Origin of the sequence: Paraburkholderia sp. EG286A (assembly GCF_040965375.1) — a bacterium.
GTDB lineage: Bacteria > Pseudomonadota > Gammaproteobacteria > Burkholderiales > Burkholderiaceae > Paraburkholderia.
This window is the reverse complement of sequence record NZ_JBFRCB010000015.1, coordinates 1-93,306: the sequence shown is the minus strand read 5'-3', so window position 1 is coordinate 93,306 and position 93,306 is coordinate 1. Positions and strand designations below refer to the sequence as shown.

Sequence of the window (93,306 nt, the reverse complement as noted above, 5' to 3'; positions counted from 1 at the left end):
AAACGCTTTCAGATCAACCAGTTGAAAAACCGTCAAGTTGCAAAAGCGTGTGAGGCCGCTCAGCCTAGCTGCAAGCGGCTTCTAACGCCGTTACCGCCAGAAAATTCACGAAAAGGACGAATACCCCATGAGGCAATCCTGCCCGCGGCGAGCCGTGCAGGGACAGACGTCGCGCCCGGTCGAGCGGCTGGGCTGGGCTCAGCTCATGGGTCAATACGCAGCCACGAGCGCCGCGACGGGCGGCGCAAGCGACTCTGACCGGCAGCGCGAGGGCTACGAATTTGAAGTGGAGATTCATATCGAGCAGGATGCTGGTCAGAATTGCCGCCTGAATCATAGTGGCGCCCCAAGTCATCGCGCAATGCGGCTGTAAAGATAAGTCTTCTTATCCTAAGACATCCATTTATCTATTAAACTGCGCGATTTCAAAAATTGCCGGATGCGGTCCCGCGCCCCGCCCTCCGCTGAACCCGTCGGCTTGCCCGGTGCCAGTGAACCCGCAATCGTCAACTCCAGTGCGATGAAAGCGCGGCTCCTGAGCTTCGCGTCAGTCCAGGCGTTTGCATCTGTCGACCCTCCGCGTTCGCCCTGGTAACTCGCGACGGCGCTAGAGCCGATATAAAAAATGGCGGTTCACGAGGCGTAGAATACGCCCTTCAATCAACGCATCCGGATCCGGGCGCGGCGCCGCGAATACCCTGAAAATCCAGCCTCCGAGTGTGTCGTGGGTTGGCGAACGGGCGTGTTATCAGCCTGACGGCAAGAAAAAACGAAGCGCTCCATGTGACTTCGTACAAGGGTGTTCTCCATGCAGCCAGGCATCGGAATATGGGCGTCTTGCCTGGGCGGCTCGCCAGGCTTGGGGAAGCGTGCGTAGTACGGCATCAACTGATTAGAGAACGAAAGAAACATGCAAACCGTTGCGGTACTCGACTTCGAAACAACCGGGCTTTCGCCGAATCTGGGCGACCGCGCTACCGAGATTGCTGTCATCCTCCTGCGTGACGGCCAGATTGTTGATCGTTACCAGAGCTTGATGAACGCAGGACGGCGCATCCCGTCCGATGTCGTTGCTCTCACCGGCATCACGAACGACATGATCGCGTCGGCTCCTCCTGTATCGAAAATCATGAGGGAAGCGGCAGCGTTCGTTGGAAACCATCCCGTCGTTGCCCACAACGCCGGTTTCGACAAGCGGTTTTGGCAGGCAGAACTGGGGCTTCTTGGAGTGCCAGCGGAGCATTCATTTGCCTGCACGATGCTCGTCGCCAGGCGGATCTACCCACGCGCCCAGAGTCACCGCCTGTCTAGTTTGGCGGAGATGCTTCGGTTACCGGAATCGGGTCGTGCTCATCGGGCGATGGTCGACGCTGAGGTCGCCAGCCATCTATGGTGCCGATTGCAGCACGACATCGCTCAAACTTACGGGCTGAAGCGAATCGATCACGCCCTCATGGCTCGATTGCAGAAAACCAGCAAGGCGAAGGTCGCGACATTTCTGGGCTCGCTGCCTAATGGTGGGCACTAAAGTAGCCAAATTCAACGGCGAACTCTCCACGGAACTGAGGACACGCTTACGAACGTAATGCGCGATGGCACGCCTAAATGTCGAGATTATGCGAAACGCGTAAATAGGCGCCGTTGACTTCCTTCTTGGAAATTTTCTTGGGAATATGACGCTTTCGGCGACTACACTCTCATCTAGCAAGCGCCGAGGGTCGGCAAGCGTATATATGGCGGTTCCGGTATCCGCCTAGTTGCGGCTAGGGGCTTGACCGCAAACGCCACGGCATTGCGATGTGAGAAGCGACAATCTTGGACTCAAAAATCCGATTGGGAGGCTTTTATGGCCGATGACTCATATTTAACTATCAAGCTCAATGAAACGTATGCTCCATTTCCTCCCCCGACAAGCGTGACGGAAGCATATGCGCTCAAGATTTTGGATTTTATACAAGAATTGGGTGTACAGGACAAGGGCATAATAGCCGTCGCGACCCCGCAGGGCACGAAGATCACCACCGTTTACGTGGCCTTGTCAGCAGGCCTTCTAAGCGGCCTGACCGAAAAAATAAAGGGGGGATACAGCGCAATCGAAAAACGCATGCAGCAAGGATTCGAGAAAGTATCGTTGCGGCTTTGCACAGACATTTCTCTGGTTAAGCAGCACTGCAAGCGACCAAGCTGCGCTGAACCAAAAATTCTCTCCGAGATAGTCAAGCTTGGCAAAAAAATAGGAAGTCTTTGCGTAATCGGCTTCCCGGATAACGAAATAGAAGGCTACGTTGTGATCGGTACGAGCAATACAACCTATCTGCACCCATGCCAGGATTGCAAAAATTTGGGAGGATCTCACTCAGAACGCCTCAAGTAGGGATAACCGCGCCCGCTTCACTACAAACGGATTTCCATAGCTGTTCTCAAAAGCGCCCTTGGCTCACGCCTTGGGCGCTTTTTTCGTTCGTGTTATCCCCACGACCGGGAATCAGCCAGCGATCAGCAATTTCGTTCGATCCTTTCCAGCGATCCACGCCGGAGCCCTACCGCGACCGCTCCACGTTGCGCCTGATACCGGATCAGCGTACTTAGCTTCAACAGGCCCCCTTGCCGTACCCGCAGATTTCGCGCGAACCGTCCGGATTTGAACGATTTCGTGCAACCCGTAATCGTCAACAAGCTTGCGAATCTGCTCCAGGACGGCGGGAATTTCCGTTTCCTGTGCTTCTCGAATCTTTGCTTCCAATTCCTCGCGTTGCGCCATAAGCTCGCGGTAACCCGCTTCTCTAACAACTGCCATTCCGTCCCCCGGTTTGATTGGTCCAGTAGCTAAAGCGCTACAGGTCAAAATTATAAACTTGCGCCAGTACCCGTCATGTAACTCCAGCCTCGGACAGAACGAGCACTTCGCACATGAGACTGCGGGAAGGGAATGCGCGCGACGGTCGCGCCTCAAAAGAATGCCGTGCCCATCCGCCAGGAAAGGCTACCACGTTGATTCGCCCGCGCAGCACGGCCCAATCTAACAATCGTTGACAGTTGTAGAGGAAATGTTCACGTAGCATTGTTTTACGTAAAGACAGACATAAAAGTCATGCTCCCGCGACCTGTCGCCATCCTTGCCACCCTACTCCTAAGCGCCGCGATTCTTGTCCTCGGTTTGATCATGACCGGACTTTGCCTGTAACGCCCCGTTGAATACGCACACATAGTTCGCCTCAACTGCGGCGGCAATGCCAATGGTGCGGCGGCACGCCCCGTCAATGAGAAGGCTAGCCACGGCGTTTTAGTCTTCTGGGTAAATCGTGGAGAACGCTTCGTGACCGACCGTGAATATATCGAACACGCAGCGCGTCTATACAAGGACCAATGCGAACAGCGTGGCTGGATATACCATCCTCCGTCCGCCAATCTATCCGAAGTTGTGAGCGACGGTCACTATAGGAACGTCGTGCTGCGAAACGAGGCTGGCGAACTGGCAATCTACCGCATAGGCAAGCTTGTGATGCTACGAGTTAAGTGAAGCCCCGATAGCTTATCGAAGCGGCGATACAGAAATGCCCCGCTGACGGCTTCGCGCGCCCCGCGCCAGGTGCGGGTTCTTTTCATTCGTCGTCAGCGCGCTGTATGTCCGTCTTGCCATTCATGTCAATCGACAACCTGAACAACTTCGTTTCACCAGGCTTGAGCGCGGTTTCGCGCTGGGTCCATTCGCCTTTCACAAGCGAGCAAAGGCCCTTGCCTTGCGGGTCGCGCCCAGAACGCAACAGGACTTCTCCGGCCGGGACGATGAAGCGCGCGGTTTCCCCTGTATCGAGGCGCGCAGCAAGCTTGCCATTGATTGAGACGGCATAGAAGCATGCGCCGCCAGTGAAGCCCGAATCACGCGTGATGACAAGCATACCGGAGTCAATGCCTGGCGGTACGGTCTGGTACGCCGTTACGCGTTCGCTGGGAGCCTTGGTTGCTGATGTTAGCGACATTGGTTCGGATGCGCAGCCCGTAAGCGCGATGGCCCCCGCGAGTGCGGCGGCGCGAATGATGCTTTTCATTGTTTTCCCTGTTGCTTGTCGTCAGGCTTTCACTTCAGGAAAACCATAACCATCGAGAATACGAAGGCGACAATAACGAGTATCCTCCATACCATCTGCTCCCCTTCGCTGCGACTGTTGATGTACGCTGCCAGATGGCTCTTTCTGCGATAACGGCGCTTTGCCATTTTTTTCCCCGATGTTGTTATCCGCCTCATTGCATTGGGCGCGTGCTCAGTGTATCAGCCGGTTCGCGTGCATCAAAGACAGCCAGAACACCACGGCGCTGTCATTTTCGCTTGTATGCCTTGGATTCGGGCGCTGAAAAAGCGCCCCAATGTGCGCCCACCCACCAACCGTCCAGGCGCTTCGTTCCCACCCCCTGAGTAGCAGGCTCCCGGAGCTGTTCCTGGCCAGTATGGGCAGTCGGAGACGTAGAGCGCAGCGGAACGGCCCCTTCAGCCCAAGACGGCCCTCTTTTCCCTATTCCTCACTTGCTCAGAGCGAGCGAAGCGAGCTACTGCCGAAAGCGGTGCGCTGCGTAGGGCGCCAGCCCGAAGGCGCGGTGCTTTCAACGTCAGCATGACCAGCAATCCGGGAATCCATCTGGGGATCGGATTGCGGCCGTCGTAACCTGGCAAGGCCGATCGATAGGGAAATTCAGTGCGCCCATGTCAACCGCAGCAAGGCGCGTGCGAAGCTGAAGGGAGCGACAACTGACGAGCAACGCGCCAAGGCACAGGCCAATTTCGACGAGTGGCAATCCGTACTCAATGACCTGATCGCGCGTCGCGACAACGTACTAACCGAAGCGGCGTAATCATTCGCGCTATCGCGTCTCACGACCTCCCCCGCCCGCAACGGCGGCGGCGAATTTATATATTTCGAGCAGCGAAAATTAGATTCGAAATTTCCACGCTCGACCGCAAAAACGGCTCTGTCTGTCGCTCGCCTGCCAGCAGAGATATTGAATCTTTCCAAAACTCTCCAAAACCTCTGATCCTCCCTGCTGGCGGGGAACTCACTTCGCAACCAAGTCGGAACCACAGATCGTTCCTGCGGCTGCGGCGCGTGGCTGGACCATTGGAAGAAATACACTGGCGCATCCACTGCGCCGCTCTGCACGGTCTCAGGGTGCAACGAGACCGCCACTGTTGGAGCGCACGTGGAACTCCACAAGGTGGAAAACCAAAAGGGCAAGAGCTATATCGCACCGATGTGCGCGACGCACAATGGTAAGCACGGGCTTGCGCTGCAATCCAAGCCGGGTATCAGGCTCGCACGCGGGAACGTGAAGGAAACTTGCGGGCAGGCGTAAAAGCTTCAAGTCGGATACGCCCCGTTGCCGAGCGAGGCGTTTCCGATCTCACGCGCATGCGTCTTTGGGGGTTTCAAAAACCTGCTAGATCGAGACTTTGGCCAATTGACTGTTTAGATACAACAGGGAGCAAAGCAACGATAATTTCCATTCATGGGGCGCGGACACGAATTTCGGCGCTGATGAGAGCCAACACATGCAAGCGTTGGCTCCCTTCAATATTTCATCACGAACCGTCAGATGGATATCGTGATTCATTTGCGAGTGGAACCATTTCAAGATATCTCTTTTTTGCAGATTCAAGAATGCGTTGCTTATGCGGGAAATTCAGAATAGATCCGTGGAGCATCGACATAATTTTATCGAGACTCTCCCTATCTTGAGGCGGTTTAGTACCACCGTACAGCTTAAGCAAAATAATCTCGTCCACATCAACGCGCATTACGTGTCTATCTATGATGTCCAACCGCCGTTCAATTTTAGAGCCGTAACCTGAATTCGACTCTTTGATAACGGGCAACAACATCACCCATCCTTCTGAATGGTGTGTTTTCAACCTGCCGACGTTGATTACATGATCACCGTGTATATGTTTTAGGGCGAGATCCATTCTCGCGACATGTTCTGGTAGCGGATCGTGGCGTTCTATCCCATTCGGCCCAATCGTTCCACGAGGGATAAAGCATCGCCTTATATGCACTTCCATAGCATCGCGATATCGCCGGTAGCGGACTCGGACCCAGACAGCTTCGTATCGCTCCTCCCCGTATTCTTCGTTGACCACCAAGCACGCGTTGTCCAGTGTGTGCCCATCTAGGCTTCGGATCGTCAGCCCCTTACTTTCCGCCCATACGCTGAGCCCACTGAACTTGGCAAACATTGCTGGTGGAAATGCTCCATCGTTGCTTATGATGTGGTCTTCAATATTCCATCGCGCCGTCATCAGAAAGGCACTTGCGCCATCCGGAAGCGGATCATGCGGAAGAGGTTGTCGATTATTCATATCGGTTGATTCTGCAAGTACTTACACGGACAAAAACACAAAATCTTGACACATCAATGCATGTCAATGAACCGATTCGCCTGAATCGGCTCGTTAGAACTCGAAATCATTTGGAGCGTCGTCGCCTGGCTCCTCCGGTGAATCTCTCCGAATGGCTATTCCATCGGAAATATCCCTTGTGTGGAACATAAATTTCGCCAACCAAAGACCAAATTGATCATCGATTGAGTTTAATCGCTTAAGAAGCTTCTCACGCTGACTAGCATGAGTATCAAAGTATTTTTTTGCGAATCTAAGCTGCGACGCAGACGCCAATAGTTTGAACTTCTTCTCGTCTATATTGACAAGTATTATTAATGTTCTATTATTTACGAAATCAAATGCCGCTGGATCCCTTTCAAGAAGATCCGCAAGGCGTGCATTGGAACGACGAGCGCCTGCTGCTCTCTCAAGAAGATCCTGCAACTGGGTCGCCGGGGGTGCTCCGTTTTCAGCAAGCGGGTTACTGAAATCATGCGGTGCGAGTGCGTGTGTGTCTCCCAAGACAATAGCGGGCTGCGGCGCCGGATTTTCACTCCAGTTCCAGCTATTGTACGCATACCAAACTTCGACGCCCTGATTCCAGAGCGATTTCAGAGTTTTTTGTTGTAACTCATTTTCCTCATCAAATGAGTCATCGTCTTGCCGGTCTTTTATTTCGAGCAACAGAACTGTGGATCCGTCATAGAAAACTCCCAAATCGTACGGCTTTCCCCTGCCCGATTCTAGATTTGTCCCCTGCTGCCCGGAAGTCGGTTGGTCAAATCGCAGATCTATATCTGTATAGAGCCTAAAATACCAAGTTACTGCCTGAATGATGCTAGCTTGAAGGGTCCCTTCTTTTCCGGGGCGTTGACTCATGGTTGTTTATCCAAGCGGTTTCTAACGCGCCAATATTGCACTCGACGTAGGCGTAAAGCGCATTGACACTGTCTTGATATCAGCCCGCACTCCGACCGACGCATATCGTATTTTTTGTTCGGATGGCGTTCGACATATGGATGAGCTACCCGTGCTCGTCTAATCTCATATTATCGGCATATTTCGACCTAACTTAATAGGTCATAGCTCCTATCAATCAGATCTCACAAGACATCGGCGCTGATTGGAGTTGACCCTGTAATCCCGGACACAGCGTCACGCTAAGGTTGTTGAAACCTTCGAGCGCCGCAACGCTGCAACCTGCAAGCTAACTGTTGAGGTCGGGCGGCGGCGGAGTTCGTAGAGCGTTTCTATGCCCTAGCAGACGCGTCCGGTCTCAAGGTCGCGGAGGTGTTCGAACTCGCCGTAGAAGCGCTGGAGGGCACGAAAAAATGAAGCGCCGGCCATAGCCGGGCCTCACAACTTGGCTATATATCCGCGTAGTGCCGCGAAGCACCCATTAGTTAGATCAAAGTAACCCTTTTCCGCTCCCATTCCCATTCGGGGACGGGCTTCAATCATCGTTGCTAAAAACGCCTGCATCCTTGCCTTCTCAGGGCTGCGGGGTTTACGCCAACCACCGGGCCCCGCGGCGCGTTGCTCGCCATGTTGTTCCTCGGGTAGTAAGTCACTACATCGCTCGATAAATCCTCTGACCTCCCCAGCAATTTGCTCGTTTTCGAACGATTGCCAGACCAGTGTTTCCAGCATTCCGGGGACGTCCTCTCCGGGGACGATGAAAACACTCGCCGCGAGTCCATTCTTTTCAGCGTTCTCCCCGACTTGTTGCGGTACGGGGTAGCCGTGGGTTGCCAAGCTCGCCTTGACGCTATCGAATGCACCTTTCGCGTTGTCGTCGGCGTCCCGGATGACGCCAATTGATGTCACCGCTTCGAAACCTGGCAAGAGCCGCACTGCACCTAGTGAGCTATGTATATTCGTTTTACCTTTTGCGTCCCACAATTGGATATCGTCTATGTCCATCGCTTTGAAAATGGCACCCATAAACGCTATCTCATCCAGCCCCTCGACTAATAATAGCTTGGGCTTTTTTATTTCTTTCATCATCAGCGGATTTCCCATTCACTCTCAAGCGTGAACTCAAGTGCGTCGCTTGGGTATACTTTGGCCACTACGTCGTCTTGTTTATTTCGCTCAAGTCTGAGATACGTGAATATATCGGGCTTCTTTTCTTTGAATGCGTTAAATGCTGATTTGATGAACTCGTAACTATGTGTGCTCGCGATGATTTGCGTCTTATTTTTGTACGCAATATCACTTATTGCTGAAACCACAGATGACAATGCGGAGTGGTGAATTCCAATCTCCATCTCGTCAATCAGCACGGTGCCATTTGGAACCGTGGCAACCGCTAGTGCAATATTGACCACGATGCCAATACCAGCGCCGAGGAACGACAATGGCACCCATTTCGGCAGACCTTCCACTTGAGCCATGATAAAGGGCGACCCGCTCATCACCGCGCCGACGTTAAGACTCTTAATACGGGGATTAATTATTTGAGCCGCGTCGATTATCTGCTTCTCATTGTTTTCCGAAATCAGCCGGCTCAATCTCGCTGCTGCACCAGTATCGATTACACGGGAGGAGCTCAAATAAATTGCTTGACGATTTTCGGACCGCTGGACCGCTCCTGATTGTGTCACCCCTCCAATGCCAACTGAGGTATACGTGTCCTGGAGAGTTTGGCTTCCCTGCTTCGCCAGCACTCCTATAGCGGCTTGTCCGGTAGGTTGTGTTTGCAGCGTAGGCTTCTCAGGCGCACTAATTGAGAACGGCTGGAAGTTCTGCTGGAACCTGTGATTCTTGATAAAACGATACCGTACGTCGCTCGTAATGTTGCTCTGATCAACAGTTGTAATGACGATTGGTGTCTCTGTGTCCATGTTGTGGAACGCAGGTGACCATATTGTTTCAGGCGTAGCATCGACCGGGCCCGCATTGCGCCATCCAAGGTGCGATATAAGCGCAGCCGCATTCTGACGGTCAAAGAAAAGGAAGATCGCTTCCAGAAAACTGGATTTGCCGATGTCATTGCGGCCGCCAACCAATGTAAACGGGGCTAACCGCTCCACATTGAGTTTCTTTATGCCTTTGTAGTGTTCAATAGTTACGCTGCGTAGCACGTGCGATTCCCCCGATCTCCTATTTGCACAAATCATACAGCTACCGGATTCGCAGTCGCTAACCGCAACGCATAAAGTGAGGTGCAGACCACCGGCGTCAGCGCGGTCGGGCCAGCCAAGCCGGTTCAATTTGGGTATGCCTGAAGCGACCGCTCGATTTCGGTACTGAAATACGAGCTTGACCCACTCTAACGGTACCAGTACTATTAAATAACCCTAACAGTACCGGAACCAATGCCATGCACATTCGTGCCTATATGAGAGCATCAACCGACGAGCAGGACGCACAGCGAGCCAAGGGCGCATTGCAGGCGTTTGCCAAGGACCACGGCGTCCGGGTTGCGGCTTGGTATTGGGAGAATGAGTCAGGCGCGAGCCTGACGCGCCCGGAGCTATTCCGACTGCTGGATGACTGCGAATCCGGGGACGTGCTACTTCTGGAGCAGGTTGACCGACTCTCTCGGCTAAACGAGGCGGACTGGCTGAAGCTGCGGGCCGACATTGAAGCGCGGGGCGTGCTGATCGTGGCTCAGGACCTGCCGACATCATGGACGCTGTTGAAGCGCGACGAGTCCGGCGAGTTCATGCGGCGCATGATGGGCGCTGTGAATGGGATGCTTCTGGACATGCTTGCGGCGGTCGCCCGCAAAGACTACGGGGACCGTCGCCGCCGACAGGCCGAAGGTATAGCTAACGCTAAGGCAGCAGGCGCGTACAAGGGCCGTGCGGTCGATACCGCAAAGCGCGCCGCGATCCGGCAGGCACTGGACAAGGGAATGTCTTGGCAGTGGATTCAAACCAATCTCGAATGCTCTCGGGCCACGATTTCATCCGTGTCAAAGGAGCTTGCCAGACAGTAGTGTTGCCACGGCAGACCGCGGCGTTGTGACGACAACATTCGTCGCTAGCCACGAGGGGACCAGGGGGTATTTTTCAGCCCCCCTAGATGGCGATAAGCTCGGAAGTCCTTGCCGAAATCTGCCGTTTCCGCAGCATTGCGTTTGACAAATGGGGGCGTGATACATTGGCACCAACTCATCTCAACGGGAGCGTTGGAAATGACGTATAAGTGGGTTTTGGTCGGCCCGGTTAGCGAAGTGGATTCCCAAACCCTTGCGTTCAAAGGGCGTCCCGTTGAGTACACCGATCCCAACACCAATCGCAAGCACGACGATGGCGGCATGGTCGGCCAAGGCTTTACTGACGCTCGATATGACGGAGGACGAGTTTCGGCAACAATACGTTTCGAGTCGCTTGCATCGAAGATGGCTGCGGGTATCACCTTGGCATCCAACCCGATGACGGGCGCGCATTTGACTGTATCCCTTGGAAATGGCCCTTTTGTGGCTGTGCGGGCGTGGAATCCCGGAGGGGGACAAGGCGCTATCGGCCTACAAGCGCCTCGCTGGATTGATTACGCGGCTTTTGGCGAGTCATCGAACATTGAGATTGGTCGATCTTACAAGCTCTCCACCAAAATCAAAGGATCGTGGATTACGGTGTGGGTTGATGACGTTAAGTTAATTCAAGTCGATTTGCGTGAAACATTGGCGCGACTGCGCGCTGGTATTTGGTTCCTTGGAAGTGGAGACATCGGTGTCTCCGAATTCAAAATTGTCTCTAACCAACCAGCAGCATTCGTCGTTATGGAGTTTTCCCAATCGTTTAACGACCTCTATGACCACGTAATCAAGCCCGTCTGTGCGCACCTTGAGGTAAAGCCAATCAGGGCCGACGAGCGCCAGGGACCGGGTATGATCGTCGCGGATATCGAGCGGCAAATAACCGAATCAAACCTGATCATCGCCGAAATTACACCGGTCAACGCCAACGTATTCTATGAAGTGGGATACGCGCACGCATTGAAGAAACCAACTATTCTGCTCGCGCAAAGAGGAACAAAGCTGCCTTTCGATGTGTCGGGCTTCCGTACCATCTTTTACGACAACACTATCGAAGGCAAAGGGCAGGTTGAGGAGGGACTAAAGAAGCACCTGACTGAAGTGCTCAGTCCGGAGGAATAGCCTCGCCGCTATTGACTGAGGGCGGCATCGTGCCGATCACGGCGGAAAACGCCGTGATTTCGCCCCAATCTGGAAATTGAAGCCGTTCGCGGGTTCGAAGGGCAGTTGAGGCTCCGATTACCGACCCTTGCATCAAGAACGCCTAGGACCTGATCTGACTGTAACTGTCTTATCGCAACTCTAAAAGTTAACCCTTCACGCGCGCACGGCGTACTACGCTAGTCGGCCCTGCAATTCAGTTTGCCTGACGCACGGTGCCGACGGGGTATTTTTCCGAAGCGGGAAGGTTAGGCCATCGACATGGATGGCTGAGCTAGAATCAGTCACACCGCAGTCACACAGAACTGTGACTACGGGCTCTTTCTCAACTCACACCGCCGAGCCGAGATTGGCGTAAGCGACTGATTTAACAAGAATAAATTGGCGAGACAGGATGGGCTCGAATCCCCGACCCTCGGCTTAGAAGGCCGGTGCCCACCTTGCAAGACGGACCGGCGGACCCAAATTGTCCTCCTGGAGCATGAAGCCGACTGAGTCGCGAACGCGTGAGATGGGTCCGCCGTCCGGCTACCGCGTCAGTCGGAGAGTGAGCCGCCTATGTAGTCCGGATAGCGATCACGGATGTAGTCTCGCTACTTTTGACACTACAGATCTGCTGTCGGTCGATTGATCGACGGCTCGAGTTGCCGCAGATTTGCATCAAACAGACGCGATTGCTTGACGTCATTGTCTAGTCGGGGCTGGCTCCGAGTGTGGTGGCCTGGGCGTCCGGATCGCCAGGCAAGGTGCATGGCCGATGCGCTCGCACCCAGCGCGCGAAGTCGCGAGCTGCGAGCGGCCGCGAAAACAGAAAACCTTGATACAGATGGCAGCCGTGCGTGCCCAGAAAGTCGCGCTGGGCGCGCGTTTCCACGCCTTCGGCTGTCACGGTGAGTTTCAGGATCTTGCCAATGTGAATCAGCGTTTGCGCCAGCGATTCTGCCATCGCGTCCCTGCCAATCCCCTGCACGAAGCTTTTGTCGATTTTCAGTTCCTTTACGGCGAACCGGTGGAGGTAGCTCAGGGACGAGTAGCCCGTGCCGAAATCGTCAATCGATAGTGCGATGCCCAAGTCATGGATGGCATCGAGCGACTTGCGAATGTCGGGCACTGATTCATCGAACAGGACCCGCTCAGTCATTTCGAGCGTCAGATCAGTAGCAACCAGGCCATGAGACTGAAGCGTATCGCTGACGAAGCCCGGGTAGTCCGGACGCTTGAAGTCGGCGGCGCAAACGTTCACCGAAATGTTGGGCACGTTAAGGCCTTCGGCCCGCCACTCTGCAAGTTGCCTGCAGGCCTCCCCCATCACCCAGGCATCCATCTCTGCGATCAGTCCGCTTTCTTCTGCGATGGTGATGAAGCGATCCGGCGCAATGCCCTGCCCATTGTTTTCCCACCGCACGAGCGCCTCGACACCGCATAGCACGCCTGCGGCATCGACCTTGGGCTGGTAGGCAACATTCAGTGCGTTCCCTCGCAATGCCCGCAGCAGCGCGACTTCCAGCTCGAGCTGCTCCTTCGCCTGACGCTCGTACTCTGGCGCATAGAATCGCACCTGGTTGCGCCCCGCACCCTTGGCCTGATACATCGCCAGATCTGCGTTGCGCAGCAGGATGCCGGGTTCTTCCCCATCGTGCGGCGAAAGTGCGATGCCGATGCTGGCGCTGATCGTGATGCGGGTATCCTGCTTCGAGTTGATGAGGATAGGCTCGTACACAGCCTGCAGAATGCGCGCGGCAACCTGTTTGGCTCTGAGTACGTCGCAATCCTGCAGAACAGCGAGAAACTCGTCTCCCCCAAGGCGACCAATGACGTCACCGGTCGGGATCTGGTCCTGGAGGCGTCGCGCGATTTCGCTCAGGACCTCATCGCCGGCGGCATGACCCTGGGTGTCGTTCACGCGTTTGAAGCGGTCCAGATCAATGAACAGTACTGCAAGCGTCGACCCGTGCTGGTTGGCGTTCGTCAGCATCCGGAGAGCTTCTCTTTGAAGCTGCACCCGGTTGGGCAGACCCGTCAGCGCATCGAACCACGCAAGTCGCTTCAGGCGGCGTTCCATGGCCAGCCTCTTGCGCAATTGTCTGCTGAACATCAGTGACAACAGGATGAGAAGCGAATCTAGGATGACGGTGACGATACCGACCGTAATCGCTCTCTTGCGCCATCCTGCGAAGATATCGTCCGTCGCGAAGCCCACGACGACAACAAGCGGATAGCTTCCGACGCGCCGGAAAGTATACAGACGCTCGATGTGGTCGAGCACCGCTATATCGATATAGGTGCCGTGACTGGATCGCACAAGCGGCTCGAGCGAGTGACCAACCGCGAGAGACTTGCCGATGTCACCCTCGTGAAACGGTTGGCGCATGAGAACCGTGCCGTCCGTGCGAAGTAACGTAATCGTGTCGTGGCGGCCGAGTATCGAGTCTTCGAACAGGCGGCGAAAGTAGTTCAGCCGCAGCGTGCCGGCGACAATGCCCGCGAAATGGCCGTCCTTGTCCTTGAGCCGCCGGCTTAGCGCGATCTGCGGTATTCCGGGTTCAGCGGCGAACGGCAGGAACGGCGCGCTGATGTAGAGGCCGGCATTCTCCTGCAGGCGCTGTACCTGGAAATAATCGCGGCCGCTGACGTCGAGCTTGCGCGGTTGAATCGAACGCGAGTCGAGTACGAGCTTGCCTGTTGCGTCCGTCGCAAAGAGGGCACCCAGTTCCGTCGTATTGGCGGCCGAGCCGAACGCGACAAGCTGCCGGACCTCTGGGGTAAGCCGCAAGATGCCAGGGGTCTCGGCACTTGTCGCGACGTCGCGCATGGCGAGCTGGTAGATGTCCAGATTGCGCTCGATCTCCTTTTGGAGCGAGATCACGAGGTTCTGGGCCGCGACGCGCGCCTGAGCCATCGCATCGAGCCTCATTTCGTAGAGCGAGGCGACCGTGACGGCAGTGGTCGCGAGGGTGATGCCAATCCCGGCGTAGACAAACAGCGCCGGCCTGGCAAAAAGCGAACTTGACAAACGAATCATGGTCTTCCGCAATGCTCGGGAAAGCCGGGTGTAAGCAATCCGGCCCAGGCACTTTAGGGACTCGGTCTCCGCAGACCCGCTGGATTGTATGGGATCCGGTAGGCAGGCAGGAAGATGAATGTGGGCAGGCAAATGACATGTCTTGAGCCAATCCACCCCGCGCGAAGTCCTCGTCGATGTACCGACCGGGACAGGTAAAGATCTCCCCTCGCGAGGTGAGCTCCTTATCGGCTAGTGGATCACTGCACTTAACGAGGTAACGAGGCGCCAGTCCGACTAAACCGTATGCAACCTCGCGCGTGTGACTCCGCGCTTCGCCCCCCTGGAAGCCAAGTCATCCTTTGACCGCCTTGGGGCCTGGTCAAATCGATACAGTGTTAGCCGTGCATCGTATTTCGCCCCGAACAAGACCTGCGTAGTGAAGCTTCTTTGATCTGATCGATCTCACCACTCGAGGACACGGCCATGAACCCGGTCCACGCGGAAACGAGGCGCACAGGCAGGCGCCCGAAAAAACCATGGAGAAATCGGCGGGCATCATTGAAGACGTGAGTAATGTTCCAGCGACTGCGGCGAGCGCGGTATCCTGGCACGCCCCACGGTACGATCTGCGACTATGCCGTCCTTTCCCCGACGCCCTGCTCTGCGCGAAGAATCCCAGAACCTGCGTGCATGACGCGCATGCATAGCAGTCGCCCACTGTCTGCCTTCCTGCGATTCTGGTTACGCGTCACGATGGATTCGATGCGCATGCCGCAGTACATGACCAGAACTTCACGAACGTCCGTTTTTTCAGCTTGCGTTCCGCGACGCGAGCACCTGCCAGACAACCGATCGCGAAGCGAACAGTCACGTGGTTCAGGTCGACGCGTGCGCTCGATGCTTCAGGCGTCGGCTTGCCAGAGCGTCCGTAGACGCCCTGCCTGCGACCACCTGCTCATTTGCACCGCAAATCAGCGCGCTTCGGGACCATGTTCTGGAATACCGGGTAACCCGGAACCCAGCAGCCCTGACATGACGCGAGGCGGTTTCGGAGACACATCGTTTTGGGTGGCAGTCTGCGACGCCGCTCCGGCAGTTCCATCTACTGCCGCGTATTTGATTGACACCGCCATTGACGCGGTTTTGCGATCCGCTCAGCGCCTGCTTGTCCGCCGGGGCGCCGCTGCGGTCGGGTCCGACTGAACGGACTGCTGTTTGCCCGGAGCTGGCGCCCCTCTTCTACCTGCCTGGGAATCCTGAAAAAGCTCACCTCTCATCCCATTTCGATGCTCAAAACGAGGCGGAATGTCCGTCACCTTGAGCACGAGTGGAACCAGGCATTCCGCTGATATGACATTTGAGTGCGCTTTTTAAGGTGTTTTCTTGACACACGAATCGCGAAGCATCATAGAATGCGCGTGCTTGCTGCACAAGGATGAAGTGGCAAGCGCCTCCCAACTCGAAAGTGAGTCATCGACGACTATGGCAAAGACTGCATCGAAGGCTGCGGAAAAACCCGCAGCAAAGAAGGCTGCTGCTCCGGCGACCAAAGGTAGCGCAGCAAAGGCAGCAAACGGTACGGCGAAGAAGGTGGTCGCTGGTGCACCGGTCAAGGACAAATTCACCAAGGCGTCGCTCGCGACACACGTCGCAGCGGCAGCTAACGTCGAGCCGAAGGCAGCGAAGGCTGTGCTTGCCGCGCTCGAAGATACGATCCTGGGCGCCGTCCACAAGAAGGGTGCGGGTGAGTTCACGCTGTCGGGTATTCTGAAGATCAACGTTCAGCAGGTGGCGGCGAAGAAGCGTCGTTTCGGCAAGGACCCGTTCACGGGCGAAGAGCGTTGGTTCGACGCGAAGCCCGCCACGGTCCGGATCAAGGCGCGCGCGCTGAAGAAGCTCAAGGACGCAGCAGCCTAAAGTGCGTTATCAGGCCTGCTGCCTTCCTGGTAGCAGGCCTGCGGCGGCTCCAGAATCGGTGCCCACTGTTTCGACTTTCCCGCAGGCAAGTTTGCGCCACATCGTACTAGCCGCCGCCCGCCCCGATTCGCCGTTCCGCGCGTTGCCAGTCATCGCGCCGTCTCAGGAAGCGAGCCTTGCGATTTGCTCCGGCCTGTCATGCGCTCACCGGACTTCGGCCACGTGTTCGGCATCCTGAATAAACTCACCTTCGCGTGGCTTGTGCTGTTTCCATTGCCAGACATGGCAACACAACTGTCCTGCGGGCAGACGTGATCCATTCCGCTTCCTGCCCTGATGCATGAAGGCAATGTCGAACGCCCGTCGCGGCATGGCCATTACCGGGTGGCGCGAGCAGCAATCCTCACAAAGTTGATAATGGGTTACGTCGCCGACGAGGATGGAATCCGGCCAACGGCTGGCTTGCGCCCAACCCGCGTGTTCCAGGCCTGAAACGGTTACCGTGCGTTGCAGGTGACTAGCCTGATCTGACATCGATGCAGCCGCCGCGGCCACCTGCCCGACCAGTGCCGCATTTTGGGCGACCGCGCGATAACATCGACACCGCCATGACAGATACGACGCGAGCCCATGCGGATCTACTGCCGGTTACCCGAAATCCATAACATGTGCAAAAATCATTCTGACCTGAGCCAACGCGTTGTCCTTGCCGCCTATGGAAACCGCCGAACTTGAACCGCAGGTGCTCGCCAAACGCCTCGGCGTGGAGTTCTGTCTCGTACGCCAGAACAGTACGATCGGATGCGTGATCACGATCACGGCGCTGGAAGCGTATTTCTGGCTCGAGCCACACGCCAGCGACGCCCGCATACTCAAAACCTTTCGCGATGGCTACGGCCGTATCTGCGCGATAGTCGAACGCAAGTGGCTCGCCCATCCCGCGACACGCCTCGAGCTGACGCCGGCAGATTTCGCGCGCCACTGACGTCGCCGCCCGTTGGCATGCTGGTCGCCAGGTCTGCTTGAGCACAACGCTGGCCAGAATGCCTGAAAAGTCGTCCACTGCACCAATCGACAGTGACCATGGACACGCGCAAGGATTTCCAGCGGGCGACGCCGCGGCAGGCTGCGAACCAGTAGCCGGTGCCCGCCATCCCTGCGCCGGCCTGCAATGGTCTTGTGGGAATGCTGGCAGGGCTGCGCAATGGACAGCCAAAATCGCATCATTGAGGGTTCCGAGGCATCGGGGCTGGACGGCGTGACATTTACAGTGTTCGTCGGCGGCCGATTCTTGCCGGCGACCATCTCCATCGGGGCCTCCATTGCCCTCGGGAAAGTCGAAAGTACGTCGCCAATCGAGTCGTCTGCGATCCGGCCCGCGTCACTTGTGATGTTCCGCGTCGGGACCCGGCACGGGGACAGTCCACTCATCCACCGCTTTCCCCGCTTCGGGTTCGCGCTCCCGCCGAAGCTCCAGGATGCGACCGTGAGCAACAACCACCTTCAGGTCGAGTCTCACGCCTTTGCGGACGTGGAACAAATAAGCCGTGAAGGAGGCTGTGTTGCTGGCAAAGTAACCGTCACTCAGAAACCGTCGACGCGCGACAAGTCCATCGCTTGCCACCCAGTAATCGGCCATGGCGCAATCGAGCGACTTTGTCTGCCAGTCCTTTCTCGGCAGGTCTTCGGGGAACGGCTCGAAATCCTGGGAAAACTCGAATGTATCGTTCATCCTCGAGCGCGGCTTCGCTGGTGTTAGCGTCGTCCAAGGGTAACATGGCCTCCCCGGTCTCCGGGCTGGCCCTGCAAGACTGGTTGGGGCCGCTTGCGCGCCATGGTTTGCTCGTCGCTGGCAAGTGCGGGACGGGACCGCACCGCAATGGTGACGGAGACCGGGCTTTCGCGTGTGGCAAGGGAGGAATCCGCAATGCGCCAATGCTTCTGCGACTCTTCTCAAGCGCCTCCCCGGTTCCGTTTCGGAATCAGTCTTCTCGGCCCAGCCTGCAGGCTTCGCCGGGACTCCCGGTTGCCGGCTAGATCGCGTTTTGCCGCGCGGCAATCACAGGGTGCCGCCGTCAGGCGGTTAGAGCGGCGAATGTCTGCACCGGGCCTGGGTCGTTAAAAGTCAGACCCTGTGCGGTCCGTGGACCTGCTGATTGGCAGGTGTCATCCCGGCGTGGTAAAAAGTCATCCCTTGCGGGTGATCGCCTCCATGCGAGGCCGTATTCTCGCGATTTCAGGTTTCAACATCGACAGGATTCAAAAAATGGCAACTGGCACTGTGAAATGGGTGCGACGTGAGGTCGCCTGAGTAATTGTTCCAACGGGGGTAACCCCGACGAGGAACCTGATGTTCCGTCATCAGTAGCCTACCGGCACATGCAGGACCACAAAGGACCTGTGTGAAGCTACCGGGACAATGTAGCCAAGCCTTTGGGCTGCGCCGATGCTGCGAAGCTAAGGCGTTACCTGCGAGCATCGATGCGGATATGGCGCTAGGCTGGATGGTATGACCAACGCAAGTGAACTGCTGATAAACACCGTCACAGTGAACAAGCCAAAGATGCTGATAGGCTTGAACCAAAAGGTATGCGGTCGGCTGCCCTCTATCCGCTTTGGGGGCACACGGACACTAGGGCCGCCGGTGGAAAGGCAGGGTCTAACCCGTCTCGTTACTCACGCGAAACACGGTAAGCCCGTATCGCTGCCCCTCTGGGCAGGCAGACCGCAAGGAATGCTGTTGGCGGTGCGGGTATAGGAGTGCGGAAAAAGCGAACGTCGCCCTGTAATGGGGCGGATAGGGATTGAGCCGCAAGGCAACATCATCCTACGCGAAAGCGGGCAGACTTCCACATGGTCTTTCTCTACGAGAGAACTTGTCCAACCTTCTACATGAGGGAGTTGCAGATGACTGTGCGAGAAAATGCTTGCACGGGTGCGCCCTCACACGAATCGGTCACATGGCACAGCATCGACTGGGCCACGTGTTATCGTGAAGTGCGAAGGCTCCAAGCGCGTATCGTAAAGGCGACACGAGAAGGAAAACACGGCAAGGTGAAGGCCTTACAGTGGATTCTGACACACTCGTTCAGTGGCAAAGCACTCGCCATCAGACGAGTCACCGAGAATCAAGGCAAGAAGACGCCGGGCGTGGATAGCATCACATGGTCCACACCGGACGCCAAGTCTCAAGCCATGTTGTCACTCAAGCGGCGCGGCTATCGTCCCCAACCGCTGAAGCGAGTCTATATTCCCAAAACCAACGGGAAGATGCGGCCGTTGGGCATCCCGACCATGACGGACAGAGCGATGCAGGCACTTTACCTGCTAGCCCTCGAACCCGTGGCCGAGACCACAGCGGACGGACGCTCTTTCGGGTTTCGACCGGAACGGTCCACTGCGGACGCCATCGAACAGTGCTTTAATTTGCTGTCCAAGACGGTAGCACCAAAATGGATTGTGGAAGGCGATATCAAGGGCTGCTTCGACAACATCAGCCATGACTGGCTGCTGGCCCACGTACCAACGGATCGCATGATTCTGAGGAAGTGGCTAAAGGCCGGTTACATGGAAGATCGACAACTTTTCCCAACCGAAGCTGGTACCCCGCAAGGGGGCATCATCTCGCCGACTCTGGCGAATCTCGTCCTGGACGGGCTGGAGGCCAAACTGGATGCAGAGTTCGGACGAAGGAGGCTCGTTAATGGTGTACAGACCCGCCTGCTGGTCAACTATGTGCGGTATGCGGACGACTTTATAGTTACAGGACGCTCGAAAGAGTTCCTCGAACAAGAGGTCATGCCGATCATCAAAGAATTCATGGGAGAACGGGGGCTTACGCTTTCGCCTGAGAAGACCAAGATCACGCACATCGACGAGGGCTTTGACTTCCTCGGGCAAAACGTACGTAAGTACAGCGGCAAGTTGTTGATCAAGCCGTCGAAAGCGAACGCAACGACCTTCCTGGAAAAAGTACGCTCTGCGATCAAAGGTAACAAGTCGCTGGATCAACATCACCTGATTCGGCTGCTCAACCCGATGATCCAAGGCTGGGCGAATTATCACCGGCACATCGTTGCGAAGACGACATTCGCCCGTGTCGACCATGAGATTTGGCGTATGTTGTGGCGGTGGGCCGTCCGTCGGCATCCGCAGAAAAACAGTTTCTGGATCAAGCAGCGCTACTTTCACTTTGTAGGCACCCGCAAGTGGGTGTTTGCGGCAGCAAACGGTGAAAGGTTCCCCGATGGAACTCCGATCCTGCTGTCACTGCGAAAAGCAACGGATACGCCTATTCAGCGACACCGAACGATTAAGTTGGAAGCCAATCCGTTCGACCCCAAGTGGGAGACGTATTTTGAGGAGCGTGCAAGCCTTAAGATGCTGCACTCGCTAAGGGGCAGGAGGAAGCTCGTCAACCTCTGGTTGGATCAGGATCGCCGTTGTCCAATTTGCCGAGAATTGATCACGAAGGAGATGGGGTGGCATGTCCATCACATCACCCGACGGGTCGATGGCGGAAAGGACGGAAGCGCTAATCTCATCATGGTGCATCCGAACTGCCATAACCAGATTCACGTCAACGGTCTCAAGGTGGTGAAACCGGTTCGCGAAAGCGGGCTTAGAAAGGCTTGAGCCGTATGAGGGGAAACTCTCACGTACGGTTCTTAGGGGGGGATGGTCCAGCAATGGCCTGTCTCTACCCGACTTCAACGATGCGAAAGGCTTCGGCTTCATCACCCCGGATGACGGCGGCGAAGACCTGTTCGCCCACTTTTCCGAAATCAAGACTGAAGGATTCAAGTCGCTGCAGGAAAACCAGAAAGTCAGCTTCGATGTGAAGATGGGGCCGAAGGGCAAGCAGGCCGCAAATATCAAGCCCGCCTGACCGGCGCGCGTCACATCCCGATGTGTGGCCCGTCCTGCGGGCCAGTTTTTCTTGCACCCTGCGCATCAATCTTTAATGAAGCGATGGACATCGCCAGCACATGCGCGCGATGTCCGGGTGCGCCCTCTTCGCGACATCGGTCGATTCCCCGGTTGATCGTTGACGAAGCGTAAGCGTTTCGCCTGTCCTCCAGCGAATTGATTCGATCCAGCATCGGCGTGAAGACGCAGGACGAATCGCGCTTTTGCGGTAGCGTTGATGCCGCGCTTGCGGTCACGCTGCCCGGACCCATCATTGCCCTGCAAAACAGCGGATATCCTGTGACGGAAAACAGTTGAACTCCGCGCCGGCAACACAACCGTCCTCGAAGAATCGACATCCCCGACCAGAAGCACTACGATCGAAAACATGCCGGTGGCCACGGCAGGTGCCTGTCGCACGATAATTTTCTGACGATTGGCACTCACCATGCCAGACAGCCTCCTCGATGTGGTGGCCCACTGCACCTCGCGACGCGTGCGTGGTGAACCCGCCCGGTCCCGTGCATGATCACGGTGACCGGAACGCCGTCCGCCGCGTGGATTGTTTAAATCAGGCGAGGCAAGTGCCGGAAGTTCGTGGCGCTATCCTCGGTGGGTGTCGATGCCAGCACCCGGTGGATCGATGCTGCGAGCCGAGCTCTGAGGGGAATCGCCATGACGACGACTGAGTCACTTCTGACGTTGGCCGAATATCTCGAACTGTCCCTGAACTCTGGCGCAAGCGTGATCATGATGCAGAAATGCAATGACGTCTGTGCCATGTACGTTGGCGATGCCAGGCGAGATCAGGACCGCCTGAGATATCACGGGGACATCGCCGCGACCCAGGCCGAAGAGATCCTTGAGCAAACCCGCGCTGGACGAAACCGGCTGGAGATCGGCGGACAGCTATACCGTTTTATCCGGAGCTTCAAACATTTTGAGGATCGCGGCGCGGTCGTTTTCGCGCCGTCGTGACACCGGAGGCACGACGATTTCGGGAAACGTAAATTTGATGTTCCAGGTATGTTGCGCATTCCCAAATACTGAAAATCCTTATCAAGGACTTGTCAGGCGAATACGTTGCGCTCGAAGATGATCGGGTGGTCGAACTGCCGCTCGACGGCGACTGGCATCATGAGCGGGTTGTGCAAGACCTCACCCCATTCGTCGATGCGCCGATTTGTGGTGGCGAGCAGAGCGCCACGCCCTCCCTGAACGGAATATTCGCTCGCCGTCTGCGTCATCGACGACCCCGAGCTCGTCGCAGCTTCAAGTGGCTTAATAACCTTTGACGCCTCGAGCTGGACCATGAAGGATCACCTGATTTCTTTCGTGACTTCATTCGTTATCCTCTCCATTCAAAACCCGATCACGTAAAACCAGTGCATCAAGGAGGCCGCCACCTTCGTCCCGGCGTAGATTTACGCGTCATGTGCGAATGACACATCAAATACCAACATCGCCGCGTCTATAATCAACACCTTGAGGATATCAGCGACCGCATGGAGCCCTACTTTATGAATCAAGCCCGCGGGCGATATGCGGGATCCCGCGACAACGGCCAACGCGAGGTTCGCCGGGAAAAGAAGTCTCAGCCCAACCGGCCGGGACAGCCGTATGTGAAGGCGCCTGCTCAGGACGCCGCCCAGACCGCCTCCATTTTCAAGACACGGTCGTTCCAGTTTCTGGTCGATACGGTAGGCGCGGAGAATATCGCCATCGCACTTGAATCCAGCATGACGCGCGTGGCCGAATTGATGAAGGGAGAGAGGTTCACTCCCGAGACTGCCTTTCACATGGAAACCACGCTCGGGTTGCCGCATGGCTTTTTTGACCAGCCCAATCCTGGCCTCGCAGCCGAGACCATCGCTCGCCTGAAGTCACCGCTCGACTTCATTCAAACCGACGACGAACCAGACGGAGAGTCCGAAGCACGCAAGCCGGCTTCTGTCCTGAGCGTCGACCCGCAACCCTCTCTTGAAGACAGTTTGTCCGAGGAAGCGCAAATGCCAAGGAAAGCAACCGGTGGTACGCCCAGGGCCGTCAAGACCAGTACAGGCGGTACGGCCGGACAGCCCGAAGCTCGTACGCCGCGAAAAGCTTCGCGTTCGAAATCCAGGACGTCTCCTGAAGCGGCCCAGCAGCAGTCGCTGGCACTCAACGATGGGGCCGACGTAGAAAACATCCGGCGCGCCAACCTCCACGTTCTCACGAGTCGCAACGGCTCGAAAGCAAGGCTGGGTGTGGTTATGGAGTTGAGTGGCTCCAACATGGCCCACCGGCTGCATGGCAAGAAGCGCCTGGACGCTGTCGAAGCCAACCGGTTCACGGAACGGCTTGGCTTGCCCGCTGGCTGGCTGGACACCCCGCGCTCCGAAGACGATATTCCGGCGTCGGTGTCGCGCATGCTTGCGCCTGCTTCGCGCGCACGCGTATCCGCCCAACAGCACGAATCGCTTGCGCACGCAACAAATGACGACATGCCGGTGAAGGCCGCAGGGACGAAGGCGCGTGCACGGCGCGCGCGGGCGGGCGATCCAGAAAGCTCAACAGTCTCGGTGGATGTCGCAGGAGAGAAAGAGGCGATCGTTATCAGCGCGCAAGATCATGCAAATGGTTTTCCTGACGACCTTACCAGCCGCCTGCCTGAAGAAAGCAATGACGGTGCCCCGGCAGCCACACCGGCGATCCCTAAGTCGTTTGCGGCCTCCGCAGTACCGCGGCAAACCCCGGCAGCGCTCCCCTTCACTTCCGTGACGAGCCTGGACAATCTTCACGGTATTGAGCCGATAGCGGAAGCCCTGATCAAGACGCTGGCAGGCAAGGCACGCACGGGTCGCCTGGACGAGCTGAAAGCGCTGGAACTGCTGCAGCAGGCGATCCTGCTATGAGGCTGTACTAACGCGCCGGGCCCCTCACGCCATGACAGATAAAGCGCATCGAGGTGGCTCGGTTCCAGCACGCACAAACGTTGCGCCGTGCCAGGTCGACCTGCCACCGACCTGCATCGCCGGGTTGAACTCTTCGCCCCGGTTTTCCCCGGAATACTGATCCGGGTGTGCAGGATTAGCTGTGGCGCGGAGAACGCCTGCGGGTCAATGGAGTTTTGAAGCCTGGCGACGGCGGGCGGTTGCCAGAAGCGGATTATCGTCGGCTTCGGCGTTGCGCTCTGGCGCACTGCCATCCGCAATGACAACGTGGACGTCCAGCGAGAAGGCGCCTTCGAAACAGATGCGCGCACGTGCAACGCATTCAGATGCGGGCGCATCGCCCGCACTCGCCGCCGCCTGTGCAGTCGCTTTCGCGGCCAGCCCAAACGCAACGACGATCTCTTCCCACGTCAGTCCGGTCGCCATCGCATCCTGCACGAGCTTGCCCGCGACAGCACCAATTTTTTCCCTCAGGTCATCATCCATTGCTTCAATTCCATGGATCCTTCGTGCCGCGCCTGCGCGACATCGTTCCACAATTGTCTTCGCCTTTCAGGTGGGAGCGGCACGGCCGGCGTCCTGTCACGCCATCTCGACCGCCCAGTCGCCGGTCGTAACCGTACCGGGCACCTTTGCCGTCACGATGTCGTATACCACGGCTCCATCTTCGCAGTATGCGGAGGTCGCCGCGGGATAGCGTGCGCGCACGATTGCCCGCGCCGCATCTTCAATGCCACGACCCGGCCGATAACGTAGTTCAAATATGGTCCCGTCCCGATGCCTTCTGGAGCACGAAATTCGCGGCCGCGTATCGTGCGTTGCAGTTCCAGATCTCCTGCCCGTCGCGGTAGAAAGTTGCCCAGCCATCCCTGATGGTCACCTGCGCTTTCGGAAATACCTGGCTGTGCCCATTTGCTGCAGCAGAGAGGGGATTGTTTTCCTTGCAGGTCGCCCAGTATTCGCCGTCCTCAGGTACATCAGTTCTGGAAACTTCCATTTCGTGACTTCTCCGGTTGCCGGTCACATCTGCCGATAAATCGCCGCCCCCCCGATCAGGCCGACGGCGACTGTCGTGCCGCGACCGTAGTTGCGAGGCTCATGCCGAACCTCGTATCCATCCTCATCGCGATTCAGGCGGGCGATATGCGCTTCGACGGTTGCGTCCTGATCACGCACAGCCGCAAGAACGCGCATCACCAGGTCCCCTGGCAACGACCGCAAACACTCCAGCAACGTAGACATCCTGTTTTCCTTCTCAGAACCTGATCGTATCGAGCGGGACATCGATCCCGTGATGTTGGAGCACGGCTTCGCGAAATACCTGCCATTCGCCTTCTCTGGCCGGCTCATATGTGCAGTGCAGACACTGGTCCGCACCGGCCAGCTGTTCGGTCACGGTTCGATGCACGTCGATTCCGAAGCGTTTGCTGAATCGCCCCACACACGAGCCATCGTGCGCGGTCACCCACACGGTATCGCCCAGCGAGGAGACGTCAATTGAGTATGGTTGTGTCACGCTCATTTCCTGTTAATCCAGCGGCAATCGTGTGCCAAGTTAGCGTTGCCCTGCTTCTGGCAGGCACGTCACCGTCAGCCCCAGCGACCGGGCAAGCGCCACGGCCTCGCCAAGTGTGTCACAACAGTCGACCCAGAAGTCAGTTCCGGCAACCGCAATTGCGTAGGGAGGAACGTCATCGCCACATTCGTTCTGGCGATAGATCACAACTTCCGGGCTGCACGAGAGGTAATGTGCCATCTCGCCCCTGCATTCCGGGTACACCTTCGCAACATGTGAGTATTGCGCAGCGGACATCGTTTTCATCTTCTCTCTCCATTGCCGCGTCGCCAGCATCACTCCTGGCGTGACTCGCCTTCGAAAGCAATGCGCCCTGCATGACAAACTTTACCGCGTAGAGGCGCACAGAAAGGCGCCGTGCTCCGCGGACGCAATTGCAATGCGCACCACGCCAGCAGCGTTGCTGACTACGTGTACGCAATATGCAGGGCTTTTCGGACCGTCGCGAACGCTGCGCTACGCGCCAGCACCATCGATGGTTTGCGCTGGGTCAGTGCGATACTCCCACCTCTGTCGAAAAGCACGACGGCCAGGTTTGGAGCCATCATCCTCGACACGTAGAGTATCCCGTCTACGTCAGCCGGATGCGTGTAGATCGCCCGTGACCAGCGCATCGGAATGCTGTAATTCGCCGTGCCAAACAGCCCGGCGTGTGCGCCAAGCACGTTCATGCCCTGGCCGGTCAGGTCGGCAAGCGTCAGGTCCATCCCGTCGAACGTATGGATAAAGCGCCGCTTCACTTCATCGGCTGCGACCTGATATCGGGTCCCAACCGGATCGAGGTCATGAAGCAGCGACTCTGCAACAGCCGTGGCCAGATTCAGGCCGAAATAGCTTGTCCCGTATTCCCTTTTGGGATCGTCAAAGCGGTGGCTCGCGGTGCGTCCAAAATACGGTTCGTTAGAGTCGTAACTCGAGATCCGGACCAGCCGTTTGGGCTTCACTGTGACGACCGGCAACGCAAACGTACTGAAATTCTTCGCGGGGTTCCTGAGGGCACGAGCAGCCAAATGCTATTCCTCCACGTAGCCCGCTGCGGCCCGCAGAACCATCGACAGGTTGACCTTCCCGACCTGATCAATGCTGTTGCGACCGCCCTGCCTGCGCCCGGGCTGCTTGCCACCGATCACCTCCAGCGGGGTGAGGCCGCCCAGTGAGCGCCGCGGGTTCGTGAAAAACGCCCATTTACTGGCACCGGGCAGCTCTTTCAGTTCCCTGGAGACGCGCGCAACCGTGCGGCGGTCGAGGCTCTCGTCCACAAAAAAGGCCGGGTAATAGCTCACCCCGTTGGGACCATCCACCGTGAAGAGGGACCCGGTCTTCAGCCGCTGGTTGATTGCCTGCCGCGTGACACCTGCACGGCCCATGAACTCCGCAGGCTCAAGCAGTTTGCCTTCCCTTGCGAGCTTCGCGCGCGCGGCCATCGCTTCCGCAAACATTTCAGCTTCGGCGGAGGACGCGCCGGCACGCCGCCCTGCCCGGGCGTCCACTGCGGTGCGGGCGCGCTGTGCGGGAGCACGGCGGCTGTGGCCCGCTCCTGGCGTCCTCGACGGCGCGACTTCACCCGCAGCGTCAGCTACGGCTGTCAGCGCATCATCGAATCCCTGGGCGAACAGCGCGATCGACTGCGCGAAGCGCTGCTGCTTTTTGGCGGGAAGCTGACCGATGTCGGCCTGCATTGAAGTCGCCACGACCTTGCGGATCGCTTCCGGGGTGCGCGCGCCGGTACGATCCAGCACCTTCGCAGCACGCACAAGCAGCCGCGAAAACTCTGACGCCTGATTGGTTGCCGTAGACATGAGCCTTCTCCAAAGGAACGATCAAGCCTATCCCGAATATGGAGATGTCGTCAAGCTTGTCAAGGAAGTAAAGGAAGTGAATCTCGCCTGTGCCAACCACTTTCCGGCTGTCATGGCGACGCAAACTACTCCAACCCTTATTAATCGCCCCCTTGCTGTACGCCATTTTTTGCCGCCGGCAGGCGTCGGTGGCGAGGAGAGTATTTGACGGTTAGTTGCGTCTTCCGCTCATGACCTGCGAATCTGTCTGTGAGGGGCGGCACCTGATTGGGAGGCTTCAGCGCGCAGCACACGATCTTCAGCCGAAGCCCCGCGTCCTTGAATACGCCCGCGGCGCAGCGTCCGGCGAGGATATCGGAAAGATCCCGGACGCTGACCATCGACGCGGGAGCCCCCCCGGCCAGCCTCAGGCAAACGACCGTACACGCCACCCACCCTGCCGGCTGAAGCAAGGCGCCCGGAACCGGCGGTTACGGACCGCTAGTTGCGCAGTGAAACCGACGCCTGCCCTTCGATCGCTGGCGCAACCACCTCTCAGCACGGCCATGGGCGGCGGCAATCCGTGCGTTTGGGATCAGGGGCCAGCCAGCGGAACCGGGCGCTGGCACGGTGCCGCCTCCGATCTCCCCGGGCGAGATGACGTTACATCATGAAAGGGCCGGCCGTGCAGGTCAGCGATCGGGACGGCCCGGTCATCTTCTGCGGTTCGTCTCCGGGCGTTGCCAGCCATTCACGCGGCCGCTGCGCTCGGCCAAACGGATCTCCGTGCTGTGATCGCGTACGGCCACTCATCGGCCATTGCCGTCATTGATGCGCGTGTTCTATGTCAGCAACGTGGAGGATTGTGTTGAAAAAGTCGCCCGTGGTTCGGATTGTTCGCTATCCTGGAAGACATCGAACGACGGGAGTGATTCGTCATGATGGGTCAACTGGGCGGTGCACAGGACAAACTTTTCTACTCGTTCAACCTCGATAATCACGTCCCTCGCGAGCACCTGTTGAGAGGCATTGACCACTTCCTGGATCTACGCGATTTACGTCAGCATCTCGCGCCGTTCTACAGCCTGGTGGGACGGCCATCGATTGATCCGGAGCTCATGATCCGCATGTTGATCGTCGGATACTGTTTCGGCATTCGGTCCGAGCGCAGGCTATGCGATGAGGTGCATCTGAATCTCGCGTATCGATGGTTCTGCCGCCTGGGGCTGGAGGACGCCGTACCCGAACACTCGACCTTCTCGAAGAACCGCCACGGCCGCTTTCGCGATAGTGATGTGCTGCGCCATGTATTCGAATCCGTACTGGGGCGGTGCATGTCCGAAAGGCTCGTGAGGGGTGAAGGTTTCGCGATTGACGCGAGCATCATTAGAGCCGACGTGAGTTCAGTTCGCGGTGTTCCGGGTTCTGCGCCCGTCGACTGGGGTTGCGTCAAGGGCCACAGCCGTGCAGTGCGTGAGTATCTGGAAGCATTGGAAGAGGCGAACCCAGTGGGCACCGAAGCGGGTGAGAAGACGGAGACATCGCCCCCTCCAAAGAGGATATCCCTGACGGATCCCGCCGCGAGCTGGACAGCCGCCAAAGGTGGCTTGCCGTTCTTCGCCTATTCGACCAATTATCTGATTGACCTGCAGGCAGGGATCATCGTTGATGTCGAGGCGACGCCCGCGAACCGCTCGCACGAAGTGGGATCTACCAGGACCATGATTGACCGCGTTGAGCGGCGACACGATCTCGAACCTCGACGTCTTGCAGGTGATACCGCGTATGGTTCAGCGGCGATGCTTGCCTGGATGATCGGGCAGAAAGAGATTGCACCGCATATTCCGGTCTGGGACAAAACCGCGCGCAAAGACAACACATTGTCGAGCAGCGAGTTCCAATGGGATGAACTGGCCAATGAATATCGCTGTCCCACCGGGCACACACTACGCAGTGATCGACGCAAATTTAGAAGTCCGCGCTCGCGTGTCACGAAGGCTGACACGATCATCTACCGGGCAAGCCAGTTCGATTGCGAGAGCTGTTCAATGAAGGATCGCTGCTGTCCGAATACACCATTCCGTAAGATCGCCCGTAGCATTCATGAAGCTGCTCGTGACGAAACGAGGCGTATTACGAAGACGCCAGAATACAACCGATCCTGCCGTGAGCGAAAGAAGGTGGAAATGCTCTTCGCTCATCTCAAACGCATTCTGAAGCTTGACCGTCTGCGACTGCGAGGTCTAAGCGGTGCCCATGATGAGTTTCTGATGGCAGCGACCGCACAAAATCTGCGAAGAATGGCCAAGAGGCTCAAGTTAGGAACCAAGCAGATGAACTACGCGGTTGGATGACAGGCAACGGGGATCGCTGCCTCGTTCAAGGTCAATTCTTTGACGATCCCCACAACTCGAATACGTCCTGCCGACTTCTGCTTGTCCGACTAAAACACGACTTTTTCAACACAATCTTCGGCAATCAGATTTACGCTTCGGCCTTGTTCGGGGCAGCGAAACCAGCAACGAATGCGTATCTTCGCTGCCTTGACCGCCTCGGCGTGAGCGCATCGGAAGCCCTTTTTGTTGACGACCTCGAATCCAATGTAGCCGGAGCGATCAGCGCGGGTCTTCACGGCCACGTGTTCACCGGCGCCGGGGCCCTATCTGCAGAACTGCAACGGCTCAATTTGCTCTAGCCGGGTTGCAGCAAATAAAGCCGATGCCCTGGCGCCACGACGAGCCGCTCCGCTTAACTTCACAGTGGCCTATGGAAGATGGCGCCCTTGGGGACGAGTTGGCACGACATCAACGATCAACCCGATTTGCTTCGCTTCGGAGTCCCCAGCTTATCAAGCTTCGGCTTGCATCTCAGTCATTTGATTTTCTTCTTGGGCAGGGCGCCGACAATTTCGTCGGGAAGGTCGAGCACCTGTTCTATGCCTTCAGGTTTTCTCTAGTGTTGCGCAAAACGGTGTCAAATTGCTGCGGTGCCGCAATTCCGGTATCTTGGTGCTTCCAAAAGTCACTCACGGAATGGAACCCGGGATTTTGGCGTGTGTCGTTCTTTTAATCACCGCCTCACCCCCGGGGCGGTGTTTTTTGTCCGTTGCATTTTGTTGACTGCGCAAAGGTGGGGGACCCAAGCACAATCGGGCCGCAGAGGCATTTCAAGTCAGGTATTCGCAGAGGACTTCTAATGACCGCGAATTCGCACATGGTTTTGCTCGAAACCGCGCTGGGCAGATTGTCGGGGCCCAAAATCTGCCTTCCATGGGTGCGCCGAACTTCCGCTGCGCCAGTTGCGGCAGCCAGGTAAGCCTTTTCCGGCCCGACAGGGCTCACGCCTACTTGCGGCAGGCGTCAGGCAGCGCCTGCGAACATGGGGCGCTACGTGCGCTGCACGCCGCCGCACTGCAACTCCTGGTTACAAGCCGTTTTGTCCACGCACCGTTGCATACGCAACACGTCAGCGCGCACGGCAAGCGCCACATGATTGAGGCGTGGGGCGCGGGTGCGTCGATTCTCACGCGGATTGAGGGGGTGACGCCGCGGTCACTCGTGCACTGAGATTGACTGTACGAATGGGGCTCCGAGCAGCCCGGGATTGATCTGCACGTCGTACCTGTTCTCGAAAGAATCGTTGTGCCGATAGGCCAGCGAGCACGGCATCGGTAAAGTGCGGATCCGTTTGTCGTCCAGGACGACTGGTGTCGACGCGTCAAGGACGAGTGCGCAGGACGCGTGTTTTCCGTGCGTGATGTGGACAGTGCCGTCGACGGCGAGCGATAGCACCGGCACTACGCGCGCGCCGGCATAGTCGTTCAAAAGCATGCAAATTGCGCTACTGAAAAACACCGAACTGAAGACACCCCACATCACGACGTCGAGCGCGACCGCTCCCGCAAGCGCGTGTTCTTTCAGCGTTGAGCGCTGTATCAGGAACGCCACCGCGGAAAGGAGCGCAGCACCGCTGACAATGGCAGGTAGAAGAGAAAGCGGTAACACCGAGGAGTACGAGGCCAGATGACTGAAAAAGTACACAACCGCTGCCAGGGTCGACGCCACGAGCCAAGGCCTGCGGATACGACCGAGACTGGCCTCCGAATTCGCCGCGCCGCCGGTCAGGGCTTCAAGGCGGCTCGCCGCGACCGACAGGCTATCCGAGAGAGTGTCCCGCTGATCTTTCGGGACCTTGCCGGCCATCGTCAGTTCGAGGCGGCCCTCGCCAAGAGATAGCCGATATCCTTTGGCCAACAATGTCCCGACCGCGGAGCGAAATTCAGCGTCACCCTGCAGGATGCGAAGCAGGGGTGCCCCAATGCCGTACGCGACAATGTCCTTCGCGTCGAAGGTAGCCGCAAACCTCACAGGCTCCGTCAGCTGGAACAACCGCACGAGCATCGACTCTCCGCCACCCGAACGCACGCGTCTAAGGCAAAGTGCGCCCTCTACGTCGCACTGGGTGTGCATTCGCGAGGAGCGGCTCGCGGACTGGATGTTGACTGAACGACGACCGGGTTCGACGGCCAGTTTTAGCTGGCTCTCGCTGAGCAACTCGTTCAAGACGTGCCCCCTGAAATTGGCTTCTACATCTGCCACGTCGCCTTTTTTGCGCGCTCGCGGGCTACGTATACGTCGTGAGCCCCCCTCATGGTCTCGCGCGTGCATCTCAGTGCCGCACCCCGCGAGCGCGCTGCCCGATCATGGCCGCAGCTGCCGTCCCCGTCAGCAGCTTTTTCCTTCTCATCTTGACCGCCCCCGCGGCCAATGTGGAATGCAGTCTAGGATTTGTAACAAGACGTAACAAGCCCAACCAGACGAATAGCGTGGGCAAGCTCACACAGCCTGTCGCGCCTCCCATCGATCACTGCTGGCCTATGAAGTCGACGGCGACCGTTATACCTTGGAAGCTGTCATTGGCATGGCGCTGAATCCTGTGACCGTTTGGGGTCGTTCACAGCCCGACGAGCGACGCACGGCCGGGTAGCTCACGCGCGATGCGCTGTCGGCGAATGCGCTTGCGGTGCTGACGCACGCGGCTGCAATGGCTTCGTACCTGGAGTGACGGTGCGGCGGCTTGCGCGGAGGTGAACTGCGCGCGCCGCGTTCAACGCGCACGATGAGGGCGGCGCGAGTGCAATGAACGGGTGGAGCCTGATATGAATTCAGCCGACGAGACAGGCAAGAGCGCGTTGCACTTTGTTGCGGCGCATCCAGCGCGATTCCTATTCCAGGTCTGCACCGCGTTCCGCAAAAACCAGGGGCTGCTGCTCGCGGGCGCGATCGCCTATTACGCGTTGCTGTCAATCGTGCCGCTGCTCATTCTCGTTGTAATCGCGTTCGGTCACTTCATCGGTGAGCAGTTGCTGTTCGACACGCTCGGGCGTCTGCTCGAATGGCTGATACCGGGGCAGTCAAAAGCACTCGTTCGCGAACTAGCGACCTTTTTCGAGCATCGCTCCGTGGTCGGCTGGTACCTCGTCATCACGATGATCTTTTTCAGTTCGCTTGCGTTCTCGGTTCTGGAGAATGCCCTGTCAATCGTCTTCGTGCATCGCGTTGAGGTCCGGCGAAGGCACTTCCTGCTGTCGGCAATCCTGCCCTATCTATTCAGTCTGTCACTAGGTATCGGTGTGCTGCTTGTGACGCTCGTCTCCAGCGGCCTGCGGGCTGTCGCAACCGGTAGCATCGATCTGTTCGGTCATGCGGTGTTACTGACTGGCGTGACCCGAGTCGTGCTATATCTGTGTGGCCTTGCGGGCGAGATATTCGTGCTGACGGCAATCTATTTTGTGATTCCGGCGGGGCGCACGACACTGCGGCATGCGGTCGTCGGCGCGGTCGCGGCCACCGTTCTGTGGGAAATCACAAGACGCGTGCTGGTTTGGTACTTCGCGAAGCTTTCGCAGGTGAACGTCGTCTATGGGTCGCTGACGACGGCGATTGTTGTCCTGTTCGGCCTCGAAGCGCTCGCGACGCTGATGTTGTTTGGCGCGCAACTGATCGCGGAATACGAGCGCCTCAATACACGCGGCGCCCCTGCAGCGGAGTCAATGGAAACGGGCTGACCAGCGGCGGCGCGTCGAGCACCCTCGTTGCGGTTTCAACCAGTCGGCGCGATGGCACCGGTAGTTTCCGGGTGTCGACGAATTCCACGAGTATTCGCTGTCCTACCAGCCGCACTGTAGAGTACCGTGCTGTGGTGTCAAAGGCCTGTTAGCAACGCGGCTTTTTCCAGGGCCGGACAGCGGACATGGCAGTGCAGAATATCCGGTCGTGTCATGTGCTGGCCAGTGAGAGTTTCGAGGACGGTGCTTCGACGCTTTTCGGAATGTTGAAGGGTGAAATCACGCGCTAAGGCCTCGGTTCGACGTGCTGCCCATACAGTCTTCGATCAACGCATGGAACCCGGCGGCACGATCGTCGGCCTCTCCGGCCAGACGTTGCGCGAGTTCTTCGAGCAGGCAGCCGAACGCGCGCACCTCGACGCGCTCGAGCATGGGCAAGCGACAGCAGCTATTTCTTGAGTGGGTGCGTATCCCCCGCTGCGGGGAAAAACGCGTTCCACGCCGCCCGTACGCCCTGTGCGGCGGCAGCCTGCGCGTCCATGTGCTCGCTATCGGCCGAGTCACCCGGATCCGCACTCAGACCACGCCAGTGCGTAAACAGAAGCACGGGCTGCTCCGTCCAATGTCCGTCGATAAACCGGGAGAATGCCGTATCTCCGGTCGTGAGCCTGACTTCGTACCAGCCCTCCCGGGCCGGCGCATAGTCGTCCAATGGGAACCATCCTGTGGTATCGATTTCCATTTTCGCCCCAGATTCGAAGCCATTACACATGCATGACAGCACGCGGCGTACCTGTTTCCTCCAGAGACACGCAGCATGCTGTGGCTGCGAATACCATCATGGTAGAGCCTCGCGGGCTGTGTAATCACCGGCATGATGAGAACCATGCCATCCGCGATGATGCCCCTCCTCTCGCGCAACTCCCCTGATGTTGTCTCTGGTTGCCAGGACTTCACGCGTCGCGAGATTCGCAGTGGTCAGCATTGCGACCCGGGCATTAACCTTCAGCTTGCCCATAGGCTGTTGAAGATGCACTCCGCAGAACCACACGTGGGCGCTATGATTGGCCAGTCATAGTCCGAACGGAAAGAGACTTCATCGCAATGTTGAGCTTACGTATACATTTCTGGTCGATCGCGGCAACCCTGATAGCGTTTGTGGCGTCACTCTGGATCAATCAGGAGGTGTTTGCGCATACCTCGTTTGTCCGGGGCATCAACTGGATATTCCTTCCATCCGGCGTACGGCTATTGAGCACGCTGCTGGTTGGTGTCGATGGTTTCCTTGGCTTGCTGCTTGCCGGTCTGCTAACGGATTTTCTTTACTGGTTCCCGCATGACCCTGTGAGAGCGATCGCTGGCGCGATACTTGGGTCTGCGGCTCCGTATCTGGTCTACAGGTTCGCGAGAGAGTATTACGGCTTGCGCGCATCGTTGACGAATCTCACGGCGACCCGGCTTCTTGTGCTCGCCGTTGCGTATTCAGTCGCGAATCCGCTGTTACATCACCTCTGGTTTGCGTTGACCGGTGCGACGGAGCATTTCTTCGAAAGCCTGTTCAGCATGTTTGTGGGCGACCTCACCGGCACGCTAATCATGCTGTACGCGATGAAGGGATTGCTGGCTTTGCTCCCGAAACGCCAGGGCGATTCCCGGCTCACGAACGGGATGTTCAGCATTCACGTTGCACTGACCAATGCATATAACAATCAGGCCGCACGCTAGCGTGACGAAGGGGTTGCGATGAGGCGCAATCGCAGCCCGTCTCGTGGCGCTATGTACGATTGTCGCCATCGTGCATCTCGACGTGGTGCTGCACCCAGGCTGAAATGTCGCGATTCGCGACGACCTCCAGGCGCTCCCAATGCCGGGCGGCCGGCCCAGACTCACGCACCTCGAGCGCCGTTGATCCCGCAAAGCTGAGAACCTTCGACGGCCCTGTTTGAGCCCTGACGAGCCGTGCACCCCATATCTGCCGTCAAGCCAGGCGGTTGTTGTAGGCAACGTCGAGGGCCAGCCGGATCCTGAACATGCCGTCGGTCATGCGTGAGGACTGGCTGGGATGTCTTGGCAGCAGGGCAAGCGTGCCCTTCACGATATAGAGGAGAATCAGCGCGCCCAGCAGATCGCCCACAAACATCGTGAAGAAACTCTGCAGGATGTCCTGCGTATTTCCCGTCATTGCGAACCAGAGATGATGCAGCGTCGAGTTCGTGAGTGCGACAGCAAACGCGAGCACTATAAGGCGCCTTGGCGTGAGATTCGTCAGCGACGCCTTCAGGCCATAGCGTTCCAGGGCGAGGCGATAGACCGCGTACGGGCCGGCTGAACTGAAGATCGCGCCCGCGATTGCCCGTACGGGGTCGTTCGGGAAGTAATGAAAGAAGTCGACCAGCAAGGCGGAGACCAGCAGCCCAATCGCACCGTCCGCGCCCAGCAGCAGCGTACTCAAAAGCCGGATTCCAGTCGGAAGATAGATCCACTCCACCCAACGCGGAAACGCGGCATGCAGGAAGATCCGTTCATCGACCCAGAGCGTCAGCACGTAGACAATCACGGTGCCGGCTATGGACCAGAAATGTAAGCGCAAGCGTCCCATGACGGTATAATTGTTCCATTCGCTTTTCCTTCCCCAATCATAGCTGACCCGCGCCTTCGCGGCGTGCGCACCCATCGCGTATGGGCGAAAGCAATGAAACGACCTGCAGACATCTATCTTCGTTTCCTGCAACTGACCGAAGCCATTCGTGGCTTGCCCACGCTGCCAGCGCTTGATCCGCTTGAAGAGAAGATTCTTGAGTTCGTGGCTCGCGCGTCACAGAACAAGGACCGGTTGTCGGTCCGGGACATGATTGGACACAGTGAACTGGGCTCTCCTGCGACACTTCACGGTCGCATCGCGTCCATGCGCGAGAAAGGATGGCTCACCCTCTCCGACACCGAAGACACCCGGCGCAAGCAGATCGAACTCACGCCTGCTGCGCTGCGCTACTTCGACAAGCTCGCCGAAGCGCTCTCGAAGGCAGCGAAGGGCACCTGACGTGGCGGCATACCCCGCGATCCCGAGCCCGCCAGTAGAGGGCGTTCTGCCCGGATCGGCTAATCAAGGCAGTTGTCCCCGTTCAGCCGTGCTGCGTGATTACGGGCGGTCTTTCCCAATCGCACAGAGATCGTTCGCAATCCAAATTAACGAAAAAAGAACCCACGGACCATAATGGGCAGTGGGTTCGCAAACACACGCCAAAAGCTCGGGTTTTCACAAACCGTCATAACTTTTGGAACGGTAAACATACCGGGTTTGCGAGGCCAGGGCAACCTGGCGGTGGCTTAAAACAACACCCAGGGGAAGCTCAGTTCGGTATTTTTGCGCCTGTCACAAAAAGGGCCCCGCTACCGCATCGAGACTGCGGTGAGCCGCCAGCAAGTACATCTGGTTTCGGCAAAAGCAGGTTCCAGAACATTCAGACCCGATGTGCCTGCAGGAGCGCCCACCGTCGCAGACCAGACGCAGTTACGTTGCGTCACGCGATGCAGAAAAGCGATGGCCGGATTGTCGCCGCGGCTTTGGCGCCGTCGGGCAGATCGTCAGTCAGGCGCCCATACAGGGCCTGCCAGTCGACGGCAAGCAACGGGATCGTCCTGTCGTTGCGGGACCAGTACGCTAGAAAGCGCGCCCAACCCTCGAGGAAAAAGCCCACGCCGGGACTGAGCAGGCACGGAGGTCTCGCCACAAGAGGCACCCGGGCCGCAGGAAATATCGAACAGAGCGTTTCAAGTTCGTCTGCGGCTTCACTGGCAGTCTCCGGTTTGTTTGCACCGGCCAACAGATGATCCCGCACGACGTCCGCAACACAGGATGTACAGAGCTCGATATAGGAGGCGCGCACCCCACCCAGATCTGTCCACCGGGCAGACGACGCATCCGTCGGCTCCGTCATCCTTCTCAGAACGGGAAGCCTGACGTACGACGGCAGTGCGACAAAATCCGTTTCCTCGCGTTGCAGGGCGTCGCGAAACATCGGATAGGACAGAATCCATGAACTGACTGACAGACTGCCACCCTGACGCGAAGGCAGATTCAATTCCGGAAGGCCCGGGTGCAGCGTAGGCATGCTGGTCTCCATTCGTTATAAAAATAATAACGAATGGCTGCGCTGTGCGCAAGGATCTGCCATGGGGATGAAGCGGCGTGGCCCTGTCCGTCACACCTGATCAGGCGCACAGGACGCGGGGAAACGCCATACGGACATGCCAGGGCGCCTTGCTCCCACTGACATCAATGAGACCAAATTCCCGGTTTGAGCACCTCAAATATGCATTTCGTACATTTCCGGATCGTGGTGTGCGGGCCCGCAAACAGGAATGGCTTTTATTCAAGCATTGGTCGCGCGCATGCGATTGTTATCGATCCCCGCGACGTGATCTATTTGTAAATCAGAAACCGGTCGCGGTTCTTCGCGTCCTTGATCCAGTTTGGCGCGCGTCCCCGCCCGGACCAGGTAGCACCGGTAGCAGGATCGCGATATTTTGCAGGCAGTGGACCGTGCGAGACCCTTGGTCTGCCGCGTCGGCTCCCGAAGATATCCCGCTCGGAATATCCGAACTCCACAACCTTTGCACGGATATCGGCAAGCACCATGTCGAACTCCTCCTGCCGCACAGCGGCCGCCTGACTCTTGAGTTCGTCAAGTTGTGCTTTCAGTTCCTTGTACGTTGCCACGGACTTCCCCATATGGACACCTCGCGGTCATGATAGTGACTTTCTCACGGCTTTGATCCGAATCGGGATGACTGACCGACGAGTCTGGCATTGGGCCTGTGTCCGCGAATTCGCAAATCCCGGGCGATATTGGGTAGCCGCTTCACGACGAACGTTCATACTCTTTTGCAAGGATGGTTGGACGTGGCCAGTTCGGGCCAGTGCTTTTCACGAGGATCGGCCGACACAACGGTCCCTTGAAGCGGCGCATTACGCAGTTGTGAATGCCTCGCACACCTTGTCGGCCACGCGAGCAATGAACAGGACAAGGCGGCTGGGGCTGCGTATTGCGTTATCCTGAAGCGTCCGCCCAAAGGGAACACGCATGAAGCTTTCGAAATACCTGTTACTGATGGCGGTGTCGCTGTCCGCTGCCGCTTACGCACAAACCTCGCAGACGTTTCACTTCGGCGAAGGCCAGGACACGCCGCAACGTGGACGTACCAGTTCTCCTCCGCCACTGCCCGCTGCCCAGACTACAGAGCCGCTACCCCAGGGCGAGCCGCATCCGCACACGAAGGCAACGTCAAAGTCCCAATCAAAGGCAAAATCGAAGTCAAAGCACCCGCATCACCATCGGCACCATCCAACCCACCCGTCACCGCTTCAGAATCCGTATTCACATCCTTGAGCTGGTCAGCATGCAAATCGTATGTCCACCATCCAGCGAATGACTGGACTATCTGGCATTCCTCGCCGGCTGTACGCACAATTAATTCGATATGCGAATTGATATGATGCGATGACGCTCAGTGACCAACGATGAAGTTTCACTAGAGTCGACATTACAGATCGCTCGTCAAGGAAACACACGAGGGCGCCGCCAGCGGAGCGCCCACATCCGTGAATATTGGGCCAATGCGCTGTGCGCCGGACTGGCTCTGGATGAGCGGAATGTAGTGCCGCCCAGGCATCGCACAATCGGCCTTCGTCGGCAATCGACGCAAACTCATGCTCAGTGGCAAACCATCACCGCAACAGACCTCGAAGCCGTATGAGCAGCAGTCGGCTTGGTTGCGACTTCCGCCAATTCAGCTGTTGTACTGACAACGGCCTCGACCTATACGTTGACGCAATTTCGGAATCTGATGTGCCTCTGCGAGGGGTCGTCCCCTGCCGCACGCGTCCCTTGGACAGGGTAAAGACGAGGTTTCAACCTAACTCCCCTATTCATTGTTTTCTTTGGGCGGCCCGCAAAGCGTGCATCGGAGCTAGATGCCCTGGAGAAAGCAATGGAAATTCCGGAATTGAAGCAACTGGCCGAGGGCATCCGCGGCCTCGTGCCCGTTCGAGTCACACAATTGGCCACTACCAGGCACTTGACCTTGCGGCGGCGGTGCCTGGGCTGCGGAACTGGTCAGAAGTTATAGCGTTTCCGGCGCGGGTCATAGCCACTGACCTGGACGTCGCGTCGGCTGGCCGGCTTGCCGCACGCTTGAACAAGCGCTTAGGAATGAGCCTATCAGCCCAGGACCTTCTACAGGTCTTCCCGGCATCCGGGGTGAACATGGATTCGCCTCATGCCAAGGAGGACCTCTGAAGAGTGGTCGCGGCTGCCTATAATGACGTTGTTCAAAGCCTGTCGGATCGCGAAATCGTACGCTTGGCTGCCGGGGATATTGGCATTGCCTGTTTTCCAGAAGTCGCAAAAGGCTTCGCTTCCGACAACTTTACGGATGGCTGTTGGCACGACGGCGCTGTGCAGCAGTATTGGTGTTCCCTCTATGGGCAAGGAGTTCGAAGCTATGCCCCGCGCGAGACACCGAAGGAATCGCTGGATTTTGACCCCTTGTTCTCGAAAGAGGCGGATGACCCCGACGCATTCGACAATTCATTCGACGAGAAGCGGAGCGATCCAGACTGGGCTTCCGAACTCGCCGCAACATGGCGTACTTCCATGCTGTCTGCGACATGCATAAGCACGCGGCTCATAGCGGTACAGCCGGAATGCCCATCCGCCAACAAAGACGATCTGCTTGCGCCATGGCTCGAGCGTCATCGCCAGTCTGCTGAAATCTGCCAATTCGCTCACATTTTTTCTCCCACGACGCTTGCCAGCGCGCCGTGCTCGAGCTCGGCTGCCTGCTCGGCACCTCGCGTCGTATCGGCGGAGACGTCAAGCCATGTCTGGATAATGTCGGACACCCAGACTCCCTCGCGCATGACGCGCCCCCGAAGCAGCGATTGAGGATAGGGGTGCAGTTTCAGAATCAGATCCGGCCGTTCACCCTCGAGCGCACGCTTCAGCCCCCGCCAGCCTTCAGCTGCTGCGAGATCGGGCACCCACAGGGTCGCCAGCGCGCCATGTACGTGCCCTACGCGCAGTGCGTGCGCCGCCGCAAACTGACCCAGCGTCGCCCCCTCTTCCCGCTTGAGCGTCTTTCGTAACTGCTGCTCCTCAGGCACGCCACGCACGAGAAATTTCATCGGCACGCTGACTGCCGGTTTCACGTAGGCGGCCTTCCACCGCTGCGCGAGTTTGCGTCGCTGGACGAGCCGCAGGTGCGGCACCGCCTCGACGAAGTCTTCCTCTTTCAGGGCATTGACGAGCCGCGTAGCGGTCATGACCGATACGCCCGCTTCACGTGCAAGGTCGGTCGCCGTCATGTACGTCTTCTCCGGGGCATTGATCGGGTTCTCTCGCTTGATATCGGTCGCGAGCAGGAGCTTGAGCATCCATTGGGCGAGATCGGAGAAAACAAGCGTCGGCGGTGCGGAATGGCTGCTGCGCCGCACACTCACCGGCCGTTTATCGGCCTCCAGACCCGGAAAGTCCACGTACAGCGGCACGTCCGACAAGATAGCGACAGGTTCACCTTTGCTGTACACACGCTGAAAATCTCGAAGCCTGGTGACGAGCGCCTGCGATGCACTTCCCACCCAGATAAGGACAGCGGGACGGGACTTGCCCGGCTTTGCATTGGCGTGGAATCGCGATTCGAGCAGCGCCTGCGAGAAAAGCGGTATCACCCGATCGGCACGCCCTTCCGCTAGCGCTTTCAATACCGCGTGATACGTCTGACCATGAGGGCTGGTCAGGACGAACTCGCCACCCTTGCCACCCTCACTGTCCTCCTGGACTTGCCAACCGTTGCTTTCGAAGAGCGAATATACGGAGCGGCGCGCGAGACGGTCGGTTGCTCCGGTCAGGAAATGCGGGTCGCTCATGATTCACTTGGCCACGTTATTTCAGTTGGCCATGTGAAATCACATGGCCGCGTTAGATCACACGGCCATGTAACTCCGCGTAGTACAGAAAACGCAAGTGAATCAGCCCGTCTTTCCCGCATGTCTTCAAGGTCCTCGACCGATCCGGTTTTGCGCCTCCCATCCTGAATGTCAGTTCGCCGACAGACTCCGGCTGCGTCTGCGCAATCAGCGCGAGGAAGGCACCGTTGTTTTCGTCCTGACCCGGGCAGCAATGCCCCTCTGCCTGCTCCGGCTTTCCAGCGGTTCCTTGGGGAGTGCCGCCAATGCAGGAAAGCGGAGGCCGCCGTCAGGCGCTTGCCGGAGTCGTCGCGCGCGGACAGTTAGTCGCGTTTATAGGCGGTTTCGCAACAAGGCTGCAGCCAGGTATCGAAAGGCGGGCACACAGAAAACGCGACGAACCGCGAGACAGGGACAAATTTTGACGGGTGCTCTTGCCCTGCGGTGAAGCGTCCCAATATGCGAACCCGAAATCCATTCGCCCGCTGTCGAACATGTCAAATAAGAACTACCGTTCCCCGCGTCGTCCGTCTACCAGTGCGCATGCAAAATCGCTCTTTCTTCCCATGCCCCGCAAGGAATCCTCGGATCTTGCGCTGCGTGCACGGATTGCGCTCGAGCGTCTGCGCAACGGGGAAGCGGACCGCTCGCTGGTTAATCTCCTCTCGCAGATCATCATCATCACGAGCTTCATTACCCGGGCGGGACATGGGCAGCTCGATATCGCGGACATCGACCGCGTTGAGCGTGGCCTCGCAGAGGTGCTCGATCAGGCAGACCGCACTGGCGTCTGGAATGTGCCTGAATCGCTGACTGACGGTCTCACCGCCGTGGTAAATGAATACGACCGCGCGCTCAGCGTGACCCGAATGGAGATCGTACTCAGGGCGAGTGACTACCTCGGAAAGCAGGTCGGTATGGTCGCGCGCGACACCCGCACCAACGACAGTCATCTCCAGGTTGCACGATAACGTCGTCAACGCGCCCCGTCGTGCAATCGCACATCAGTCTGCTCATGTGCACTAAAGGCCGCCGGTGACCAAGGACGTGTGGACGTGAGAGAGACTCGCACAAACGTCATACAGATATTCCGGCATCTGATGGTAACCGGCTCCCATAGCCGGGGACCAAATCGCCGGGCTTGCATGACAGGGAAATGGAGTCGCGGGCGGTGCAGCCTGCGATGGTCGGCACAAGCGCGCAAGCGCTCACAACAAACAACGACAGGTGTATCGCGCGCTACACTGGGTCCACAACCCTGCATAGCCCTGCGCACATTGCATGCACTCCCGGCAACCACATCTCCGAAAGATAACAGCATGGAAATCCGCGTTGCGTACGAACATAGTCTCGCCACTGCGCCGGAGGAATTCATCGTTCAGGTGCCTTCGCAGCTCGTGACCGATATCCCCGCGAACGTGCCGCGCGCCCTGTTGCCTGAATTCATCGCGAACCTGATCGTCGAACGCTCGCCGGCAATCGGCAAGATTCGCAATCTCAAGGTTCTCTAGCGGGCTTCTTTTCAGCGGTGATGCCTGTGTGTCGACAGGCGTTGTCCCAGCCTCGTCAACACTCAGAAAAGGCTCTGTTGCCTGATATCGCGTGCTGGAGGCAATGACGGTTTCTGGCGTCGCGCGCCCGTGCGCCGGCGAATGACACGGCGTACATGGGCGATCAGCTCGAAGCTTCCGTTCGCAAAACTGAGCGTGAGCCTGAACTGCGTCAGCCCATCCGGTCCGATATCGGGCTGCACCCGCAGCGATGCACGCATGTCGAGCCGGCGAGCACGGTCCACGAGCTGCGCTCGGCTCATGCCATTCCATGCGGCCGCGATCAGCCGACCCACCGCCGGAGGAACCGACTCGGGTGGACAGTCAGCTGGCAACGCGAGAGATACGAGCGCGAAACGGTAAGCCATTGGGTTGACGGCGTGCGGCTCTGGGTCCGCATTTCCTCGCGTACAAACATGGCGCGCCGCTCTCATTAAGGCGACGCGCGAAGGGACCTGAGTAATCAGTCGTAGCGGGCCGCGAATGCGGCGCCGCCAGCATGTCGCTCCGCCAGCTACGACTGGATTGCCCGTTAGCCGTTACGCTGCTGCGACTTCAGGCGTGGCAGCAGCCTCAATTGCGGCCGGGGCCTTTTTAGCTGCAACCTTGCGCGGCGCCGATGCCTTTTTCGCGGGTGCTGCGGCCTTGCGCCCACGCACACCCTTTGCCGGAGCCGTTGCTGCCCGGCCAGCCTTTTTCGTGGCGACTGCCGTCTTCACCGCCTTTTTTGCCACGACACGCTTTGCACCTGCCTTCTTCGCAGCTGCCTTCTTCGCAGCAGCCTTTTTCGCGGTTGCCTTCGTGGCAGGTGCCGCCTTGGCGCCGGCAGTCTTCGCCGTTGCCCCAGCTTCAATCAGGAATTTCGAACGATCCTTGACGTCGCGAATCCACAGCGGCGCCAGACCACGGCCCGACCACGTCGCGCCCGTTTTCGGATCCACGTATTTCGGCGCAACGTGATGCACGGCCGCACCCGGGGCTTTTGCTGCCGCCTTTGCCAGCGTCGTCCCAGGTTTACGACCGCGTCGCTTTGCAACAAAGCCTTCGATATCAGCGACAGTCAGTCCGTGCTTTTGCATCAGGTCACGGATTTTCGTCAGGCCCACAGACGACTGCTTTTCGGCAATCGTTGCCGCCTGCTTCTGCAGTTTGGCAATTTTCGAGTTGATTGCGTCCAGGGTAACCATGTCTATTCCTCGCTGTGGGGTTTACCGTTCATGCGATCGTGGAACTTCCCTGGCTTGTTTGCCAGGCACTTCGAAGTTCGGTCTGCCCGTCAGAATTGACGCGGTCGTCGCGGTCGTGATTATGACTTTATCAGTACGTCCGTGCAAATTGAAAGGGCAGCGCGCAACGATTTGAATGTCACTGGAGTTCAGGGATAGAGGCACGCCCGATGTTGCCTGTGCGTCCCGCAACGCTGCCTTTCATTGTTTGTTTGCTATTGCGCCGCAAAAAAGCCAACTCTCTGTTATCCAGACATGCACCCGAGATCGTTGATCGAGGAGGTATGGTTCCCGCGTCAGCGATGCACCTGTTCGTACCGCACGTTGAATCGTGAACGCAACAAAAGAAGATCCAACGTGCGCAAGCAAACCTGGTGTCGCACATGGGTTGATTTATACTGCTCTCATACCGGTCGCCAGTCGCGGCGCCTCACCTGCGCCGCTCCCAGCAAAATATGGTTTAAACATGCTCCACCCTCTTCGCTGCCCCGGCACGGGCAGCGTTGGGTCGCGTGGCATCCTGGCGGCACGCGATTTGCAATCACCTGCCCAACGACAGACTGTTGCGCGGAGAATACACCAGATGGATGAGAGAAAACGCGAAAGCATCGTGGCCTATCTGCGACGACGGATGGCTGAATTTGGAATCGAACCGGAAGACATTGCTACTTCAATTGCAGCCGATCAGGAGCGTTTGCGGGCAGTGCGTTTCCGCGACGCTTCGGGCAACACTTGGGACGGCAAAGGCGCGCCGCCACAATGGGTGGTTCAGGCAATCAGTGCCGGCCAGTCTCTTGAACATTTTGCAATTGACGGCGCGTCGAATCGCGACCCGGGCAAACGCACCGGCGCCGACTGGCGCAATGACCCGTTTGCCGGCTCGAGACTGGCCACAATCAAAACAGAGGGCGTTAGCGCCTGAGAGCCGAGACAACCCGGACCTGGGATCCGGCATCATCTTCCTTGCTCCTGATGCCTGGACATTCACGTGATGTGACTCGCGTCTGCTGAGGAATAAAGCTTCAGGCATGGAGCGAACGGCTATGTGCCGCGCTTCCCGCACAAACTGGCCAGTCACTGAACGTTATGCGGTGACTAATCGAAGAGTTGCTGCTGTGACATGACAGCGCGCAAAGCACCCGTTTGCTGAAGATGCGCCAGTCCAGGTGAGAGCTGGAACGAACGTTGCCAGAATCCGGCCGTTTCTCACAACCGTGTCCAGCAGATTCATCGCGAAGATACGCGTCACTGCCAGAACTTCATCGTTAGGCGCAATGGCCCACGCGAGCGTGACGAAGTCGCCCAAACTGCGGCATTCATGAAGTGCGGGAATCCAGACATGTCAATCGCAGACACAGCCATGAAACGTTATTTCCGCTCAAGTCGCGGTCGTCCCTCCCCCTTCGCCCGAGCGTGATTCACGATACATTCAGTTATCCTTCACAGCGGGCATCGATGTGCCGCACGAAAGAAAAACGATAGCCGCGAAACCACCCGGTGCACGCATGAACGGCGAGCGGAGAGCGAATTCTCCTTCGGAAACGGCTCTACTCTCTTGTCAATGCATGAGAAAGTTGCACAAAAGGGGCCGTTCATATAGATGGAGTTTGACCTGGCGGCGCAAAGCCCGGCCTGGACAAAGCGGCTAGACTATCTCGGTGAAAAGCTGATATGAGCGAAACCCTGAAGAAGCCCAAGCCGGATGTGGCGCCCCCGCCGACCGTCGTGGTGCGTGTTTCGCCCTCCAGCAAGAAAAAGGTCGTGGTCACAACCGGGACGAAGGCGCAACTGCGCAAGCGGGCGAAGACATCGACACGAAGTGCATTTCCCGAGCTGCCCGAGTGGCGGCTTGAGCGCTGATCAGAGAACGGGCCGCAAGGCCCGTTGTGCTTGCTGCGTCTTCCCCGTCAGCAAGCGCAAATGTGACGCGCACCAGGGCGCGTCCTCCGCGAGACGTCATTCCTGACCGGCGTCGACCTGTTTTCCCGCCAGCCACCGACCCTTGACCGATCTGCCGGTTGCCTGAGGGCGCTGCCCGATCTGGCAGCGTCCCGATGCCAGCGTGTGACCCGGCCGCGCCATCCGGCGACCGATCTGCCGCCCCACCGGACCGTCGACAGCTTCATGGTCCGATACTCGTCGGCACTGGCCGAACTCCGTTTCAACCACAAGCCACTCCACAGCTTTCTTAGGCTGCCTTGAGCGGGTGCTCTTTCAGGTAGATTTTTAGCGCGTCATTCATGCGCGTCTGCCAGCCTGCGCCGGTCGCACGAAACGCCTCCAGAACCTCTGCGTCATAGCGCATCGTGACCTGCTCTTTCGGGTTCTCCTTCGGCGGGCGGCCCATGCGCTTTTGCATGACTTCAGCGAATGGACGCGCCCTGGCGAAATCCGCAGCCGTCCATTCCGGGTTGTCCGGATCGGACTCGATTCCGCGCTGGATTGCCGCTTCCTCTGCGGCAGTGTTGCGTGTCAGCTTAGCTTTGCTCATAAGCGTCAATCTCCGTGTTACTCGCCTTGCGCAGGCTGATGATGCGCATGGTTTCGTCGCGGGGTGTGAAAACCACGCTATACAGCCTGCCCCCTAACAGGGCAATGCCCCTGTACCGATCCTCTCCGTACTCGTGCCGCATGTCCTGGACCACCAGCATCCCATCCCAGTCGAGCCGCGCAGCCTCGGCGAGTGATACACCGTGCTTTTCCTGGTTCGACGCGTCCTTCGCAAGGTCAAATGTGATTCGCATGCAACTTATTGTAGTGTCGAAAAATAGAAGCATGCAAGGACTTTTTGGAGTTACAAAAAGTGCGTCCTGGCGCAAGATCGCAATTCAACATGATTTGAATACAAAGCAGTCACGCACCGACTGACCGCGTGACTTTTGCGAGCAGGCCCGATACGATCACTGTATATATATACATATATTCAGGTGTTTATTGGGGAACCATGGCGCTGCCGCTACTGGACGTCGACGCAATTCATCCCGATGTGTGGAGAGCGTCACAACTTGCTTCCGCGCATGGCCGCACGGTGGGTACCGGTCGGCAGTGATGCCAGACCTTCACGCACGGACCTGCCTCGGGATCTGCCGCGTCCGACATGGCTCCTTGAGGTGCCGATCCAGCTCATCATGCGGGGCCATCGTCCGTTCTACGGTACACAGCTGCGCATGGTGTCGCCCGGAGAGCGGATTGAATGCGGCTGGCAGGACGGCCACATCGTGACGCGCGACTACTTCGTTGCCGAAGCAGAAAACCATCTGCACTACTGGGTCTATCGCGAGCGTGTCGGCAGTCGTGACGAACGTGAGCCGCGCTGGTTCCTCCACGGCTTTTTTTTGGTTGAACTACAGGCGTTGCCCCGGGACCCGTTTTCCGAACCTGCGCCGCTCGTCCACAAGTCGCCCTGGACAACGTTCTGCCAGGCAACGGCCTGCTGCGCCTGCGTATCGGCGACGTGCTGCGGCAGGTGCTCCATCAGCTTCTCGAGCGTGCGACATTGCGCCACGATGCGCTCAGGACACGCCTCGAGCATCTCGATGGGTTCGTCGAACGAGGGGGCGGGCTTGCCCAGCAGGTCCTTCGATTTCATTTCACATTGATCCGTCGTTGTGGGTCATCCAGAACGCCCGAAACATGCCGCCCTGGCCCCATTACCGGGGTCCAGGGGTGCCACGCCAGCGTCATAGCATCATTGATGACAGCACGGTACACGATGCGGCCGCCTTGACGTGATGTTGTTCGCATTCACCTCGCGCGTGTCATGCATTAACCCTACATCGTTAGGAGCAGACTCACAACGCCCGGGTATTGCCGTGGGCCACGTCACGAGTGCCAGTCCCAAGGAGCCGTACTGTGACGCTCGAACGGATACCCCGCCCCCACGAGCGAAGCATTCTCCCTTCAAAACTCTCCTGTTCGTGTCGATATACCAGCATCCGGGATCGTCCGCACGAAAAAATGAGAATACATGGAACACTACTTTTGTCGTTATCGCTGCTGCATGGCTCCGCCTATGCGGCCTTGATGCAGCCGCTCGACGTCAGCAATGAAGTCCTCCGCTATCGGCACAATGCGCAAGCTATCGCGATTTTCGGCCAGAGTGTCAGCGACAACCCCGAGATACCGCCATTCGCACGATCCTCGCTGTATTTCGCGTCTGGAAAAAGAGACTTCCAACTCAAACGGCAGCTTTCGGCGATCAATAACTACACCCGGTCGATTGCCCTGAACGCGACGGCTTCCGCGTTCAATAACCGCGGTGGAGCCTATTTCGGTGTCGGCAATCTCGACGCAGCCCAACAGGACTATGAGCAGGCATTGCGGCTCAACCCGAGCGATGTGCACGCGTGGGAAAACCTCAGCAGTCTGCTCATGAAGCGCAAGCAGTTTGACAAGGCCATTGACTGCCTGAGTCACGCGATCGCAGCTGGCGATCAACGTGCGAGCACTTACGTTTCCCGGGGCATTGCATACCAACTCAAGGGTGATGCACAGGACGCATTCTGGGACTATGACGTCGCAATTGCCCTGGCACCACACACTGTCGCCGCGCATGTGGGAAAAGTCGGGCTTCTGATTGATGCCGGTAAACTGGATGAAGCCAGGGAGGAGTCGAATACCGCGCTTGGCCTTGACCCGAACGACACGGATGCCAAACGGGCAGCCGCTCTGTTACTCAAGTTGCAGCATAGATACGCCGATGCAATTGTTGGTTACACGTCGGTATTGAATGTTCGCCCAACGGACGCCCAGGCCTTTGTGGGCCGGGCACAGGTTTTCGAAGAGACGGGCGAATGGTCAAAGGCAATTGCGGACTATTCAAGGGCGATCACGCTAATGCCGGATGACGATGTGCTGTTGCGGCTACGCGGCCTCGCGTACGATAAACAAGGAGACAATGCCGACGCCGTTGCCGATTTCGAGAAGGCTGTTCGTCTGGCACCCAGCACTGCACGCAACCACGTGCTTCTTGCTCGCGCTTTCGCGCGTTCGGGGCAAGTTCGAAGATCCATCGATGTCCTTTCGAACGCGATCAAATTGCTGCCGAACTCGATCTCGCTGCGCCATGAACGTGCCTTCTCTTTCGAGCAACTGGGAGACTACGCGTCAGCTGTTGAGGAACTTCACGCCATTCTCGAGGCGAACGCTCAAGACACACTCACCCGCCGGTACCTTGCGGACGACGAGACCACGCTTGGCCAGTACAGCGCCGCGGCACACGATTACGAAATCGTGGGTCAGTCTGTCCATGATGATGGCGGCTTGCTCTACGGACGTGCGCAGTTGAACTTCTACACTGGACAACTGCGCCAGGCCGATGCAGACCTGAGCGAATGGCAGCGGTTGTATCGCGCGCATAAAATAGAAAAAGCCGACCAGTCACTTTATGCCTATGTCGTAATCTGGCGCCACATCATCGCGCTGAAGCTTGCGACAGACGACCGCTTGGCACTAGCCGACCAGGCTCGTGGCCTTGACGCCAATCGTTGGCCCTATCCCATTCTCGCTTTCTACATGGGGAGATCTACCGCAGCCGGGTTGCTTTCCGCAGTAGAGAAAGGTGGGAAAGACCACGACGAACACTCATGTGAGGCCAATGCCTATCTCGGCGAGTGGCTGTTGTCACGCGGCGATATATCGGGCGCACGCGAGGACTTCGCGGCGGCCAGCACAAGCTGTCCCGCCCAGTTCATCGAAAAAGCGTTGGCGACCTGGGAACTCCAGGGAATGAGCCTTCCGATCCAGTCTGCTCACCAGCGTCCAGGTGCACCCACGAACACCCCATCAAAAATGCAATTTGTCGATCAGCACGCTACAGGACGAGACTGACCCGACATCGGCCTCTCCGACGCACAGTGACTGGAATGGTGCCGTACGTTTTCCGCTCTGACATGCCCTGCCGCGGAAATTCATTCTTTAGCCTCATTTTCCTCGTGTCCAGAGAATGGCGCGAGACGACGAATTACCTGCGATCTGGCCGCTTCCGTTGACCCCGACAGCTTCGCTGAAGTTGTCTCCCGGAAGTGTGCCCAGGTCAGTCATTGCTCCGTGTTCAGACAGAAACGCGTGTGGCAAGTACGGACAGCATCCGGTATCCGACTCGCCAACTATCTGACCGGAATTGTTGATCCCGAAAGCATTGCTATTGTTGCGACCAGGGAGCGTGCCTAGATCGGTCATCACCCCGTTTTCAAACAGAAATCCGTGCACGTCCCCGTTTGCGACGGACGAAATGCCGATCACCTGGCCGCGCTCATTGATCCCCTGAGCATGGCTGAGCCCTCCACCGGCAAGCGTGCCCAGGTCCGTCATGACACCATGTTCGAACAGGAACGCGTGAGCATATCCGCTTGCGTTCGATGAGTAGCCGACCACCTGGCCGAGGTTGTTGATCCCTAAAGCGCCGCTATCGCTGCCACCGGCAAACGTACCCAGGTCGATCACGACTCCGTTTTCAAACAGGGCGGCGTGCACATACCCGCGTAGATTGGTCGCGTAGCCCACCACCTGGCCGCGTTCGTTGATTCCGGCAGCTGCGCTGAAGTTGCCACCGGGGAGCGTACCCAGGTCAGTCATCACCCCGTGATCGAAAAGGAAGGCGTGCTGGTCCCCTCGTGCCGTATTCGAGGTGCCAGCCACCTGGCCGCGATTGTTGACCGCGGTGGCCGTGCTGGAGCTGCCGCCCGGGAGAGTGCCCAGGTCGTGAACCTCGCCGTTCTCAAACAGAACAGCGTGCGTGGCCCCGGCTGCGGTTATCGAGTAACCGACCACCTGGCCGCGTTCATTGATTCCGAGGGCGTTGCTGTAGTCTCCACCGGGGAGCGCGCCGAGATCCTTGATGGCGAATCCCTGTCCCGCGGCAGTCTGGAATGCGGCGATCGCCAGCATGGCTAGCGCGATCAATGCACAACGAACATGGTTCGCAACGCAACCTACCTTCCATGTGGAGTACATGGCGATCCCCTTGCCGCATATCGTGAATCGTGACGGGATACCCGGTCGTAGCCGCCTCAAAATTCATTTTGAAGAAGAAACGAGTAAAAATAGAATAGCACTGCTTATCATTTTATCTGTAGCGCAGAGCAAGCCGCGAATCCATCAGTAAGCGTGCACGCACGTGATCGACTTATGCACCAATTCCGGCATGAACGTCGACACGCATTCGACGAATGTGCGTTACAGCGAAATCTCCACGACTGCGAAGATCGATAGAAATCTAGTCCACTGGAACGGGTTCGCGATGTCTTCCATTAGCGCATCCGTCATGGATCAGTGTGATCGACGACGAGAACGTCCGTTGTCCGCTATGCGTGCTGCCGATCAGAAAAATGTCTGAAGATAGAGGCTACGGACCACTCTAGTCTATGGAATACTTTTGTTCAACTTGTTAAATGGTGGCGCAGATCGCTCGCAAGTGAGCGCGTGACCCACCTGCGCTGAACGGGCGAAATCCCCGGGCACGACGCGTCATGCACTGACCAGGCAGTCAGACGACAATGGCCCGGCACCGCGGCATAACAGGACAAACTGCATGGTTGGCCAGTGAACATGCATCGTCACGCCTACCTACGCTCGTGTGTGCGCACGAGAAGATTTTTCGCTCCATGAGGGTAGGTACCGGGCTGCCGATAACGGGCATTCAGTCGGGAGCTTCCGCGCATGCGGCAAGTTGCCGGCGATGTCGATCTAGCCGTGCCGGATACGCAGTCGGTGCTTCTGATGAGCGCACTGACCGCACGACATACGACGTATGAACCGGCCGCGAGCCCCAGATTTCAACGTCACCTTTTCCTGTACCACTGTGCGCGCTGAACAGCGCATTTCAGTGATGTCGCCACCCCTTTCCTGTCACTCGCCATCTGAAATCTGGTGCGTTTGCGAGCTGGTCGACAGAAGCTGCGGTGGCTCAAGCATCATGCCCCATGTTGTCAGGAAGCCCTCGAAGGATGGCTGGCCTGCCTGTGTTAAGAGCGCGGGAATCGTAGACCAGTCGGGTAGCAGCTTCCCTACTCCTCTGCCTGCCCACTATCAGAAATCTGGTGCGTGCGCGAATTAACCATTGCAAGGTGAACGGGCTTGAGCGCAATGCCCCAGGCTTCCAGCAACCCATCGAAAGTAGGTTGGGCTTGCGTTCGAGGCACGGGCAATGCGATCCCAGTTGACCGGTAGCGCACCCGCTCTTTCGCACTAACGCCTGCGCGGACGACGCGCTCGAGTGCGCCATTGTGCAGCGCGTACTGGATCGCATCAGACGCCGTGCGCGAACCCATCAGTCCGGAAGCCGCGATTTCGCTCACTGTCGCGACAGTATGCTCAGTGAGCCACGCGAGCAGAATCTCGGCGTTTGCGTGTGCGCTCATGGTGAGCTCTTCCCGGGCTGAATGGTTACGCGCTTCATTGCCGACCCCAACGAAATGTTTGATCGCACGAATGTTACAGGATCCGCTGGACACCCCAAGGCAGACTCCGTGATGGCGTATGCCATTTCATCGCCCTTCCTGTCAGTTCGATACCGGGCGTGCTCCCCAATAAACGAATCCTTTGCCACTTCAGGCAGGCAGCGGAAGGAGCATTGCGCACTCAAGTGCCGAATATTAAGTGCACCCATGGTCACGGTCAGGAAAAGCATCGCCGTGTGCGGTTGTTCAACACATAGACTACCGCCATCGTCCAAGTTATGCCTGGTATCGATTAGGAGTACGATCACCGTGACGACACCGACGACCCGAGGTGCAGAAACGTCGTGTCCTCGCTGCGGAAGCGGCGAAGGCGATGGACGCCTCCGTGGTCGGCGACCCCGTGCCGATACGACGGGAGCTATCTGAACAATACTCTGATCCGCTACCGCACCCATTACGGCGATTTGCAATAAGGGCAACAACGGGAACAAATAGTCGCACCATGCTGGGTGCGCGGAAGCGATCCCCAGGGAACAACGGAGCTCCCCCTGTTGCCGCGGATTCATCCGGTTTTCCGAAGAGAGGCAATTCATCGCTCAGTCTCTGGTCCGCCATCCGGCGTTTGGCCATCAGCCGGCGACTCGTTATCCTGGTCCGCACGGGGCGTATCGCCGACTACGGGCGGATGCGGTCGACGCACGATATCGCGCAGTTCGTCGCGCTCCCAGTCCGCGCGCTCGCGCTGCGCCGTCCGCCGCTCCTGTGCCTCGGCATCAAGTTCGGCGCTCCGCAACTGCCGGATACTCTCGAGCTCTGGCTGCTCGAACGTGACGTGCATTCGCAGCTCAGCTGCGGCACGCGCAGCGGCCGCCTCGAAGGCTTCGGGCCCGCTAAGTGATAGCATCGAGCCGAACTTCTGCTGTGCCAAGCGCAGTGCAAGCTCAAGCGCCTCCCTCTCGCTGTCCCACAGGCGCAACGTACGCCCCTCGTCGACGAGAAACGCTGCACCGTCCCGGCGGTATTCGACCTCTCCGGTTGCCAGAACCTCGTAGGTAATTGAAGGGCCGCTGTAGATGATCTCGTTGCGACCGGACGTTACTGGGTCCACGTCACGCGATGGCGCACTGAAAACGACCGACCACTCATCGGCAGGACGCTGGACCCTCAGCCGCACCTCCTGCATCCGGCGCAGCTCGCGTAACGCACGTTCGTCACCACCCTGTGCCCGCTCCTGCAGGAAATCCCTGTACTGGTCGCTGATCGGCCGGTTATCAGCCCGCTTGAGCGCGTCACGCTCATGTACGATGCGTGCGCGCAGTGCGACCTCAGCCTCGAGGCGGGTCACGCGGGCGGCCGAGAGCTGCTCCCGGCGCGCCGTCGAGCGTAGATCCGCGCGGTCCGCAAGCCCGTTGCGTACGCTGTAGAACGCTGCCTTGATCTCGCTACGCCGCGCCTTCTCGTGCTGCATCTGTTCATCCCAGGCGCGACGAAGCCCGGCGCGATAGATCGTGCGCCAATGCTGGAACCCGGCCCACAGATCCGGCTCGGGTGAACGACGTGGCGCATGTTCGGGCCTGCGCCCTGTCTGTGCCCGGTACACATCGCGCAGCAGTTGCGCCGCGTCGGCCCACGAGAGATTCATCTCCTTCGTGAGGAAATCCGACACATTCAGATTACGTGAGCCAGCCCGGATCCGGTCACCCCCGTCCGCACCTTTACCAATGCTGTACTTCTCGACAATCAGCCCGTGAGAATGCGCGAGTGCGGCAAGCAGCCGGCCAGCATCAAGCGTCATGCGGATTTCAGCAAACCCGGACCGCTCACGGGCGTTGCGAACAGCGCGCGCCTCCACGAGATCACGCGCGAACTGGTCGCGAACCGTATCGGCCTCCCGGCCAGTTGCAGCTCGCGCACGCGCATTGAAAACCGTAGCCGCGCTCGTGTCGGCAGCAACAGTGGTCTCAAAGGGCATCGATTCGATCGCATCGAGCGACTGGACATCGGCGAGACTCCGGACCTCGTCCAGCGGACCGAATTCCGCCGGCGCACGGCCACCGCCGGACGCCCGGTTCAGACCGTACGCTTCACGCTGACCGAATGGTCCGCCGTCACGCGCGAACTTGTCGCCGGCCGTTGCGGCCATCCTGGCCCGTCCCGCGTCGTCGGCCGCGTCCCACCTCTCGTACATACGCGCCGCAATGGTGTTCAGCAGCGTATGCCGTGGGTCTAGCTGTTCTCCTCCCGTTCGCTCGCGATCGCCAGACCATCGCAATGCGTCAATTCGGTCGGCTTGCTGGTTTCCCAGCTCCAGTAATGCATCAGCCGGCAGAAGCATTTGAGGTCGCGTGGCGTGGCCATCCACACCGCCGCCGGGCACACCTCGCACACGGTATGGGGCTCGGGTCGCCGCGCGGGGTCGATCGAAGCCAGCGTCAAGGTCGTGATCCGCTCCACGTCGCCACCGGCCACGGAGTTCGTGCCGCGCGCGCTCCGGCTCGTGCCAGTGCGGCTGCCTCCAGTTTCGCCAGTCTCCGGGTCCACCATCGTTTCGTCGTAGTCGCTCATCAATTCCTCCTGCTGCGTCATAGAACCGCTTTTCCCGGTGCTCCAGAATTCGCCGCCGTTCTGCCGGCGACGCCGCCTGATACGTTTTGTAGAAACTGCTGCCGCTATTGAGATACTTGATCTCTCTCGCGCGCGTATCGTTCCACTCGAAAAGTGCATTGAGATAGTTCTGTGGCGTCGCGAGCGGCGTAGCGGGTTCGAAGTACTCTGCGTGAACATTCTGGTCGAGGGCTTCACGCTTGCCCACGGCATCGAGTTCGATGAACGCACGCGAAAAGACAAACTCCTTCAGATTCACGCCTTTCGTCGCGCCCGGCGGCTTCACGTTTTCATATTCGGCTTCACGGCCCGCATTGCGCGTGCGTGTCTCGCCGAACTCCGTGAGCAAAACGCGGAAGTCCTCAAAATGCGTCACATCGCGCGACAGTACAGCTTCGAGGATTGCGGCCTTCAGCTCGCGGTTCATCGGCGCAAACACGTCTCCCTTGTAACGGCTGATCATCTCAGACGCATCCGTGAAGTGCACCCGCCGGTTGTCCTTCGGACTGGCGAAGCCGTACATCGCGTTGATATGTTCCTGGAACGCCTCCAGAAACCGTTCGTTATGGTCAACCTTCCCGAACGGATAAAGTCGACTCCCGGTCAGCAGGTTGATTTCCGGAATCACCACGTGCACGTGTACCTTGCGCTCGACGAGCTCGCCGCTGCGTCGGTCCGCGTAGCTCTTGAGCCGGGGCACGTGCGCCTCGGCGTAGAAGTTGTATTCGTCCGGCTGGTAGGCCGCAAATGCGAATGCCTCGAACTCGCGGACAATCTCATCTAGCAGCTCGCGCGACACGTCGTCTTCCTTGAACGATAGCGTGACGTTGATATAGCGCTCCGCCTCCGTGTCGATCGATTGGATGATGCTGTTGGTCAGATCAAGGTCCCCTGCGAGTATCACGCGTTCGTCCAGCTCGTCGCGCTCGAACTCGCGGTCCTGCTTCTGGCCCTTCTCCAGATAGGCCTTGATGCCATCGTGATAACCGCGTACCCGGATCAGCATGGGTCACGCCCCTGTCCGCGGCTCTTGCCGCGTCAGCCACGGAAGCGATACCCGGAAACCGGGTCCGATACAGATTTGCGCCGGCGCATCGAGCATCGTACGGACCGCCTTGCAACCAGCATGCATCAGCGGGCCGTACTCGCGTGCGCGCATCGACAGGTAAAGGCGCTCCTCGAGTAACGTGATAGTCATTGCTGCCTGCATGTTCACGCAAACGCGTTGATGTCCCGCTGGCGCCGGCACCGCTGTGCGGTTCGCGGTTATATCCCTGTACCAGGCGGGCGGCGCCAGCATCGGTCTCACCTTTCCCTAGTCGACCTTCACAAGGGTAGCCTTCAGATACCGCGAGATCATCTGCATCTGGTTCAGCAACTGCTCGTAGGTTGCTTCGGATAGCTTGCCGCTTGTGTGGTCTGAGTTCGCCCGGCCTGCGATCTGGTTCAGGTTTTGGCTGGTCTTGTTGAAGATATACAGCAGTCGCCTGCGATCCACGCTGTCCACTGGTCGCGCAATCACCCGCGTGCGGTTCGTGAGCACTGCCTGACGGAAAAACTCCGATTGCGTCAGCCCGCTTCGCGTCACCTTTTCCAGATAGGCTGCGCGGTCCGCCTCAGACAGCCGGAATGCGATCGGCTTGCCGAGCCCGGCCCCATCGTTACTCTTTTTTCGCGGCATCGTCTATAGCCCCGCTAGATGTGTCCAGTCCGCCGACTGCTCTGACAACGTGAACAGCGTCTCATCGCCGTTGATCGTACGCGCGCGGAATTCATATGCCGGCCAATGCGCCTTCGGAATCATGGATTCCTCCTTATTCACTTCGCATACCTGGCAGTGCTGAGTGTCGACGGCAATTCCGTCGACGCGATGGATGCGGCGCCGTAGTCCGCATCGGGGTTTCAAAGGGGCTTGGCCCCTTTGGCACGCAATATTTTATGGAACGCGTAGCGTTGCGTAAACATATTCGACGTGCCTCAATTCCCTACTCTATAGCAAACACTGTAGCATCCATATTGCAGGTTTCAAGCATCAATTCGCATAACTAAAGCTGGTTTAAAGCGTTTACTCATCACGCATTTTTGACTATTTAGCACGTTTGTAGCACCATCAGTCTGCATTGACTCTCCGCGGACCTCGCCATGCCGCTCACCGACCTCACCGCCGTTGTCGAAGATCTGCTTGATGCGCCCGCAACCAGCACGGCGCGCTCTGAAACCGCGCAGCTTGCCGATTTGATCGAGCAGATTGATGCGGCCATGGCACGCGGTGTCTCCAGGCGCGAACTCCACACCCGCTTGCAAAAGCGCGGCCTCACCATGAGTCTCCCCGTTTTTGACAACGCCCTGCATCGCATCCGCAAACGTCTGGGCCGACGCGCACCGAACCGTGCACATGCGACCCTCAACCGCGCTGCATCGCCATCGCCCGCCCCGGCAGCCATTGCCCCCGTTACTCAGGGAGCCCCCGTGTCGCCCTCGTCCACGCCATCCACTTCCTCACTTCGCGCAGGCATCAGGACGCTCGATGAACTCGCTGCTGATAATCCGCACCTCTCGCGAATGCAGTTGATCAAGCTCGAAGCGCAGCAATACGACCAGCCGTCGATTTCGAGCGCCGGGATCGACGAAATAGCGCGCAAGTACGGCGAGGCGCCCAGGCGCTGAACCGAATCACCCGGCCGCGTTGCGTTGATACCGCTCCCCTCGCGCCCTGCTCGGGTCACCGTGGCGTTCGACATCGGCGCGCGGCGCACACGCTTGTTCGCTTAGGCCAACTAGCATTGCAGAGAGAACCCGTCATCACCTCCTCGATGCGGGCCTTCGATTGATGATCGAAGTAGCTGGCACGCGTCGGCTTCCAGTAATGCGCCACGTCACTGCCCAGAACATTCGTCACATGTGGGCTGCCCGTTCCGCTGATACCGTCGAGCGTCGCCGCCACGCAAAACGCAAACAGTCCGCCTTCTGCTGCTGCCAGGCCAGCAACTAGACGGCATGCTTCGGCAACAGCCCCGACCATTCCGCCCGTTCGGCCGTGGCGTGTGTACATCAATCCGGATTGCATGCTCCGCGGACTGCCGCGAATTGATTTCCTCGAACACGACTGGGACCATGCGAGCCATCAGCACGGCCAGTGCATCAATGGCCGTCGGCTGCTTCTCGCACATTCAGCGGCGACAGGCGAAGCCTAGAACACGCAACGCATTCGATGCGCCCACCCGCCGCGCCAACCGTTCCTTTCGATGGATTTTCTACTGTCACCGGTTTGAGACCAGATGAGTTCTGGTCTCACGTTAAATATAGGACATATTGCCCTTAAATAGACAAGCGACATCAACTATATGCATGATTAGACAAATTAAATATAGTGCACGCTCATTCTGACTTTAATAAAGGGCAATTTGCCCTATAATAAAAGTGAGGCCGAAATGCTTTCGGTCGCCAACCGGAGAGCTCCGATGACCATGACTCAAGACCGCATTACCTCTTCTGTTGTACCGGAAGAACTGCGCATGAATGTCCTACCTCGCTATCTGGGGAGACACTACCTGACGGGCGAGTCCTACGTGTACGACTGGGCTGCCCGCCTCGATCGCAGTTACCAGGGTGGCCTGTGGCACTTCTTTACGTTGTCCAATGGAGGCTTCTATATGGCTCCTGCCGAGGCCTCGCGCGTGCATGTTCACTGGCATATGAACGGTTACAGCGACATGATGGGTGCGGACGCTTTCGGCATCACAGTCACCCTGTTTGCCCTCTGCCACCTCGCGGAAAAGACACTCGATGACGCCATCATCGAGCGCTACCACCAGTTGCGCCAGTTCGCCACGCAGCACGTGGAAGCCGCCAACATCCTGCGCGCCATCGACTAATCGACCCGCTCCGGCCAGCGGGTCGGGGCCGCCCTTTTTTGTGAGGAACAGCATGATTACGCTTGCAAGCCGCTTCAGCCGTAATGCCGTCGCCCTGCGCTCGGATCGCCCACTGTCGAATAACGAGATTGCAGAAGTCGCGCCCTCCATCCTTGCTCAAGCCGCTCACGAAAGCCGCTCCGTGCGTTACAGCTACATTCCGACCGTCGATGTACTAAATGCTCTTCGTCGTGAAGGTTTTCAGCCCTTCATGGTCTGCCAGACCCGGGTACGTGACGATGACAGGCGTGCGTACACAAAGCACCTTATCCGCATGCGCCATGTTGAGGATATTGCGGGTCGCGAAGCCAACGAGATCATCCTCTTGAACAGCCACGATGGCTCCTCGTCGTTTCAACTGGTGGGGGGCTGCTTCAGGTTCGTCTGCCAGAACGGCATGGTATGCGGCGACACCATTGCCGATATCCGCATCCCGCACAAGGGCGATGTGGTCGGCGAGGTCATCGAAGGCGCGTTCAGAATGCTCGACAGCTTTGAGGCCGCTGCAGAACAGCGCGAAGGCATGATGGCTTCGGTACTTGATCAGGGCGAGCAGACGGCCTTCGCCCGTGCGGCGCTTGCGCTGCGGTACGACGAGGGCAAGCTCGCTCCAGTCACCGAACGTCAATTGCTCGCCCCGCGTCGCATCGAGGATCAGGCCCCGGATCTCTGGAGTACTTTTTCAAGGGTCCAGGAAAACATGATTCGCGGTGGGCTTCACGGGCGCAATGCAAATGGCCGCTCCACCACGACCCGCCCTGTAACCGGTATCGACCAAAACATCCGGCTCAACCGGGCCCTGTGGGTACTCGCCGACGAACTGCGCCGCCTGCGCGGCTAACCCGGATGCCTCGGCCTGCGGGCCGGGGCATCCTGAGGAGACACTTTCATGGATGCTCTGAATACCCGTCCAACGTGGCTCGCCGCGCTGCTTCCACTGCTGGCGGTCTGGCAGTATGGCGACCGCTCGATTGCGCGCAGCGAACTCTTTCGTATGGCCCTGTCCGCTGACGCGGCGGCCTATGCCGCGCGAGCCCTGGAAAGAATCGCCAACATGCGCGACCGGGACGGTCACGTGATCGAAATGCATCGCGACGAGCTTCGCGCGATCGCGCGCACTGCGCTCGCGGAGTTTGACCGCGTGACGCCTGTCGCACCGGGATCGATGAACACGCAGCGACTGGAGCGTGCCAGATGAGTATCGTTGCACGCCGCGCCAAATTGAAAAGCGGCGACGTGCAGCTGGAATCATTCGGTTCCCCTACCATTTTTGGCGTTCGGCGCTCGTTTGGGCGAATCGATTTGGTCCATGGCTTCGCATGTTTCCCCTGCGCCGAAATGTCGATCATTTGACATCGTCTCTTTGAGGTTCTGTCGCCATACCGCTAAACAAGAATGGACACTCGCGCCTCTTCTGCGCGAGTGTTGTCACATGACACCGAGATGGAGATCAAAGCCTTTCTGACGGTCGCCGAGATCGAGCAGGCGATCAACCACTGGTGCGCCGCCGAAAGCCACTGGCAACGATGGGGTACTGTGCCCTAGAGATCACCAACTGGCCGACATCGACGGGGATATGAGCTGTGAGCGCATGTACGTTATCCATGCGTCTCGGCTCGCTCCCGAACAGGTCAAGGCCGCATATACCGCGCTCCGGGGAAGGTACCGTGATGAATGCCCGCAACGGCACGGGAGCCACGGCCTATGCACCACCTACTTGCTGCGCCGCCCCTCCTTCTTGCAGACCGGACTTGCGATAATCACGGATGTATCGCGCGCGCCGCGCGCCTGGATCGAGGCGCCAGGGGACCCGCGCCAGCAGGCGTGGGGTTCGCGCCGGCGCGCCGCGGATCGCGGCGTGACGATCCGGTGCCGGCGCCTTTCTGCCGCGGGGGCTTCGATACATGTTGGTGTAGTTCCTTCTGGTCCCCGTGTGAACATGAGGTACGAATGAGCGATTTTTATATACATATCCGCCAGCAATGTCTGGTGCCGTGGGTCAAGGGCTGGCAACAGCCGACCGGCGTTGAGGTTCGCGAGGTCATTCGCCGCGCCGGATTGACAGGGCGCGAGGCGGCGGATCTCGTCGGGTTGAGCGAGAAAGGAGGAGGACGACAGATACGCCGATGGATCAGCGGCGAGTCTCACATCCCATACGCCGCATGGGCAATTTTTTGCGAGGTGGCCGGCTTGGGGAAAATATGGGCTATCGATGACGATATGTCTGCATGACCGCGCGGTCTCGAGACGCGCTCGTACGGCATAGTGCGCCCCTAAACCGGGGAGACAAGCGAGACGGACATCGGCAACACCCCGAGGTGCTACTGGAATTTCCTTGAGGATTCAGGGTAATGGGCACGCAACGACACACCAGCGCATAGGATGCCTTCGAAGACGCGCCGTCCGAAGCTGAGAGCATGGAGCCGCATTCGAAACTGACGGTGGCGCTCAAGAACCATATCACGCAGGCATGTCTCAGACTCAGGCTCCCGATGCTCTTTCGCTTCACGCACCGGTGTGTTTCGGACCTCGTGCTCGGCAGAATCAACCACTTTGGCCTCGGATGCGCTCAACTGGGCTGCGCGTCGTAATACGCGTACTGGCGGCAACCGCAACCGGGTTGTATATGTTCGTCAGCGAGGTTACTGACTTATTCCGCGGCGATCTGCGAACTGCTTCGGCCTCCCGTACTAGCCGGAATTCGATCTGACATGTCATAGGACCGGATAGCCGCGACGTCCTGTCCACTCTGAATAAACGGCAGGATTTTCCTTGCCCCTTGGCATGAAAGGCACTCGCAAGAGTTCGGTCCCTTGAATACCTTATGTGAACTCCGCAAAGTTCCACAGCATCAACTGTCGGGTCCACGCTGCTGTGCGCGCTCGCTTTCCGGCAAAAAACTTGGGCGCCATGTAAGCTCGGCGCCGACGAGCCGACACAATGCCAAGGCGCGTCGTCATCAACTGCCTGGCTACATTGAAATCGGAGTCCGCCGAGAAGCCCTCCAACACCCGAACCACAATCAGGTCGCCGGTCATCCGCGCCTCGGTTCCCAATAAGATGTCGAGCCTATCGGTTTCCGGCGAGTCCAGACGCACACGCCCGGGGAGAAGCTATTCATCGACTACTCGGGTAACAAGGCTCGGTATCGTTGATCCGCACACCGGCGAGATGCGCGAGGCGGAGCTGTTCGTCGCGACGCTCGATCCCGCCGCGGCATCACTTTGCGCGGTTGTATAGAACAAGATCGGCGCTTGCAAGAGCAGTGAACCAGCGCCCGTCACGGAAACGGATAAGCTCACCCCTTGGCCGGTCATACTCAGCTACGGGGAATACATGGGAAATCGATATTCTGCGTCCCCAAAGAAGCAGGCCCCGGGATATCGCCGTCGAGACCGCCATGGCGGTCAACCCGGTTTGGAAGTATCTCTGGGAGCGGGGCCAGTCAGCCGGTAAGGGCAGACTCGCGCCGTTCGGGCCGTATCTGCAGGGCCGCGTGGGAGCGGCGAAGCCCAAATAGCTCACCCGTCAGCGTGGAGCGCGCTTTCACTACGAAATACGTTTCATTCGTTACGGTTCCGGTATTTCGTCAGCAAGTTATCGTCCGTCAGACCGGAACGTAACTGTCCGATCCTAAATCAGCGCTGCGCCGCGTGGAACATTCATCAGGGATTCCGCTGAATGGCCCGTTATTCGGGGAATTCGGCGCTTTTTAAATTTGTCCCCCAATGTTTCACGGCACGACGAACCGAAAATTCGGCGGCATAAGGCTACGCGGAGATCCGGATATGCCTGCTGGCCCGAGAGAGAGCGTTGTGAACAGAGCCAGCTTGTACCAGACTAATCTGTTAGTTGCGTTTACACGCACCATTGCTGTGGCGAGTTTATATTTCTGAGTATCCAGCGTTCGATACGCGTCGTGTCCCGTTGCAGATTTCCGCCCATCACGAGCGCTCGCAGTCATCAGTAACCCAGTTCTGGTGCTGGCCGATACATGCGATGCTCTCGCATTTCATGTTCATTCGAAGGCCATCCGTCGACGATTGCGCTCGAGTTCACTTTTCCTACTCTCCTTGCTTACGCTTCTATCTCGCTATGCACCGATCGATGCAGCCGGTCTCAAAGGGCGCACATGGGCAGTGTGATCGGTTGGCGACGACCAGATGTCACCCGACCTCGGTAGCGCCTCAGTTTCCGGTCCGTATAACTTGCTTGGCCTAGGGAGCGTGGACTAAGTGGAATGCTCCTTCAGTGCCATATTCAGTGAACCCAACGCCACGTTTGCCGTGAAAACAAGGAGCAAGATCAATCATCGGTGACGCACGGCGAGCAGATTGCCCACGTCAGGAAGCAAGCGCCGAGAATTAGGCGAAACCTTATTTCGAAGACGCAGACATACAGAGAGCTCGACACGACTAGCTTGCGCACCGGCGCGGGAGCAAATGCGCTTTTGGCGATTCAGTGGATTGTCCGGATGCTTAGCGAACAGCAGTAGCAATTCAAGGCTTCAGATCCTGCTAGCTGCGCTTGCTAAACTCAGCCACGACTAAAGGACCCAGCGCGCTGTTGGACGCGAAATTGGCGCCGGTTATGCTGACGTGAAGTTTCAGCTTCATACTTCGGACTCTAGGCACCTGTTCAGCGGTGCCTCGCAAGCACCAAACGAAATTGGATTTGCGTACGATGGCCATTGCGGGCTCATGAGAAGTCAACGATCACTTCCCATTTTGCTTAGTCGAACGATCGGCGGTTCCGCGATGATTCGCTCAACCAACACAGACTAAGTGACGCGCAAGGCGCGTATGTCAACGGAGGGAGTGTGCGGAGCTTCCTGGCCGCCGCCGGCGGCGGTGAGACACGGCTACGCGTCAAAGGGCGTGAGTGTGTTCAGAGATGGTTGCCCGAAACACTTGCGAGTCATATTCAGCGGTCACTTCGGGCGAAGCCAGTCGGTACGCGGACGCCGGCGGTCAGATAAACCAAAACCAAGGCATGGCCACAGGCGGGAATCCATAGTATGGACTACGCCCTTAGGAAGCCGGACGCCAAGGACCGTGGAATATCGTCGGGCGGTCGGTTTTCCCAAGCCCTTCCCGCTCTCAGGACACCACACAGTGATCCGATCGGCGTTGGAACCGCAGGATCCGTACTATGGACTGGCACGCGACTCACTGCTTGTACGTCATCACCGTGGCCGCGCAGCGGGCCTCACGTCCCAACTGCCGGAAGTAATTGCTGAATATCGCGTGCCGGTTCGATCTTCTGGTACGAAGTATCAAACAAGGGTTCGAGACTGGGCAGGCAAGCAAATCCATAGTATGGACTCGATTTATCGCCTCAATGAGTTTCCGTCAGTGCCGAACGCAGAAGGATCTCGGGAGACGATTTCATCAAATCGGCATCTCGCCCCGGGTCCATACTATGGACTGGCCAGACGCAGGACACAAAAAAACCCGCTCACGGCGGGTTTCAAGCAGGCTTGATTCGCTCATCTCGGATGATGATTGAACGTCTCGCTGATAAGTGCCCGGATCTGTGCTTCGAAGTCCTCTGTCATCACGCCCGGCTTGAACTTGATCGTAAATCCGTTCACATCCTTCGTGATCGAGCCCGCGTGTTCCTTGCCAGCGAAAAACTTGTCAATACTTCTCTCGTTCGCGGTCGCAGAGGCAGCACCGCGTGTCGCGAGCAGCTTGATCGCGCCGGCCACTTTGCCTTGCTCAAGGTCCCCCGAAATCACGTCAGGCCAGACTTCACGCGCCGCCGAAAGACCTGCTTCACCGAACTTCCGGATAGCCGACACGATTGCTTCGGCTGCGTTTGCTCCCAACAAACGCGGCTGAATATCCAGGTCCTTAAGGATGAACGCTGGGAGCTTGTCGAAGCTCAGGAACTGAAAGAGCCCGCTTCGCGAGAGCCCCAGCGCCTCCGCCAACCGCTTCCGGTCCGGAAACTCCTTTTCCGTCCGCCGAATTGACAGGCTAATCTCATAGTCCGACAGATCGTCACGGCTAACGTTTTCGACCATCGCCAGAACTGCCATGTCTGAATCGGAACAATCCGTCACCACGGCCTTGATGGAGTCCAGACCCAGAACCTTATGAGCACGCCAGCGCCGCTCACCCGCAACGATCTGATAGCCCGACTCGACACGTCGAACGACGATCGGCTGAACCTGTCCGACCTCGCGAATCGATTCCGCCAATTCGCTTAATTTGGCTTCGTTAAATATCCGCCGCGGTTGCCACGGATTGGGCGCAATCGCTGCAACCGACAACTGTGACGTAACGCCGGCCGCCTCAAGTTCCTGGACGCGCAATTGTGCGACCGCAAGCGCACCGGCAAGCCCAGGTGCAGTCTGTGTGCGTTCCGTACGCTTGACCTCGTCTTCATTGATAGAAGACGTCTTTCGAATGCCGGCCGTCTTGGCCAGCAGTTGTTCACGCATATTGCTCATTGCGCGGTTCTCCATTTTTCTTCATAAATTTCGTCGAGCCAGCGGCAGTAGTCGATAAGTGGCTGTCTGACGCGCTGCAGGGCTTTAGCCGCACTATGCGAGCTGCTGATATCAAACACTGTGGAGAAGGCAAGCGCGCCCGTACTCATGACCGAACTGGCAGGCACCTCGATGGCATGGAGCCAGTTCTCGTATGCGCTCTCTGCCCACGCACGGACTATAGGCGCCGACGAGGTGCGTCCGTAGTCCACTCTCGAGAGCAACAACGAGATGAAGTCATACTTCTTACCTTGCTCGTACTTGATAAAGCTCTTTGATACGTCTGAGAACAAACGCCAGAACGACAATGAGCTGATGAAATCCAGGTTCTCAGGAACCATCGGCATCACCAGCGCATCCGCCGCAAGGAGCGCGTTCAGATTCATGTAGGAGAGAGACGGTGACGTATCCATGAGGATGTAGTCATACTGCTTGCGAAGCGGCTCAAGCCCCTCTCGCAGTACCGTCCAGAATTTGAAGCCCGGTTTGATCTTCTGCATTGCGGGCAAATGAAATTCCGCCCCAATGAGTTCCGTATGGGCCGGGATGACGTCGAGACCATCCCAATAAGTTGACTGAACGCGTGCGCCGAGCCCCCCTTCGATTAGCTGGTCATAAATATAGGGGAGCACCGTGTCCTCAGGCGTTACATCCTTTTCCGCATACAAGCCACAGAGTTCAGACAACGAAGCCTGCGGATCGAGATCGACGACGAGGACCTTGCGTCCGCGTAGCGTAAGGCCCTGGGCAAGACACATCGTCGTCGTCGTCTTTGCGGACCCGCCTTTGAGCTGGGCTGTTATGATAATTTTCCCATCTGGCTCTTTTGTCCCCGTCACGAGGGGCGTCTGGTAAATGTCGGAGACTTTCTGCACCCAGACACGGGCCTCCTCTAGCGTGAAGGTCCGTGTGCGGCCAGTACCCGCTGCCGTGCCAGGCGGCAATTCTCCATCCGCTTTCGTGGCCAGATATTGAACCTGTGAATGCGTGATGTTGCACATCGCGGCAATCTCGCCAGTCTTGAACACGGGCGCAGCCTTTCGGGGTCTCGGTGCGAGGATGGTTTCGCGCAATTCATCCGTAAAAATCGACACCTTCTCAGCGAACGCGCTAATCTGTTCCAGAGGCACAGTCCGGTCAACAGCTGGAAGTTGGCTTGTTTTCACCATTCTGAGGTTTTCGTGAGGTCATAGACAAACCTCATAATACAGAAGCAACTTGAAATTTTCAGCCTAAATCACTGTAAACATAGAAATTTATTGTATTTTTCCCTGCTCTGGCACATGCAAACCGTAAATTGCGTGGCGGAGCCTAGCGAAATTGAGCACAAACAGGCTCACCTTCCCCCGTATGACGCGCACAAAACAGCGCACAAAATGACGAACCGCTGAGTATCCGTAGGCCAAAAGCACAATCAACCTCACCTTCGGCCTGCTCGGCCGGCCCGAACCACGCGCCTTTGATTCCCCGAGACGTCTCGATTGGCGGCGTGCACAATCGACCTCACCTTGAATCGCAAGTCTCTGTAGCGCTAGAAATGCAAAAGTACGGAAATAGCCCTGAAGATTCGATTGCAAGCCGTTCGATCTGCTGCACTGCGCGAATGATCGCTCTTTTTCTGTATGCGTATGTATGTTGTTTTTGTAAACAAAAACCGAACAGACAAACTAACAGAAGACAGGTGTATTCATAATAATCATCTAGTTAGGCTCCTAAAGGTGAGGGTGGTTGTGCTGAAGGTGAGGTTTCATGTGCTTAAAAGTGAGGTTTTTGGCCTGAAAAGGTGAGATTCGACACGCACAACAGTGAGGTTCGATGTGCAAGGATTGCACTTATCCACAATGGTGAGGTCCTTTGTGCAGCCTGAACGAAACACCTCCCGGAACCGCGCAGTACGGCCCGCATCCACAATCGCAGGATGGCTATGGTGAGGTTCGTTGTGCGTATGGTGAGGTTCCTTGTGCATGATTCGCGAGCAGCCTGCACACGCTGCTTGACAGCGCTTCGTGATGGTGAGGTTCGTTGTGTTGACACCTCACCTATGAGTGATAAAGTCGCATGACTCCAATCAGGCAACTCACGCAATGGCATCGGACAACCCGGAAGAGGGCAGAACGAGAACGACACCTCGGCAAATGGCCTTGGCGTTGTTTGAAGACATGTTCGATCTCGGTTTGCCAGTAAATGAGTCGAGCCGCGAGATCGGGTATCAACGCAACAACTTCTTCACCGAAATCGTGAACATGGGGTTGCCTGCGCGACGCTTCCTGGACGCGGCGTACTTCATCGTCGCCCAGGAGTCTCAGACGCAGGACCAGTACGACGTCGAACTGAACTACTTCAAGTGGCTGATGCGCTATGACAGCCGCAATCTCAAGCACCTGCGGACGATCGCCGACGAAGCCCAGAACGCCAAGATCCGCTTAACGAATACGCCCTCAGATCGCGATCCGCATGAAGACGACTTGTGGGTTCAGGTCCAACTCATCGGGCTAGTGGCCTTTCATCGCGGGCGAATCCGGTTCGACGTTCACCCGACCTTGGTGCCACATATTCGCGACCCGCGAAAATCGCATTGGCTGAGCTTGCGCATATCGACTGCTTTCACGAGAAGTCTGGCCAGAGCGATCTACGACAAAGTACTGCCAAGCGTTCCAGCGGGGCGCACCGATTGGATTCCACTTGAGGTGATGCGGACATGGCCAGGGAAAATGGGCGCAAACGCGGCCATTTTCAAATACTTCAAGCGTGACTGGCTCGAACCCGCGGTCAAGGAGATCAATGAGGTTTCCGACATCGAACTCTCGTATGAAACGAGGACCGAGTCCACCTCTTCGAAGAAGATCGATCGTCTGCGCTTCATGCTAAAGCGAAAAGATATGGCCGACGCTGTGATGGCGAGCCTTGCTGACGCTAGCCATGTCTACAAGGTACTCAAGGACGAGTTCAATCTGTCATCGCGGCAGTTCAGCGAGATCTCGGAGAATCGCAATACGTGGACGGACGAACGCATCCAGCAAGCGATCGAATACACGCGTTTCCGGCTTCATCGCGGTCAGGTTAAGAAGAGTCCGTCTGGCTATCTGATGAAGGCATTGCGCGACAACTGGAAAATGTCGGAAGCCGAGCGAACGATGGTCGAAGTGCAGGCGAAACTGTTGAGCAACGAAGCCCAGCAGAACACCGAAACGACGGAGGTTCGTGCCTCGATTGCGCACAGCATTGCCTCGAAAGAGGAAGAATCGCGCGCGCGCATGAACGAAGAGGCGAGAATCGGTCGTGAGCACTACCTGGCTGCGGACGAGAAGAGCAAACGAGATTTCATACGTGGCTGGGTCGGCTCCCGCGAGGGCAAACTGATGCTCCGCCGCATGAAGCTTGAAGCCACCGACGTCACCGAGGGCGACATCCTCGCAAGCGGAGAACTTGGCTGGTACCTCGGCCAATTTGTTTTTGGAAGAATCAGCGCGTTGCGAGCCAGTCAATAGGAGGCGCGAAGGCACCTAAGAGTCTGTCGCACGTTTCATCGTTTCATCGGCGTTCAGCGGCAGACAAGTCCAGCAACGTGCCCTGAAGTCGGCGATGCCGTACGCGCTACAAATCTGCTCTCAAGGCGATGGCGGTGGCCACAACCGAATTGCGGCAGCGCTTGCTGGATGTTTGCCGTGGTGGTGCCTCGAGCTCCCAGGGAAAGGCACCCGGAAGGCAGCGAGTTTGTCGTCTCCAGGCATGTGGCGTTTTTGATGGCTAACAGGTAAGCGCGCCATGAGGGACGCGGGTCCGTGGCGTCACAGCTGCAGTTCGGTGGCAGCGCTGGCGCTGGCACGTCTGGCGCGGTATCAGGCTTCATACAGAGTAGCTCTTCCTGACCGGCGGCGCCTCATCGCCGCCATCCGTTTGCTGTGACGAAAACGAGGACCACACTCGGTATCGGCCTGTCGCATATGTCATCTGTTGAGCCAGAGCCTCCACAAATTCGCCAGAATAGGGGTGCGGCAAATTCTCAACCGGAAGGGCGGGTGCCCATGTATCGATTTGAAGAGTACGACCTCATCATCGACGCTCGCAGTGAGAGGGAATTTGCAGAGGATCACATCCCCGGCGCAATCAACCTCCCGGTCGTCAACAACGACGAGTACGCTGAGGTGGGAACCTTGCATCGCACCGACAAGATGCGCGCGTACCTGATCGGCGTGTCCTTTTCGCTGAGGAATATCTCGCGCCACTTGGATACAGTGATCGTGACCCGCCCTCGGCGCGACAGGATTCTCGTATATTGCTTTCGAGGGGGCAAACGCAGCCGTCTATGGTTCGATGCACTGGACACAGTTGGCTATAAAGTAGAGCGGTTGCCGGGTGGGTGGAAGGGTTACCGCCGCTGGGTCAACGAACAATTGGAAACCCGCCCACGAGAGTTTTCGTACCTCGTTCTTTCTGGACCGACCGGCTGCGGCAAAACGCGTTTGCTTGAGCAGCTTTCGGCCGAAGGGGCGCAAGTGCTCGATCTTGAGGCGATCGCTGCGCATCGTGGTTCTGTCATCGGAGCAATCCCGGGGGTTTCACAGCCGACCCAGAAATATTTTGACAGCCTGCTTCTCCAGAAGCTCTCGACCTTCGCGACAACGCGCCCGGTGTGGATTGAGGCAGAAAGCAAAAAAATCGGCAATGTCCAACTTCCGCTGGCTTTGTTCGAAACGATGCATTCAACCGGGACGCTCTTGAAAATCAGCGCACCGATGTCTGAGCGAGTCCGACTCTGGCGGGAAGATTACGCGCACTTTGAAAGCGATCCCGATTCCTTAGTTGAGCGGCTGACACATCTTCGAAGCATCGTAGGCGGGAAAGAACTCGAGCTATGGCATGAGCTGGCCGCGTCGCGAAGGATCCCAGAATTGTTCGAACGCCTAATGATCTCGCACTACGATCCGAGCTACGCGCGATCTACAAAGCGAGGCTATCAATCACTCGCCGAGTCACCTTCCATAGAGCTAGTGGATCTGCAGCCTGCTAGCCTCAACCATATTGCTCGGAGCCTCATCAAGCGCTTTGGCTGATATGCAAAAGGCATCGGCTGTCACCCGATCGCGTAGCTACGCCCCGCATTTCTTGCCACCACAACGTGCAGATCAAGATCACAAACCTGAGCTAATTACCGAATATATGCAGATCGGTTCGCATTAATGTTTCCGGATGTAACAGCGGTGGCAGACCCCGAAGTTGGAGCATTAACTTCATACGAGAAATTTTGATCCGGACAGGACAGATTGTCGGATCGGGATTATTGGGGCATGTCCGCCACAATCGCGGACCGCATCATCCTGCTCTTAAATGAGCGGGTTCGGCTTGGCTCATCTCGATCTGCACCGTGGCGTGGTGTGCCCCAGAGAGCGGTCGATTCGCTGGCCTCGGGCATTTAGGCGTCGCTGCTTGATGTCCAAATACTCTCGGGTTGGGAACTATGAGCGAGTGCATCAACATCGTTTGTCCGGCATGCGAAGCGCCCTTCGGTGACGACTGCTGGGAGGTATTGCTGGAGAACGAGGTTCATCGACTCACGTGTCGGACATGTCAAACAGTCTTTTTCGCTAGGCTGTTCGAATGTGAAGCCTGCGTGGCCGACAACGTAGTCTCCGCAAGGTCCCGACAAGACTGTCTCGATCGCACGTGTAGAAAGTGCGGTCATCATCCCGACGGCACTGGTGCGGACTATGAAGAATCTTATCTTTGAGCGCGATGTCGGCGCGTCTTCTGAAAGGGTCGGCGTACGGCTATACCGAGTGACAACCGGCTTTATTGCCGAGCGGTTTCTTGTCCAGGGAAACCAAACGGTTGCCGTACAGGTACTCCCGATGTCAGTGCGTAACGATTTTGAGGACTTTGCATTGGCGGATCCGCATTACTCGACGATGCAAGCCATTTATGGAGAGGTGCGGAGGCTGGTGTGGGGCCGGCACGTTGATGACGCACATTGAGCAAGGTAGGACGCATGGATCTGAGCGTTGACGATCTGTTGAAAGCCACTGATGAGCTGGAACTGATCTCGCTTGTCAGTCGCGCGATTCAAGCTCACGGAGCAGAGTGGTTTGTGTTTGCCTCTCTGCACCCCTCCGACTATTCAGATAGTCGATCGACCTACCGGTTCTTGATCGGCTGTCGTCCAGAGTGGTGCCAGCTGTATAACGCAAATCGGTGGTATCTAACCGACCCATGCCTCGAGTATGCGCGTTCCAACACGGCGCCTGTGCTAGGTTCAGCGTTGCCCGTCCACACCGCGGGACAGAAGCATATGTTGGAGGTAGCCGCGGAGAATGGATTTCGTAGCGTCTATTTGATTCCAGCTCATACGAGCGAAAACGGTCGCATCGGAATTCTATATCTCGGGTCCGATCGGCCTCCGGAGGAAGCCGAGCCACAATTCCACGAGGCACGCCCCTTCTTTCGTGCTTTGGCGTTGGAGCTTCTCGAGTGGTCCTCCAGTGCTCTGAGGGAAGAGGCCTTGCAGACGACAGGTCTTACGCAAGACGAGGTCCGGCTCTTGGCTCTGGTAAAGACGGGCTTCACGGCGGCCGAAATCGCAACCGAACTACGTGTCTCATCGATGACGGTCTATCGCCAGTTTCAGAGGATCAACGAGAAGCTCGGCGTTGGTCGCATTACCCGAGCCGTGAAATTAGCGGAAGAGCATGGCCTCCTTGCGTGAAAATCAAGGATGGTACTGGCTTTCGGTGATGATGCCGGCTGCTGCAATTTTCGCGTTTCTTTGGGATCGTCCGTGGCGGTATCTGTTCTGCCTGGTTGCTACAATCCTACTAGGTGACTTGCTCCTCGGTGAACATGTTGAAGCCGACGGCGAGCAAAAATGTGTCACAGGGATCAGCGCTGCGGTTCCCGCCGCCTTTATATGCCTCTGGTTGTTCGCGCTTCTCACGGCGGTGATCCGCTTGCGATCGGTAGCGGTACCTGAATACTCGGGGTTCACTGCCGCATGTGGTGTCTTGAGTGCGTTTGCAATGGCGCACATTCATGAGATTTTGCATCACGATGATAAACGGCTCAGAGTGGCATCTGATATCGCGCTTGCGCTGGCTGGATATCCACACTACCGGATTGTTCACGACCTGCACCACTCGCACGTAGGAGATCCCCGCTACGGCTCAACTGCTTGCCTCGGCCTTTCGCTGTGGCGACATGTCGGCAACTCCCTTCGTCTTTCGTTACTCGCTGCATTCACGCACGATCGGCTCCGGCTGGCGAAAGGTCGGAAGAGCAGGCTCATACGGGCGGCTGTAGTTTACATTGCGACCCTCGGAGTGTTTGGGTGCCTTGGTGGTGCCCGCGGCATACTGTTCTATCTCGGGCAGAGCGCTATCTCTGTGTTCGTCGTCGAGGCGATCGGCTATATCCAACACTACGGTCTGGTTGGGACTGCCCGCAATCATGAAGACGCGCTAGCGTGGGACGTGCGTTTTTGGTTGTCGAATCGGCTTTTCGTGAACAACGGGCTCCACACCCATCACCATCTCGACCAGACACGCTCATACGAGCGCCTCAGGTTAGTCGGCACGGCGACCCCAGCCGGCTATCTGCATATGTTCATCCTCGCACTCGTTCCACCGTTCTGGTTCTTCGTTATGAATCGCCATGTGGAAATGTTCAGTCGCCCAGCTAGCATGGGCGAAGATGAAAAGCAAGAATAAAAGTGGCTCTTGAAGTTGTCACCATGCTTCGACCAAAGTGTAAGTGCGCCGTCATTTCAGTGTTGCCATTCGCGGACGGCGTGACGCATTGGAAGTTAGGCGGAAAGGCGGAATGAATAGCTTCGAGCGTTATGCGAGTGGGACTACTCCCGTGTGTGGCCGTTGCGGTCTTGCTGGCGGGCAGCTTGTCAGCGTGGCTCACGAAATCTGTATGCATGATGACGGCGCGCACGCTTTCAACCTTGCCCGCATGCTCAGAAGTGCCTCGCGAGCGCGGACATAACGGTCGTAGCGCCTGTTCGACGAATCGTCCCACGCCACAAGGAATCGATCGCCGGTTGACGGACCAAAGAACCATGCCTATAATCAAAACGCGAATTTTGATTTTTGATATTCATAAATCAAAAAATGATTCATGATGCTTGATGGATCTGCTCGCTTGCTGCAAAAAGCCTCTTTCTGTGCAAAGAAGGGGCGATATGGGTATTACGCAAGCGGAATTGGCGAAAGGGCTGGTCACCCGGCCTCGCGTGGCGATCTTCATGGGACCGCTTGGCTCGTGGCAGATCGAATTGACGGCGGAGGGAAAAGTCCTGGCGGTTGAGACGCAGCGGGGGCATCCAAAGACGTGGCGCGTTCTGGACGACGCAATCGCCTTTGCATGCGAGCACTGCAAGGACGCGGAGGAGATCCGGATCCGCTTCAAGGATAGGGAGTTTATAGCAGGCAACATCCAATGATCGACCAGTGAAGGCGCTACCAACACCAACACCGCTCCACCGGCCTAACCATTGATTACCGTGCGAGGGAAATAATGGATAGCCCCGTTATAGCGGCGGCGATCGTGGCCGTGCGCGCTCACTGGATCGAGTACGCCTATGCTTGATTTCAACCAGTTAGCGCAACAGTGCGCGCCATCTGTGCATCCAGTTACGATGCAAGCCATCGCTCGCACCGAATCCGGCTTCAACCCGTATGCAATCGGCGTGGTTGGCGGCCATCTGGCGCGACAACCACGCGACTCCGAAGAGGCAGTTGCCACGGCTCGCGCGCTCGATGCACGTGGAATCAATTTCAGCGTCGGGTTAGGACAGGTTAACCGGTTCAATCTTGGCCGGTATGGCCTTACGTACGAAACCGGATTCGACCCATGCGCCAATCTTCGTGCGGGCAGTGCAATCCTGCACGCCTGCTATCAGCGGGCAAGTGCCGCGTATGGTCCAGGGCAACGCGCCTTGCGGGCGGCAATCAGTTGCTATTACAGCGGTAATTTCGTTGGCGGCGAACGGGCTCAATCCAGCGGATCCAGCTACGTTCAGCGTGTTATTGCCAATGCAGCGAGCATGGCGGGACCTGTCGACATGGTTCCCGCGATACCGGTCATCATGAACCGGCCAGCCCGCCCGATAACGCAGGTTAGTGCAGGAGCGGCTAAGCCGAGCACCCCGAACCACGCCGTTCGAGAGCCGCACAAGGATCGACCGCATCCGTCGTGGGATGCCTTCGGCGACTTTGGCTGCGAGAGCGATTCACGCAGGTGACTTGACTGGCCGCGCCGCGGCTCTTGGTGAAAAGGAGAGGTCATATGTTTCGGAAAATGAAACTCTATCCGATTAAATCAGGACAACTGAAAGATAATGCGAAACGCATGGCCTGCGCTGGCAGGTCAGCGCTGCTTGGCGCCGCACTGATTGCGCCCAGACTCGCCCTGGCCGGGGGCGGCCTTGATTCAGCGACGGAGGGTGCGAATACGTTCAAGATCTGGCTGTATTCGTTTCTCGGTGTCTGCGCTTCCTGCGTGCTGCTATGGAAAGGGGCTGAGTGCTGGGCAGACCGTTCTCACTGGAGCGAGTTCGTTACGCTCGGCGGCAAGGTCGCAGTGGTCGGCGCGGTGGTTGGCGTGCTCGCTCCGTATCTGTGGAACCTCTTTACCTGAGCGCGCATCATGTCGGACGAGAAAGCCCGCTATCCCGGTTTCAATGGTCTCGGACGTACGGCGGCCATCTGGGGCGTGCCCTACATGGCGATGCTGGTGGTAGTCGTCGCCTCAATGTTCTCGGGTGTGCTCGTAGCTTTCTTCGTCGGCCCGGGCGGCCTGCTGTTTGTGTTTCTCGGCTTTCCCGTGCTGCTGTGGTTCAAGCACATGTGCGAAACCGATGATCAGGGACTGTGGATCATGTGGCTCCAGTTCCGCTGCCGCTTCTATTTTTGGCAGTTGCGCATCCGTGCGCGGGTAAATGCGGGACGTGCGGCGCCAAACTTCGGAAATACATCGACGCTTGCGCCGTTGCGATACGGCCGTCAGCGTCGAGTCTTCCGCGATTTTCTCCAACCATTGGGCAAGGGCGAGCGCCGGCTGCGTGAGCTCGATCGGGAGCCGTGATGCACAGCAGACCAACCATCTCGAGCGTGATCCTCGGTGCAATCGGCGCTGTCGAAGACTGGATACCAAGGTTCAGGCACCCGGTCACAAAGCATGTACAGCACCTCGATGGAAACCGGTTCATGGTCACACTTGCACTGAGTGGCGTGCCGTTCGAGGTATTCGAAACCATGGTGCTTGAGCGCAAGTTCGACCGCGACACCGAGACCCTGAGCAAACTGGGTCGCGACCTTGGCGGGCGCCTTGCCTGGCACGGTGCTTTCATGCGACGGCGGGTAAATGTCAGCCGCGAGTACCGTTTCGACAGCCCCTTCATGAGCTGGTTTTCGACACAGCATGGCAGTCAGTTCAGTGGCGGACGCTTCTTTGAAAATCGCTATTACTTTTCGATCATCCTGAAGTACGAGGATTTCGAGGACGGATTGAAGGAAATCGCGTCACTCGCCGGGCAGGCGCTGCATCAGCTTGCGGACTATGAGGCCGAACTGATCGAGGTGTACGAACGCACGCATATGAACGGCACGAAGATGCTGTTCTCGCCGCTATATGGTTTCGTCAGCTATCTCGTGAATGGTGTGACGGTCGATCTGTCCGTCGCTGCGGAGCCGGGTGTTGACGTCATCCCATCAAGCTATCTTCGCTTCGGCTACGACACGCACGCGATCGACGGGCCGGGGGTGCCGGACCACCGGAGATTCTTCACCTGCCGTGATCTGCGCAGTTTCCCGGACAAGCCTGGATTTGGCCAGCTTGATCCGTTGCTCTCGTTGCCAGTCGAATTCACGGTCGTGCATTCATTCAACTGCATGACGGGTTTCGAGTCGAACCGCACGATCGACTCGGCGATCAACAAACTGGAGTCCGCCGGCGACAAGGCGAAGCATCAGGTCAGGGAACTGCGCGATGCGCAGGGTTACATCAACACGGGTGAGCTGTCGTTCGGTGAGTACCACGGTGCGGCCGTAGTCTACGGCGCAAGTCCACAGGAGGCGGTGGAAAACGGGATCCTGTTCGCGTCGCGCTCGCTTAACGAATGTGGTGTCGAGTGGGCGCTTGCGACCGGCTCGGCGCCCTTCACGTATTTTTCGCAGGTCCCCGGTGCGAAGGTCAAGCCACGCCCGAAGGTCCAATCTTCGCGCAACTTCGCGTCGATGTTTACCTGTCACGACTATTCGGCCGGCAAGGCAGAGGGCAATCCGATTGGCGACGGCTCGGCTGTCATTCCGTTCCGTACCGCATCGGGAATCTATCACTTCAGCCCGCATGCGAGCCGGCAGGGTGAGGTCAATGTGGCGGAGAAGCTAGCCGCGCACCTGAAGCTGCAAGGCACGACGGGTGCCGGCAAGTCGACTGTCGCCACCGCCGTCACAGGCATGCTGTCGCGGTTCGATCAACTGCTCTTCGTACTGGACAAGGGCCGTGGCTGGGAAGTGTTCATCCGCGCGATGCGCGGTGCCTACGTCCATCTGGAAAAAGGCAAGCCGACCGGCTGGGCGCCGTTCGAGCTGGCCGACACCGCCGAGAATCGCGAATTCCTGTACGGGCTGGTCGAGCTTTGCGGGCGCAGGAACGGCGTCGATCACCAGGGCAAAGCCATCAAGATCGATTTGAGCGCTGCGGAGAAGATCCAGTGCCGCAACGCCGTCGATGCAGTGATGGGCGTCGAGGACGTTCGCCTGCGGCGATTCAGCCTGCTGCTCGACAGCATCCCGGATGACGGTGACGACAGCCTGCGCCAGCGGCTGTCGCTGTGGTGCAAATCGGAGAACGGCCGCTTCTGGTGGGTGTTCGACAACCCGCCGAACCTGTCGCTGAACATGACGCAACAGCGCTGGATCGGTTTCGACGTCGAGGCATTCCTTGTCGAGAACTATGAACCCTCGGAGCCCGCGTTCGCCTGGCTTTTCCACCTCAAGAGAATGATGCGACGGGAGGGCAGGCTCATGCAGACCGTGATGGAAGAATACTGGTTGCCTATCCGCTTCCGCACGATTCGCGAACAGATCGAGGAGACGCTCGCGAGTGGCCGGAAGGAGGGTGAGTTCATCATGCTGATTACCCAGCAGCCTGAGCAGGGCCAGAAAGCTGCCGACCTGTACCCGGCGCTGCGCAGCCTCGTGGCAACGAATCTTTACCTGGCCGATCCGGCGGCGGAAGAAGAGGCGTACGTGCGTGATGGCATGACGCGCAAGGAATTCAGCGAGTTCAAAAAGCTCACGCCGTCGTCGCGCCGGTTTCTCATCAAGCAGGGCAACCAGTCGGCGTTCGCGAGTTTTGATATCAGCGGAATGGATGACGCGATCGCGGTGTTCTCGGGAGACCGCGAGAACGTCCTGATCTGCGACACCGTGCGCGCGGAGCTGGGGGACAATCCGGACGTGTGGCTACCGGTCTACCTGGAACGCGTCTTCGAACGCAAGCTGCGTACACGCCTCACGGCAAAGCACGGCGCCGAAGAGCGGCTATGGGCCGGCGAGCTGCAGCGCAACCTTGATCGCAAGCGGGCCGAACTCGCCCGCATCTATCCGTCGGCACCCGCTGTCGACGCTGGGAACGAAGCTGTCACTGCCTGATGGAGGGAATCGTGAACGTCAACGATGAAGAACGGCCTGCACGCCTGCTGCGGGCGGCCAGTGTGGCCGTCACCGCACTCTGCCTGGGTGCCACGGCCGTCGCACGTGCGCAGGGCGTACCGACCATCTCACCTGCCGAGCTTGCCCAGCAGATGGAGCAGGTCCAGCAGCTGATGCAGCAGATCGACAACCAGGAGGCGCAGTACCGGGCACTCACCGGTAACAGCAGCCTGGGCACAATCATGAACGACGCGTCCCTGCGCAACTATCTGCCGGAACAGTGGCAGGACATCTACGACCGGGCGAAGCGTGGCAGCCTGTCGGGCATCAGCTCGACGATGCGCTCGATCGAGCAGCAGGAAGGCATGACGGACGCCGCGACGCCGGGGCAACAGCGCTATTACGATGTGCTCTCGGCTAACAAAGCGATGAACGAGCAGGCGTACAGCGCGACGATGGCGCGGCTCAATAACATCCAGTCCTTGATGCAGCAGTCGAACTTCACGCAGGATCCGGCTGAGAAGGCTGACCTGCAGAATCGCATGGCTGCCGAAGAGGCGATGGTTACCAACGAGCAGACGCGTCTGCAGCTCACCGCACAGCTGCAGGCGACCGAGCTCAAGCTCGCGGAAGACCAGCGAGATCGCGATTTCAAAAACCAGTTCCTCGGAGGTTCAAATGGCGAATAAAGCTCTCCTTTCCGCGGTCTTCAGTCTGCTGGTCGTCATTGCCGGCTATTTGGGCTATCTCGCGTGGGACCGCCATCAGCACAACGCGCAGGAAGAAGCTGCGCACCAGCGTGAGCTCGCGTGGAAAGCTCAATTCCTTGGAACGACGCCTGAAAAGCTCCAAAAGGAAGAAACGTCCGCGCAGCGCGCTGAGGAAAAGGCTGACGAAGAAACGGCGGCGAAAGCGGTACAGAAGTGACAGGACCCGAACTCAGGAGCAAGCCATGTCGTATACGCCAATCACCACAACGATCTTCTCGAGGATGACGTCTGATTTCGACGCCAACGTCCTTGCGACCATCAGTTCAGGCTCCGAACGCATCATCGGTCTGATATCACCGCTGATGATGGCGTGCTTCAGCATCTATGTACTACTGGTCCTATGGTCGTACTGGCAAGGGCACAACGACGAACCGATCAACGACTTCCTGACGCGTATGGCGGCATGGGCGTTCATTCTGACCTGTGGCATGAACATCCAGTTTTACACTGAATACATTGTGCCTGCAGTGAATGGCTTCGGCGAGCAGCTCTCCGGCGCGATTACGGGGCAGAGCAATCCGGTTTCCGGCCTAGACAACCTGTTGAGTGCGTACATCAACGCAAGCGGCCAGATTTACGATAGCGCCGAAGGCTTTCACATCATAGGGGCAGTCTGGGTAATCACTGTCATGCTCGTTTTCGCCACGCCGTTTATGGGACTAGCCGTGGCCTACATCATCCTCGCAAAGTTCGCCCTCGGATTGCTGCTCGCACTCGGGCCATTGTTTATCTCGATGGCGCTGTTTCCGCCGGTGCGGCAGTTTTTCTGGAACTGGGCGGGGCAGTGCTTTAATTACGTGCTGCTGGTGGCCCTGTTCGCCGGCGCAGGCGCGATAGAGGTCAATTTCGCACAATCGATCGCTCCGAGCGGGACCGCTTTCCCGTCGATGCGGCAGGTCGTGGAGATCAATGTGATGGGCGTTGTGTTCTTCGTCGTCGCCCTGAATCTTCCGGGCCTAGCTGCGGCGCTGGCAAGTGGCGTGGGCATTTCAACGATGACGGGCAAGCTGGGTGGTCTGGGCCGTGCGCTGGCCGCTGCCTCGAAAACGGGTAGTGCGGGCAAGTACAGGACGGGTGGCTCAGTATCGCAAACGTAGGAGGCCACATGCCCGACATCTTTGCGAAGCTGATCCGCTGGTGGTTGATAGTCGTCTGCTGGGTCACGTTTGCTGGCTTCGTCGGGGCGTTGCTCAACGATATCGGTACGTTCATCTATCACCGGTTGCATCGATGACAAATGAATGGAGGCATCAGGCATGAAAATCCTGTTCTGCACAGGCCTGCTCGCATTTGTCCTGCAGGCGTGCAGCTCTGCGCCGAAACCACCGGAGCCGACGGGCCAATGGGTGCCAGTCAATCCGCCGCTGGCCCAGCAGTCCGGTCGCACGGAACCCAAGTGAGGACCAGGATGGTATCGGCAATCAGACAATGGTTCGCGGCGGGCGTGGGCTCGCGCAATCGCGCACGGACATCAGCCACTTCGGCAGCGCACGTGGAGGAAGCAGCGAACGCTGTTGGCCGGTCACAGCGCGACGCACTCAGCTGGTATCTGGACCAGGCACGGGAATTCGAAAAGTCGAAGGTCGAGGCGGCCGAAGAGAAAGCGAGGATTGCTGAGCGCCGATCGGTGCTCTCGGGCGGCATCGCGCTCGCGGCTGTTTTTGGCATGGCAGCTTTAGGACTCCTGAAAAGACCGAATCCACCAGCGATTCTGCGTGTCAACGACACAACCGGAAAGGTCGATGTGCTGCCCACGACTGCGAATGGGCACGTCAGCTTCACTGAAAAAACCGACCGCGCGGACCTGCGCCGCTACGTCGAGATGCGCGAGAGCTACGACTGGGAGACGATCTCCGACATGCACAGCGCGGTGATGTTCATGAGTGACGATCACGAAAAGGACGCCTATGACGCGCTTGTCCGTGGCGCGGCCGGCCCGCTCAAGCTGCTCAAGGACCAGGCACGCGTCATCGCCCGGGTTGGTTCAATTACTTTTGTCGGTTCGACCGCGCAGGTGTTCTTTTCGCGGCAGCTGGTCCCCCTGAATGCAGCAGCAAAACGACCGGACCCGACCTACTGGATTGCGACAGTGGCCTTCACCCGCGTCGATGTGCCGGAGAAGCAGGACCAGCAGGACATTGATCCGGACGGGTTCAGGTGCACCAGTTACGAGGTGACACGCGACTATACCCGCGCGCCAGCGGATGCGTCGCCCGATGTCGTACCGACAGTACCGAGGCCGAGCGGGAGCGCGTCGTGAGATGTCGTGGACTGCGTTCGCCGAAAAGTGCCGTGGCGATTGTCGCTGCCTGCGCGCTTGCGGCGGGCCGCGTCCAGGCGCTTGAAATCCCGCGCAGCTGCGGCGCTGACCCGCACATCCAGTGCGCGACGTACAGCCCCGATCAGGCCTACCGCGTGGCGACGATGCCGGGCCGTGTCGTGATGATCCAGTTCGAGCCCGGTGAGCACATCCTGAAGGACGGCGGCGGCATTGGCGATGCGCGCGCCTGGCACGTTTCGGTCAACGACAGCGGTGCGCTGCTCAAGCCAGGTGCGGTGCAACCCGAAACCAACCTCGTGCTCGTGACCAACCGGCGCACCTATTCGCTCTCGCTTGCCGATGTAACGCGGTTGCAGCCCGCGACGTGGATCCTGCGCTTCGAGTATCCGGACACGAAGGCGAGGGCGGCGGCCGAACAACTGCGGCGCCGCGAGGCGGTCAGCTCGGCGCTGGCGGGGCAGCAGGACACTCCCGCGGTCCCAGCCGCAATCGCATTACCGGGCGCAGCGGCGTCACCAGGTCCGCCCGGGTCAGCCATGCCAGCAGCAAATACGCAGTACATGATGCGCGGCGATCGCGCGCTTGCGCCCACCGCCTTGTGGGACGACGGGCGTTTCACCTACTTCAAGTACGCAACCGCGCGCGACCTGCCGACGATCTTCACGAAGCTCCCGGATGGCAGCGAGGCGACAGCGAATTTCCATATGGAGGGCGACACCGTCGTCGTCCATGAGGTCTCAAGCGGGTTTGTGATCCGCTACGGGCAGTCGGTGCTGGGGATCCGCAACGACGGCTACTCGCCGGACGGCCACTACAACCGCGCTGCCTCGTCGTTGTCCGGCACGGCGCGCATCGAGCGCGCGCACGTCGGCGGCGATCGGCCGCAAGACTGACAGGAGAGCCGAAACGCATGAGCGAACGCAACGAAATTGATAGTGCAGGCCCTGCCGACGCCGGGCCTCAGCCGTCGCTGGACCTGCCCGGGCGCCGCCGCCCGCGTGCGGGCCGGCTGAGGCTCGTGCTGGTTGCGTTGATCGTGATTGCGCTGGGCGCTTCGGGCGTCACGATCTACCTGCAGCGGCTCTTCCAGCAGCATCAGGACGCAAAGCAGGCGGCGCTCAAGAAGCCAAAGGATGGCGGCGCGAGCGAGACCGGCGCCGACATCGAGACACAGAAGGCGCGCATCAAGCGCGCCGAAGCCGAGCAGGCGCGCGCCGCATCGGAAGCGGCCGCGGCCGCGGCGGCGGCAAGACAGCAGCTTGCCCCGCCGGCTGGTGCCGCCTCGCATCCCAGCGGCGAAGGGCGCACCGCGATCGCGAGCAACCGGCCACGCTCGCTAACACCCGCTGAGCGGCGTCTTTCAGGCAGCGTGCTCGTGATGGTCGGCGACAGCAGGGGCGCCGACGCTCCTGAGGAATCCGCTGTCGCGTCCAGTGACGCAGGCGGCGGCAATGCCGACACCATCGGCAACGGCCCGGGTGGCGATGGTCTGGCCGGCATGGCGAAGTCCATGGGGCTCGCGGCGCTGCGGGGCGGCCCACCGGGAGCCGCCGGTTCATCTGGCGCAGCGCCGGCGGATAACCATGATGCCGGCAACAGCAAGGGATCGGCTTTCGAGCAGTCGCTGCAGCCCTCGAAGCTACAACCGATGCGTGCCTCGTTCCGGCCGAACCGGCACTACATGATCGCCCGGAACACGATGATCCGTTGCGGGCAGGCTACCGCAATCCGCACCGACCGACCGGGTCTGGTTGGCTGTCCGATCGCCGATGACGTCTGGTCGGATGATGGCACGACGTTGCTCATCCGCAAGGGCGCGTTGGCCAAGGGCGAGCAGCGCGATGCAGTGATGCACGGGCAGGGCGTGATCGGAGTGATCTGGGACGAGATTGACGATGGTGATGTGCGGATTCCCCTGGACTCACCGGCAACCGATCCGCTCGGCGCTGCGGGCATTCCCGCCTACATTGATGAGCACTTCTGGACCCGCTTCGGCGGCGCACTGGTGGTGAGTCTCATTGGCGACTTCGGGCAGGCTCTCGCCAACAAGGCCACCGGCTCGGGCCAGACGATCACCTTTACGAACAGCTCGAACGCGACACAGGATGTGGCCGCAGAGACGCTACGCAACTCAATCAACATCCCGCCGACCGCGTACTCGAATCAGGGCTCCGTGATCAACATTTTCGTTGCCCGCGATGTCGATCTGACCAGCGTGTATGAAAACGTCGGCAGCGACGGCAGCGAGATTGCGCCATCGGGCCGGTAATGACGAATGTGAGGGGCATGACGATGCAACTGACGATCCAGTTTCCCGACACCTTTGCCCTTCATGGCATCGAGCGTGACGCCTTCGAGGCTAGGCTTCGCGACGCGCTGCATTGCGTCTTTGATGGAAGCCGCGTGCGGCAGCTGGCCGAACAGGTCAATGCGCGCCGGCCGTTCGGGCCGTCTGACGTCCTGCCGCCGCGCCGGATCGGCGACGCGCAGGTCTTCGAGCAATGCATGACGCTTGACCGGTGCGGGTTCGACGACATGTCGATGGCGCTGCGCCGCGTGGTCACGCACGCTATCGGCGCGCGCCTCAGCCTTGAGCTGACCGGGCCCGGCATTGCCGCGGACATCGTTGGCCAGGATGAGGAGGCAACTAACTGTCTTGCCCGCAACCTCCCTGCAACACAACGCCAGCGCTGGACAAGCTTCCTTGCGGGGATAGTCACGACGGTTGTCTCCATGTCGCCGGCGCAAACGTGGCGCGATCTGACAAGCACCGTGCCTGGTGGCGGGCGACTGAACCGGGGCCCGGTTCAGGTCGAGCCGCAGGGCACCGATGCAGGATCGCACTGACGGACTCCAGGTAGTTATTGCCATCCCGCCCCAGACATATCTGGAAGGAGTACATATGAATGCAGTGGTGATCGATGTCATCGAAAAAGGGACCATCGCGCGCAGCTTCCTCCGCCAGATGGGTATCGCCGGTTTCCTTGACAGCAGCCTGACCGAGGTGGCCATTAACCGGCCCGGCGAGATATGGACGCAGGGGTCGGGCGCCTGGGAGCGGCACGAGGCGCCCGCCTGTACGCTCGATGCCTGTTTCAAGCTCGCCAATGCCCTGACGGTGCTGAAGGGGGGCAAGTTCTCGACGAAGGAGCCCATCCACCCGGTGGTCCTTCCCGACGGCCAGCGCGGCCACGTGCTGATGCAGCCGGCGTGCGAGCAGGACACGATTTCGATCACCATCCGGATTCCTTCGAACCAGCGGTTCTCGGTCCACGAATACGAGCGCAACGGCTGGTTCGCGCACTACCGGGACGTGTCACCGCGCCGGGAGGTGCCGGCATCGCTCGACCTGCCGCCCTACGAACAGGAAATGCTCGAGGCGAAGGGCCAGCGCAACGTCGCCCGACTCGTTGAGCTCGCCGTCGCGAACCGTCTGAACATCGTGCTCGCTGGCGGCACGGGCTCCGGCAAGACGACGCTCAACAAGGCGCTATCCGATCTCGTGCCGTCCGATGAGAGGATCGGCACGATCGAGGATACGCCGGAACTGTCGCTGCCGAAGCATCCGAACCGCGTGCACATGTTTTTCAGCGACACGCTGCCGGCAAAGGAACTGGTGCGCTCGACGCTGCGCATGAAGTTTGATCGTGTGTTTCTTGCCGAGCTGCGTGGTGACGAGACCTGGGACTACATGACGCTGCTCAATACGGGTACGCCCGGTGGCATTACGACCGTTCACTGCAACAACGCCAGATCAGCGCACTCCCGTATTGCGACACTGATCAAGCAGAGCGTGGTCGGTCAGACACTTGACTGGCAGTTCATCATGGATCAGGTCCGCGTCACTGTCGATCTCGTACTTTTCATGCGCGACAAGCGTCTGTCGGAGATCTGGTACGACCCGGTGGGCAAATGGCAGCTGCTGGGAGGCGTGGCATGAACGGGCGAGCGGCGTCACCCACACAGCCCGACGGCCGCCCCGGGGATCGGACGGCGACCAACCATGAAGGACGACCCATGCCAAAAACTCTCCGCATTCTCATTCCGTGTCTGGTCGTGCTGGTGATCGTGGTCGCTGCAGTGACACTGGGTCAGTATCTCGGCGGGCTGCTGTTCGTGAAGATGCAGAAGCTGCCGCCGGACGCGATTGGCGTCTTCACGCTGTACGACTACTGGCAGGCCTGGGGCGATGTCCCCGCGGTCAGGCGTGCCCTGTCCGTCTGCACGCTGCTGTCAGCCGTCATTGGCTGCATGCCCGTGGTCGTGATCATGATGGCACTGATGAAATCGCGCGGGCGTATCGCGCAGTTCGGCAATGCGCGCTTCGCGACGCGCCGCGACATCGTGAAGGCCGGCCTGCTGGAGAAGTGATCGTGCAGCTCGATTCGACTCTTCCTGTACCGGTACTGCCAGGGACGACTGTTTTGCCGGCGCTGCGTTACCTGTCTGCACCTGCGGGACCCGTATTTCTCCTCACGTGATCCAGGAGGAAAGCACCTTGTCCTACATGTATCCACCGTTCATCGTCGGCAAGTACAAGGGCGAGTACCTCAAGTATCGCGGCCAGGACTTCCTGATGCTCGCCGCCGGCACGCGCTCGGGCAAGGGTGTCTCGATGGTGATCCCGAATCTTCTCACCTATCCGGATTCGGTCGTCGTCGAGGACATCAAGGAAGAGAACTTCATGTACACGTCCGGCTACCGCAGGCAGTGCGGCCATGCGGTCTACCTGTGGTCGCCGTTTTCCGAAAACGGCCGGTCGCACGCGTACAACCCGCTCGAATACATCGCCGGGCGGCCGGCATATACGCGCGTCGGTGACGTGATGACGATCGGCGAGCATCTGTATCCGTCGAATGTCGACGCGCGCCTGCGATACTGGAACGACAACGCCCGCAACCTGTTCGTCGGGATCGTGCTGTACCTACTCGAAACGCCGTCGCTGCCGTGCACGTTCGGAGAAGTGTTGCGTCAGGCCTCGGGCAGGGGCCGCGCGATCCGCGAACACGTCTCGTCGATCGTCAGTACGCGCTCGAGCACGACCGGCACGCTGCCTGTCCTCAGCTTCGAGTGTCTGGATGCGCTCAACCGCTTTCTCTCGCAGTCGAAGGAAGCGTTCGCCAATATCGTCTCGACGATGACGGCACCGCTCAACGTGTTCAGCAACCCGGTCGTTGATGCCGCGACGAGCCGATCGGATTTTCATCTGGGCGACGTACGAAAGAAGCGGATGTCCATCTACGTCGGTATCAAGCCGGGCGACCTGAAGGCGGGCGCGCTGCTCGTCAACCTTTTTTTCTCCCAGCTGATCGACCTGAACACGCGAGAGCAGCCCGCCGAGAATCCGGACCTGAAGTACCAGTGCGCGCTGCTGATGGATGAGTTTGCGGCGCCCGGCAGGATCGACATCATCGATACGGCCAACGCATTCATCGCCGGCTTCAACCTGCGGCTCATGCTGATTTTTCACGGGATGTCGCAGCTCGAGGACCCGAAGCTGTACGGCAGACACGGTGCGGAGACGCTTGCGATCAACTGCAAGATGCGCAGCCTCTTTGCACCGCGCACACTCAAGGACTCGGAAGAATATTCGAAGATGCTGGGCACGTTCACGCATCTGTCGCGTTCCCGCAGCCGCAGTCGTGGTCGCAGCGCGTCGACGAGTACGAACGAGACGGAACACGGCCGGCCGCTCATGCTTCCACAGGAACTGCGGGCCCTGTCCAGCCGCAGGCAGATTATCACGATCGACGGTTGCGAACCGATCCTGTGCGAAAAGGCGTACTTCTACGAAGATGCTGAGCTCGTCGACCGCCTGGTTCAGCAGAGCCCTTATCTGCAGGGGGTTATGGCCAGTCTCGAAAAGGTCAACCGTCGACGCGCGTGGTTCGGGTTCGGACCGAAGCTCCCGAACGAAGAGCAGATGAAGCACGCCGCGTTTGTTGCCCGCGAACTCTGTGCGCCAGTGCCGCAGATCGACGTCGAGCGCTGGTGGCACTCACAGAACGCCGTGCGGCGGGCGCAGGCGGAACCTGCAGCGCGCACCGCGGAGGCCGCTGGCGTGCGCGATGTCCGCGAGCACGAAATTGGCGTGCTCACCGCCGTGCACTTCGCCAACCGCGGCACGATCCGTGCCTCGCTGTTCCGGCTGATGCCGTACCTGGGCGAGGTGCTGCCGGAAGCGGCCGCATCTGCACATGCAGCCGCAACAGCTCAACCCGGTTCCCAAGCCGATCCGCAACCTGATCCGCAGCCTGGACAAGGAGTCGTCGCATGAACGAGATCGAATTTCCGGCCGACCTGATGGACCACCGCGAGCGCGGCGCGGCCAATGCCGACGACGCTTCGGCCATCCGGGCGCGCACCACGCCGCCGGCAAACGAACCGGAAGGGAAGGCCGTGCCTCGCCATCCGGAAGCGCCCCTGGACAGTGCAACGGAAGAGCGCCTGAAGAAGATCCGGGCCGCTGATCGGGAGCGGGCCAGCAAACGGCTCGCACCCGATGTATCGCACGATGAGCAGGCCGCCGAGGGGGTGAAAACGGCTAAAGGCACCGGCCAGCTGATCGGCAGGAGAGACGGGGAGGCACAGAACAGCATCCGTCCAAAGCCGATCTTCGACAAAACCGGCTACGACGTGCCGAAGTCAGTCAGCAACCAGTACGTTGCCCACGACGGAAAGTTTCTGGACCGCAAGAGCGAGACGGTGCACTTCGAGGATACCGGCCGCACGCTCGCGACGGCCAGCGAGGACCGAAGCGTGATCGTGCACATGGTGGAAGTTGCCAAGGCGAAGAACTGGAGCGAGCTCCAGCTCAAGGGTACGGAGGAATTTCGCCGGCAGGCATGGATCGCAGCAGAACTTGCCGGCGTACCCACGCGCGGCTTCAGGCCGAAGCAGCTGGATCGCGCGATGTTGACCGCTGCGCGCGAAGCCATGCGCATCAGCGCCGGCGAGCCAGCTGGCGATGCGCACGAGGTGCGCACCAACACCGTCGAGAGCGCAGCCAGTCCGAAGTCCGAAGGTGCGGAGCCCGAAACGCCCGCGCATCGTGCACCGGCCAGCGCAGGTGCGCACCCTGTCACCGCCGCGCCAGCCGCACGACGGGCGCGGCAGTCCGGGCGTGCGCGCCCTGCCTCCCAGGCACCGGCGTCCTCCCCCTCGTTCGAGCAACCGGCAGCCGGTGTAACCGTCGGCGTGCTCGTCGCGCACGGGCCGGCGCCATTCAACCACGACGCCAGACAGAGTCCAAGCTATTACGCGACCGTGAGCACCGTCGGTGGCGAGCGCACGGTATGGGGCCTGGATCTCGAACGCGCCATAAGTGAGGCGGGTGTGCAGGTCGGGCAACACATCGAGCTCGCCAGGGGCGGCAGCAGGACTGTCACGTCCCGGCAGCGGCAGTTCGATGCGCAGGGCAATGAGTGCGCGCCAAAGAACGTCACGAGCCGCCGTAACGAATGGCTGGTTTCCTCGCCGGACATGCCGGGGCTGCCTACGCAAGAGCAACGTGAGGCGCTGGCTCGCGCACGTCGCGAAGGTGACGAGCACAGGCAGATCAATGAAGCGCGCGAGCGGTTCCTGAACGGTAACTGGCAGTACTCGAGTCAACAGCGCGCCGTGCTCGACGCGGCGCGTGAGCGCATCAAGGAACAGGCGGCGCGAGAGGTCCTGCGCGAGGAGATCAAGGGTCTGCCCGAGCAGCAGCAGGAGAAGCTTAAGGAGGAGTTTGAGAGCGCTGTGGCCGCGGCGCGGGCAGCAAACCGGCCGCTCGATGTGCCGATGCCGCAGGTCAGCGAGGCCACGATCGAGGCCGTGCGTGAGCAGATCGAGCGCGAACAGCGCGGATTCTCGCAGGCTCAGGAGACCGGGCACCCAACACCGGAAGCGGGTCACGAAGTTCCGCCCTTTGAACTAGAACCGTAACTGAACGCGTCTGGCGTGGCTGCGGTGATGCGGCTACCTCCATCAACCAGCAAGGAACATCGCATTATGAAGATTGCCGTTATCAATTTTTCGGGCAACGTCGGCAAGAGCACCGTTGCGCACCATCTGCTCGCCCCTCGTCTGCCCGGTGCCGAAGTGATCCCGATCGAATCGATCAACTCGGATGACCGCGAAAAGGAGGGCGCCTTGCGCGGGTCGCAGTTCGATGAGCTGCAGGATCAGCTGATGACGCTGGAAAACGCCATCGTCGATGTGGGCGCGTCGAATGTCGAAGATTTTGTCGGTCTGATGCGAAGCTATGACGGATCGCATGAAGACTTTGATCTCTTCATCGTGCCGGCCGTATCGACCGCCAAGCAGCAGGTGGATACGATCGCAACGTTGCGTGCGCTTTCTGACCTGGGCGTGCGCGCCACGAGGATCCAGCTGGTCATGAATATGGTCGATCGCAAACAGGACCTTAACCGCGGCTTCGCGAAGCTGTTCGAGTTTCACTCGCGCAGTGACGTTTTCTCGATGCATCGAGATGCAGTCATCTACGAAAATCCGATCTTCGAGAAGATCAAGGGTTTCGACAGATCAATCGTCGAAATCCGCGATGACCCGCGCGACTACGTCGCGCTGAACGCTGAGGCAATGGAAAACGGGGCATCGGAAGCCGAAAAAGCGCATATCCGGCAGATGGTCGCACTCAAACGTCTTGCGAGCCGGGTGACGACAGAACTGGATGATGTGTTCAAGGTTCTGGTGCGCTGATGGGCGCGTCGGAGGACTCGATCCGCGAGGAACTGATCGGCGAAGTGCTCGGGCAGCTGTCGCACCTGCGTCGTGACGTGAACGAGCTGACCCAGCTGCTCCAGGCGAGCGGCAAACAGTTCAAGGATGACGGCGAACTGACCCTGCTGCGCTTCACTTCGCGCTACGAGCGATTCCTCAAGGACTTCAACTCGGCGACCACTGGCGTGCTCGCCGAGGCCGGTCATTTTGCCGAGGCGCGCGATCAGCTCGTCGGCGAGCTGGCATTGCGTGAGTACGATGCGGCAAGCGCTCGTGTGCGGGGACAGTTGCGTGATGTCCTGCGCGAAGGGGGGCACCGCTGCGGTATTGGTCGTCTTGAGCTTGCGGTATGGGTCGTCTGTGCAGCACTTGGTTCGGCCGCGCTCTCGGTCGGGGCGGTTGTGGTACTGCATACGATCGGCATATAGGAGTCGTTCCATGCAATTCCAGACATCTTTCGTAGTCGCAGCGGCAGTATGCACGGCGCTTGCAGGTGTCTCGCCAGCGCGGGCTGATGATGACAACCAGAACGCATGCGGGGCAGTGCTCTGCCTTGCCGGATTGATGCAGGGCAGCAATGGCGGTCGGGACTGCAGCCAGTACGAGGCGAACTACTTCTCCATCGTGCGTTATCACCATGGCCATTTCGATCTGGGCGGCACGTCGAGCGCGCGCGGCGATTACCTCAACCAGTGCCGTTCGGTTGGAAGTGGTCAGAAGAGCGCGGTGAATTCCAGGTACGGCGGCGTCGAGAATGGCCCGTGAATCGCTTCGCTCAGGGCGGGGCGAATTTCCGGGCTTGGGGCAGCCGGGGTTTTTATGCACCAGCGTCTTTTTCAGTCATGTGGAAGACGGCCGGTGCCGCGTTGCGCGCAGTGCAAGCCGCGACCGCGCACACCGGCAGCGGAACCGTGCCGACCGCAGTACAGTGCCATCTTTGTTCCAGGGGAATCCGATGAAACTCACGGCTGCAAAACTGCTTGAGACCATGGAGTCGGACCGCGAGTATCTGGCGGGCGAACTCGCCAGACGATTCGATACGTCGATGGCGCAGATGAATGACATGCTCTGCACGCTTGTCGAAGAAGGTCTTGTGCACATGAGTAGCCATTCGTCGCGCATCATTCGCTTTGTGCGATTGCCACGCTCGCTCCAGTCACGGTCGCCGGGCCACGAGGGGTCACTCCAGAGCGTGTGCAGCCTCGCCGCGCTCACCCGGACTTCGCGCTGAACGCATCATGCAGCTCGTCGAGCGCGATCACCCCGATACGATCAGACGAGATCTGAGCGAAAAAGAAGCCGCAGCGGTGCGGCGGTTCTGCGGCGAGGGACAGCAAGTGCGGCCTGAGGACGTCAGCCTCGTGGACGCTGTACTCGAAGAGATGCACGACGGACGACATGTGCGTCTGTGGCTCGAGTGTGACTGCGTCAGCGCAGCGGGTGGCCGGCCGCGGCTGACAGCCCGGGTGCGTGAAGACGGTCCGCGTCATTTCGTGCGCATGCATCAGTACGGCGAGCACCACTGTGCACTGGCGTCGTTCCGGCAGACGCCGGAGCCGGAAGACGTTGGGCCGGACGATGATTGCGCACGGCCAGGCCAGCACAATCCGCTCAGACCGGTGGCCGACGCGCTTGACTATCTGGACGATCTTCATGAAGGCGCGGCACGGCCGGGCCGCTCGACGGGATCAGGGGGCGGCTTGGGCGAAAGGGGCCGCCGCCTGCCGCGGCTCGGAAGTATCCTGCACACGCTTCTTGATGACGCCGACTTCGCACGGCTGCACGTCGACGCATTAAATGACAAATCCAGATCGTGGGAGCGGCTCGAGGCATATGCAGCCGGCCAGGCGCTGAGCCCGCAGCTATCGCTCTCGCAGATACTCTATTTCAAGCCATGGACGCCTCTCAACGGGAAGATGACGGAGATTGATGCCCTGGTATGGCCGGAAAGGAAGGCACGCAGTGCGCTCCTGCTGTTCGTCGCCGACGAGCTTCGCGCAGGCGCTGCAATCAAGAAAACCAGCGTGGGCGAGTGCGTAGTGCGTCCCGAAAAGGGCATCCGTGCAGGTGGCCGCGATCAGCGACTGACGCAGCCGCCCTACTGGGTGCTCAGCGTTATTGACCGCGATCGCGACGGCAACGCACGCGTTCGGGAAGCGTTCGCGCAGCATGCGTATTCGTTTGCTCGCCCCGTACCTCTGGACAGCCGGTACGAGCGCGTCACGCTGAAATTGCTGTTCGACGTCATGGCATGGGTCAAAAGGCACGGCGTTGAGGTGACGCTCTGGAAACCGCTCTTTGACCGGGAGGTGAGGCAGACCGACGCGCCGAGCCAGTGGTGCCGCCCCGACTTTGAACTGACGTTCCGGTCGGTGGCAGCCGTTGGCGTTGCGGCACGGCTGCACCGTGTCGTCATCGAGACGATGGGTGCCGACGATCCTGACTACCTCGAGCGCAAGTCGCGTACTCAGGAAATCATGCAACGACGCGGCATCCTGATCGAGCATCGCGTCGCCGACGATGCTGGCCAGAAGGAGCGGGACGACGTGTTTTTCCGCAGGGTCGCAGCAAAGATCCTGCATCTCGCCGGTGTTTCGCAGACCAGGCCAGTCTGAACGATTCACGGTGCCCCGACACCCGCCCATCTTCCTGATGGATGCGCCGCTTCCTGCCGGCGACTCACGCGCCATCACCAGCGCGACGCCGACCACGACGTCTGGGTAGCGGCCATGCTGGGGGGCGTCACAGCTTGCCGACCGTTGTGAATTTCGCGGCGGGCGTGCGCAACAGTTGCCGACTGCGGGGCGCCGATCACCAGGCGCATTTTTTCGACATTACCTGGCCAACTGTCAAACGGCCATCCGTCGCCACCCGCCGCAGCTGTCGGTCCACGAAACGCGACTAGACAGTATGACTCCGCGAGGTAGAGGCTGGCCGCCGCGCGGATTCAAACGCGGGTTAGCATGTCTGCCAGAGCCGCACGGTGCGGACAGGGCCACACCCCGGCGATATCCATCACGG

The 93,306-nt window shown here is 58.7% G+C and carries 93 protein-coding genes and 1 pseudogene; 59 read left to right on the top strand and 35 right to left on the bottom strand.

All coding sequences use genetic code 11. The features are described 5' to 3' along the window. The first annotated feature begins 910 nt into the window (after positions 1-910). Together AB4Y35_RS39925 and AB4Y35_RS39920 are read left to right on the top strand one after the other, a co-directional pair. A complete protein-coding gene (locus AB4Y35_RS39925; RefSeq protein ID WP_368708663.1) occupies positions 911-1,528 on the top strand; it encodes a PolC-type DNA polymerase III in 618 nt (205 codons plus the stop codon). Positions 1,529-1,846: 318 nt separating this feature from the next. Continuing rightward, positions 1,847-2,374: a hypothetical protein gene (locus AB4Y35_RS39920; RefSeq protein WP_368708662.1), complete on the top strand. Its 528-nt coding sequence runs from the start codon at positions 1,847-1,849 to the stop codon at positions 2,372-2,374. A gap of 111 nt (positions 2,375-2,485) precedes the next feature. Here the strand turns inward: AB4Y35_RS39920 and AB4Y35_RS39915 are convergent, their stop codons facing one another. Continuing rightward, a complete protein-coding gene (locus AB4Y35_RS39915; RefSeq protein WP_368708661.1) occupies positions 2,486-2,797 on the bottom strand; it encodes an H-NS family nucleoid-associated regulatory protein in 312 nt (103 codons plus the stop codon). Positions 2,798-3,602: 805 nt separating this feature from the next. Beyond that, positions 3,603-4,049 (bottom strand): hypothetical protein, encoded by a 447-nt coding sequence (locus AB4Y35_RS39910; protein WP_368708660.1) that lies wholly within the window; start codon positions 4,047-4,049, stop codon positions 3,603-3,605. Positions 4,050-5,193: 1,144 nt separating this feature from the next. On the opposite strand from AB4Y35_RS39910, the gene AB4Y35_RS39905 reads away from it, so the two are divergent. Further along, positions 5,194-5,346, top strand: coding sequence for a hypothetical protein (locus AB4Y35_RS39905; RefSeq protein WP_368708659.1), 153 nt, complete (start codon positions 5,194-5,196; stop codon positions 5,344-5,346). A gap of 226 nt (positions 5,347-5,572) precedes the next feature. Here the strand turns inward: AB4Y35_RS39905 and AB4Y35_RS39900 are convergent, their stop codons facing one another. The 4 genes from AB4Y35_RS39900 to AB4Y35_RS39885 all read right to left on the bottom strand — a co-directional run bounded on the left by AB4Y35_RS39900 (position 5,573) and on the right by AB4Y35_RS39885 (position 9,456). Then, the gene (locus AB4Y35_RS39900) at positions 5,573-6,349 is read right to left on the bottom strand and encodes a hypothetical protein (RefSeq protein ID WP_368708658.1); all 777 of its coding nucleotides are present in this window, start codon (positions 6,347-6,349) and stop codon (positions 5,573-5,575) included. 93 nt (positions 6,350-6,442) lie between these two features. Continuing rightward, the gene (locus AB4Y35_RS39895) at positions 6,443-7,249 is read right to left on the bottom strand and encodes a hypothetical protein (RefSeq protein WP_368708657.1); all 807 of its coding nucleotides are present in this window, start codon (positions 7,247-7,249) and stop codon (positions 6,443-6,445) included. 477 nt (positions 7,250-7,726) lie between these two features. Next, entirely contained in the window at positions 7,727-8,392 is a 666-nt protein-coding gene (locus AB4Y35_RS39890) for a DUF3226 domain-containing protein (protein WP_368708656.1), read from the bottom strand. Continuing rightward, entirely contained in the window at positions 8,377-9,456 is a 1,080-nt protein-coding gene (locus AB4Y35_RS39885) for an ATP/GTP-binding protein (RefSeq protein WP_368708655.1), read from the bottom strand. The genes AB4Y35_RS39890 and AB4Y35_RS39885 overlap by 16 nt, the downstream gene beginning before the upstream one ends. A 239-nt stretch (positions 9,457-9,695) precedes the next feature. Here AB4Y35_RS39885 and AB4Y35_RS39880 point away from each other — a divergent pair, with 239 nt between their 5' ends. Then, positions 9,696-10,316, top strand: coding sequence for a recombinase family protein (locus AB4Y35_RS39880; protein ID WP_368708654.1), 621 nt, complete (start codon positions 9,696-9,698; stop codon positions 10,314-10,316). Positions 10,317-10,514: 198 nt separating this feature from the next. After that, the gene (locus tag AB4Y35_RS39875; protein WP_368708653.1) at positions 10,515-11,480 is read left to right on the top strand and encodes a hypothetical protein; all 966 of its coding nucleotides are present in this window, start codon (positions 10,515-10,517) and stop codon (positions 11,478-11,480) included. A 730-nt stretch (positions 11,481-12,210) separates the two neighbouring features. Here AB4Y35_RS39875 and AB4Y35_RS39870 read toward each other — a convergent pair. Next, entirely contained in the window at positions 12,211-14,541 is a 2,331-nt protein-coding gene (locus AB4Y35_RS39870; RefSeq protein WP_368708652.1) for a putative bifunctional diguanylate cyclase/phosphodiesterase, read from the bottom strand. Positions 14,542-16,005: 1,464 nt separating this feature from the next. Between AB4Y35_RS39870 and AB4Y35_RS39865 the strand changes: the two genes are divergently transcribed. Beyond that, positions 16,006-16,440 (top strand): HU family DNA-binding protein, encoded by a 435-nt coding sequence (locus AB4Y35_RS39865; protein ID WP_133191041.1) that lies wholly within the window; start codon positions 16,006-16,008, stop codon positions 16,438-16,440. Between the two features lie 204 nt (positions 16,441-16,644). Here AB4Y35_RS39865 and AB4Y35_RS39860 read toward each other — a convergent pair whose 3' ends face one another. Continuing rightward, positions 16,645-16,974 (bottom strand): hypothetical protein, encoded by a 330-nt coding sequence (locus AB4Y35_RS39860; protein WP_368708651.1) that lies wholly within the window; start codon positions 16,972-16,974, stop codon positions 16,645-16,647. Between the two features lie 181 nt (positions 16,975-17,155). On the opposite strand from AB4Y35_RS39860, the gene AB4Y35_RS39855 reads away from it, so the two are divergent. Continuing rightward, complete coding sequence (locus AB4Y35_RS39855; RefSeq protein WP_368708669.1) at positions 17,156-17,425, top strand: DUF1488 family protein; 270 nt, start codon at positions 17,156-17,158, stop codon at positions 17,423-17,425. 396 nt (positions 17,426-17,821) lie between these two features. Here AB4Y35_RS39855 and AB4Y35_RS39850 read toward each other — a convergent pair whose 3' ends face one another. Then, entirely contained in the window at positions 17,822-18,172 is a 351-nt protein-coding gene (locus tag AB4Y35_RS39850; RefSeq protein ID WP_368708650.1) for a hypothetical protein, read from the bottom strand. A gap of 1,175 nt (positions 18,173-19,347) precedes the next feature. On the opposite strand from AB4Y35_RS39850, the gene ltrA reads away from it, so the two are divergent. Both ltrA and AB4Y35_RS39840 read left to right on the top strand, forming a co-directional pair. Further along, complete coding sequence (ltrA, locus tag AB4Y35_RS39845; RefSeq protein WP_368708649.1) at positions 19,348-21,075, top strand: group II intron reverse transcriptase/maturase; 1,728 nt, start codon at positions 19,348-19,350, stop codon at positions 21,073-21,075. A 58-nt stretch (positions 21,076-21,133) separates the two neighbouring features. Next, positions 21,134-21,328 carry a cold-shock protein gene (locus AB4Y35_RS39840; protein ID WP_368708668.1) on the top strand — a complete coding sequence of 65 codons (195 nt, stop codon included), beginning with the start codon at positions 21,134-21,136 and terminating at the stop codon, positions 21,326-21,328. A 65-nt stretch (positions 21,329-21,393) separates the two neighbouring features. On the opposite strand, the gene AB4Y35_RS39835 is transcribed toward AB4Y35_RS39840, so the two are convergent. After that, positions 21,394-21,798, bottom strand: coding sequence for a hypothetical protein (locus AB4Y35_RS39835; protein ID WP_368708648.1), 405 nt, complete (start codon positions 21,796-21,798; stop codon positions 21,394-21,396). A 225-nt stretch (positions 21,799-22,023) separates the two neighbouring features. On the opposite strand from AB4Y35_RS39835, the gene AB4Y35_RS39830 reads away from it, so the two are divergent. Beyond that, positions 22,024-22,326, top strand: a complete 303-nt coding sequence (locus AB4Y35_RS39830; protein WP_368708647.1) for a hypothetical protein — start codon at positions 22,024-22,026, stop codon at positions 22,324-22,326. A gap of 92 nt (positions 22,327-22,418) precedes the next feature. On the opposite strand, the gene AB4Y35_RS39825 is transcribed toward AB4Y35_RS39830, so the two are convergent. Beyond that, entirely contained in the window at positions 22,419-22,661 is a 243-nt protein-coding gene (locus AB4Y35_RS39825) for a hypothetical protein (protein WP_368708646.1), read from the bottom strand. 207 nt (positions 22,662-22,868) lie between these two features. Between AB4Y35_RS39825 and AB4Y35_RS39820 the strand changes: the two genes are divergently transcribed. Continuing rightward, positions 22,869-24,242, top strand: a complete 1,374-nt coding sequence (locus AB4Y35_RS39820) for a hypothetical protein (RefSeq protein ID WP_368708667.1) — start codon at positions 22,869-22,871, stop codon at positions 24,240-24,242. A 204-nt stretch (positions 24,243-24,446) separates the two neighbouring features. Here AB4Y35_RS39820 and AB4Y35_RS39815 read toward each other — a convergent pair whose 3' ends face one another. From AB4Y35_RS39815 to AB4Y35_RS39785, 7 genes are all read right to left on the bottom strand, one after another. Continuing rightward, a complete protein-coding gene (locus AB4Y35_RS39815; protein WP_368708645.1) occupies positions 24,447-24,767 on the bottom strand; it encodes a hypothetical protein in 321 nt (106 codons plus the stop codon). A 271-nt stretch (positions 24,768-25,038) separates the two neighbouring features. Continuing rightward, positions 25,039-25,278, bottom strand: a complete 240-nt coding sequence (locus AB4Y35_RS39810; RefSeq protein WP_368708644.1) for a hypothetical protein — start codon at positions 25,276-25,278, stop codon at positions 25,039-25,041. Between the two features lie 23 nt (positions 25,279-25,301). Continuing rightward, entirely contained in the window at positions 25,302-25,523 is a 222-nt protein-coding gene (locus tag AB4Y35_RS39805) for a hypothetical protein (RefSeq protein ID WP_368708643.1), read from the bottom strand. Positions 25,524-25,536: 13 nt separating this feature from the next. After that, positions 25,537-25,803, bottom strand: coding sequence for a hypothetical protein (locus AB4Y35_RS39800; RefSeq protein ID WP_368708642.1), 267 nt, complete (start codon positions 25,801-25,803; stop codon positions 25,537-25,539). A gap of 33 nt (positions 25,804-25,836) precedes the next feature. After that, positions 25,837-26,103 carry a hypothetical protein gene (locus AB4Y35_RS39795; protein ID WP_368708641.1) on the bottom strand — a complete coding sequence of 89 codons (267 nt, stop codon included), beginning with the start codon at positions 26,101-26,103 and terminating at the stop codon, positions 25,837-25,839. A 161-nt stretch (positions 26,104-26,264) separates the two neighbouring features. Next, on the bottom strand, positions 26,265-26,867 hold the full coding sequence (locus AB4Y35_RS39790) for an RES family NAD+ phosphorylase (RefSeq protein WP_368708640.1): 603 nt from the start codon (positions 26,865-26,867) through the stop codon (positions 26,265-26,267). A 3-nt stretch (positions 26,868-26,870) separates the two neighbouring features. Next, complete coding sequence (locus AB4Y35_RS39785; protein ID WP_368708639.1) at positions 26,871-27,656, bottom strand: hypothetical protein; 786 nt, start codon at positions 27,654-27,656, stop codon at positions 26,871-26,873. On the opposite strand from AB4Y35_RS39785, the gene AB4Y35_RS39780 reads away from it, so the two are divergent. From AB4Y35_RS39780 to AB4Y35_RS39770, 3 genes are all read left to right on the top strand, one after another. Next, positions 27,655-27,864, top strand: a complete 210-nt coding sequence (locus tag AB4Y35_RS39780; RefSeq protein WP_368708638.1) for a hypothetical protein — start codon at positions 27,655-27,657, stop codon at positions 27,862-27,864. The two genes, AB4Y35_RS39785 and AB4Y35_RS39780, sit on opposite strands and share 2 nt — an antisense overlap. A gap of 709 nt (positions 27,865-28,573) precedes the next feature. Beyond that, entirely contained in the window at positions 28,574-29,989 is a 1,416-nt protein-coding gene (locus tag AB4Y35_RS39775) for a transposase (RefSeq protein ID WP_368708637.1), read from the top strand. Continuing rightward, a complete protein-coding gene (locus tag AB4Y35_RS39770; RefSeq protein ID WP_368708636.1) occupies positions 29,986-30,330 on the top strand; it encodes an HAD-IA family hydrolase in 345 nt (114 codons plus the stop codon). The genes AB4Y35_RS39775 and AB4Y35_RS39770 overlap by 4 nt, the downstream gene beginning before the upstream one ends. 856 nt (positions 30,331-31,186) lie before the next feature. Here the strand turns inward: AB4Y35_RS39770 and AB4Y35_RS39765 are convergent. Beyond that, positions 31,187-32,197: a hypothetical protein gene (locus AB4Y35_RS39765; RefSeq protein WP_368708635.1), complete on the bottom strand. Its 1,011-nt coding sequence runs from the start codon at positions 32,195-32,197 to the stop codon at positions 31,187-31,189. Between the two features lie 596 nt (positions 32,198-32,793). On the opposite strand from AB4Y35_RS39765, the gene AB4Y35_RS39760 reads away from it, so the two are divergent. Both AB4Y35_RS39760 and AB4Y35_RS39755 read left to right on the top strand, forming a co-directional pair. Then, positions 32,794-33,702, top strand: a complete 909-nt coding sequence (locus AB4Y35_RS39760; RefSeq protein WP_368708634.1) for a YihY/virulence factor BrkB family protein — start codon at positions 32,794-32,796, stop codon at positions 33,700-33,702. Between the two features lie 333 nt (positions 33,703-34,035). Then, positions 34,036-34,161 carry a hypothetical protein gene (locus tag AB4Y35_RS39755; protein WP_342952569.1) on the top strand — a complete coding sequence of 42 codons (126 nt, stop codon included), beginning with the start codon at positions 34,036-34,038 and terminating at the stop codon, positions 34,159-34,161. Here the strand turns inward: AB4Y35_RS39755 and AB4Y35_RS39750 are convergent. Continuing rightward, a complete protein-coding gene (locus tag AB4Y35_RS39750) occupies positions 34,151-34,444 on the bottom strand; it encodes a hypothetical protein (RefSeq protein ID WP_368708633.1) in 294 nt (97 codons plus the stop codon). The two genes, AB4Y35_RS39755 and AB4Y35_RS39750, sit on opposite strands and share 11 nt — an antisense overlap. A 362-nt stretch (positions 34,445-34,806) precedes the next feature. Between AB4Y35_RS39750 and AB4Y35_RS39745 the strand changes: the two genes are divergently transcribed. Beyond that, entirely contained in the window at positions 34,807-35,427 is a 621-nt protein-coding gene (locus AB4Y35_RS39745) for a hypothetical protein (protein WP_368708632.1), read from the top strand. A 253-nt stretch (positions 35,428-35,680) separates the two neighbouring features. Here AB4Y35_RS39745 and AB4Y35_RS39740 read toward each other — a convergent pair whose 3' ends face one another. Continuing rightward, complete coding sequence (locus tag AB4Y35_RS39740; RefSeq protein ID WP_368708631.1) at positions 35,681-36,376, bottom strand: hypothetical protein; 696 nt, start codon at positions 36,374-36,376, stop codon at positions 35,681-35,683. An 18-nt stretch (positions 36,377-36,394) separates the two neighbouring features. Between AB4Y35_RS39740 and AB4Y35_RS39735 the strand changes: the two genes are divergently transcribed. Further along, the gene (locus AB4Y35_RS39735) at positions 36,395-36,742 is read left to right on the top strand and encodes a winged helix-turn-helix domain-containing protein (RefSeq protein WP_254343104.1); all 348 of its coding nucleotides are present in this window, start codon (positions 36,395-36,397) and stop codon (positions 36,740-36,742) included. 481 nt (positions 36,743-37,223) lie between these two features. On the opposite strand, the gene AB4Y35_RS39730 is transcribed toward AB4Y35_RS39735, so the two are convergent. The 3 genes from AB4Y35_RS39730 to AB4Y35_RS39720 form a co-directional block, all read right to left on the bottom strand. Further along, positions 37,224-37,814, bottom strand: a complete 591-nt coding sequence (locus tag AB4Y35_RS39730) for a hypothetical protein (protein ID WP_368708630.1) — start codon at positions 37,812-37,814, stop codon at positions 37,224-37,226. Positions 37,815-38,125: 311 nt separating this feature from the next. Then, a complete protein-coding gene (locus tag AB4Y35_RS39725) occupies positions 38,126-38,422 on the bottom strand; it encodes an H-NS histone family protein (RefSeq protein ID WP_342952574.1) in 297 nt (98 codons plus the stop codon). A gap of 2,067 nt (positions 38,423-40,489) precedes the next feature. Beyond that, the gene (locus AB4Y35_RS39720; protein ID WP_368708629.1) at positions 40,490-41,629 is read right to left on the bottom strand and encodes an RpiR family transcriptional regulator; all 1,140 of its coding nucleotides are present in this window, start codon (positions 41,627-41,629) and stop codon (positions 40,490-40,492) included. A 533-nt stretch (positions 41,630-42,162) separates the two neighbouring features. On the opposite strand from AB4Y35_RS39720, the gene AB4Y35_RS39715 reads away from it, so the two are divergent. Further along, entirely contained in the window at positions 42,163-42,639 is a 477-nt protein-coding gene (locus AB4Y35_RS39715) for a hypothetical protein (protein ID WP_368708628.1), read from the top strand. Positions 42,640-42,987: 348 nt separating this feature from the next. After that, positions 42,988-43,179, top strand: coding sequence for a hypothetical protein (locus AB4Y35_RS39710; RefSeq protein WP_368697273.1), 192 nt, complete (start codon positions 42,988-42,990; stop codon positions 43,177-43,179). Between the two features lie 62 nt (positions 43,180-43,241). Here AB4Y35_RS39710 and AB4Y35_RS39705 read toward each other — a convergent pair whose 3' ends face one another. Both AB4Y35_RS39705 and AB4Y35_RS39700 read right to left on the bottom strand, forming a co-directional pair. Further along, positions 43,242-43,481 (bottom strand): hypothetical protein, encoded by a 240-nt coding sequence (locus AB4Y35_RS39705; protein ID WP_368708627.1) that lies wholly within the window; start codon positions 43,479-43,481, stop codon positions 43,242-43,244. Between the two features lie 276 nt (positions 43,482-43,757). Continuing rightward, positions 43,758-44,405 (bottom strand): H-NS histone family protein, encoded by a 648-nt coding sequence (locus tag AB4Y35_RS39700; RefSeq protein ID WP_368708626.1) that lies wholly within the window; start codon positions 44,403-44,405, stop codon positions 43,758-43,760. Positions 44,406-44,910: 505 nt separating this feature from the next. Between AB4Y35_RS39700 and AB4Y35_RS39695 the strand changes: the two genes are divergently transcribed. Both AB4Y35_RS39695 and AB4Y35_RS39690 read left to right on the top strand, forming a co-directional pair. Then, a complete protein-coding gene (locus tag AB4Y35_RS39695; RefSeq protein WP_368708666.1) occupies positions 44,911-45,366 on the top strand; it encodes an H-NS family nucleoid-associated regulatory protein in 456 nt (151 codons plus the stop codon). Between the two features lie 749 nt (positions 45,367-46,115). Further along, on the top strand, positions 46,116-46,304 hold the full coding sequence (locus AB4Y35_RS39690) for a hypothetical protein (RefSeq protein ID WP_368708625.1): 189 nt from the start codon (positions 46,116-46,118) through the stop codon (positions 46,302-46,304). A 328-nt stretch (positions 46,305-46,632) separates the two neighbouring features. Here AB4Y35_RS39690 and AB4Y35_RS39685 read toward each other — a convergent pair whose 3' ends face one another. After that, a complete protein-coding gene (locus AB4Y35_RS39685; protein WP_368708624.1) occupies positions 46,633-46,935 on the bottom strand; it encodes a BrnA antitoxin family protein in 303 nt (100 codons plus the stop codon). After that, positions 46,922-47,188, bottom strand: a complete 267-nt coding sequence (locus AB4Y35_RS39680) for a BrnT family toxin (protein ID WP_368708623.1) — start codon at positions 47,186-47,188, stop codon at positions 46,922-46,924. Before AB4Y35_RS39680 ends, AB4Y35_RS39685 begins: the two co-directional genes overlap by 14 nt. 267 nt (positions 47,189-47,455) lie before the next feature. Between AB4Y35_RS39680 and AB4Y35_RS39675 the strand changes: the two are divergent. Then, positions 47,456-47,779 (top strand): annotated as a pseudogene (locus AB4Y35_RS39675) (DNA polymerase Y family protein); the annotation flags it as partial. 646 nt (positions 47,780-48,425) lie between these two features. Continuing rightward, the gene (locus AB4Y35_RS39670) at positions 48,426-50,273 is read left to right on the top strand and encodes a tetratricopeptide repeat protein (protein ID WP_368708622.1); all 1,848 of its coding nucleotides are present in this window, start codon (positions 48,426-48,428) and stop codon (positions 50,271-50,273) included. A 93-nt stretch (positions 50,274-50,366) separates the two neighbouring features. Here AB4Y35_RS39670 and AB4Y35_RS39665 read toward each other — a convergent pair whose 3' ends face one another. Next, complete coding sequence (locus AB4Y35_RS39665) at positions 50,367-51,332, bottom strand: HAF repeat-containing protein (RefSeq protein WP_368708621.1); 966 nt, start codon at positions 51,330-51,332, stop codon at positions 50,367-50,369. On the opposite strand from AB4Y35_RS39665, the gene AB4Y35_RS39660 reads away from it, so the two are divergent. Beyond that, the gene (locus tag AB4Y35_RS39660) at positions 51,331-51,549 is read left to right on the top strand and encodes a hypothetical protein (RefSeq protein WP_368708620.1); all 219 of its coding nucleotides are present in this window, start codon (positions 51,331-51,333) and stop codon (positions 51,547-51,549) included. The two genes, AB4Y35_RS39665 and AB4Y35_RS39660, sit on opposite strands and share 2 nt — an antisense overlap. Positions 51,550-52,450: 901 nt before the next feature. On the opposite strand, the gene AB4Y35_RS39655 is transcribed toward AB4Y35_RS39660, so the two are convergent. The 3 genes from AB4Y35_RS39655 to AB4Y35_RS39645 all read right to left on the bottom strand — a co-directional run bounded on the left by AB4Y35_RS39655 (position 52,451) and on the right by AB4Y35_RS39645 (position 57,128). Further along, a complete protein-coding gene (locus AB4Y35_RS39655) occupies positions 52,451-52,804 on the bottom strand; it encodes a hypothetical protein (protein WP_368708619.1) in 354 nt (117 codons plus the stop codon). Between the two features lie 628 nt (positions 52,805-53,432). Continuing rightward, on the bottom strand, positions 53,433-56,453 hold the full coding sequence (locus tag AB4Y35_RS39650) for an LPD7 domain-containing protein (protein WP_368708618.1): 3,021 nt from the start codon (positions 56,451-56,453) through the stop codon (positions 53,433-53,435). A gap of 309 nt (positions 56,454-56,762) precedes the next feature. Beyond that, a complete protein-coding gene (locus tag AB4Y35_RS39645) occupies positions 56,763-57,128 on the bottom strand; it encodes a plasmid mobilization relaxosome protein MobC (RefSeq protein WP_368708617.1) in 366 nt (121 codons plus the stop codon). A 461-nt stretch (positions 57,129-57,589) separates the two neighbouring features. On the opposite strand from AB4Y35_RS39645, the gene AB4Y35_RS39640 reads away from it, so the two are divergent. From AB4Y35_RS39640 to AB4Y35_RS39615, 6 genes are all read left to right on the top strand, one after another. Continuing rightward, positions 57,590-58,114, top strand: a complete 525-nt coding sequence (locus AB4Y35_RS39640) for a hypothetical protein (protein WP_368708616.1) — start codon at positions 57,590-57,592, stop codon at positions 58,112-58,114. Positions 58,115-58,908: 794 nt separating this feature from the next. Then, on the top strand, positions 58,909-59,322 hold the full coding sequence (locus AB4Y35_RS39635) for an antirestriction protein (protein WP_368708615.1): 414 nt from the start codon (positions 58,909-58,911) through the stop codon (positions 59,320-59,322). A 55-nt stretch (positions 59,323-59,377) separates the two neighbouring features. After that, positions 59,378-60,202 (top strand): DUF932 domain-containing protein, encoded by an 825-nt coding sequence (locus tag AB4Y35_RS39630; protein ID WP_368708665.1) that lies wholly within the window; start codon positions 59,378-59,380, stop codon positions 60,200-60,202. A gap of 48 nt (positions 60,203-60,250) precedes the next feature. Further along, on the top strand, positions 60,251-60,559 hold the full coding sequence (locus AB4Y35_RS39625) for a hypothetical protein (RefSeq protein WP_368708614.1): 309 nt from the start codon (positions 60,251-60,253) through the stop codon (positions 60,557-60,559). Continuing rightward, positions 60,556-60,714 (top strand): hypothetical protein, encoded by a 159-nt coding sequence (locus AB4Y35_RS39620; RefSeq protein WP_368708613.1) that lies wholly within the window; start codon positions 60,556-60,558, stop codon positions 60,712-60,714. Before AB4Y35_RS39625 ends, AB4Y35_RS39620 begins: the two co-directional genes overlap by 4 nt. A 597-nt stretch (positions 60,715-61,311) precedes the next feature. Beyond that, positions 61,312-61,593 (top strand): XRE family transcriptional regulator, encoded by a 282-nt coding sequence (locus AB4Y35_RS39615; RefSeq protein ID WP_368708612.1) that lies wholly within the window; start codon positions 61,312-61,314, stop codon positions 61,591-61,593. Between the two features lie 590 nt (positions 61,594-62,183). On the opposite strand, the gene AB4Y35_RS39610 is transcribed toward AB4Y35_RS39615, so the two are convergent. From AB4Y35_RS39610 to AB4Y35_RS39600, 3 genes are all read right to left on the bottom strand, one after another. Next, positions 62,184-62,399, bottom strand: a complete 216-nt coding sequence (locus AB4Y35_RS39610; RefSeq protein WP_368708611.1) for a hypothetical protein — start codon at positions 62,397-62,399, stop codon at positions 62,184-62,186. Positions 62,400-64,849: 2,450 nt separating this feature from the next. Beyond that, positions 64,850-65,818, bottom strand: coding sequence for a ParB/RepB/Spo0J family partition protein (locus AB4Y35_RS39605; protein ID WP_368708610.1), 969 nt, complete (start codon positions 65,816-65,818; stop codon positions 64,850-64,852). After that, complete coding sequence (locus AB4Y35_RS39600; RefSeq protein WP_342952597.1) at positions 65,815-67,026, bottom strand: AAA family ATPase; 1,212 nt, start codon at positions 67,024-67,026, stop codon at positions 65,815-65,817. The genes AB4Y35_RS39605 and AB4Y35_RS39600 overlap by 4 nt, the downstream gene beginning before the upstream one ends. 915 nt (positions 67,027-67,941) lie before the next feature. Here AB4Y35_RS39600 and AB4Y35_RS39595 point away from each other — a divergent pair. The 28 genes from AB4Y35_RS39595 (at position 67,942) to AB4Y35_RS39460 (ending at position 92,900) form a co-directional block, all read left to right on the top strand. Continuing rightward, on the top strand, positions 67,942-69,345 hold the full coding sequence (locus AB4Y35_RS39595; RefSeq protein ID WP_368708609.1) for a replication initiation protein: 1,404 nt from the start codon (positions 67,942-67,944) through the stop codon (positions 69,343-69,345). 537 nt (positions 69,346-69,882) lie between these two features. Next, on the top strand, positions 69,883-70,911 hold the full coding sequence (mnmH, locus tag AB4Y35_RS39590; RefSeq protein WP_368708608.1) for a tRNA 2-selenouridine(34) synthase MnmH: 1,029 nt from the start codon (positions 69,883-69,885) through the stop codon (positions 70,909-70,911). A 654-nt stretch (positions 70,912-71,565) separates the two neighbouring features. Beyond that, positions 71,566-71,829 (top strand): hypothetical protein, encoded by a 264-nt coding sequence (locus tag AB4Y35_RS39585; RefSeq protein ID WP_342952600.1) that lies wholly within the window; start codon positions 71,566-71,568, stop codon positions 71,827-71,829. Between the two features lie 14 nt (positions 71,830-71,843). After that, positions 71,844-72,557 (top strand): autoinducer binding domain-containing protein, encoded by a 714-nt coding sequence (locus tag AB4Y35_RS39580; RefSeq protein WP_342952601.1) that lies wholly within the window; start codon positions 71,844-71,846, stop codon positions 72,555-72,557. Next, a complete protein-coding gene (locus AB4Y35_RS39575) occupies positions 72,541-73,554 on the top strand; it encodes a fatty acid desaturase (protein WP_368708607.1) in 1,014 nt (337 codons plus the stop codon). The genes AB4Y35_RS39580 and AB4Y35_RS39575 overlap by 17 nt, the downstream gene beginning before the upstream one ends. 425 nt (positions 73,555-73,979) lie before the next feature. Next, the gene (locus AB4Y35_RS39570; protein WP_368708606.1) at positions 73,980-74,294 is read left to right on the top strand and encodes a hypothetical protein; all 315 of its coding nucleotides are present in this window, start codon (positions 73,980-73,982) and stop codon (positions 74,292-74,294) included. Positions 74,295-74,432: 138 nt separating this feature from the next. Next, positions 74,433-75,095, top strand: coding sequence for a lytic transglycosylase domain-containing protein (locus AB4Y35_RS39565; RefSeq protein WP_368708605.1), 663 nt, complete (start codon positions 74,433-74,435; stop codon positions 75,093-75,095). Between the two features lie 44 nt (positions 75,096-75,139). Continuing rightward, positions 75,140-75,490, top strand: a complete 351-nt coding sequence (locus AB4Y35_RS39560) for a hypothetical protein (RefSeq protein WP_368708604.1) — start codon at positions 75,140-75,142, stop codon at positions 75,488-75,490. A gap of 9 nt (positions 75,491-75,499) precedes the next feature. Beyond that, the gene (locus tag AB4Y35_RS39555; protein ID WP_368708603.1) at positions 75,500-75,937 is read left to right on the top strand and encodes a VirB3 family type IV secretion system protein; all 438 of its coding nucleotides are present in this window, start codon (positions 75,500-75,502) and stop codon (positions 75,935-75,937) included. A 122-nt stretch (positions 75,938-76,059) separates the two neighbouring features. Further along, complete coding sequence (locus AB4Y35_RS39550) at positions 76,060-78,510, top strand: VirB4 family type IV secretion system protein (RefSeq protein ID WP_368708602.1); 2,451 nt, start codon at positions 76,060-76,062, stop codon at positions 78,508-78,510. A gap of 11 nt (positions 78,511-78,521) precedes the next feature. Further along, complete coding sequence (locus AB4Y35_RS39545; RefSeq protein WP_368708601.1) at positions 78,522-79,199, top strand: type IV secretion system protein; 678 nt, start codon at positions 78,522-78,524, stop codon at positions 79,197-79,199. Further along, positions 79,189-79,437 (top strand): hypothetical protein, encoded by a 249-nt coding sequence (locus AB4Y35_RS39540; protein WP_368708600.1) that lies wholly within the window; start codon positions 79,189-79,191, stop codon positions 79,435-79,437. The genes AB4Y35_RS39545 and AB4Y35_RS39540 overlap by 11 nt, the downstream gene beginning before the upstream one ends. 25 nt (positions 79,438-79,462) lie before the next feature. After that, positions 79,463-80,377, top strand: coding sequence for a type IV secretion system protein (locus AB4Y35_RS39535; protein WP_368708599.1), 915 nt, complete (start codon positions 79,463-79,465; stop codon positions 80,375-80,377). A gap of 8 nt (positions 80,378-80,385) precedes the next feature. Next, positions 80,386-80,514 (top strand): hypothetical protein, encoded by a 129-nt coding sequence (locus tag AB4Y35_RS39530; protein ID WP_368708598.1) that lies wholly within the window; start codon positions 80,386-80,388, stop codon positions 80,512-80,514. A 22-nt stretch (positions 80,515-80,536) separates the two neighbouring features. Next, positions 80,537-80,680, top strand: coding sequence for a hypothetical protein (locus tag AB4Y35_RS39525; protein WP_368708597.1), 144 nt, complete (start codon positions 80,537-80,539; stop codon positions 80,678-80,680). Positions 80,681-80,772: 92 nt separating this feature from the next. Further along, complete coding sequence (locus tag AB4Y35_RS39520) at positions 80,773-81,540, top strand: type IV secretion system protein (RefSeq protein WP_368708596.1); 768 nt, start codon at positions 80,773-80,775, stop codon at positions 81,538-81,540. A gap of 32 nt (positions 81,541-81,572) precedes the next feature. Then, positions 81,573-82,454: a TrbG/VirB9 family P-type conjugative transfer protein gene (locus AB4Y35_RS39515; RefSeq protein ID WP_368708595.1), complete on the top strand. Its 882-nt coding sequence runs from the start codon at positions 81,573-81,575 to the stop codon at positions 82,452-82,454. A gap of 17 nt (positions 82,455-82,471) precedes the next feature. Then, complete coding sequence (locus AB4Y35_RS39510) at positions 82,472-83,830, top strand: TrbI/VirB10 family protein (RefSeq protein ID WP_368708594.1); 1,359 nt, start codon at positions 82,472-82,474, stop codon at positions 83,828-83,830. 23 nt (positions 83,831-83,853) lie between these two features. Continuing rightward, complete coding sequence (locus AB4Y35_RS39505) at positions 83,854-84,408, top strand: hypothetical protein (RefSeq protein ID WP_368708593.1); 555 nt, start codon at positions 83,854-83,856, stop codon at positions 84,406-84,408. Between the two features lie 55 nt (positions 84,409-84,463). Next, on the top strand, positions 84,464-85,501 hold the full coding sequence (gene virB11 / locus AB4Y35_RS39500) for a P-type DNA transfer ATPase VirB11 (RefSeq protein WP_368708592.1): 1,038 nt from the start codon (positions 84,464-84,466) through the stop codon (positions 85,499-85,501). A gap of 77 nt (positions 85,502-85,578) precedes the next feature. Beyond that, the gene (locus AB4Y35_RS39495; protein WP_368708591.1) at positions 85,579-85,932 is read left to right on the top strand and encodes a hypothetical protein; all 354 of its coding nucleotides are present in this window, start codon (positions 85,579-85,581) and stop codon (positions 85,930-85,932) included. Positions 85,933-86,068: 136 nt separating this feature from the next. Continuing rightward, on the top strand, positions 86,069-87,838 hold the full coding sequence (locus AB4Y35_RS39490) for a type IV secretory system conjugative DNA transfer family protein (protein ID WP_368708664.1): 1,770 nt from the start codon (positions 86,069-86,071) through the stop codon (positions 87,836-87,838). Further along, the gene (locus tag AB4Y35_RS39485) at positions 87,835-89,487 is read left to right on the top strand and encodes an LPD7 domain-containing protein (protein WP_368708590.1); all 1,653 of its coding nucleotides are present in this window, start codon (positions 87,835-87,837) and stop codon (positions 89,485-89,487) included. Before AB4Y35_RS39490 ends, AB4Y35_RS39485 begins: the two co-directional genes overlap by 4 nt. A gap of 66 nt (positions 89,488-89,553) precedes the next feature. Continuing rightward, a complete protein-coding gene (gene stbB, locus AB4Y35_RS39480; RefSeq protein WP_368708589.1) occupies positions 89,554-90,264 on the top strand; it encodes a StbB family protein in 711 nt (236 codons plus the stop codon). Continuing rightward, positions 90,264-90,713 (top strand): hypothetical protein, encoded by a 450-nt coding sequence (locus tag AB4Y35_RS39475; protein WP_368708588.1) that lies wholly within the window; start codon positions 90,264-90,266, stop codon positions 90,711-90,713. The genes stbB and AB4Y35_RS39475 overlap by 1 nt, the downstream gene beginning before the upstream one ends. Before the next feature lie 10 nt (positions 90,714-90,723). Further along, positions 90,724-91,050, top strand: a complete 327-nt coding sequence (locus tag AB4Y35_RS39470; protein ID WP_368708587.1) for a TrbM/KikA/MpfK family conjugal transfer protein — start codon at positions 90,724-90,726, stop codon at positions 91,048-91,050. A gap of 190 nt (positions 91,051-91,240) precedes the next feature. Further along, positions 91,241-91,516 (top strand): hypothetical protein, encoded by a 276-nt coding sequence (locus AB4Y35_RS39465; RefSeq protein WP_368708586.1) that lies wholly within the window; start codon positions 91,241-91,243, stop codon positions 91,514-91,516. A 7-nt stretch (positions 91,517-91,523) separates the two neighbouring features. Continuing rightward, entirely contained in the window at positions 91,524-92,900 is a 1,377-nt protein-coding gene (locus AB4Y35_RS39460; protein ID WP_368708585.1) for a hypothetical protein, read from the top strand. Positions 92,901-93,306: the final 406 nt, after the last annotated feature.

Coding starts and splice junctions, on each gene's coding strand:
- AB4Y35_RS39925 (WP_368708663.1), top strand. CDS start 911: ATGCAAACCGTTGCGGTACTCGACTTCGAAACAACCGGGCTTTCGCCG.
- AB4Y35_RS39920 (WP_368708662.1), top strand. CDS start 1,847: ATGGCCGATGACTCATATTTAACTATCAAGCTCAATGAAACGTATGCT.
- AB4Y35_RS39915 (WP_368708661.1), bottom strand. CDS start 2,797: ATGGCAGTTGTTAGAGAAGCGGGTTACCGCGAGCTTATGGCGCAACGC.
- AB4Y35_RS39910 (WP_368708660.1), bottom strand. CDS start 4,049: ATGAAAAGCATCATTCGCGCCGCCGCACTCGCGGGGGCCATCGCGCTT.
- AB4Y35_RS39900 (WP_368708658.1), bottom strand. CDS start 6,349: ATGAATAATCGACAACCTCTTCCGCATGATCCGCTTCCGGATGGCGCA.
- AB4Y35_RS39895 (WP_368708657.1), bottom strand. CDS start 7,249: ATGAGTCAACGCCCCGGAAAAGAAGGGACCCTTCAAGCTAGCATCATT.
- AB4Y35_RS39890 (WP_368708656.1), bottom strand. CDS start 8,392: ATGGGAAATCCGCTGATGATGAAAGAAATAAAAAAGCCCAAGCTATTA.
- AB4Y35_RS39880 (WP_368708654.1), top strand. CDS start 9,696: ATGCACATTCGTGCCTATATGAGAGCATCAACCGACGAGCAGGACGCA.
- AB4Y35_RS39875 (WP_368708653.1), top strand. CDS start 10,515: ATGACGTATAAGTGGGTTTTGGTCGGCCCGGTTAGCGAAGTGGATTCC.
- AB4Y35_RS39870 (WP_368708652.1), bottom strand. CDS start 14,541: ATGATTCGTTTGTCAAGTTCGCTTTTTGCCAGGCCGGCGCTGTTTGTC.
- AB4Y35_RS39865 (WP_133191041.1), top strand. CDS start 16,006: ATGGCAAAGACTGCATCGAAGGCTGCGGAAAAACCCGCAGCAAAGAAG.
- AB4Y35_RS39860 (WP_368708651.1), bottom strand. CDS start 16,974: ATGTCAGATCAGGCTAGTCACCTGCAACGCACGGTAACCGTTTCAGGC.
- AB4Y35_RS39855 (WP_368708669.1), top strand. CDS start 17,156: ATGGAAACCGCCGAACTTGAACCGCAGGTGCTCGCCAAACGCCTCGGC.
- AB4Y35_RS39850 (WP_368708650.1), bottom strand. CDS start 18,172: ATGAACGATACATTCGAGTTTTCCCAGGATTTCGAGCCGTTCCCCGAA.
- ltrA (WP_368708649.1), top strand. CDS start 19,348: ATGACTGTGCGAGAAAATGCTTGCACGGGTGCGCCCTCACACGAATCG.
- AB4Y35_RS39835 (WP_368708648.1), bottom strand. CDS start 21,798: ATGGTGAGTGCCAATCGTCAGAAAATTATCGTGCGACAGGCACCTGCC.
- AB4Y35_RS39830 (WP_368708647.1), top strand. CDS start 22,024: ATGACGACGACTGAGTCACTTCTGACGTTGGCCGAATATCTCGAACTG.
- AB4Y35_RS39825 (WP_368708646.1), bottom strand. CDS start 22,661: ATGGTCCAGCTCGAGGCGTCAAAGGTTATTAAGCCACTTGAAGCTGCG.
- AB4Y35_RS39820 (WP_368708667.1), top strand. CDS start 22,869: ATGAATCAAGCCCGCGGGCGATATGCGGGATCCCGCGACAACGGCCAA.
- AB4Y35_RS39815 (WP_368708645.1), bottom strand. CDS start 24,767: ATGGATGATGACCTGAGGGAAAAAATTGGTGCTGTCGCGGGCAAGCTC.
- AB4Y35_RS39810 (WP_368708644.1), bottom strand. CDS start 25,278: ATGGAAGTTTCCAGAACTGATGTACCTGAGGACGGCGAATACTGGGCG.
- AB4Y35_RS39805 (WP_368708643.1), bottom strand. CDS start 25,523: ATGTCTACGTTGCTGGAGTGTTTGCGGTCGTTGCCAGGGGACCTGGTG.
- AB4Y35_RS39800 (WP_368708642.1), bottom strand. CDS start 25,803: ATGAGCGTGACACAACCATACTCAATTGACGTCTCCTCGCTGGGCGAT.
- AB4Y35_RS39795 (WP_368708641.1), bottom strand. CDS start 26,103: ATGAAAACGATGTCCGCTGCGCAATACTCACATGTTGCGAAGGTGTAC.
- AB4Y35_RS39780 (WP_368708638.1), top strand. CDS start 27,655: ATGAGCCTTCTCCAAAGGAACGATCAAGCCTATCCCGAATATGGAGAT.
- AB4Y35_RS39785 (WP_368708639.1), bottom strand. CDS start 27,656: ATGTCTACGGCAACCAATCAGGCGTCAGAGTTTTCGCGGCTGCTTGTG.
- AB4Y35_RS39775 (WP_368708637.1), top strand. CDS start 28,574: ATGATGGGTCAACTGGGCGGTGCACAGGACAAACTTTTCTACTCGTTC.
- AB4Y35_RS39770 (WP_368708636.1), top strand. CDS start 29,986: ATGACAGGCAACGGGGATCGCTGCCTCGTTCAAGGTCAATTCTTTGAC.
- AB4Y35_RS39760 (WP_368708634.1), top strand. CDS start 32,794: ATGAATTCAGCCGACGAGACAGGCAAGAGCGCGTTGCACTTTGTTGCG.
- AB4Y35_RS39755 (WP_342952569.1), top strand. CDS start 34,036: ATGGAACCCGGCGGCACGATCGTCGGCCTCTCCGGCCAGACGTTGCGC.
- AB4Y35_RS39750 (WP_368708633.1), bottom strand. CDS start 34,444: ATGGAAATCGATACCACAGGATGGTTCCCATTGGACGACTATGCGCCG.
- AB4Y35_RS39745 (WP_368708632.1), top strand. CDS start 34,807: ATGTTGAGCTTACGTATACATTTCTGGTCGATCGCGGCAACCCTGATA.
- AB4Y35_RS39740 (WP_368708631.1), bottom strand. CDS start 36,376: ATGGGTGCGCACGCCGCGAAGGCGCGGGTCAGCTATGATTGGGGAAGG.
- AB4Y35_RS39735 (WP_254343104.1), top strand. CDS start 36,395: ATGAAACGACCTGCAGACATCTATCTTCGTTTCCTGCAACTGACCGAA.
- AB4Y35_RS39730 (WP_368708630.1), bottom strand. CDS start 37,814: ATGCCTACGCTGCACCCGGGCCTTCCGGAATTGAATCTGCCTTCGCGT.
- AB4Y35_RS39720 (WP_368708629.1), bottom strand. CDS start 41,629: ATGAGCGACCCGCATTTCCTGACCGGAGCAACCGACCGTCTCGCGCGC.
- AB4Y35_RS39715 (WP_368708628.1), top strand. CDS start 42,163: ATGTCAAATAAGAACTACCGTTCCCCGCGTCGTCCGTCTACCAGTGCG.
- AB4Y35_RS39710 (WP_368697273.1), top strand. CDS start 42,988: ATGGAAATCCGCGTTGCGTACGAACATAGTCTCGCCACTGCGCCGGAG.
- AB4Y35_RS39705 (WP_368708627.1), bottom strand. CDS start 43,481: ATGAGCCGAGCGCAGCTCGTGGACCGTGCTCGCCGGCTCGACATGCGT.
- AB4Y35_RS39700 (WP_368708626.1), bottom strand. CDS start 44,405: ATGGTTACCCTGGACGCAATCAACTCGAAAATTGCCAAACTGCAGAAG.
- AB4Y35_RS39695 (WP_368708666.1), top strand. CDS start 44,911: ATGCTCCACCCTCTTCGCTGCCCCGGCACGGGCAGCGTTGGGTCGCGT.
- AB4Y35_RS39690 (WP_368708625.1), top strand. CDS start 46,116: ATGAGCGAAACCCTGAAGAAGCCCAAGCCGGATGTGGCGCCCCCGCCG.
- AB4Y35_RS39685 (WP_368708624.1), bottom strand. CDS start 46,935: ATGAGCAAAGCTAAGCTGACACGCAACACTGCCGCAGAGGAAGCGGCA.
- AB4Y35_RS39680 (WP_368708623.1), bottom strand. CDS start 47,188: ATGCGAATCACATTTGACCTTGCGAAGGACGCGTCGAACCAGGAAAAG.
- AB4Y35_RS39660 (WP_368708620.1), top strand. CDS start 51,331: ATGGCTAGCGCGATCAATGCACAACGAACATGGTTCGCAACGCAACCT.
- AB4Y35_RS39665 (WP_368708621.1), bottom strand. CDS start 51,332: ATGCTGGCGATCGCCGCATTCCAGACTGCCGCGGGACAGGGATTCGCC.
- AB4Y35_RS39655 (WP_368708619.1), bottom strand. CDS start 52,804: ATGAGCGCACACGCAAACGCCGAGATTCTGCTCGCGTGGCTCACTGAG.
- AB4Y35_RS39650 (WP_368708618.1), bottom strand. CDS start 56,453: ATGCTGATCCGGGTACGCGGTTATCACGATGGCATCAAGGCCTATCTG.
- AB4Y35_RS39645 (WP_368708617.1), bottom strand. CDS start 57,128: ATGCCGCGAAAAAAGAGTAACGATGGGGCCGGGCTCGGCAAGCCGATC.
- AB4Y35_RS39640 (WP_368708616.1), top strand. CDS start 57,590: ATGCCGCTCACCGACCTCACCGCCGTTGTCGAAGATCTGCTTGATGCG.
- AB4Y35_RS39635 (WP_368708615.1), top strand. CDS start 58,909: ATGACCATGACTCAAGACCGCATTACCTCTTCTGTTGTACCGGAAGAA.
- AB4Y35_RS39625 (WP_368708614.1), top strand. CDS start 60,251: ATGGATGCTCTGAATACCCGTCCAACGTGGCTCGCCGCGCTGCTTCCA.
- AB4Y35_RS39620 (WP_368708613.1), top strand. CDS start 60,556: ATGAGTATCGTTGCACGCCGCGCCAAATTGAAAAGCGGCGACGTGCAG.
- AB4Y35_RS39615 (WP_368708612.1), top strand. CDS start 61,312: ATGAGCGATTTTTATATACATATCCGCCAGCAATGTCTGGTGCCGTGG.
- AB4Y35_RS39610 (WP_368708611.1), bottom strand. CDS start 62,399: ATGACCGGCGACCTGATTGTGGTTCGGGTGTTGGAGGGCTTCTCGGCG.
- AB4Y35_RS39605 (WP_368708610.1), bottom strand. CDS start 65,818: ATGAGCAATATGCGTGAACAACTGCTGGCCAAGACGGCCGGCATTCGA.
- AB4Y35_RS39600 (WP_342952597.1), bottom strand. CDS start 67,026: ATGGTGAAAACAAGCCAACTTCCAGCTGTTGACCGGACTGTGCCTCTG.
- AB4Y35_RS39595 (WP_368708609.1), top strand. CDS start 67,942: ATGGCATCGGACAACCCGGAAGAGGGCAGAACGAGAACGACACCTCGG.
- mnmH (WP_368708608.1), top strand. CDS start 69,883: ATGTATCGATTTGAAGAGTACGACCTCATCATCGACGCTCGCAGTGAG.
- AB4Y35_RS39585 (WP_342952600.1), top strand. CDS start 71,566: ATGAAGAATCTTATCTTTGAGCGCGATGTCGGCGCGTCTTCTGAAAGG.
- AB4Y35_RS39580 (WP_342952601.1), top strand. CDS start 71,844: ATGGATCTGAGCGTTGACGATCTGTTGAAAGCCACTGATGAGCTGGAA.
- AB4Y35_RS39575 (WP_368708607.1), top strand. CDS start 72,541: ATGGCCTCCTTGCGTGAAAATCAAGGATGGTACTGGCTTTCGGTGATG.
- AB4Y35_RS39570 (WP_368708606.1), top strand. CDS start 73,980: ATGGATCTGCTCGCTTGCTGCAAAAAGCCTCTTTCTGTGCAAAGAAGG.
- AB4Y35_RS39565 (WP_368708605.1), top strand. CDS start 74,433: ATGCTTGATTTCAACCAGTTAGCGCAACAGTGCGCGCCATCTGTGCAT.
- AB4Y35_RS39560 (WP_368708604.1), top strand. CDS start 75,140: ATGTTTCGGAAAATGAAACTCTATCCGATTAAATCAGGACAACTGAAA.
- AB4Y35_RS39555 (WP_368708603.1), top strand. CDS start 75,500: ATGTCGGACGAGAAAGCCCGCTATCCCGGTTTCAATGGTCTCGGACGT.
- AB4Y35_RS39550 (WP_368708602.1), top strand. CDS start 76,060: ATGGTCACACTTGCACTGAGTGGCGTGCCGTTCGAGGTATTCGAAACC.
- AB4Y35_RS39540 (WP_368708600.1), top strand. CDS start 79,189: ATGGCGAATAAAGCTCTCCTTTCCGCGGTCTTCAGTCTGCTGGTCGTC.
- AB4Y35_RS39535 (WP_368708599.1), top strand. CDS start 79,463: ATGTCGTATACGCCAATCACCACAACGATCTTCTCGAGGATGACGTCT.
- AB4Y35_RS39530 (WP_368708598.1), top strand. CDS start 80,386: ATGCCCGACATCTTTGCGAAGCTGATCCGCTGGTGGTTGATAGTCGTC.
- AB4Y35_RS39525 (WP_368708597.1), top strand. CDS start 80,537: ATGAAAATCCTGTTCTGCACAGGCCTGCTCGCATTTGTCCTGCAGGCG.
- AB4Y35_RS39510 (WP_368708594.1), top strand. CDS start 82,472: ATGAGCGAACGCAACGAAATTGATAGTGCAGGCCCTGCCGACGCCGGG.
- AB4Y35_RS39505 (WP_368708593.1), top strand. CDS start 83,854: ATGCAACTGACGATCCAGTTTCCCGACACCTTTGCCCTTCATGGCATC.
- virB11 (WP_368708592.1), top strand. CDS start 84,464: ATGAATGCAGTGGTGATCGATGTCATCGAAAAAGGGACCATCGCGCGC.
- AB4Y35_RS39495 (WP_368708591.1), top strand. CDS start 85,579: ATGCCAAAAACTCTCCGCATTCTCATTCCGTGTCTGGTCGTGCTGGTG.
- AB4Y35_RS39490 (WP_368708664.1), top strand. CDS start 86,069: ATGTATCCACCGTTCATCGTCGGCAAGTACAAGGGCGAGTACCTCAAG.
- AB4Y35_RS39485 (WP_368708590.1), top strand. CDS start 87,835: ATGAACGAGATCGAATTTCCGGCCGACCTGATGGACCACCGCGAGCGC.
- stbB (WP_368708589.1), top strand. CDS start 89,554: ATGAAGATTGCCGTTATCAATTTTTCGGGCAACGTCGGCAAGAGCACC.
- AB4Y35_RS39475 (WP_368708588.1), top strand. CDS start 90,264: ATGGGCGCGTCGGAGGACTCGATCCGCGAGGAACTGATCGGCGAAGTG.
- AB4Y35_RS39470 (WP_368708587.1), top strand. CDS start 90,724: ATGCAATTCCAGACATCTTTCGTAGTCGCAGCGGCAGTATGCACGGCG.
- AB4Y35_RS39465 (WP_368708586.1), top strand. CDS start 91,241: ATGAAACTCACGGCTGCAAAACTGCTTGAGACCATGGAGTCGGACCGC.
- AB4Y35_RS39460 (WP_368708585.1), top strand. CDS start 91,524: ATGCAGCTCGTCGAGCGCGATCACCCCGATACGATCAGACGAGATCTG.